Source organism: Streptomyces corynorhini, from assembly GCF_003346515.1.
GTDB classification, from domain to species: Bacteria; Actinomycetota; Actinomycetes; order Streptomycetales; family Streptomycetaceae; genus Streptomyces; species Streptomyces corynorhini.
In genome coordinates, this window is the sequence record NZ_QQNA01000002.1 from 14705 (window position 1) to 109899 (window position 95195).

The 95195-nt window shown below is 72.2% G+C and carries 70 protein-coding genes, 2 pseudogenes and 1 riboswitch; of the genes and pseudogenes, 16 read left to right on the plus strand and 56 right to left on the minus strand.

Annotation, left to right across the window (positions count from 1 at the left end):
* Positions 1-257: 257 nt before the first annotated feature.
* Together DVH02_RS00365 and DVH02_RS00370 are read right to left on the minus strand one after the other, a co-directional pair.
* Complete coding sequence (locus DVH02_RS00365; protein ID WP_114621631.1) at positions 258-1496, minus strand: damage-control phosphatase ARMT1 family protein; 1239 nt, start codon at positions 1494-1496, stop codon at positions 258-260.
* A 79-nt stretch (positions 1497-1575) separates the two neighbouring features.
* Positions 1576-1842, minus strand: a complete 267-nt coding sequence (locus DVH02_RS00370; RefSeq protein WP_233517961.1) for a hypothetical protein — start codon at positions 1840-1842, stop codon at positions 1576-1578.
* A 208-nt stretch (positions 1843-2050) separates the two neighbouring features.
* Between DVH02_RS00370 and DVH02_RS00375 the strand changes: the two genes are divergently transcribed.
* Positions 2051-2887 carry an SGNH/GDSL hydrolase family protein gene (locus DVH02_RS00375; protein ID WP_114621632.1) on the plus strand — a complete coding sequence of 279 codons (837 nt, stop codon included), beginning with the start codon at positions 2051-2053 and terminating at the stop codon, positions 2885-2887.
* A 127-nt stretch (positions 2888-3014) separates the two neighbouring features.
* Here DVH02_RS00375 and DVH02_RS00380 read toward each other — a convergent pair whose 3' ends face one another.
* The 12 genes from DVH02_RS00380 to DVH02_RS00435 form a co-directional block, all read right to left on the minus strand.
* Positions 3015-4862 carry an ABC transporter ATP-binding protein gene (locus DVH02_RS00380; RefSeq protein ID WP_114621633.1) on the minus strand — a complete coding sequence of 616 codons (1848 nt, stop codon included), beginning with the start codon at positions 4860-4862 and terminating at the stop codon, positions 3015-3017.
* 47 nt (positions 4863-4909) lie between these two features.
* Entirely contained in the window at positions 4910-6100 is a 1191-nt protein-coding gene (locus DVH02_RS00385; RefSeq protein ID WP_114621634.1) for a glycosyltransferase, read from the minus strand.
* On the minus strand, positions 6097-6930 hold the full coding sequence (locus DVH02_RS00390; protein WP_114621635.1) for an alpha/beta fold hydrolase: 834 nt from the start codon (positions 6928-6930) through the stop codon (positions 6097-6099). Before DVH02_RS00390 ends, DVH02_RS00385 begins: the two co-directional genes overlap by 4 nt.
* A gap of 4 nt (positions 6931-6934) precedes the next feature.
* On the minus strand, positions 6935-7252 hold the full coding sequence (locus DVH02_RS00395) for a phosphopantetheine-binding protein (protein WP_114621636.1): 318 nt from the start codon (positions 7250-7252) through the stop codon (positions 6935-6937).
* Positions 7242-11900, minus strand: a complete 4659-nt coding sequence (locus tag DVH02_RS00400) for a type I polyketide synthase (protein WP_114621688.1) — start codon at positions 11898-11900, stop codon at positions 7242-7244. Before DVH02_RS00400 ends, DVH02_RS00395 begins: the two co-directional genes overlap by 11 nt.
* Before the next feature lie 5 nt (positions 11901-11905).
* Entirely contained in the window at positions 11906-19054 is a 7149-nt protein-coding gene (locus DVH02_RS00405; protein WP_114621637.1) for a type I polyketide synthase, read from the minus strand.
* Positions 19055-19948: 894 nt separating this feature from the next.
* The gene (locus DVH02_RS00415; protein ID WP_233517962.1) at positions 19949-20857 is read right to left on the minus strand and encodes a Dyp-type peroxidase; all 909 of its coding nucleotides are present in this window, start codon (positions 20855-20857) and stop codon (positions 19949-19951) included.
* A 173-nt stretch (positions 20858-21030) separates the two neighbouring features.
* On the minus strand, positions 21031-21399 hold the full coding sequence (locus DVH02_RS34670; RefSeq protein ID WP_147285978.1) for a hypothetical protein: 369 nt from the start codon (positions 21397-21399) through the stop codon (positions 21031-21033).
* A gap of 330 nt (positions 21400-21729) precedes the next feature.
* Positions 21730-22089 (minus strand): hypothetical protein, encoded by a 360-nt coding sequence (locus DVH02_RS00420; RefSeq protein ID WP_114621638.1) that lies wholly within the window; start codon positions 22087-22089, stop codon positions 21730-21732.
* A 1-nt stretch (position 22090) separates the two neighbouring features.
* Complete coding sequence (locus DVH02_RS00425; protein WP_147285979.1) at positions 22091-26584, minus strand: RHS repeat-associated core domain-containing protein; 4494 nt, start codon at positions 26582-26584, stop codon at positions 22091-22093.
* Between the two features lie 341 nt (positions 26585-26925).
* Positions 26926-28266 (minus strand): class I SAM-dependent RNA methyltransferase, encoded by a 1341-nt coding sequence (locus DVH02_RS00430; RefSeq protein ID WP_114621640.1) that lies wholly within the window; start codon positions 28264-28266, stop codon positions 26926-26928.
* A 90-nt stretch (positions 28267-28356) separates the two neighbouring features.
* A complete protein-coding gene (locus tag DVH02_RS00435) occupies positions 28357-30408 on the minus strand; it encodes an APC family permease (RefSeq protein ID WP_114621641.1) in 2052 nt (683 codons plus the stop codon).
* 227 nt (positions 30409-30635) lie between these two features.
* Here DVH02_RS00435 and DVH02_RS00440 point away from each other — a divergent pair, with 227 nt between their 5' ends.
* Together DVH02_RS00440 and DVH02_RS00445 are read left to right on the plus strand one after the other, a co-directional pair.
* Positions 30636-31304 (plus strand): potassium channel family protein, encoded by a 669-nt coding sequence (locus DVH02_RS00440; RefSeq protein ID WP_114621642.1) that lies wholly within the window; start codon positions 30636-30638, stop codon positions 31302-31304.
* Positions 31304-31981 carry a potassium channel family protein gene (locus tag DVH02_RS00445; protein WP_114621643.1) on the plus strand — a complete coding sequence of 226 codons (678 nt, stop codon included), beginning with the start codon at positions 31304-31306 and terminating at the stop codon, positions 31979-31981. Before DVH02_RS00440 ends, DVH02_RS00445 begins: the two co-directional genes overlap by 1 nt.
* 91 nt (positions 31982-32072) lie before the next feature.
* Here DVH02_RS00445 and DVH02_RS00450 read toward each other — a convergent pair whose 3' ends face one another.
* The 9 genes from DVH02_RS00450 to DVH02_RS00490 all read right to left on the minus strand — a co-directional run bounded on the left by DVH02_RS00450 (position 32073) and on the right by DVH02_RS00490 (position 40820).
* Positions 32073-32858, minus strand: coding sequence for a DUF3159 domain-containing protein (locus DVH02_RS00450; RefSeq protein ID WP_114621644.1), 786 nt, complete (start codon positions 32856-32858; stop codon positions 32073-32075).
* Between the two features lie 3 nt (positions 32859-32861).
* Positions 32862-33248 (minus strand): OB-fold nucleic acid binding domain-containing protein, encoded by a 387-nt coding sequence (locus DVH02_RS00455; RefSeq protein WP_114621645.1) that lies wholly within the window; start codon positions 33246-33248, stop codon positions 32862-32864.
* A gap of 52 nt (positions 33249-33300) precedes the next feature.
* Positions 33301-33990, minus strand: a complete 690-nt coding sequence (locus DVH02_RS00460; RefSeq protein ID WP_114621646.1) for a response regulator — start codon at positions 33988-33990, stop codon at positions 33301-33303.
* A 25-nt stretch (positions 33991-34015) separates the two neighbouring features.
* On the minus strand, positions 34016-36559 hold the full coding sequence (locus DVH02_RS00465) for a sensor histidine kinase (protein WP_114621647.1): 2544 nt from the start codon (positions 36557-36559) through the stop codon (positions 34016-34018).
* A 199-nt stretch (positions 36560-36758) separates the two neighbouring features.
* Positions 36759-37430 carry a K(+)-transporting ATPase subunit C gene (gene kdpC / locus DVH02_RS00470; RefSeq protein WP_114621690.1) on the minus strand — a complete coding sequence of 224 codons (672 nt, stop codon included), beginning with the start codon at positions 37428-37430 and terminating at the stop codon, positions 36759-36761.
* A gap of 14 nt (positions 37431-37444) precedes the next feature.
* Positions 37445-38569, minus strand: a complete 1125-nt coding sequence (gene kdpB, locus DVH02_RS00475) for a potassium-transporting ATPase subunit KdpB (protein ID WP_114621648.1) — start codon at positions 38567-38569, stop codon at positions 37445-37447.
* Between the two features lie 301 nt (positions 38570-38870).
* On the minus strand, positions 38871-39656 hold the full coding sequence (locus DVH02_RS00480; RefSeq protein ID WP_114621649.1) for a DUF3710 domain-containing protein: 786 nt from the start codon (positions 39654-39656) through the stop codon (positions 38871-38873).
* 1 nt (position 39657) lies between these two features.
* Entirely contained in the window at positions 39658-40191 is a 534-nt protein-coding gene (gene dut / locus DVH02_RS00485) for a dUTP diphosphatase (RefSeq protein ID WP_114621650.1), read from the minus strand.
* The gene (locus DVH02_RS00490; protein WP_407697573.1) at positions 40188-40820 is read right to left on the minus strand and encodes a PaaI family thioesterase; all 633 of its coding nucleotides are present in this window, start codon (positions 40818-40820) and stop codon (positions 40188-40190) included. Before DVH02_RS00490 ends, dut begins: the two co-directional genes overlap by 4 nt.
* A 58-nt stretch (positions 40821-40878) precedes the next feature.
* Here DVH02_RS00490 and DVH02_RS00495 point away from each other — a divergent pair, with 58 nt between their 5' ends.
* Positions 40879-41361 (plus strand): DUF3093 domain-containing protein, encoded by a 483-nt coding sequence (locus DVH02_RS00495; RefSeq protein ID WP_114621652.1) that lies wholly within the window; start codon positions 40879-40881, stop codon positions 41359-41361.
* A 28-nt stretch (positions 41362-41389) separates the two neighbouring features.
* Here DVH02_RS00495 and DVH02_RS00500 read toward each other — a convergent pair whose 3' ends face one another.
* The 4 genes from DVH02_RS00500 to DVH02_RS00515 form a co-directional block, all read right to left on the minus strand.
* The gene (locus tag DVH02_RS00500; RefSeq protein WP_114621653.1) at positions 41390-42307 is read right to left on the minus strand and encodes a hypothetical protein; all 918 of its coding nucleotides are present in this window, start codon (positions 42305-42307) and stop codon (positions 41390-41392) included.
* Positions 42308-42320: 13 nt separating this feature from the next.
* Positions 42321-42617 carry a DUF4193 domain-containing protein gene (locus DVH02_RS00505; protein ID WP_030350183.1) on the minus strand — a complete coding sequence of 99 codons (297 nt, stop codon included), beginning with the start codon at positions 42615-42617 and terminating at the stop codon, positions 42321-42323.
* A 404-nt stretch (positions 42618-43021) separates the two neighbouring features.
* A complete protein-coding gene (locus DVH02_RS00510) occupies positions 43022-44254 on the minus strand; it encodes a sensor histidine kinase (RefSeq protein WP_114621691.1) in 1233 nt (410 codons plus the stop codon).
* A gap of 5 nt (positions 44255-44259) precedes the next feature.
* Complete coding sequence (locus tag DVH02_RS00515) at positions 44260-44913, minus strand: response regulator transcription factor (RefSeq protein WP_114621654.1); 654 nt, start codon at positions 44911-44913, stop codon at positions 44260-44262.
* Between the two features lie 334 nt (positions 44914-45247).
* Here DVH02_RS00515 and DVH02_RS35435 point away from each other — a divergent pair, with 334 nt between their 5' ends.
* Positions 45248-45424 (plus strand): hypothetical protein, encoded by a 177-nt coding sequence (locus DVH02_RS35435; RefSeq protein WP_199566112.1) that lies wholly within the window; start codon positions 45248-45250, stop codon positions 45422-45424.
* A gap of 295 nt (positions 45425-45719) precedes the next feature.
* Here the strand turns inward: DVH02_RS35435 and DVH02_RS00520 are convergent, their stop codons facing one another.
* Together DVH02_RS00520 and DVH02_RS00525 are read right to left on the minus strand one after the other, a co-directional pair.
* Positions 45720-46535 (minus strand): inositol monophosphatase family protein, encoded by an 816-nt coding sequence (locus DVH02_RS00520; RefSeq protein ID WP_233517963.1) that lies wholly within the window; start codon positions 46533-46535, stop codon positions 45720-45722.
* An 11-nt stretch (positions 46536-46546) separates the two neighbouring features.
* Positions 46547-47674 carry a ferrochelatase gene (locus DVH02_RS00525; protein ID WP_114621655.1) on the minus strand — a complete coding sequence of 376 codons (1128 nt, stop codon included), beginning with the start codon at positions 47672-47674 and terminating at the stop codon, positions 46547-46549.
* Positions 47675-47820: 146 nt separating this feature from the next.
* Here DVH02_RS00525 and DVH02_RS00530 point away from each other — a divergent pair, with 146 nt between their 5' ends.
* Both DVH02_RS00530 and DVH02_RS00535 read left to right on the plus strand, forming a co-directional pair.
* On the plus strand, positions 47821-49092 hold the full coding sequence (locus DVH02_RS00530) for an MFS transporter (protein WP_114621656.1): 1272 nt from the start codon (positions 47821-47823) through the stop codon (positions 49090-49092).
* Positions 49028-50371, plus strand: a complete 1344-nt coding sequence (locus tag DVH02_RS00535) for a D-arabinono-1,4-lactone oxidase (RefSeq protein ID WP_114621657.1) — start codon at positions 49028-49030, stop codon at positions 50369-50371. Before DVH02_RS00530 ends, DVH02_RS00535 begins: the two co-directional genes overlap by 65 nt.
* 46 nt (positions 50372-50417) lie before the next feature.
* On the opposite strand, the gene DVH02_RS35440 is transcribed toward DVH02_RS00535, so the two are convergent.
* The gene (locus tag DVH02_RS35440; protein ID WP_199566113.1) at positions 50418-51371 is read right to left on the minus strand and encodes a hypothetical protein; all 954 of its coding nucleotides are present in this window, start codon (positions 51369-51371) and stop codon (positions 50418-50420) included.
* 490 nt (positions 51372-51861) lie between these two features.
* Here DVH02_RS35440 and sepH point away from each other — a divergent pair, with 490 nt between their 5' ends.
* The gene (gene sepH, locus DVH02_RS00545; protein WP_114621658.1) at positions 51862-52902 is read left to right on the plus strand and encodes a septation protein SepH; all 1041 of its coding nucleotides are present in this window, start codon (positions 51862-51864) and stop codon (positions 52900-52902) included.
* A 204-nt stretch (positions 52903-53106) separates the two neighbouring features.
* Here the strand turns inward: sepH and DVH02_RS00550 are convergent, their stop codons facing one another.
* A complete protein-coding gene (locus tag DVH02_RS00550) occupies positions 53107-53940 on the minus strand; it encodes a sulfurtransferase (RefSeq protein WP_114621659.1) in 834 nt (277 codons plus the stop codon).
* A 229-nt stretch (positions 53941-54169) separates the two neighbouring features.
* On the opposite strand from DVH02_RS00550, the gene DVH02_RS00555 reads away from it, so the two are divergent.
* Positions 54170-54949 (plus strand): VOC family protein, encoded by a 780-nt coding sequence (locus tag DVH02_RS00555; protein ID WP_114621660.1) that lies wholly within the window; start codon positions 54170-54172, stop codon positions 54947-54949.
* Between the two features lie 112 nt (positions 54950-55061).
* Here DVH02_RS00555 and DVH02_RS00560 read toward each other — a convergent pair whose 3' ends face one another.
* From DVH02_RS00560 to DVH02_RS00575, 4 genes are all read right to left on the minus strand, one after another.
* The gene (locus DVH02_RS00560; RefSeq protein WP_114621661.1) at positions 55062-55712 is read right to left on the minus strand and encodes a thymidine kinase; all 651 of its coding nucleotides are present in this window, start codon (positions 55710-55712) and stop codon (positions 55062-55064) included.
* A gap of 38 nt (positions 55713-55750) precedes the next feature.
* Positions 55751-56947, minus strand: a complete 1197-nt coding sequence (locus tag DVH02_RS00565; RefSeq protein ID WP_114621662.1) for an alkaline phosphatase family protein — start codon at positions 56945-56947, stop codon at positions 55751-55753.
* On the minus strand, positions 56947-57543 hold the full coding sequence (locus DVH02_RS00570) for a DUF5998 family protein (RefSeq protein ID WP_114621663.1): 597 nt from the start codon (positions 57541-57543) through the stop codon (positions 56947-56949). Before DVH02_RS00570 ends, DVH02_RS00565 begins: the two co-directional genes overlap by 1 nt.
* Positions 57544-57641: 98 nt before the next feature.
* Entirely contained in the window at positions 57642-60572 is a 2931-nt protein-coding gene (locus DVH02_RS00575; protein ID WP_114621664.1) for a bifunctional acetate--CoA ligase family protein/GNAT family N-acetyltransferase, read from the minus strand.
* A 151-nt stretch (positions 60573-60723) separates the two neighbouring features.
* Here DVH02_RS00575 and DVH02_RS00580 point away from each other — a divergent pair, with 151 nt between their 5' ends.
* A complete protein-coding gene (locus DVH02_RS00580; RefSeq protein ID WP_114621693.1) occupies positions 60724-61005 on the plus strand; it encodes an HPr family phosphocarrier protein in 282 nt (93 codons plus the stop codon).
* Between the two features lie 471 nt (positions 61006-61476).
* The gene (locus DVH02_RS00585; protein WP_114621665.1) at positions 61477-62697 is read left to right on the plus strand and encodes a S8 family peptidase; all 1221 of its coding nucleotides are present in this window, start codon (positions 61477-61479) and stop codon (positions 62695-62697) included.
* Between the two features lie 140 nt (positions 62698-62837).
* Here the strand turns inward: DVH02_RS00585 and DVH02_RS00590 are convergent, their stop codons facing one another.
* The 4 genes from DVH02_RS00590 to DVH02_RS00605 form a co-directional block, all read right to left on the minus strand.
* Positions 62838-63527: a GntR family transcriptional regulator gene (locus tag DVH02_RS00590; protein ID WP_114621666.1), complete on the minus strand. Its 690-nt coding sequence runs from the start codon at positions 63525-63527 to the stop codon at positions 62838-62840.
* A 226-nt stretch (positions 63528-63753) separates the two neighbouring features.
* Positions 63754-64539: a M23 family metallopeptidase gene (locus DVH02_RS00595; RefSeq protein WP_114621667.1), complete on the minus strand. Its 786-nt coding sequence runs from the start codon at positions 64537-64539 to the stop codon at positions 63754-63756.
* A gap of 12 nt (positions 64540-64551) precedes the next feature.
* Positions 64552-64727: riboswitch (cyclic di-AMP (ydaO/yuaA leader) on the minus strand.
* A 187-nt stretch (positions 64728-64914) separates the two neighbouring features.
* On the minus strand, positions 64915-66297 hold the full coding sequence (locus tag DVH02_RS00600; RefSeq protein WP_114621694.1) for a M16 family metallopeptidase: 1383 nt from the start codon (positions 66295-66297) through the stop codon (positions 64915-64917).
* A gap of 17 nt (positions 66298-66314) precedes the next feature.
* Positions 66315-67676 carry a M16 family metallopeptidase gene (locus DVH02_RS00605; protein WP_114621668.1) on the minus strand — a complete coding sequence of 454 codons (1362 nt, stop codon included), beginning with the start codon at positions 67674-67676 and terminating at the stop codon, positions 66315-66317.
* A 209-nt stretch (positions 67677-67885) separates the two neighbouring features.
* On the opposite strand from DVH02_RS00605, the gene DVH02_RS00610 reads away from it, so the two are divergent.
* Positions 67886-70336, plus strand: a complete 2451-nt coding sequence (locus DVH02_RS00610) for a DNA gyrase/topoisomerase IV subunit A (protein ID WP_114621669.1) — start codon at positions 67886-67888, stop codon at positions 70334-70336.
* Between the two features lie 76 nt (positions 70337-70412).
* Here DVH02_RS00610 and DVH02_RS00615 read toward each other — a convergent pair whose 3' ends face one another.
* Entirely contained in the window at positions 70413-71663 is a 1251-nt protein-coding gene (locus DVH02_RS00615; RefSeq protein WP_114621670.1) for a CobW family GTP-binding protein, read from the minus strand.
* Between the two features lie 41 nt (positions 71664-71704).
* A pseudogene (locus DVH02_RS00620) lies at positions 71705-71815 on the minus strand (citrate/2-methylcitrate synthase); the annotation flags it as partial.
* 2 nt (positions 71816-71817) lie between these two features.
* Here DVH02_RS00620 and DVH02_RS00625 point away from each other — a divergent pair.
* A pseudogene (locus tag DVH02_RS00625) lies at positions 71818-72030 on the plus strand (citrate/2-methylcitrate synthase); the annotation flags it as partial.
* A gap of 24 nt (positions 72031-72054) precedes the next feature.
* Here the strand turns inward: DVH02_RS00625 and DVH02_RS00630 are convergent.
* The 5 genes from DVH02_RS00630 to DVH02_RS00655 form a co-directional block, all read right to left on the minus strand.
* On the minus strand, positions 72055-73689 hold the full coding sequence (locus tag DVH02_RS00630; protein WP_114621671.1) for a glycoside hydrolase family 13 protein: 1635 nt from the start codon (positions 73687-73689) through the stop codon (positions 72055-72057).
* Positions 73690-73724: 35 nt separating this feature from the next.
* Positions 73725-74630: a carbohydrate ABC transporter permease gene (locus tag DVH02_RS00635; RefSeq protein ID WP_114621672.1), complete on the minus strand. Its 906-nt coding sequence runs from the start codon at positions 74628-74630 to the stop codon at positions 73725-73727.
* Between the two features lie 17 nt (positions 74631-74647).
* On the minus strand, positions 74648-75607 hold the full coding sequence (locus tag DVH02_RS00640; RefSeq protein WP_114621673.1) for a carbohydrate ABC transporter permease: 960 nt from the start codon (positions 75605-75607) through the stop codon (positions 74648-74650).
* 7 nt (positions 75608-75614) lie between these two features.
* Positions 75615-76964 (minus strand): ABC transporter substrate-binding protein, encoded by a 1350-nt coding sequence (locus tag DVH02_RS00645; RefSeq protein WP_114621674.1) that lies wholly within the window; start codon positions 76962-76964, stop codon positions 75615-75617.
* 324 nt (positions 76965-77288) lie between these two features.
* The gene (locus DVH02_RS00655; protein WP_114621675.1) at positions 77289-78299 is read right to left on the minus strand and encodes a LacI family DNA-binding transcriptional regulator; all 1011 of its coding nucleotides are present in this window, start codon (positions 78297-78299) and stop codon (positions 77289-77291) included.
* Between the two features lie 124 nt (positions 78300-78423).
* On the opposite strand from DVH02_RS00655, the gene DVH02_RS00660 reads away from it, so the two are divergent.
* Both DVH02_RS00660 and DVH02_RS00665 read left to right on the plus strand, forming a co-directional pair.
* Entirely contained in the window at positions 78424-80220 is a 1797-nt protein-coding gene (locus DVH02_RS00660) for a sensor histidine kinase (RefSeq protein ID WP_114621676.1), read from the plus strand.
* On the plus strand, positions 80217-80897 hold the full coding sequence (locus DVH02_RS00665; protein ID WP_114621677.1) for a response regulator: 681 nt from the start codon (positions 80217-80219) through the stop codon (positions 80895-80897). The genes DVH02_RS00660 and DVH02_RS00665 overlap by 4 nt, the downstream gene beginning before the upstream one ends.
* A 111-nt stretch (positions 80898-81008) precedes the next feature.
* Here DVH02_RS00665 and DVH02_RS00670 read toward each other — a convergent pair whose 3' ends face one another.
* The 6 genes from DVH02_RS00670 to DVH02_RS00695 all read right to left on the minus strand — a co-directional run bounded on the left by DVH02_RS00670 (position 81009) and on the right by DVH02_RS00695 (position 88045).
* Entirely contained in the window at positions 81009-82601 is a 1593-nt protein-coding gene (locus DVH02_RS00670; RefSeq protein WP_114621678.1) for a solute symporter family protein, read from the minus strand.
* Entirely contained in the window at positions 82598-83278 is a 681-nt protein-coding gene (locus DVH02_RS00675) for a DUF485 domain-containing protein (protein WP_114621679.1), read from the minus strand. The genes DVH02_RS00670 and DVH02_RS00675 overlap by 4 nt, the downstream gene beginning before the upstream one ends.
* A gap of 101 nt (positions 83279-83379) precedes the next feature.
* Positions 83380-84060 (minus strand): response regulator transcription factor, encoded by a 681-nt coding sequence (locus DVH02_RS00680; protein WP_114621680.1) that lies wholly within the window; start codon positions 84058-84060, stop codon positions 83380-83382.
* Entirely contained in the window at positions 84057-85229 is a 1173-nt protein-coding gene (locus DVH02_RS00685) for a sensor histidine kinase (protein ID WP_114621681.1), read from the minus strand. The genes DVH02_RS00680 and DVH02_RS00685 overlap by 4 nt, the downstream gene beginning before the upstream one ends.
* A complete protein-coding gene (locus tag DVH02_RS00690) occupies positions 85226-85750 on the minus strand; it encodes a DUF1453 family protein (RefSeq protein WP_114621682.1) in 525 nt (174 codons plus the stop codon). Before DVH02_RS00690 ends, DVH02_RS00685 begins: the two co-directional genes overlap by 4 nt.
* Positions 85751-85921: 171 nt before the next feature.
* The gene (locus DVH02_RS00695; RefSeq protein WP_114621683.1) at positions 85922-88045 is read right to left on the minus strand and encodes a DNA gyrase/topoisomerase IV subunit B; all 2124 of its coding nucleotides are present in this window, start codon (positions 88043-88045) and stop codon (positions 85922-85924) included.
* A gap of 465 nt (positions 88046-88510) precedes the next feature.
* Between DVH02_RS00695 and DVH02_RS00700 the strand changes: the two genes are divergently transcribed.
* A complete protein-coding gene (locus DVH02_RS00700) occupies positions 88511-88741 on the plus strand; it encodes a DUF7455 domain-containing protein (protein ID WP_030350144.1) in 231 nt (76 codons plus the stop codon).
* A 147-nt stretch (positions 88742-88888) separates the two neighbouring features.
* Here DVH02_RS00700 and DVH02_RS00705 read toward each other — a convergent pair whose 3' ends face one another.
* The 4 genes from DVH02_RS00705 to DVH02_RS00720 all read right to left on the minus strand — a co-directional run bounded on the left by DVH02_RS00705 (position 88889) and on the right by DVH02_RS00720 (position 95038).
* Entirely contained in the window at positions 88889-89737 is an 849-nt protein-coding gene (locus tag DVH02_RS00705; protein ID WP_114621684.1) for a S1 family peptidase, read from the minus strand.
* A 390-nt stretch (positions 89738-90127) separates the two neighbouring features.
* Entirely contained in the window at positions 90128-91678 is a 1551-nt protein-coding gene (locus DVH02_RS00710) for an RNA polymerase sigma factor (protein WP_114621695.1), read from the minus strand.
* Between the two features lie 344 nt (positions 91679-92022).
* Entirely contained in the window at positions 92023-92910 is an 888-nt protein-coding gene (locus tag DVH02_RS00715; RefSeq protein ID WP_199566115.1) for a FadR/GntR family transcriptional regulator, read from the minus strand.
* 160 nt (positions 92911-93070) lie between these two features.
* Positions 93071-95038: an ATP-binding cassette domain-containing protein gene (locus DVH02_RS00720; protein ID WP_114621686.1), complete on the minus strand. Its 1968-nt coding sequence runs from the start codon at positions 95036-95038 to the stop codon at positions 93071-93073.
* Positions 95039-95195 lie beyond the last annotated feature (157 nt).

Here is a 95195-nt window from a genome sequence, read left to right on the forward strand (position 1 = left end):
AAGCCGAGACCTTGGGGATGACGGACGACAACGCGGCGAGGCGCGGTGCCAGGGCTCGCGAGCCCGGCATGATCCAAACGAGAGGCCCCAGGGTCTTTCGTTTGGATCATGCCGGGCTCGCCCTCCGGGCGGACGGCGCTGCTTTGACGACAGGTCCTGGTCGTACCCGGGCGCCGCCGGAGCCCCGTCCGCACCACACTCGGACGGGGCTCCGGCGCGCTGTGCCGTCCCGGCCGTACGGGACGCGTGCCCCGCGGCTACGCGCGCACCTGGATCAGCGCGTGCGTGCCACTGGTACGCCACGCGGCGCCGGAATGCTCAAGGGTGTCCAGGGCCGTCCGTTCCAGGCCGACGACGACGTCGGACTTGAGGGTGCGCAAGGCGGCGACGGCGCCCGGGAAGTACGCGGTGCGGGCGGCGAAGGGCGTGGTGGCGTCCCACGGCCGGTCGCCCACCAGGCGGCGGTAGTTGAGGTCGCCCTTCAGGACGGTGAGCGTGGCGCCCGCGAACTCGCCGCGAAGATCGTCGGGCATCTCCTCGTACGGCAACGGGGCGCAGAAGAAGGGGTGGGTGCGGACCTCCAGGTCTCCTGTCCCCATGGCCCTCCACAAACGGCCGCCGATCCGGCCCGCCTCGCCGGGCGCCTCGGTGAGACGCCGCAGGCAGTCGACCACGTCCGCCGTCATCGCGTCGGAGACGTAGTACGGGTAGGGCTTGACGTGGAGTACGACCCGCCGGGCATGCCGGTGTGCGAGAAGGTGGTCGATGAGGACCAGGTCCGGGATCAGCTCGCGTCCCGCGTTGTCGGCCACGACGGCGACGGTCGAAGGGCCGCCGACGGGCAGGAGCCGCCACAGCGACGCGCTGTCGTCGGCCACCAGCGCGGATACCACGTCCTCCGCGGCTGCCCGCTCCGGCGCCGAGACGCGGAAGCCGAGATCCGCGCGGTTGCCCCAGAGCGAGGCGTGGAGGAGGGCCGTGGCCCGCTCGGCGGCAGGCGCGTCCGCGAGCGCGTCCAGGGCCCGCAGCTCCTCCTCCACCGCGTCGCCGCGCAGTTCGGCGCGCTTGAACGGCGCGAACGGGTCGACTCCCCGCCACGGCCCCTCGCCCAAGGACCCGAAGTACCCGACCGCGCCGAGAAGCCTGCGGTAGAAATAGCTCTCCGCCCACAGGAAGGGCACCTCGAACCAGGACCGCCCGAAGCAGGTCCGGCCCCACGCCGCCCAGTCCGCGTGGTCGTGGTCCTCGGGGGCGAGCGGTCGCACGGCCCCGTCGGTGATCTCGTCCAGCAGGGCGTCGAGGGCCTCGTGCTCCCGGCGGCCGTACGGGAAGGCGGCTCGCACCTGCTGGACGAGCGCGGGGTGGCGGTCGGCGAGCACACCCCGGGCGAACGAGCCGGGCTCGTCGCTCGTGATGACCGGCGGGCGCGCTCCGGCGGCCGGGCCGGAGTCGGCTCCGGCCCGGCCGCCCACGGTGCGGGGGACTCTGTCTCCCATGGTGTCCGCCCTTCGCCGATCGCCGACGGCCCACGATAGCCCGGACGGAAACCGGGCGACGCTCCGCCGGGCGCGCGCCTCAGCCGGCGTCGGCCCCGATGTTCGGCGTGCCGGCGATGGTGGTCCCGTAGTAGTCGGTCCCGCCGTTGCCCGACACCGCCGTGCCCGCGCCTGTCGCCGGGGACCCGGGCTGGAGGGTGTATGCCTGCGGGCACGGCTGCGGTCCGGTGCCCGAGGCAGGCGACCACGAGCAGGTGCCGCCCTGGCCTGGCGCGGTGAACAAGGGGTCACCCCACACCGCGCCCGACTCCAGGCCGGTCGCCTGCCCCGCACGGGTGGCCGCCACCGGGGTCGACCTCCTGTCAGGCACCCGCGCATCGGGCGTGCTCACCGTTCCGGCGGGCGAAGTCGCCGTACTGGCCGAGGACCCTCGACGGCCTCGCCCGGAGGGGACCTCCCGGGAAACCCCTGGATTTTCAACGGAGTCAGCTCTTCCGAATTCCTGAAGTGATATCTCCGTACAGTCACGTTCCCCCCCCCACACGGGAGTTCACATGCGCCTTGTACGCGCACGCAGACCGCTGGCCTCTCTCCTCGCCGCGGTCGCCGCGGCCTGTCTCGCCGTCACCGCGGCCCCCGCCGCACAGGCCGCTCCGTCCGGGGCCGAGGCCGCCGGGAAGTACGTCGCGCTCGGCGACTCGTACGCCGCCGGGCCCGGTACCCGCACCTATGACGACCCGAACGACGTCTGCCGACGCGGACCGCTGTCCTACCCCCGGCTGTGGGCGGCGCAGCACACCTCGTACTCCTTCGTGGAGGCGTCCTGTTCCGGGGCGACCGTCGCGGAGGTCAAGACCCAGCAGGTGCCCCGGCTCACCGCGGACGCGACGCTGGTGACGGTGCAGGCCGGCGGGAACGACGTGGGCTTCGTCAGCGTTCTGCAGAACTGTGTCCTCACACTGGACGACAAGGACTGCGTCGCCGGGGTGGAGGCCGCGAAGGCGGCGGCCTCCCAAGTCCTGCCGGGCACACTGGCCGACACCTACGCGGCCATCAGGGGAGCGGCGCCGGAGGCCAGGGTGGTCGTGGTGGGCTATCCCCGGCTGTACCGGATCGGCGGCAACTGCGGCATCTTCGGGCTGAGCGACACGGAGCGCGCCGCGCTGAACTCGGCGGCCGACGTCCTCAACACCGTCCTCGCGCAGCAGGCCGCGAACGCGGGCTTCACCTTCCTCGACCCGCGGCCGGCCTTCGACCCGCACACCATCTGCTCGGGGAACACCACCTGGGTGACGAGCCTGGAGTGGGACAAGCTGAACGAGTCGTACCACCCGAACCAGGCGGGGCACCGCGAGGGCTACCTGCCCGCCCTGAACGCCATCACGGGCTGACCTGGGGAGCCGACGGGCTCCGGCAGGACACGGACGGCATGACGGTGGCGCGGATCCGACGGATCCGCGCCACCTTTCGGACACCGCCCCGGGCCGCCTCGTCGTTCCGGGGCCCGGGGCGCTCGTCTCACAGCGCCAGTCGCGCGTCCGGGCCCGGGGGCCGGTCGGCCACGGCGGGCACGAGCATCTGGGAGGCGGCGAGTTCGCGGTAGAGGGTGTCGGTGCCGACCAGGTCGTCGTGGGAGCCCGCGGCGCGAATCCCGCCGCCTTCCAGGACGATGATCTGCTCGGCGTCGGTGACCGTGGACAGCCGGTGGGCGATCAGGATGACGGTGCAGCGGCGCGCGGCCTGGTCCACCGCTTCGCGCAGGGCCTGTTCGTTGCTGGCGTCGAGCTGGGCGGTGGCCTCGTCGAGCAGCAGTACCTCGGGTCTGCGCAGCAGGGCCCGCGCGATGGCGAGTCGCTGGCGCTCTCCTCCGGAGAGGGTGACGCCCCGGTTGCCGACCTCGGTGTCCAGACCGTCGGGCAGCCCGGCGATCAGCGAGTCGAGGCGGGTCAGACGCAGGACCTCGGCGATCTCCTCGTCCCCGGCGCCGGTCGCGGCGTAGCGGAGGTTGTCCCTGAGGGTGCCCGCCATGACGGGGGACTCCTGCTCGACGTAGGCGATACGGCGGCGGACCTCGACGCGCGGCATGAGGGCGATGTCCTGGCCGCCGATCCGGATGGCGCCCGCGTGCGGTTCGTAGAAGCGCTGGAGCAGCGCGAACATCGTGGTCTTGCCCGCGCCGGACAGGCCGACCAGGGCGGTACGGGTGGCGCCGGGCACGGTGAAGCTGACGCCGCGCAGGGCCGGGTCGCGTCCCGGGTAGGCGAAGTGGACGGCGTCGAACTCGACCGGCGGTGCCGGTGTCGACCGCTCGGTGTGCGGGGCCGTGTGTCCGGTGGGGTCCACGTCGTCCTCGGCCGGCAGGTGCCGGACCTGCTCGATGCGGACGATGGCGCCGAGGCCCTGCTGGAGCATGCCGAGGCCGCCGAGGAGCGAGGCGATCGGGCTGGCCAGGTAGAAGACGTAGAGCAGGAAGGCGATGAGCTGGGAGGCGTCGAGATCTCCGGAGGCCACCAGGGCGCCGCCGACGCCGAGGACCGCGAGGAAGGCCGCCTGGATGGCGACGCCGGAGAGGACCTGGACCAGGGCGACGTACTTGGCGCCGGTCAGACCCGCCTCGTACGCCTCCTCGATGGCGGCCTCGGCGTGGGCGGTCTCCCGGGATTCGGCGCCGTTGGCCTTGACGGTGCGGGCGGCGCCGAGTGAGCGGTCCAGGGCGGCGCCGATGGCGCCCACGGAGTTCTGGGCGCGGGCGACGGCCTCGCGGATGCGGGGCAGGATCAGTCCGAGGAGCGCGCCGGTGCCGAGCAGGACCGCGAGGGTGACGCCGAGCAGGCCGAGGTGGACCGTGCCCATCAGGACGATGGCCCCGGCGACGGTGAGCGCCCCGTTGGTGATCATGACGAGTCCCTGGGTGGCGGCGTTCTGCACCAGGGCGCTGTCGGAGGTGACACGGGCGACCAGGTCGCCGGGCGGACGGCTGTCCAGCTCGGCGACCTTCAGACGGATGAGGCGGAAGACCAGACCGCGGCGGATGGAGCGGACCACCTGTTCCGAGGTGCGCTGCTGCCACCAGGACTGGAAGCCGGTCAGGACGGCGCCCGCCACCACCAGGACGCCGAGCAGGACCAGCGCCCCGGTGACCGCCGTGCTGTCGGCCAAGGCGTCCAGGACCGCCCGCGCCACCAGCGGCTGGACGAGCCCGCAGGCGCTGGCGGCCAGGGCGAGCAGGAGCGAGCCGAGAAGGACGAGCCGGTAGGGGCGGGCCTGCTGGAGCAGAGCCCGCAGCGGGCGGATGCCGGAGTCCGGCGGCCCTTCGGACGCGGGGCTCGGCACCTGCGGCGCAGGCATCGGGGGGGCTGTGGTCATGGGGGGCTCCGGGATGGGGGGGGCGGCCTGCGGTCAACGGTCAGCGGTCAACGGCCCGCGGAGGCGACCGGGTGTGCTGTGACGAGCTGTTCGAGGTGGTCGGCCGCGGCGCGCCGCCCGCCCGCGACGCGCAACGACCTGCCGATGGCAGCCGCCGCGGTGCGGTGCCCGCCGGTGTCGTCCAGGACCGTGCGCAGCGCCTCGGCGAGCTTCGGCGCGTCCACCCGGCCGAAGCGCACCCGGATACCGGCGCCCGCCGCGGCGACCTGGCGTGCCACGATCGGCTGGTCGTCGCGGATCGGGGCGAGGACCAGCGGCAGCCCGTGCCAGAGGGCTTCGCAGACGGTGTTGTGGCCGCCGTGGCCGACGACCGCCCTGGCCCGGCCGAGCAGTTCGAGCTGGGGGACGTAGGGGCGCACGAGGATGCCGGGCGGCGGGTCGGTGAGCCGGCCGCCGGGGTCCACGACGACGCCCTGCACCCGGTCGGCGAGCAGGTCCAGCGCTCCGGCCGCCTCGCGGAGGAAGCGCGTGCCGGCGTCGGCGTTGGCGGTACCGAGCGAGACGAGGACCAGTTCGCGGGAGGGGTCGAGGGCTTCCCAGGGGAAGTCGGGGACCTCGGGCCGCTCCGCCATGGCCGGGCCGACCAGGTGGACCCGCTCCGCGTCCGGGGCGGCCATGTCGCCGACGAGTTCCCGGCTGGTGAAGGCCAGGACGCCGTACGGGGAGAAGCGCGGGTCGTGGGTGGCGGCCGGGTCGCCGATCGCCTCCCGCAGCGCGTTCAGCCGGCCGGTCAGCCAGGCGGCCACCTTGGGCAGGTCGGCCAGTGGGTCGACCAGCTCCGCCGAGGTGCTGGCCGAGGTGAAGTACGGGACGCCGAGGCGTTCGCAGACCAGGGCACCGGCCACCGCGTGCTGGTCGGTGACGACCGCGTCCGGGCGGAAGGTGCGCACCGCGCTCGCCACGGCGGGCGCCATCGCCTCGGCGAGCGGGATGAAGAAGTCGTCCCAGAGGAAGCGGAAGGCGGCCGGTCCGGTCAGGGTCGGCGGGCGGGTCAGTTCGCCGGTCCCGGGGAGAACACACTCGTGGATGACGGCGGCGGATCCCGCCGCGTCGCGGATGCGGTCGGCGTAGCCGCACCACTCGACCTCGTGGCCGCGAGCGGTCAGCTCGGCGGCCACGGCGACGAGCGGGTTGATATGTCCGGTGAGCGGCGGTACGACCAGCAGGAAGCGGCTCATCCGACCGCTCCGGCCCGCACGCCCGGCCGGTCCGCGTGGTGCTCGCGCACCCAGTCGAGGACCAGGTCGCGGGTGCGTCCCGGCTGTTCGACCAGGACCGAGTGGCCCTGGTCCGGGAGGACCACGGTACGGCAGCGCTCGACCTTGGCCTCCAGCTCCGGCACCTGGGCGCTGAGCCCGGAGTCGCCGCCGAAGACGGCGAGCAACGGGCAGCGCAGCGCGGACAGGTCGTCGTCGATGAGCCGTCCGGCCGGGACGTCCTCGGCGAGCGTGGTGGTCTGGAGGATGCGCGCGGCGTTGCGGGAGAGCCGGGCGGTGTGCGCCCCGTAACGCTCCTTGATCCACTCGATGGCCTCGTCGTGGACCAGGTCACGGCGGGCGTGCGCCAGGCCGTCCGCGATGTGGCCTGCCCAGGCGGCCACCGGCGGCTCGGACTCGATCATGGTGAGGGTGGCGGTGCGTTCGGGGTGCCAGGCGGCGAACCCGGCGGCGATGGTGCCGCCGAAGGAGTTGCCGACCAGGTGCACCGGGCGGTGTTCGTCCAGGGCGTCCAGGAGCAGCGCCAGGTCCTCGACGAAGTGCTCCAGGCGGTAGCCGGTGGGCGGCCGGTCGGTGCGGCCGTGCCCGCGCAGGTCGTACATCACGGTGTCCATGCCCGCCGCGGACAGTGCGGGACCGAGGGTGAAGTAGTAGCTGGCGAGTGAGTCCGTGAGCAGTCCGTGCACGAGGACGACCACCGGGGGCTCTCCCTCGCCGGCCGTGCCGCCCGCCGCGCCCGCGGGCAGCCGCTGGACATGGGTGGTGATGTCGCCGGTGGGTGTCTTCGCCATCCGGTCAGCTCTCCTCGGTGGCGCGCAGCGAGGCGGCGACGTAGTCGGCGAGCCGGCCCACGGTCAGCGCGATGATCTCGTCGAGTTCCAGGTCCGCTATGAACAGGGCGAGGTTGACGCGCTCGCCGTAGTGCTCGCGCAGGAGGCCGGCGAGGGAGACCAGGTCGATGCTCTCCAGCTCCAGGTCGTCGTGGAAGAGCGTCTCGCGGCCGATCTCGGCGTCCTCCAGACCGGCGTCGGGCAGCGCGCGCAGCGTCGCGGCGATCTGGGCGAGGGCGGTGTCCTCGTCGAGGGCAAGGGTGGCGGTCGTCTCAGTGGTCATGCTGGCTCTCCTGACTGTCTGGCTCGGCGCCGCCCGTGGTCCAGGCGACGACATAGTTCCGTTCGGGCAGCCCCTCGGGGGCCGCCATCTGATCGCAGCGCACTTCCCAGGCGCCGCCCGCGTGTTCCACCCGCAGCAGGCCGGGGCGGGCGGCGGTGACCCGGTACTCCTGAGGCCGTCCGCCGAGTCCGGTACCGCGCTCCTTCGCGACGGCTTCCTTCGCCGCCCAGAAGCGGGTGAACCACAGGTCTTCGCTCTCGTCGCCCTCGGCGACGGTACGGGCGAGGAGCGCGCGCTCCTCGGGGCCGCAGGCCGCGGCGACGGTGGCGGCGGTCCTGGCGGTGACCTCTTCGAGGTCGATGCCGCAGGGGCCACGGCGGGCCAGGGCGACGGCGGCCTCGGCGCTGTGCGCGAGGGAGACCGTCAGCTCGGGGCCGATGTCGCGGCCGTGCACACCGGTCACCACCGGCCGGCCGGCCGCGTCGTTGTGCACGGCGATCTCGGCCGGGTAGATGTCGCCCGCGCCCTCGGCCCAGAGCAGCCTGCGCACCGCGTCCTTGGCCGCGATCCGGCCGAGCAGGTGGCGGCGTCTGCGGGTCGGGGGCCGGTCGGCGTACTGGTCGCGTTCGGCGCCGCCGAGCACGTTGCGCATGATCAGATCGCGGGTGGCGAGATCGGGCCAGCGCTCGTGGACCACGCTCCATCCTCCGGGGCGCGCCTCGGAGAGGGTGTTCCGGCCGGGGAAGCGGTCCATCAGGCGGATGCCGGGGTCGGTGTCGAAGCGCCGGTCGGTCCAGCCCGTGCACTCGGCCCAGACGCGGCCCTCGTGGACGAGCTGCATGTCGGCGGTGAGGGTGGTGGGGGTGACCTCGCGGATACGGATGTGGCAGTCCAGGTCGGTTCCGGCGGCCGGTTCCGGGCCGTGGAAGTCGATCCGGGCGATGCCGACCGGGAAGACCGTGGTGCGTTCGGTGAGGGTGGCCATGATCCAGTAGCCGAGGAGCTGGCCGACGTTGTCGAGGAGCGCGCCGGGTGGTCCCGGCGCGGTGAGGACGCCGCGCACGTGCCGTTCACCGATCGCGGTGAGTGCGGTGACGCCCTGGAAGGCGGGACCGTGGAACATCCACCGCTCGGTGTAGAGCTGTTCGGCGGCCAGTTCGGGGAGACGTTCGCAGGCCGGGTCCACCGGCCACACGGCGGGCGGGGCCCCGGGTCCCCGGGCGAACCGGACCTCGGCGCCCGCGAATCCGGTGAGCCCGACCTCGATCCGGTCAGGGCCCGAGCGGCGCACCGCGACGGGCACGTCACAGGCGGGCATGGCCTCGATCCACTTCTGGAGCCGCACCCGGCGCACGGAGACCATCCGCCGGTCAGGCTCCGCGGCCATCGCCTGTTCCGCGATCCGGACGAGGTGGTCGATGACGGTGGTCGCGGGCACGATGGGCCACCGGTCGGACTCGTCGGGCCAGCCGGGGCGTTGCCGGAAGAAGCAGTGGTCGAGGAGGTACGGCATCCGCTCCACGTCGATCCGCAGGACGGCGGGGACGTTCTCGATGCCGGGGGTCTGCGGTGTGACGGGATCCGGTGTGGCGGGGTGCGGTGTGGCGGGGTGCGGTACGGCGGCACCGGGTCGCGGGACCGGCGGCCGGTGGCGGGCCGGGACGCGGGGGCCGCGGCCCTGCCCCAGCGCGTCGAGGAGTTCCGCGGCGACCGCGGTGGTGTCGGTGAGCAGCGCCGAGAACTCGGCGGCCACCGGGTGGTGTCCGCCGGCGCGGCCGAGCCGGTCGAGCACGTCGGCGTGGACCTCGGTCCTGGCGGCCGGGACGGCGGGGCGCCGGATCGGCGCGGTGCGGTCCTGCGCGGTGCGGTCCTGCGCGGTGCGGTCCTGCGCGGGGGCGAGGAGGCCGTGTCCGGCGGCGGGGAGAGCGATCAGGGCGCCGCCGAGGTCGAGCTTCAGCCCGGCGCGGCGTACCGGACGGACGCTCGAACCGGCCTGACCGGCAGGGGGGTCGAGCGCGGTCACGTCCGGTTCCGCGCCCTCCGTCCACAGCGCGGTCGCCACCCGGCGGAGCTGGGCGAGGCTGTCGCGGGAGGTGGAGTGTGCCGGAACCACCAGGCGGTCGCGGCCCGCGAGGGTGTCGTCGACGAGGGAGCCGAGCTGGCCCGCGCCCAGCGTCAGGAAGGCACGGAAGCCCGCCTCGTACATCCGCAGGATGAGTTCGCGGAAGCGGACCGGTTCGAGCAGATGGCGTACGAACAGCTCGCGGACCGCGTCCGGTCCGGCCGGGAAGGGAGCGGCGAGGGTCGCGGACCACAGGGCGGTGTGCGGCGGGTGCAGGGTGTAGCGCTCGGCCGCCTCGCGGATCGGGTCCAGGTACGGGGCGAGCATCGGGGTGTGAAACCCGGAGCGGAAGGGCAGCACCTGCGCGATGACACCCTGGGCGCGGAAGGCGGCCACCAGGTCGGTGACGGCCTCCTCGGGTCCGCAGATCATCGACTGGTTGGGGGCGTTGTCGTGGCTGAGGACGACGTCCTCGCGGCCGTCGAGCCGGTCCAGGACCCGGTCGGCTGCGGTGCCGAGGACGGCGAAGGCCACGCCGGGCACCAGCAGCGCGTCCGGGTCGAAACTGGCCAGGAAGGCATCCACCTCCTCGGCGGTGTGCACCCCGGCCGCCGCCATCGCGGTCCACTCCCCCACGCTGTGCCCGGCCACGGCGTCGGGCACCACGTCCAGGCGGCGCAGCGCGGTGTCGAGCAGCCGTCCCAGCTGGAAGACGGCGGCGCCGTGCCGGCCCACGTCGCCGACCTCGGCCTGCGCGTCGTGGGACCAGTCCAGGCCGAGCCGGGCGGCGAGTTCGTCGACCTTGGGGGTGAACTCGGCCTCCAGGCCGGGGAAGACGAAGGCGGTGCGCCCGCCGGCCGGGCCGAGCACCGGGCGCGGGGTGAACCACACGTCGCCGCGCCCGCGCCACGGCTCGCCCTTGCCGACCGCCCGGCGCGCGAGTTTCAGGCGGCGTGCCGTCGGGTCGACGATACCGAGGCGCACCGGGCCCGCGGCGGGCGAGCCCGTCTCGGGCAGGCTCGCGGCGAGCACCGCCCCGTCCTCGGCGTCGAGCAGGGCGGCCAGTTCCTCGGGGGTCCTGGCGGCCAGCCGCAGGACGCGCTCCGGCTCACCGACGCTCACGCGCGGGCGGCGGGCGGGGGCCGCGGCGGGCTGTTCGAGTATCACGTGGGCGTTGATGCCGCCGAAGCCGAAGGCGTTGACCGCGGCCCGGCGCGGAGCCCCGCCCGCGACCTCGTCCCAGGGGCGGGCCGTGGCGAGCGTGGTGAACCGGGTGGCCTCCAGGGCCGGGTGGGGGTCGTCGCAGTGCAGGGTGGGCGGCAGCGTCTCGTGATGCAGGGCGAGCGCCGCCTTGATCAGACCGGCCACACCGGCGGCCGGCATGGTGTGCCCGATCTGCGACTTCACCGATCCGATGACCGCGCGACCGGCGGTCGCGGGGCCGAACACATCGGCCACCGTGCTGAGTTCGGCGCCGTCCCCGGCGGCCGTCGCGGTGCCGTGCGCCTCCAGGAGCTGGAGCGCGTCGGCGGCGCGCGGGTCGAGCCCGGCGGCCTCCCACGCCTGGCGGACGGCGCGGATCTGCCCGCCGGGGTCGGGGTTGAACAGGCTCGCGGAGCGGCCGTCGCTGGCCACTCCGGTGCCGCGGATCACCGCGTAGATCCGGTCGCCGTCGCGCTGCGCGTCCGCGAGCCGCTTGAGGACGACCACGCCGGTGCCCTCGCCGATCAGGACGCCGTCAGCGTCCCGGTGCAGCGGGCGGATGCGCTCGCTCGGGGAGAGCGCGCCGAGCTGCGTGAAGACGCTCCACAGGGTGAGGTCGTGGCAGTGGTGCACGCCGCCCGCGAACATCACGTCGCACCGCCGGGAGGTGAGTTCGCGTACCGCGTGGTCCACGGCGACCAGCGAGGAGGCGCAGGCGGCGTCCACGGTGTAGGCGGGGCCGCGCAGATCGAGCCGGTTGGCGACGCGGGAGGCGACCAGATTGGGCACCAGGCCGATCGCGGACTCCGGCTCCTCGGGGCCGAGGCGTTCGCAGAACCCGACGCGCACCGACTCCAGTTGGGCTTCGTCGAGTTGCGGGGCCAGCTCGCGCAGCGTCTGCACGAGCTGGTTGGCGGTGCGGACCCGCTGGTCCAGCCGGACCAGGCCGGGCGTGAGGTAGCCGCCGCGGCCTAGAACGATCCCGGCGCGTTCGCGGCGGGCGGGCAGGACGGACTCGCCGCCCGCGTCCTGCAAGGAGCGGTACGCCACGTCGAGCGCGATGAGCTGGTCCGGGTCGGTGGCGGGCACCGAGTTCGGCATGATGCCGAAGCGGGTCGGGTCGAACTCGGGGCCGCTGTCGACGAATCCGCCGCGACGGCAGTAGAAGCGGTCGCTGCGCCGCCCGGTGGTCGCCGCGGCCGGGTCGTAGAAGACCGGGTCCCAGCGGTCGGCGGGCACCTCGGTGATCGCGTCCACTCCGGCCGCGATGTTGTGCCAGTAGGCGGCCAGATCGGGGGCGCCGGGGAGGAAGACCTCCATGCCGATGACGGCGACCGGTTCGAGCGGCCCCTCGGGGCCGCCCGGGGGGAGGGGGGTGGGCATCGCGCTCACCAGCCGGAGGCGGTGTAAACGACGGCGTGCTCGTCCGGGGCACCGTAGGCGAGTTCGCGCAACAGGCTGAGCGGGCCTTCCTCCGGGTCGATCAGCTTGATGCCGCGGGCCGCGTAGGAGCGCATCAGCTCCGGGCCGACCATGCCACCGCCGGTCTCGGAGGCGGCCCAGGGGCCCCAGTGCACGGTCAGGCCGCGCCGCTCTCCACCGGACCAGCGGCGGCCCAGTTCCTCCAGGGCGTCGTTGGCGCCCGCGTAGTCGCTCTGGCCGCGATTGCCGAGGGCGGCGGCGATGGAGCCGAAGAGGACGGCGAAGCGTGGGCCGACGGGCAGCCGGTCCACCTCGTCGAGAACGGTGCGGGCGCCGTCCGCCTTGGTGCTGAAGACCCGGGCGAAGGACTCCGGGGTCTTCTCCGCGATCAGCTTGTCCTCGATGAGCCCGGCGGCGTAGACGAGCCCGTCGAGCCGTCCGTACTGGGCGTACACCTGCTTGACCGCGGCGCTGACAGCCGCCGTGTCCAGCACGTCCACCCGCTGGTACTCGGCCTCGCTGCCCGCCTCCCGCAGGGCGGCCAGGGTGGCGCGTACCTCGCGCTCCGCGAGGATCGCCGAGACCCGGCGTTCGGTCTCGGCCGGCGTGGTGGTGAGCTTCGCGGCGAGCAGGGCGCCGCGCAGCGATCCGCGGTCGGTGGCGGCGGCCGTGGCCGGGTCCTCGGTGGCCGCGGGGTGCGGGGTGCGGCCGAAGAGGACCAGACGGCAGCGGGCGGCGACGGCGAGGGTACGGGCGAAGCGGGCGGTGATGCCGCGGGCGCCGCCGACCAGGAGGACCACCGACTCGCGGTCGAGCCCGGCGGCCTCGGCCTCGGCGGCGCCGTCGCCTGCCGGTCCCGCGCCGCTGGTGGCGATCGGACCGAGGGGGGTGAGCCGCAGTTGGAGGGCGCGGCGCGGGCCGCCCCGGTCGAGGAGGATCACCGGCTCGTCCTCGGGGGCGGCGAGTTCGGCGAAGAGGGCGCGGGCGGCCTCGGCGGCACTCGCCCCGTCGGGGACCTCGGCCAGCGTGGCGCGGGTCCCGGGGTACTCGCGGGCCACCGTACGGAAGAAGCCGCGCAGTCCGCTGGGCGCCCCGGAGCCGCGCCGGTCGGCGGCGAGCAGGCGGCGCGGTCCGGCGGCGAGGATTCGCTGGTAGAGGTCGAAGGCCCCGGGCAGCACGGGCCCTTGGGCGTCCAGCGGCGTCAGGTGCACCACGGTCGCGGCGCTCTCGGCGGGCGATGCGCCGTCGGGGACCAGTTCGGTCTCGACACCGGCCTGTGTGAGCAGCGCGGCGAGTTCGGTGGCGGTCTCGCCGCCGCCGAGGAGCTGTACCCGGCTGCCGGGCTCCGGGCGGGCGGTGACCGGTTCCAGGACGCGTTCGGTGAAAAGCAGCCGCTGCGGGGCGATGATCTCCGGGCGCGGTCCTTCGGGGGCGGGGGCGGGGGTGACGCCGGGGTTCCCGGGTGCGGGAACGGAGCCGAGGGCCGCTTCCAGGAGTGCGCTGAGCGCGGCCACGGTACGGGCGCCGCTGAGCGCTTCGAGGTCCGACTCGGCGGCGTCCAGGGAGAGGCGGGCGCCGAGTTCCCCGGCGATCTCGGTGCGCTTGATGGAGTCGATGCTGAGATCGGCCTCCAGATCGAGATCCGGCTCCAGCATGTCCACCGGATAGCCCGTACGCTCCGCGACCACCGCGAGAACGGTCTCCAGGACCGGCACGTCACGGGCCGTGCCCCCGGCCGCCGCGGGGGCGGCCGGGACGGCCGGGACGGCGACGGTGCCGCCGAGCCGGGCGGCCAGGAGCGAGGCGATGCCCTCGGCGGTACGGACGCCGCTCAGCTCCTCCATCTGCTCGCCTCCCTCGGCGGCGATGCCCAGCCGGGCGGCCAGTTCGCCGGCGATCTCGGTGCGCTTGATGGAGTCGATGCTGAGATCGGCCTCCAGATCGAGGCCCGGCTCCAGCATGTCCACCGGATAGCCCGTACGCTCCGCGACCACCGCGAGAACGGTCTCCAGGATCGAGGCGCCCGCGGCGACGGCGGGCACGGCGGCGGGCGCCGTGACGTGCGCGGTGACGTGGGCTGGGGTGACGGCCGACGCGGTGGTGACGGCCGGGGCGAGGTGGGGCGCGGGTATCGCGTGCGCGGTCAACTGTGGTGCCGCTGACGGCAGTTCCGGTGTCCCCAGGTAGGAGATGAGGACGTCGCGCTGGGCGGAGACCAGCTCCCGGCTGCTGCGGAGGAACTCCGCGATCAGCGCTTCGGGACCGGCGGCCGGCGCGGGGAGGTGACGCGGGTCGGACACGGTGAACTCCGTCACGGGTCGGGCGGGGAGCAGGGCATGGGGCGGGAAGGCGCCGTCGGCGCGGCGCAGCAGGTGGCCGTCGACGGTGAAACCGGCCCGCCGGACGGCTTTGGCGGTGGCGGGGTCGACGGTGTCGCGGCCGGTGAACAGCGGCCGGGTGCGCAGCTCCGTTCCGCTGACGGCGAGTTGGGCGAGCGCGGTCAGGAAGGCGGGCAGTCCGCCGGCACGGCCGTCCTCCAGTGGCACGGTGCGGTGCGGGCGGTCCCCGAGCACGTCCGCCACCAGGCGGCTGAGCACGCGGCCGGGTCCGGCCTCGACGAAGACCCTGGCGCCCGCCTCGTACATCGCCTCGATCTGTTCGGCGAAGCGGACCGGGGAGCCGATCTGGGCGGTCAGTTCGGCGCGGATGGACGCGGCGTCGTCGGGGTAGCGGGCCGCGGTGCGGTTGGCCCAGACCGGGAAGGCCGGGGCCGGCAGGTCCAGTTCGGCGAGGTGGGCGCCGAAGTCCGCGCCCGCGCCGTCGAGCAGCGGGCTGTGGAAGGCGCAGGCCACCTTCAGCGGCTTGGCGCTGTACCCGGCGTCCTTCAGTTGGGCGACGGCGGCGGCGACGGCCTCGCTCGGGCCCGAGATGACCGTCTGAGCGGGCGAGTTGTGGTTGGCGGCCACCACGTCGGCGGCCAGGTCCGCGAGGCGCAGCACCTCCTCGACCTGGTCCGCGGAGGCGCCGACCGCGGCCATGGTTCCCGCGTCGCCCTCCGGGACCCGGCCGAGGATGGCCTCGGCGCGGGCGGCGCTGGCCGCGAGCAGCTCCTCGGGGGTGAACACTCCGGCGGCGGCGAGCGCGGCGAGTTCGCCGTAGCTGTGGCCACCGGCCATCGCGGGGCGCACCCCGAGCGAGGTGAGCAGTTCGGTGACGGCGAGCGCGGTGATCCCGAGGGCCGGCTGGGCCACGGCGGTGTCGGTGATCCGGGCCTGTGCGCGGGCCGCGGCCTCGGCGTCGAGCGCGGCGGGCGGGAAGAGCGCGTCGGCCCAGCGGGCGCCGAGGTGCAGGGCGCGGTGGAGCGCGGGGAAGGCCGTGAAGAGCGGCGCGAGCATCCCGGGGCGCTGGCTGCCCTGGCCGGGGAAGAGCAGCGCGAGCTGTCCCCGTGTGACCTCGGGCGGTACGGCGCGGGCGAGGTGGATGCCCTCGGCGGGGGCGTGTTCGCCTTCGGCGGCCCGGCGCAGCAGCTCGGGCAGTTCGGCCGCCGTGCGGGCGACCACCGCGATTTGTACGGCGTCGCCGCGCACGGCCGCCCGGTCGGCGCGGTGGGCGGCGTGGTGCGCGAGGTCGCGCAGGCGGCTGTGGCCGCCGTCCTGGCCGATCAGGGTGAGCAGGGCGCGTACCGCCTTGACGGCGGCCTCCTCGTCGCGGCCGCGGAAGGTGAACAGCTCGGCCGGCCAGGCGTCCAGGGCGTGTGCGGCGGGCGCTTGGTCGTGGGCGCGCAGGACGACGTGGAAGTTGGTGCCGCCGAAGCCGAAGGCGCTGACGCCCGCGATCCGGTCCGCCGGTTCCGCGGCCCAGGGGGCGGCGGAGGTGTGGAAGGCGAAGGGGCTGGTGTCGGCCTGCCAGGCGGGGTTGGGGTTGCTGAGGTGCAGGGTGGGCGGCTTGACACCGTGGTGGAGCGCGAGGGTGGTCTTGATGAGTCCGGCCAGTCCCGCGGCGCACTTGGTGTGCCCGATCTGCGACTTGACGGAGCCGATGGCGCAGGTGCCGGGTTCGACCCCGTTCTCCTGGAACACCTCGGTGAGGGTGGCGAGTTCGGTGCGGTCGCCGACGACGGTGCCGGTGCCGTGCGCCTCGATGAGGCCGACCTCGGCCGGGGAGATCCGGGCGTTGGCGTAGGCGCGGGTCAGGGCGGCGCGCTGGCCTTCGGGGCGGGGCGCGGTCAGGCCGAGGCCGCGGCCGTCGCTGGCGCTGCCGACGCCGTCGATCACGGCGTAGATCCGGTCGCCGTCGCGTTCGGCGTCGGCGAGGCGCTTGAGGGCCACGCAGGCGACGCCCTCGCCGAGGGCGATGCCGTCCGCGCTCGCGTCGAAGGTGGCCGAGCGGCCGGTGGGCGACAGGGCGTGCACCGAGGAGAAGAGCAGGTAGTCGTTGATGCCGTTGTGCAGGTCGGCGCCGCCGCACAGGACCAGGTCGCTGGTGCCGGTGACGAGTTCCTTGCAGGCGGCGTCGACGGCGGTGAGCGAGGAGGCGCAGGCCGCGTCGACGGTGTAGTTGGCGCCGCCGAGGTCGAGCCGGTTGGCGATGCGTCCCGCGATGACGTTGGCGAGCATGCCGGGGAACGAGTCCTCGGTCAGCCTGGGCAGTTGCTCCTGCAGACCGGGCGGCAGTGTGCCGAGGTAGGCGGGCAGCACGGAGCGCAGGGTGGCGGCGTTGGCGAGGTCGCTGCCCGCCTCGGCACCGAAGATCACCGACGTACGGCGGTGGTCGGCGTCCGGTCCCTCGTAACCGGCGTCGGCGAGTGCGCGCCGGGCGGCCTCCAGCGCGAGCAGCTGCACGGGTTCGATGCTCGGCAGCGAGGCGGGCGGGATGCCGTAGCTCAGCGGGTCGAACGGGATCCGGGGCAGGAAGCCGCCCCAGCGGGAGGGGGTGCGTTCGCCGTCGCCGTCCGGCGCGTAGTACAGCTCGGGGTCCCAGCGTTCTGCGGGTACCTCGGTGACGCTGTCGGTGCCGGACATGACGTTGGCCCAGAACTCGCCCAGGTCGCGGGCGCCGGGGAACATCGCGGCCATACCGATCACGGCGACGCGCAGGGGCGCGGGCGCCTCCTCGGCGGCCGGGGCGGGGACGGTGGCGGCGTGCGCGGCGAGCCAGGCGGCGGCGCCCTCGGTCACCTCCCGGTGCAGGGTCGCGACGGTGGTGGCCTCGGCGCGCAGCACGCTGACCTCACCGGCCATGAACATGCCTTCGGTGCCCTGGCGTTCCTCGTCCACGGCGAGCAGTTCGTCCCCGACGCGCTCGACGCCCTTGGAGGCGATCCGCAGGCGGCCGACGTTGAACCGCTCCAGGCGCTCCCAGATCTCGCGGTCCGGCACGCCCTGGGCGGTGAGTTCGTCCCGCAGCGCGGCGAAGTCGCGGGTGACCTCGCTGGCCGCGCACCGGGTGGCGTGGCCGGGCGCGGTCTCCAGCAGGTCGGTACGGTCGGCGGCCAGGACCTGCCGCTGGAAGAGCGGCCGGATGGCACCCGCGCCGACCGCCTCGGCGGTGAACAGGTAGGCGGTGCCCATCAGTACGCCGAAGGCGGCGCCCGCGTCGGTCAGCGGGGCGGCGACGGTCGCGGCCATGGCGGCCGACCGGGCGTCGTGGATGCCACCGGCGAAGAGCACGGTCAGCTCCGTGGCCGCCGCGGGGCCCTGGTCGGCGAGGAACTCGCGCAGCACCTCGGTCTGCGCCTCCCACAGCGGGAAGCTGTTGCGGGGCCCGATGTGGCCGCCGCACTCGGCGCCCTCGAAGATGAACTTACGGGCGCCCGCGGCGAGGAACTGCCGCAGCAGTCCTGGCGAGGGCACGTGCAGGAAGGCCGCTATGCCCTCCGCCTCCAGGGCCGCGGCCTGTGCGGGACGGCCGCCCGCGATGATGGCGTGGGTGGGCCGCAGCTCCCGGACGACAGCGAGCTGGGCCTCCTTGACCCGCTCGTCGGCGAAGCCCAGGATGCCCACGCCCCAGGCGGCGCCCTCGGGCAGCGAGTCCCGGGTGCGCTCCAGCATGGCCCGGGTACGCGCGGCGTCGGCGAGGGCGAGGGCGAGGAACGGCAGGGCGCCCTCGGCGGCCACGGCGGCGGCGAACGCGGGCTCGTCGCTGACCCGGGTCATCGGGCCCTGGGCGATGGGCAGGCGGGTGCCGAGCGCGCGGGATCCGGCGGAGCCCTCGGCCAGCGCGGTGGCGTTACGTTCCCCGGCGGCGGTGGCCCGGCCGATCGCGTCGCGGACCCCTCGTACCGCCTCGGCGACGGTGGCGGACCTGGCGGCGAAGGAGGCGGCGAGGTAGCCGTCCTGACCGACCGGCAGCAGCCGCCGCTCGGGATCGGCCGCCGCGAAGGCGCGTTCGGCGGCGGCACGGTCGGCGGGCGGCTCGGGGGCCCGCGGCCCGCGGCGGCGCAGGAAGCGCACCCCGTCGACGAGGACGCTCTCGGAACCGTCCAGCGAGCCCAGCGCCTCGACGGTCTCGGCATCCGGTTCGGCCTCGTCGAGCAGCGCGAGCTGGATGTCGAGCACCACGCCCGCCGCTCCACCGGCGACCGCGGCGGCGGCCGTGCGCGGGCCGATGCCGCCCCACGCCCAGACCGGGACGGTGATCCCCGGGTCGGCGAGAACCCCTTGCAGCAGGACGAACGTACTCAGCTCACCGGCCCGCCCGCCGCACTCGCCGCCGCGCAGCAGCAGCCCGGCGGCACCGGCGTGCACGGCACGCGCGGCTCCGGTGAGGCTGGTGACCTCGACGAGTACGCGACGCCCGGGGAAGTCCGCGGCGGTCCGCGCGGGGTCGGCGAGCAGCACGGTCGTGGCGCCCTCGGGAAGGTCCGCGACACCGAGCGGGCAGCCAGGACGGACCCGGACCCCGAAGGGACGGCCGCCGGACCAGCGGGCGGCGCGACGTACCACCTCGATGGCGTCGCGGCGGCGTTCGGGCAGTTCGGGCAGTTCGAGCACGCCGAGGGCGCCCGCCCGGCCCGCCGCGGCGGTGAGGCGGGGTGAGGGGCGATGCAGCGGATTGACCGCGAGGACGGCGTCTGTCAGCGCATCTGAGGGCGCAAGGGTGGCGAGCGTCCGCATGGGGAGTCTCCTGTGGGGGGAGTGGTGCGCGTCAGTCAACTGGGATCATGACAAGCGGTCAACTTGGCACTGAGAGTGACTCTTCACTTCGCTCCCCACCGACCACGCCGCTTCGAATACCGATATCCGCGCACGCGGTACAGCGCGCCGAGGCATGCGCGGAAACACCGCGCGGCGCAACGGCGCCCGCCACGTGAAGGCGTCATGTGGCAGCAACACCGCCGTCGCAATCACCTCGCCGGAATGTGCGGCAGATCACGCGATTCTTTGGTACAACACCCAACTGCCAACGCGGATCGCACACGCTCAGTGACGAACGCGCCGCGCGCCCACGCCCACGGTGCGGGCCTTCGACACACCGCCGCTCCGCCCGGCGGCACCAGGGGCTCGACGCGGCGCGCGGGACAGCGTCCACGGCGACGGAGGGCGCCGCCGGGGCCCCCGACGACCGGAGCGGGACTGCGGAGCGCGAGCAGCGCGGGGCTCGGCAGGTCCCCCGGCCGGGGCCAAGGGCCTCTCGTTTGGATCATGCCGGGCTCGCGAGCCCTGGCACCGCGCCTCGCCGCGTTGTCGTCCGTCGCCTACGCTCCGCGTGGGCTCCCTCCTCCGCCTCGCGATCCACGGCACCAGACCCCGCTCCCTCATCCGGCCTGATCCAAACGAAAGACCCTCGCTCAGGACTCCAACTCCCCCACCGCGAGAGCCTCTTCGACCGGGCCCGGTGTCATTTCGGCAGAGCCCGCGCCTCGTCAGTCGCGGAACCGAGAAGCCGGAGGCCGGGTGACTTTCCTCGACCCGGCGCCGGAATCAACACACACTCCACACGGTGCGCCATGGGAACACCCCCGGAGCATCACACGAGTGTCACGGACTCAGGGACGCGGTGGTCGGCCGTCAGCCGGTGGCGACGGCAGCCGGCCAGGCATCGCCAGGAGGCGGAACGAAGTAGTAACCGCCCCCGGTGGTGAGCGTGTACGTGGCCATGGCCTCGCCCGCCAGGCGCTTCTGCACGGTCTCGAAGCCCGCCGCGAGGTCGCGCTGGAAGCAGGAGAAGACCAGCCCGGTGTCCCCGTCCCCCCGGTCGTAGCCGTACCCACGCCGTACGAGCGGGGCCGGGCGACGGCGATCGGGCGTGGCCAGCCGTACGTGGGAGTCGAGCGGAGTCAGCCGTCCCCGGGGATCGGCGGGGAAGTTGGGCTGCTCGCCCACCGACGCCCCGTCCAGCCACCGGCCGTCCCGCCGCCGTCCGATGATGCGCTCCTGCTCGTGCACGGAGTCCTTGTCCCACAACTCCGTCGCCAGCCGGATGATCCGCACGACCTGATAACTCCCGCCGACGGCCCACGCCGGCTCCCCCTGACCGTCCCGCACGAGCGCGCGGTCCAGAACCTCCCGCTCATCGGCGGGATTCCCGAACCCCTCGGTGAAGTGAAACGGATTCCGGGCCAGCCCCCGGCCACCCTCCATCCGATTCCCCGCGCGAAACCCCTCGATCCGCCACCGCACCCGCCACCCGGTCACAGCCGACTCGAACCGCTCGACCGCCGCACGGACGTCGTCGACCCGCTCCCCCGCGAGCTGGATCAGCACATCACCGTGCGACTGGGCGGGATCCAGCAGATCGCCGGGGAAGGAAGGCATCGGGACAAGCTGCCGAGGCCGGTCCCCAGCAGCGCCGAAAACCCCGCTCCCGAGCGCCACGCCCACGGAAACGCCATCGCTCTCGGTGTCCCGAAGCCCGGACACCAACGCCCGCAGCGAACCGGCCCCTCCCCGCGCCCCTGGTCGGCGATCGCACGCCACCAGAGCAACCCGCCCCGCCGGCCGGGCACCCCTCAGCTGAACAGGCGCACGGGAGCCGTCGACCGCATCACGAGAGTCAAAGGCACTGTCCTCACGGGTGCACGCCCCCGCGAACGCGACGGCCCCGGCAGCCAGCCCGGCCGTCGAGGAGCCCAGCAGCAGAGTCCTGCGTCTCACCGTGCGCCCTCTGCCCGTCCGTCGAAAGCATTCAGAAGAGCACGGGCCGCCTCAGCAAGAGCCTCGTCAGAGCAGAGCACCAGCCCTTCCACCACATGTCGCCCGGAAAGGACCGCGGCATGAGCCTTCGACTCCCAGTCGATTTGACTCTCGTAATTTTCTTTGCATTCCGGACCAGCAGCTTCCGCAGTCGAACCCCATTGCTCGGCGGTGTAGATATTCAGAAGCAGCTCAAGCGCCTCGGACCTGCATTTTACTTGCGGAGAATCGGCGAGCTCCAAGATGAATGACACTGTGGGAGCAGTCGCCTCCGACACCACAAACCCGAGGGAGCAAGTACGGTCTCCGATCTCATCAAGAGCCATCCTCGAATATTCCACATATCCCCAAGAAGCCTTCGACAACAGGGACGGAACATCTCTCGCGGAACCATGTGCGCCATGAAGCTCCGAGAAGCGGATCCGTGAAAGTCCGCTCAGAATTTTCCCCACCGGATCGCCATCCCCATTGCGAAAGCATCTTTGATACTGAGCCCGCTCACGATTTACCGAAAATCGTCACTCCTAAAAGATAATCATCCTGACGCCCCCCGCAAACTACCGAATTTACTTCCATCCCAGGAATCGCTGGAAGGAAACCCTCACGTTTACTTTCAAGAGGCGAGGAAAAAAATCTTCAGATCCGATTCATCGAAGCTACTCTGTCCCTCTGAGTGGGCCAAACTTCGAAGGGGCATGGTGATCACCAAGATCCTCGTGCCAGGAGCATCGTCGCGCCAGGACATAGCCTTCTCCCCCGTTAAGGAGATACAGCACCCCGGGGAGTTCTGTCGCCAGACGGTCACCCAAAATTTGCCCCCTCTCCGCACTGGTCGCCTCGCTGATTTCCAGGCGAGCACAGTTGGGCTGCAGGTGCATCAGCTCAACCGCCGCGAAGAGAACATCGATCCGCGTCTCAAAGCCTTCCACATTCACGCTACGCAGGAGCAGCATGGAGTGACTGACGGAGTACTGCCAAACTTGGAACTCGCGTTCCCACTCTGCGATCTTCGCCATGTCATCCTCCGGAAAGAAAACCAGGCTTGGGAACCTGCACTACAGACCCACCTCGATAGAATGTGACGCTACCCCATGATCGATCACCAACTCGCACGGACTTACCCACGTGGTACATCTCCCGTTCCGTCGCAAACCAGTTGCTCCCACTGCCGTTGCGATAGGCGTTAGAGAACTGCTCGCCGGGATTGGCTCCACGAAATCCGTCAAGTGATACATGAAGCTTGATATTCGAATTGTGAGCGGCCGCACGAACCTCAGCCTCCCAAATTTCGCTATCCAGATAGTGGGTGTATCCCTTACCTTCGGCAAACCCTCGCAAGCCATTCTTGCGGAGCCCCAATGCCACATCCGTCGGGCATCCGCCGGAATTATGAACTAGGACCGGGGTGTCCCCAGCCAGCACATAGTACGTGTGCAGGTCATGAACGCTCAGGTTGTAGACCGTGGTCGATTCCGCGCGGTGCTCGATCGCCGTGATCTGCGCCCACGTGCCCGCGCTCGTCCGGAGCCACTGGCCTGACCGGAGTTCGCCCGCGTCGATCCAGGCATCGAGTTCGGGCACCCAGAAGGGATGACCGTCCGTGGCGGTGATTTTCGCGGGTTTGCCGTCGGTATCGGTGAGGGTGATGTCCGTCAGGCTCTTGTCACCCGCGCCCTGGATCAGGGCCGTGACCCGGCGTGGCCCGCTTTCGCCGGTCTGCGGATCCGAGGCGAGGACCTCGTCGCCGACCGTGACGTCCTTGATGGGCTTGCGTGTGCCGCCTGCCATCAGGACCGGGGTGTCAGCGGTGAAGCTGTTGCGCAGGCATCCGCTCCGCGCCGCCCACTTCGCACCACCGGCGGCTCCCAGCATGCCGCTCAGGCAACCCGCCAGCGCCGAGGTCGCCACCTGACCCCAGTCGACCTTGCGGCCGGACAGCCGCTGGGTCAGCCAGTCGAAGCCGCCGTCGAACGCCGCTCCGCCCGCGCACCCGATGAGCAGTGGGTTGTTGCCGCTCGGGTCGGTGTACGTCGTCGGAGAACTCAGCGCGTACTGGTACAGGTTCGTGCCGCCCGCGTACCCGATCGGGTCCTGGGAGATGAACCGGCCCGTCTCCGGGTCGTAGGAGCGGTTGCGGTAGTAGAGCAGGCCCGTACCGTCGTTCTCGCGGCCCGTGAAGGTGTACGGGTTGCCGGACGCGGCGCCCGTCGTGGTGGGCCCGCCGTAGGGGTCGTAGGTGTAGCGGGTGGCGACCGTGCCGTCCGGGTCGGCCAGGCCGACCACCGTGCCCAGCGCGTCCGTCAGATAGACCTGCGTCGTGCCGTTCTCCGTGCGGGTCAGGTACTCGTCCAGACCCGAGGTGGCCACCGTGGCCGTCGTCTCACCCGAATCGGACTGCTCGGTCAGCGGGTTGGAGCCGTCCGTCAGGAACGTGCGTGTCTGACCGCCCAGGGTCGTGCTGCTGCGGGTACCGAGCGGGTCGTAGCCGAAACTGCTGCTCGCGCCACCGGCCTCGGTCAGGCCGGTCAGTTCACCCCGGGCGTTCCACGCGTACGTGCGCTTCCCGTCGGACTGCAGCCGACCCTCCGCGTCGTAGGTGAAGGAGCGGCCGTTGAACGTGGTGAGCCGGTTGTCCTTCCCGTACGCCGCGCCCGTCTCCGCCGCCGGGAGTGCGACGCTCGCGAGGCTGCCGGTCAGGCCGGTCTGGAGTCCTCGCTGGTCACGGGTGTAGGTGAGGTCGCCGACCTTCGTTCCGGAGCGGGTGTAGGCGATCCCCGACGTCGCTCCGGTCCTGTCGCGGTCGGTGGTGCGGGTGAAGCCGCCGGGCAGCGTCGCGGTCTTCTCGCGGCCCGCTTCGTCCAGGCCGAAGGACACGGCCTGGTTTCCCGTGGTGACGGAGGTGAGGATGCTGGAGGCGTCGTATCCGTAGGCCGTGGTGGTCCCGGCCGCCGTCATCTCCGTGCGGCGGTCGGCCGCGTCGTAGGCGTAGGTGACGGTGCCGGTCGGGCCCGTGACGGCTTTGGTCCGGTCGTAGACGTCGTAGGCGAAGGACTGGGTACCGGCGGCCGAGTCGGTGACGGTCTTCGGCAGGTCGACGGCATCGTAGGCGTAGATGACCGTCGACTCGGCGCCGCCCGCCACGTCCACGCCGTACTTGGTGGTCGTGGCACGGCCCAGCAGGTCGTACGCGGCCGTCGCGACCTGCCCCGTACGGCCGGTGGCCCGCGTCAGACGGCCCGCCACGTCATAGCCGAACAGCGCCTGCGCGCCCAGCGGGTCCGTGGCCGACACCGGCCGGTCCGCGTTGTCGTACGCCCAGGTCGTGGCGTTGCCGCGGGCGTCGGTCAGCGTGGTGAGGTTGCCGTTGTCGTCATAGTCGAGGGTGGTCGTGTGGCCGAGCGGGTCGGTGAGTTTCCGGGCCTGGTTGAACACGTCGTAGGTGACCGACGTCCGCGCGCCGGAGGGGTCCGTCATCACGACCGGCCGGCCCGCGGCGTCCAGGCGCTGGCTGCTCGTGCTCCCCTCGGCATCCTTGACTTCGGTCAAATCACCGTTTTGGTACGTGTATCGGGTGACAGCGCCGGAGGGGTCGGTGACTGTTTCCAGCTGTCCGTCGGAGGCGTGGGTGAGGTGGGTGACGCGGCCTTCGGGGTCGGTCGCCGTTCGCAGGTCGCCGTCGGTGTCGTAGCCGAAGGTGGTGGTGTTGCCCAGCGGGTCGGTGACGGCGGTGGGCTGGTCGTACGGGCCGTCGTAGACCACGGTCCCGGAGCTGCGGGCCTGTGGTGTCCCGGCCAGTTCCTCGGCGGAGGTCACGTTGCCGTGAGCGTCGTAGGCGAGTTCGGTGCGACGGCCGTACGGGTCGGTGACCGCGTCGATCCGGTGGTACGGACCCCGGTCGTACACGGTCTTGCGCGCCAGTGTGCTGCCGTGGCCCTGGGTGTCGGAGGTGCCGTAGCCGTCCGTGTCGAACTCCACCCGGCGTACGGCGCCGCCGGGCTGGGTCACCGTCGACGAGGTGATCTTGCCGGCGCCGGTCTGTGTGTACGCGAAGGTGTACTCGGCGCCTTCGGTGAGGGTCTGTTCGTCGACCCTGCCGTCGGTGTCGAAGGTGTTGCTCATGTAGGTGATGCCACGGGCGTCGACAGCGGTCCTGATCCGGTTCGACGTGCCGTCGTACGTGTAGCGGCTGACCTTGCCCGCGGGGTCGGTGACCTTGTCCAGACGTCCCGCGCCGTCGTACGTGTACTCGGTGGTGCGTCCCGTGTTGTCCGTGGTCCTGGTGACCCTGTGCTGGGTGTCGTATGCCAGCGAGATCCAGCGGCCGCCGGGGGCGTTGATCCGGGTGATGTCGCCCCGCTTGCCGTCGAGGCGCGTGATCCTCACGGTGTTGCCGTGCCGGTCGCGGATCTCCTTCAGCGGCGCGTACTGGGGAAACACCCACACGGTGCCGTCGCGGAAGGTGAGTTCCCAGCCGCCGCTGTATCCCTTCCAGACGATCTTGGATCCGCGGAAGCCGGAGGCGGTGTCGAGCGGTTCGAACACCGCGTCCGTCCAGCCGGTGCCCGAGGAGGTGCGGGTGAAGTGGGTCGTGCCACCGCCCGGCAGGTAGAGATCGACCTCCTGCCACTGCTTCTTGGAGTGCAGGAAGGCGTTGTACGAGAGGTCCCGGCCGATGCCGAAGGCACGCTTGTACGGATCGCCCTGCCAGTAGGTACGGGTGATCTCGGCGGAGCCGAGCGCGCCACCGACGGCGAGATCGGTACGGGAGTCGGTGAGCAGTCCCGTGGACAGCTCGACCGGGTCGCCGGACAGCCAGTCCGTCACGTCCTTGAGCCAGGACGTGTCCCAGGGGAGGATGTCGCCGGTGTTGAACATGGCGCCGTGGAAGGCCCAGACGCGGGTCTTCGCGTCCGGCACCACCTGCTTCCCGTCCGCGGAGACACTGCCGTGGCCGTAGACGTACCAGCCCTTCTTCTTCGGGTCGTAGTCCATGAACTCGACCCGTGTGCCGGGGTCTTCGCGCGTGTAGTTCGGGTAGATGATCTGTGCGCCCTTGGGGAACACGTAGGTGCCGCCGGGCTGCACCGTGAAGAAGACGGGCACGATGCCGTTCTCGGGCAGCGGGAACGGCGGACGGTCGAGCGGAATCGCCGTGATGCCGAGTTCGGTGACCGGGCGGCCCTTGTCGTCCCGTACGACCGATCCCTTGGGGATCCGTACCTCAAGGCCGGGGATCTTCGGTGTTCTCAGTACGATGTCGGTCTTGGCCGGGGCGGCGAAGCGTACGGTGTGTTTGGTGTCCAGCGGCGTCATCCACACCGGGAAGCCGAGGTCGACCGCCTTGCCCGGCTTGGGGCGGATCCGGATGTCGAAGCGGCCGTACTGCCGCTTCTCCGAATTGGCGCCGTCGCCGTCCACCACCAGTGTGGTGGCTTCCGGGCTGATCCCGGCAAGCAGGAACCGGCCCCGCGCGTCGGTGCTCGCGGTCTTCGCGCCCACCGAGACAGTCACCCCGGACAGCGGCTTCCCGTCCAGCTTGAGTACGTGTCCGGTCAGCGCCGTGGTCCTTGGCGGGGCCCGCAGCGCGGGCGGGGCCTCGGGGGCACGCCGCCACCGGGACGGCAGGCCCCCGGACGAGACCTCTTCACCCCGGGCCGCGCGGCCCGGGGGACTCCCGGTTCGAACGTCATCCGAGCGTGACGATTCGGCATTCCGCATCGCCACGTCGCCCGCGATACCCGCGCCGGCTCTTGGAGCAGCGGCTCAGACCGTTGTGCGCAAGGTGAACCTCGGGCGAGGTGTTCCGCGAGCGAAAGCAGGCGAATGGATCTTCTGGGTGACAAAACCCCAGGTCAGTCGTCCTTCTTCACCGGCTCCAGGATCGCCACGCACTCCACATGGTGCGTCATCGGGAACAAGTCGAACGCCCGCAGCGTCCGCACCCGGTAGCCACCCTCCCGGAAGTAGCCCAGGTCGCGCGCGAGGGCCGCCGGGTCGCAGGCCACGTAGGCGATGCGGCGGGCGCCCAGGGTGGTGAGGTGCTTGACCGTCTGCTTGCCCGCGCCCGCGCGGGGCGGGTCCAGGACGATCAGGTCCGTTTCCGTGATGCGGGTGCGCGGCAGGACCTGGTCGACCTTGCCCTGTTCGACGCGGACCCGGGGCAGGTCCTTGAGGTTGTGCCGGGCGTCCTCGACCGCTCGCTTGCCCGACTCGATGCCGAGCACCGCGCCGCTCTCCCCGACGCGTTCCGCGATCGCGCCGGCGAACAGGCCGACGCCGCAGTACAGGTCGAGCGCCGTGTCGCCCTTCCGCGGCATCAGGCCCTGCATCACCGCTTCGACCAGCAGTTGGGGGGCCTGCGGGTGGACCTGCCAGAAGCCGCCCATGCCGACGCGGTACGTGCGGCCGTCGGCGCGTTCGCGGACGAAGGCGCGGCCGTGGACGCGGTGCACTCCCCCGTCGTGCTCCTCGACCCGCAGGACGGAGACGGGCTTGTCGAGTTCGACCAGCGGGAGCCGGCCGCCCTCGCGCGGGGTGAGGACGACCTGACGGTCGCCGGAGCCGGAGGCCGCGATGGCCTCCACCGTGGCGATCTGCGGCCACTCGCGCCGCTCGACGCCCAGTTCGCTGACGCCCTCCGCCGCGATCATGCAGTGGTCGACCGGCTCGATCTCGTGCGAGCGGTGCCTGCGCAGTCCCGCGCGGCCGTTCTCGTCCACCGCGTACTGCACGCGCGAGCGCCACGCGGGCACCTCGCCCTGGGGCAGCTTGTCGCCGGGGGCGGGCATGACCGTGCCGTCCCAGCCCGCCTCCTCGGGGGTGAGGCCCGCGAGGCGCCGGAGCTGCTCGGTGATGACCTCGCCCTTGAGGCGGCGCTGCGCGCCCGGCTTGGCGTGCTGCCAGTCGCAGCCGCCGCACCGGCCGGGGCCCGCGAAGCGGCACGGGGCCTCGACGCGGTCCTTGGAGGCGTCGAGGATCCTGACCGCGTCCGCGCGCAGATAGCGCGCGTCCTCATCGCCCTCCGTCACCCGGGCGACGATCCGCTCGCCGGGCAGCGCGTGCCGTACGAACAGCACGCGGCCCTCCTCGGTACGGGCGACGCAGTGGCCGCCGTGCGCGACGGGCCCCACCTCGACCTCGTACTCCGCACCGATCAGTGAAGCCTGTTCCGAAGCCTGCGGTTCTGTCGACATGAGGGAGTGGCTCCAAAATCAAGCGGTGCGTAGCGGTACGGCGGACGTCAGCCCTTGAGTCTACGTGTGTGCCGCCGTGCCGCCCGCCACTCACTTCTCGGGACGCGCACCGCCCGGCTGCCGCGCGTCCACGGGACCGCGCCGTACCGCCCCCGGCGCGTTGTACACCGCGCGCTTCTTCAGCCGCGTCCTGGCCCGCTCGGAGGACTCCAGCTGGTAGGGCACCGAGGTCACCATCACCCCCGGTGTGAACAGCAGCCGGCCCTTCAGCCGCAGGGCGCTCTGGTTGTGCAGCAGGTGCTCGTACCAGCGGCCGACCACGTACTCGGGGATGTACACGCTGATCGCGTCGCGCGGGCTCTCGGTGCGCAGCCCGCGTACGTACTCGATCACCGGCCGGGTGATCTCGCGGTACGGGGAGTCGAGGATCTTCAGCGGCACGTTGATGCCGCGCCGCTCCCACTCCTCCCGCAGCGCCTTCGTCTCCGCCGCGTCGACGTTGATGGAGAGCGCCTCCAGGGTGTCCGAGCGCATCAGCTTCGCGTAGCCGAGCGCGCGCAGCGTGGGCTTGTGGACCTTGGAGACGAGGACGATGGAGTGCACCCGGGAGGGCCGGACGGTGTCGTCCGACGGGGCCTCGGCCGCGGCGATCTCGGCGGCGACCCGGTCGTAGTGGCGGCGGATCGCGGTCATCGTGCCGTAGAAGATCACCATGCCGAGCAGCGCGACCCAGGCGCCGTGGGTGAACTTGGTGGCGAGGACGACGATCAGCACCACGCCGGTGAAGAAGGCGCCGAAGGTGTTGATCGCCCGCGAGCGCACCATGTGCCGGCGCTTGGCCACGTCGCGCTCGGTGCGCAGATGGCGGTTCCAGTGCCGGACCATGCCGGTCTGGCTGAGGGTGAAGGAGACGAAGACGCCGACGATGTAGAGCTGGATGAGCCGCGTGGAGTCCGCTCCGTACACCCCGACGAGCAGCGCGGCGGCCCCGGCCAGCAGGACGATGCCGTTGGAGAAGGCGAGCCGGTCCCCGCGCGTGTGCAGCTGGCGCGGCAGATAGCGGTCCTGGGCGAGGATCGAGCCGAGCAGCGGGAAGCCGTTGTACGCGGTGTTCGCGGCCAGGAAGAGGACGAGCGCGGTGGCGGCGGCGAGGAGGACGAAGAAGAACGTCCCGCTGCCGAAGACGGCCGCCGCGACCTGCGAGATCACCGGGTTCTGGACGTAGTCCGCGCCGACCGGCACCCCGTTGTGGATCAGATCCGTGCCCGGGTTCTCGGCCATCTTCACATCGGTGGCCATGGCCAGCCCGATGATGCCGCAGAACATCGTGACGGCGAGAGCGCCCATCAGGGCGAGCGTGGTCGCCGCGTTCCTGCTCTTGGGCTTGCGGAAGGCGGGGACCCCGTTGCTGATCGCCTCGACGCCGGTCAGCGCGGCGCAGCCGGAGGAGAAGGCGCGCAGCAGCAGGAAGATCAGCGCGAACCCGGCCAGCCCCTGGTGTTCGGGTTTGATCTGGTAGCCGGCGGTCGGGGCGTGCATGGTGTCGCCGAGCACGAGGCCGCGGAACGCGCCCCAGGCGATCATGATGAACACGCCGCCGACGAAGACGTAGGTGGGGATCGCGAAGAGCTTGCCCGACTCCCGTACGCCGCGCAGGTTCATCAGCGTGAGCAGCACGATCATCGCGATGGCGACGAGGACCTTGTGCTCCACGACGAACGGGACGGCGGAGCCGAGGTTCTCCACCCCGGAGGAGATCGACACGGCCACGGTCAGCACGTAGTCGACCAGCAGCGCGCTGGCGACGGTGAGTCCGGCGCGCGGACCGAGGTTGGTGGTGGCGACCTCGTAGTCGCCGCCGCCGCTCGGGTAGGCGTGGACGTTCTGCCGGTACGAGGCGACGACGGTGAACATCAGGACGACGACGGCCAGCGCGATCCAGGGGCTGAAGTGGTACGCGGACACCCCCGCGATCGACAGCACCAGGAGGACTTCTCCCGGGGCGTAGGCCACCGAGGACAGCGGGTCTGAGGCGAAGACGGGCAGCGCGACGCGCTTGGGGAGGAGCGTCTCCCCGAGCCTGTCGCTGCGCAACGCCCGCCCGATCAGGATGCGTTTGGGCACGTCGGTCAGTTTGGACACGGAAGGGATCGTATGCGCTCGAACTGTCGCTCGTGCGGCCACCACCCCCGCCGTCCGCGCGCCGCTCGGCGACGGGGATGACGGCATCGCGACCGTCGACGCATAAGCTCGTTGTCAGGGACCGCGTTGCGCGGCGCCCCATCGGATACCCGGCAGGTCGAGAAAGAAGAGTGAACAGGGTGTTTTCGCAGGTCATCGAGGCGATCAGGACTGCGGGGTAGCGCGACGTGCACATCGTCATCATGGGCTGCGGCCGGGTCGGCGCCGCGCTCGCGCACAACCTGGAGCAGCAGGGACACACCGTCGCCGTCATCGACCAGGACCCGACCGCGTTCCGTCGGCTCGGCTCGGGGTTCGGCGGCCGTCGCGTCAGCGGGGTCGGCTTCGACCAGGACACCCTGCGCGAGGCGGGGATCGAGGACGCCGGCGCCTTCGCCGCGGTGAGCAGCGGCGACAACTCCAACATCATCGCCGCCCGGGTGGCCCGCGAGATGTTCGGCATAGAGAACGTCGCCGCCCGCATCTACGACCCGAAGCGCGCCGAGGTCTACCAGCGCCTGGGCATCCCGACCGTGGCCACGGTCCGCTGGACCGCCGACCAGATGATGCGCCGGCTGCTGCCGTCCGGCGCCGAGCCGCTGTGGCGCGACCCCAGCGGGGGGGTGCAGCTCGCCGAGGTGCACACCTCGGACAGCTGGATCGGGCACAAGATCAGCACGTTGCAGGAGGAGACGGGCGTGCGCGTCGCGTTCCTCACCCGGCTGGGCGAGGCGATGCTGCCGACGTCCCAGACGGTCCTCCAGGAGGGCGACATCGTCCACGTGATGATGCGTACCGACGACATCCAGAAGGTCGAGGCGGCGTTCGCCGAAGGCCCGGACGGAGGCGTGAACTGATGCGCGTCGCGATTGCCGGAGCCGGTGCGGTGGGCCGTTCCATCGCGGGTGAGCTGCTGGAGAACGGGCACGAGATCCTGCTGATCGACAAGGCGCCGACCGCCATCTCGGTGGAGCGGGTGCCGCTCGCGGAGTGGCTGCTGGCCGACGCCTGCGAGATCACCTCGCTGGACGAGGCGGCGCTCCAGCGCTGCAACGTCGTGATCGCGGCGACCGGTGACGACAAGGTGAATCTGGTCGTCTCGCTGCTCGCCAAGACGGAGTACGGCGTGCCGCGGGTGGTGGCCCGGGTCAACAACCCCAAGAACGAGTGGCTGTTCAACGAGGCGTGGGGCGTCGATGTCGCGGTCTCCACGCCGCGGCTGATGTCGGCGCTGGTCGAGGAGGCGGTGAGCGTCGGGGATCTCGTACGGCTGCTGCGCTTCAGCCACGGGGACGCCAACCTGGTGGAGCTGACGCTGCCGCCGGAGTCGGCGGTGGCGGGCACTCAGGTCGGCGAGGTGGTCTGGCCGGAGGACACGTCCCTGGTCACCATCATCCGCGGTACGCGCGTCCTGACGCCCAGTCCTGAGGAGACCCTGGAGGCGGGCGACGAGCTGCTGTTCGTGGCGGCGCAGGCGCGCGAGGAGCAGTTGGAGGACCTGCTGTCGGTACGGCGTGAGGACCGGTCGGACTGACGGGCGCGCGACACGCATGACATCGCCGTACGGGTCGTGACCCGTACGGCGATGTCATGTGCGCGGCCCGGCGGGGTGCGCCGGAGGGGAGCTACCGGCGGTGCCGGGCGGGCGGCCGGTCCCCGGTGCCCGCGGTGGCGGCCTCGCGCTCCTTCTCGGCCCGCTCCCGCTCCTCCATCTCGGCGAAGACGTCGATGGGCGGCGGCGCCTTGGCGAGGAAGACCCAGGTGAGATAGACGGAGAGCAGGAAGGGCGGGATCTTCAGCGCGATCAGCACCCAGCCGAGCTGGGCGGTGTCGGCCCACCAGTAGAGCGGGAAGAGGATCGCGCACTTGGCGAGCAGGATCAGCCCCCAGGCCCAACTGGCCTTGGCGTACGCCTTCTTGCGGCCCGGGTTACGGGTGCGCCAGGAGAGGTTCTCCTTGAAGACCGGGCCGAGGATCAGCCCTATCAGCGGCACGCCCGCCAGCGTGGTGATGATGTAGGCGAGCGCCAGCCCCAGCGTGTAGAGCATGCCGGGCAGGTAGAAGTCCTTGGCGTTGCCCGTCATCATCGCGAAGAGCACGCCGAAGGCGACGCCGAAGACTCCGCTGAAGGCGTGCTTGACGGTGTCGCGGCGGATCAGCCGGACCACCACCAGCAGCAGCGAGACGGCCAGGGCCGCGATCGCCGAGGTGTGCAGGTCCTTGTTGATCGTGAAGATCGTGACGAAGAGCAGTCCGGGCAGGACTGTCTCCACCATGCCGCGCACACCGCCGAACGCCTCGAAGAGGGCCGCCTCGGTGACGGCTTTCGCGTCGCCCTCCGGGTCGGCCGCCGTCGCGGGGCGGGGGTCTGGGGAAGCGGTCGAGGTGGCGGGCTCGTCGGGTGACGTCACCGGCTACTCCTGTCCGAGCGGTCGGAGTTCGTATGTGGGATTGAACAGCACCCGCCGGCCGTGACTCAGGGAGATCCGGCCGGAGGCGATCATTCTGCGGCCCGGCTCTATGCCCACGATGGAGCGCCGGCCCAGCCACACCACGTTCAGGGGCGCGGTGCCGTCGAACAGCTCCGCCTCCAGCGCGGGCACACCGGCTCGCGGACGCAGGGTGACCGTCCGCAACGTACCAGTCACCCGGACGATCTGGCGGTCGCTGCACTCGGAGATCCGGGTGCAGCCCGACGCCTGCGCGTCCTCGCGCAGCTCCTGCGACTCCAGATCCCCCTGGGAGCTGGACAGCCGGTCGAGCATCCGGCGGAACCGGCCGCTCGGCTTGTCAGCACTCATACCCCAGAGCGTACCGGGGTACGAGGACGGCCGGTTGCCGCGGACCGTCGGATCAACGCTCGAAGCGGTACCCCATGCCCGGTTCGGTGACGAAGTGCCGGGGGTGCGAGGGGTCCGTCTCCAGCTTCCGTCTGAGCTGGGCCATGTAGACCCGCAGATAGTTCGTCTCGGTGCCGTAGGAGGGGCCCCAGACCTCCTGGAGGAGCTGTTTCTGGCTGACGAGCCGGCCGGTGTTGCGCACGAGCACCTCCAGCAGGTGCCACTCGGTCGGGGTGAGCCGTACGTCCCGGCCGTCCCGGTGCACCTTCTTGGCGGCCAGGTCGACGGTGAACCCGCCGGTCTCGACGACCGCGGCCGTCTCGTCGCCGTCCCCGCCGACCGGCTCGGCCCGCCGGACGGCCGCGCGCAGCCTGGCCAGCAGTTCGTCCATGCCGAAGGGCTTGGTGACGTAGTCGTCGGCCCCGGCGTCCAGGGCCTCCACCTTCTCGTCCGAGGTATGGCGGGCGGACAGCACCAGGATCGGTACGCGGGTCCAGCCGCGCAGGCCCTTGATCACCTCGACGCCGTCCATGTCCGGCAGGCCGAGGTCGAGCACGACGACGTCGGGGTGGCGCGCGGCGGCCAGTTCCAGCGCGCTCGCGCCGTCGGAGGCCGCCTCCACCTCGTACTTGCGCGCTCTCAGGTTGATCACGAGGGCGCGTACGATCTGTGGCTCGTCGTCGACCACGAGCACCCGGGTCATAGGGTCCGCCTTTCTGCTGCCCCGCTCATGTGATGAGCCGGGCGGGTGATTCGGTGCGTCCGGGCGCGCGGCCCGACGCGGCTCCGAGGTTGAGAACCATGGTCAGACCGCCGCCGGGGGTGTCCTCGGCGGCGAGCGTGCCGCCCATCGCGTCCACGAAGCCGCGGGCGACCGCCAGGCCGAGTCCGACGCCCGCGCCGCGCGGGGCGTCTCCGTGGCGCTGGAAGGGTTCGAAGATGCGGTCCTTGGCGTCGTCGGGGACGCCGGGGCCGCGGTCCACGACCCGTACCTCCACCCGGGCGCCGAGCGCGCTCGCCGCGACGGTGACGGGCCGGCCGTCGGGGCTGTACTTGACGGCGTTCTCCACGATGTTGGCGACCGCGCGCTCCAGCAGGCCCGGGTCGACGGCCACCATGGGCAGCGACTCGGGGATGTCCAGCTCCACGCTGCCCTCCGGCACGCCGCCGAGCGCCATCGGGACCACCTCGTCGAGGTCGATCTCGCGCATCAGCGGGGTGACGGTGCCGGTCTGGAGCCGGGACATGTCCAGGAGGTTGCCGACCAGATGGTCGAGGCGGTCGGAGCCGTGCTCGATGCCCTCCAGCAGCTCCGCCCGGTCCTCCTCCGACCAGTCGACGTCGTCGGAGCGCAGCGAGGTGACGGCGGCCTTGATCCCGGCCAGCGGGGTGCGCAGATCGTGGCTGACGGCGGCGAGCAGGGCGGTACGGATGCGGTTGCCCTCGGCGAGCGCCCTGGCCTGCTCCGCCTCGCCCACCAGCCGCTGCCGGTCCAGGACGACGGCGGCCTGGGTGGCGAAGGCGGCCAGCACCCGGCGGTCCTCGGCGGGCAGCACCCGGCCGGAGAGGGCCAGCGCCATGTGGTCGCCGACCGGCATGTCGACGTCGGCGGCCTCGGGGCGGTCGACGGGCTGCGGTCCGACGCTGCCCGCGCGGGTCCACGGCTCGACGTCGCTCTCGCGCTCCAGCAGCGCCACCGACTCCATGGAGAAGGTCTCCCGCACCCGCTCCAGCAGGGCGTCGAGCGCGGTCTCCCCGCGCAGCACGCTGCCCGCGAGGAAGGAGAGGATCTCGGACTCGGCGCGCAGCCGGGACGCCTGGTGGGTACGGCGGGCCGCCAGGTCCACGACGGACGCCACGGAGACGGCCACCGCGAAGAAGATGACGATGGCGACCAGGTTCTTGGGGTCCTGGACGGTCAGGGTGTGGGAGGGCGGCGTGAAGTAGAAGTTGAGCAGCAGCGAGCCGACGGCCGCGGAGGCGAGCGCGGGCCGCAATCCGCCGAGCAGCGCGGCCAGCACCGTCAGGAAGAGGAAGAGCAGGACGTCGTTGGCGAGGCCGAGGGTGTTGCTCAGCTCCGCGAGCATCAGCGAGAGCAGTACGGGGGCGACGACCCCGGCCAGCCACCCCGAGATGATCCGCGAGCGCCCCAGCCGGGCGCCGCGCGCCACCGGCAGCCCGCGGCCCTTGGCGGCCTCCTCGTGGGTGACGATGTGGACGTCCAGGTCGGGGCCCGACTCGCGGGCGACGGTGGTGCCGACGCCGGGTCCGAAGACGTACTGCCAGCTCTTGCGGCGGCTGGAGCCGAGGACGATCTGGGTGGCGTTGACCCCCCGCGCGAAGGCGAGCAGCGCGGCGGGTATGTCGTCGCCGATGACGTGGTGGAAGGTGCCGCCCAGGTCCTCGACCAGCTTGCGCTGGACGGCGATCTCCTTGGGCGAGGCGGCGGTCAGGCCGTCGCTCCTGGCGATGTAGACGGCGAGGATCTCGCTGCCGGAGCCCTTGGCGGCCATCCGGGCGGCGCGGCGCAGCAGCGTGCGCCCCTCGGGGCCGCCGGTGAGGCCGACGACGATGCGTTCGCGGGCCTGCCAGGTGGTGCGGATGTCGTGTTCGCCGCGGTACTGCTGGAGGTACTCGTCGACCCGGTCGGCGACCCAGAGCAGCGCCAGCTCGCGCAGCGCGGTCAGGTTGCCGGGGCGGAAGTAGTGGGAGAGCGCGGCGTCGACCTTGTCGGGCTTGTAGACGTTGCCGTGCGCCATCCGGCGGCGCAGCGCCTGGGGCGACATGTCGACCAGCTCGATCTGGTCGGCCCGGCGGACCATCTCGTCGGGGACGGTCTCGCGCTGCCGTACCCCGGTTATCGACTCGACGACGTCGCCGAGTGACTCCAGGTGCTGGATGTTGACGGTGGACACGACCTCGATGCCCGCCTTGAGGAGGGTCTCGACGTCCTGCCAGCGCTTGGCGTTGCGGGAGCCCGGCACGTTGGTGTGGGCCAGCTCGTCGACGAGGACGACGGCGGGCCGCCGGTCCAGGACCGCGTCGACGTCCATCTCGGTGAGCCGGGCGCCCCGGTGCTCCAGCTCCCGGCGGGGCACCTGCTCCAGGCCGTGCAGCATCGTTTCCGTACGTGGCCGGTCGTGGTGCTCCACGAAGCCGACCACGCAGTCGGTGCCCCGCTCCACGCGGCGCTGCGCCTCGGACAGCATCGCGTACGTCTTGCCGACGCCCGGTGCCGCGCCCAGGTAGATCCGAAGTCTGCCGCGTCCCATGGCCCCATTGTCTTCCAGGTGAGCCACCGCGTCCGACGCGCCGACTGTCCTGAAACTACAGCCGGGAACAGCGACAAATGGGACAGCGGTGGACTTCCGGGCCGGTCTTGACGTGATTCTGATGGGTGCGGTCGCGGTGCCGCGCCCGCACCGGGCCGCGCTTGCGGCGGGTGGGTGCCGTGCCGGTGCGACCGGCGCCTCAGCGGCCCGCCAGCAGCTCGCGCAGGGCGGTGTTGAGCGCGAGGACGTTCACCCGGGGCTCCCCCACGAAGCCGAGGGCGCGCCCCTGGGTGTGCTCCTCGACCAGACGTGCCAGCTGCCGTACGGGCAGCCGGTTGCGCTCGGCGACACGGTGGGTCTGGAGCCGGGCGTACGCGGGCGAGATGTCCGGGTCGAGCCCCGAGCCCGAGGAGGTGAGCGCGTCGGCGGGGATCTCCGCGGCGCGGACCGGGTGGCCCGGGGTGGAGTTGTCCTCGATGACGGCGGCCCTGGCGGCCTCGACGGACCGGATCAGCTCCGGGTTGTCGCCCGCCAGGTTGGTCGCCCCGGACAGGAGCGGCCGGTGGCGCGGGTCGACGGTGCTGGTGACGAGGCCGTCGGAGGGGCGCGGCTGGAACCAGCGCGGGTCCGGGGCCGGGGCGCGGCCCGCGCGGGCCGGCAGGTCGTAGCGCTGTCCGATCAGGGACGAGCCGACGACCCGGCCAGAGCCGCCCTCCCTGACCTCGGAGCCGGCCGCCCGGTGGGGGAAGAACGCCTGGGCGAGGCCGGTGACGGCCAGCGGGTAGAGCACCCCGCACAGGACGGTGAGGACGAGAAGGGAGCGCAGCGCTGCGCCGAGGAGCCGCGCGGTGGCGGCTGCCGAGCTGTTCATGGTGGACACGCCGTTCACCCGATGCCGGGGACGAGGGAGAGGAGCAGGTCGATGAGTTTGATGCCGAGGAAGGGCGCCACCAGGCCGCCGAGGCCGTAGACCGCGAGGTTCCTGCCGGGCATCCGGTCGGCGCTCATGGGCCGGTAGCGCACCCCCCTGAGCGCGAGGGGTACGAGCGCCACGATGATCAGCGCGTTGAAGACGACGGCGGAGAGGATCGCGGACTGCGGCGAGGACAGCCGCATGATGTTGAGCGCGTCCAGCCCGGGGTGGACCACCGCGAACATGGCGGGGATGATCGCGAAGTACTTCGCGACGTCGTTCGCGAGGGAGAAGGTCGTCAGCGCGCCGCGGGTGATGAGCAGTTGCTTGCCGATGCCGACGATCTCGATGAGCTTGGTCGGGTCGGAGTCCAGGTCGACCATGTTCCCGGCCTCCTTGGCCGCCGAGGTGCCGGTGTTCATGGCCACCCCGACGTCCGCCTGGGCCAGCGCCGGCGCGTCGTTGGTCCCGTCGCCGGTCATCGCGACGAGGTTGCCGCCCGCCTGTTCGCGCCGGATCAGCGCCATCTTGTCCTCGGGGGTGGCCTCGGCGAGGAAGTCGTCCACCCCGGCCTCCCGCGCGATGGCCGCGGCCGTCAGCGGGTTGTCACCGGTGATCATGACGGTTCTGATGCCCATCCGGCGCAGTTCCTCGAAGCGCTCCCGCATTCCGTCCTTGACGACGTCCTTGAGGTGGATCACGCCCAGGACGCGTGCGGCCCGGCCGTCCTCGACGGCGACCAGCAGGGGCGTACCGCCCTCCCGGGCGATGGCGTCGGTGAGCGCGGCGGTGTCGGCGCCGGGCTCGCCGCCGTGCCGCTCCACCCAGGAGACGACGGACCCCGCGGCGCCCTTGCGGACGCGGCGCCGGGTCCCCGCCTCGTCGATGTCGACGCCGGACATCCGGGTGCGGGCGGTGAAGGCGACCCAGCGGGCGCCGCCGAGCGCGTCCCGGTCGCGTTCGGGCAGTCCGTGGCGCTCCTGGGCGAGTGCGACGACGGAGCGGCCCTCGGGGGTCTCGGGGAAGAGAAGCGCGAGGACGAGGTAGCCCAGCAGGGCGACGGCCACGAGGAGGCCGACGATGTTCTCTGCGCTCACAGCCCGGCCACCCTCTTGGCGATGAGGGCCACCAGCGCGAAGACCGCGACCGTGGTGACGACGAAGGCCGGATCGGCCATCGGTTGCTCCTGAGATGAGTGGGGAAAACCTGCCTCGGCAAGAAAAGCCCCCGCTGGGGCCGGTTCCCGCTGCCTTGACGGGTCTCATACTCACCACGGCGTCCGCTTGACGCGTTCCCTACGGCTCCCGGCTGTGACCAGCGCGAAAGCCGGTGGGCCGCACCCCTGGGAAGGGATGCGGCCCACCGGTGAAGGCGTACGGCCGTGACGCCGGAGCCGGGTCAGCGCACCTCGGTGATCTCCGGGCCGCGCTGGAGCTGGCCCATGCCGCCGGAGAAGCGCGAGCCCTCCTGCTCCTCCTGCTGGACGCCCTCGGCGACCATCTGCGCGTCGTCCGGCAGCTTCAGAACGATCGGGTCGCGGGGCGCCATCGGTCCCTCGCCGCGTACGACGACGGTGTCCCGGAAGATCTGCTCCAGCAGCCCGGCGGCCTCCGGCTGCACCGCGCCCTGCCCGGAGATCACGCCGCGCAGGAACCAGCGCGGCCCGTCGACGCCGATGAAGCGCACCAGCTGCACGCCTCCGGTGCCGTCCGGCAGCTGGACGGGCACCTGCGCGCGCAGCTCCCAGCCGAGCGGGCCCTCGACCTCGTCGATGATGCCGCCCTGCTGGGTGATGCCGGTGGCGATCTCCTCGCGGACCTCGCCCCAGATGCCCTCCTTCTTGGGCGCGGCGAACGCCTGGAGCTGTACGGCGCTGTCGCGCACGACGACCGTCGCGGCGACGATCGCGTCCCCGGCGACCTCCACGCGCAGCTCCATGCCGTCGACCGCGGGCACGAAGACGCCGCCCAGGTCGACGCGGCCCTCGTCGGGCTTGGAGACCTCCGAGATGTCCCAGGGACCGTCGGGCCGGGGCGCCGGCGGAAGGTTCACCCGGCGGGGAGCGTCCCCCGCCTCGGCGGCGGCGTCCGCACTCTCGTCACCGGAGCCGTCGACCTGCTCGGTCTCGCCCGTTGCGTCCGCCGTGTCCTCGGCGGAACCACTCTTCTTGCGACGTCCGAACACGTCACTGTCCTTCCCGGTCGGATACGACCGAAGCGTATCGATTCCCACCCTGTACCCCACCCACGGCCGCATGGCCGCCGGTGGACCCGAAGCCCCCGTCGCCCCGTGCCGAGCCGGGAAGTTCCGCCACCTCGTGGAAGCGGACCTTCTCGACCTGCTGGACGACCAGTTGGGCGACCCGGTCGAACCGCTCGAACCGCACGCTCTCGCGGGGGTCCAGATTGACCACGATCACTTTGATCTCTCCACGGTACCCGGCATCCACCGTCCCGGGGGCATTCACGAGAGCGACGCCGCAGCGGGCGGCCAGCCCGGAGCGGGGGTGCACGAAGGCCGCGTAACCGTCCGGCAGGGCGATGGAGACGCCGGTGGGCAGGACCGCGCGCTCACCGGGCGCCAGCTCGGCGGCGACGGTGGTGACCAGGTCGGCTCCGGCGTCGCCCGGGTGCCCGTACGACGGAAGCGGCGCCTCCGGGTCGATACGGCGGATCAGCACGTCGACGGGGCGGCCGGGGCCGGTGGGGGCTGGGCTCATGGGTTCACCTCGAAGGCGCGTACGCGCCTGAACTGGTCCGGGTCGGCCATCGCCGCCCGGATCTCCTCCTGGCGGCCGTTGTCGATGAAGTGATCGACCTTGACCTCGACGAAAAGGGCGTCGGCCCGCACGGCGACGGGCCCCTCGGGGCCGCCGAGCCTGCCGGTGGCGGTGCAGTAGATCTTGCGCCGGTGCACGGCGGTGACCCTGGCGTCCAGATGCAGCACCGTACCCACCGGTACGGGCCGGACGAACTCGGTCTGGAGCCGGCCGGTCACCGCGACCACCCGCAGCAGCCAGTTCAGCGAGCCGAGCGTCTCGTCGAGCGCGGTGGCCAGGACGCCGCCGTGCGCCAGACCGGGCGCGCCCTGGTGGTCGGGGCCGACGGTGAACTCGGCGGTGATGCTCACGCCCTCGCCGGCCCGTGCCCGCAGCCGCAGCCCGTGGGGCTGTGCCTCGCCGCAGCCGAAACAGTGTTCGTAGTGCGGGCCGAGGGGCTCGCCCGGGGCGGGCGCGTCGGGGTGGCGCACCGGCGCCGCGGCGTCGGCCGGCGGCGTCAGCGGCCCCGGTCCTGACGGCGGCGAGGGGGCGGGCCCGGAGGCGGCTCCCGGGTTCGGCACGTTACTCACAGGCGCAGACCTTACCCGCGCGGTCGCCCGCCAACCGCACCGTGCCAAGCTTGGCTCCATGGAGCCTTCCGTCGCACGCTACGACGAACGTCTGACCGCGCCCCGCTCCTGGTGGGGCATTGCCGCGCTGATCTCCCTCGCGGGCGGCCTGATGCTGCTGCCGCTGGGGGCGCTGCCGCTGCTCGGGGGGTTGATCGGGGCGGGCGCGCTGGCGGCGGCCGGGGTCAGTTCCTACGGATCGGCGCGGGTCAGGGTGGTGGCGGACTCGCTGGTCGCGGGCGACGCGCGGATCCCGGTGTCGGCACTGGGCGAGGCCGAGGTGCTCGACCGCGAGGAGACGATCGCCTGGCGGCTGCACAAGGCCGATCCGCGCGCCTTCATGCTGCTGCGCAGCTATGTGCCGACGGCGCTGCGGGTGCCGGTCACGGATCCGGACGACCCGACGCCCTATCTGTATCTCTCGACGCGTGATCCGCGGGGGCTGCTGGAGGCGCTGAACGCCGTCAGGACCGGCTCGGCGGGCTCCGCGGATTCCGCCTGATCCGCCCGGAACCGGGCGGGGCGGGCTGTCAGCGGCCCAGCTCCCCGGGCGGCGCCGGGGGCAGCTCGCCGGGCCGCTCCAGCGGCGGCAGGGCCGGCAGGGCGTCCCAGGGGATCTGCCGCTTGCGCAGGTCCTTGCGGACGTGTTCCGCGACCTTCTTGGTGTCCCGCCGGTTCATCATGGCGCCGACGGCCGCTCCGATCATGAACGGGACCAGGTTCGGCAGGGTGCGGACCATGCGCTTGGTGATCTGGTGGCGCAGCTCGCGCTTCATGGGGCCGCTGAGGGCACCGTTGAACGTCGACGGTTTGGTGATGTCGACCCCGCGCTCCTGTGTCCAGGAGGTCAGGTAGCCGGCGCTGCGCTCCTTGAGCGTGCCGGGCGGCCGCAGTCCGTAGACCTCGTGCAGCTCCGCGATGAGCTTCAGCTCGATGGCGGCCACGGCGGTGATCTCCGCCGCCAGCTCCGCCGGCATCGCGGGCGGTACGGGCATCATGGCGGCGGCGCCGACGCCCGCGCCCACGGTGGAGCTGCTGTTCGCGGCGCCCGCGATCAGCTTGTCGGCCAGCTCCTCGGGGCCCAGTCCCGGGAACTGCCGCCGCAGGGTGGCCAGATCGCGGACCGGGACGCGCGGCGCGGTGTCGATGATGCGGTCGGCGAGATAGCCGAGCGCCGCCTTCGCGCCGTCGCTCCCCCTGCGTACTCCCCGTCGTACTCCGGCCAGCCGCCGGCCCCCGGTCGTGGGGCCGTCGTGGTCGTCCTGGCCGGCTTCGAGCGAGGCCGGGAGGCCCCGCTCGTCCTCGTGCGTGCCGTGCTGGGGCAGCAGGGCGGCGGAGTGCTCGGCAGCGGGCTCAGCGCCTTCTGCCGGGCCGGTACCGCCCTGATAAGCCTCCGGGGCGTTCTTGCGCCGGAAGCGCCGTTTCCGGGACGGTGAGTCGTCTGCCACGGCCGGTCCTTGCTCAGTCGCAGTCGCGGCAGATGGGCTGACCGTTCTTCTCCCTGGCCAGCTGGGAGCGGTGGTGCACGAGGAAGCAGCTCATGCAGGTGAACTCGTCGGCCTGACGGGGCAGGACCCGGACGGACAGCTCCTCGTTGGAGAGATCCGCGCCGGGCAGTTCCAGCCCTTCGGCCTGCTCGAACTCGTCGACGTCGACCGCTGAGGTCGACTTGTCGTTCCGACGGGCCTTCAGTTCCTCAAGGCTGTCCTGATCGACGTCGTCGTCGGTCTTGCGTGGGGTGTCGTAATCCGTTGCCATGTCGCTCTCCCCCTCTGGGTGTCTGTGGTGTCTCAGCGCGGGTAACGCGTGAGAGGCCGGACTTGTGCCCGACCTGAGGCGGAGATTTTGCCTCACATCAAGGTCTGTTACTCAATCGACACCCAGCCGCACTCACGAGGAGTGATCGGCTTCGGGTGGCGAGGGGGACCGTACACGGTCCTCCTGTCGTGCATCACGGGCGCCACCCCGTGTACTTCCCGTGATCCCGACCCCCGGAAACCCGGACTTTACCGGCCTTCCGAGGAAGGCTTGATCACGCAGAGTGGAGGGGCGGGAATTCGACCCTGTGATCGATCACACACATCCACGCCGGGAAATGGTCCGGAAAATTCCGCGTAAAGCGAACAAAGCGATTCACCGTCCCTATCACTGCGCGCAGTCTCTCAGACCGGGAGAGTGACCCGCATCATGAGCCCTCCCCCCTCGCGGGGTTCCGCGAAGATCCGCCCGCCGTGCGCGCGGGCCACGGAGCGGGCGATCGACAGGCCGAGGCCCACTCCCTTGTCGCTCCCGGTCCGCTCCGTCCGCAGCCGCCGGAACGGCTCGAACAGATTGTCGATCTCGTACGCGGGAACGACGGGACCGGTGTTCGATACCACCAGGACCGCCTGGCCCTGCTGGGACTCGGTGGTGACCTCCACCCATCCCCCTTCCGCGATGTTGTACCGGACCGCGTTCTGCACCAGGTTCAGGGCGATCCGCTCCAGCAGGACACCGTTGCCCTGGACCACCGCGGGCACCCGCTCCCCGCGGATCTCCACCCCCTTCGCCTCCGCCTCGGACAGCGCCTGGTCCACCGCGCGCGTGGCCACCTCGGCGAGGTCGACCGGTTTGCGCTCCACGATCTGGTTGTCGCTGCGCGCCAGCAGCAGCAACCCCTCCACCAGCTGTTCGCTGCGCTCGTTGGTGGCCAGCAGGGTCTTGCCGAGCTGCTGCAGCTCCACCGGGGCCCCCGGATCGGAGAGATGGACCTCCAGCAGGGTGCGGTTGATCGCCAGCGGGGTGCGCAGCTCGTGCGAGGCGTTGGCGACGAACCGCTGCTGCGCGGTGAAGGCCCGCTCCAGGCGCTCCAGCATCTCGTCGAAGGTGTCGGCCAGCTCCTTCAGCTCGTCGTCCGGGCCGTCCAGTTCGATCCGGCGCGCCAGGTCGGAGCCGACCACCCGGCGGGCGGTGCGGGTGATGCGGCCGAGCGGCGACAGGACCCGGCCCGCCATCGCGTACCCGAAGGCGAAGGCGATGACACTCAGCCCGACCAGCGCGAAGAGCGAGCGGCTGAGCAGATCGTCCAGGGCCTGCTGGCGCTGGTGGTTGACGCAGGCGTTCATCGCCACGTTGAACTGCTCGGGCGGCGCCGACTCGGGGAAGTTGCAGACGTCGCTGCTGACCTTGCCGCTCACGATCTTGAACGGCAGCTCGCTGCCCACGTGCAGCGCCTGCGCGGCCAGCAGATAGATGATCGAGAGCAGCAGGATGCCGGCGATCAGGAACATCCCGCCGTAGAGCAGCGTGAGCCGTATCCGGATGGTCGGTCGCACCCACGGCAGGCTCTGCTCGGGCCTTCTGGGGTCCCAGGTGGGCTTCGGGGGCGCGGTGGGCGGCGCCGGGGTGGTGGCCACGGGCATCAGATCCGGTAGCCGGAGCCGGGCACGGTGACGATGACGGGCGGCTCGCCGAGCTTGCGGCGCAGCGTCATCACCGTCACCCGTACGACGTTGGTGAAGGGGTCGGTGTTCTCGTCCCACGCCTTCTCCAGCAGCTGTTCGGCCGAGACGACCGCGCCCTCGCTGCGCATCAGGACCTCCAGGACGGCGAACTCCTTGGGAGCGAGCTGGATCTCCTTGCCGTCGCGGAAGACCTCGCGCCGGTTGGGGTCGAGCTTGATCCCGGAGCGTTCCAGTACGGGGGGCAGCGGCACCGTCGTACGGCGGCCGAGGGCCCGAACCCGGGCGGTCAGCTCACTGAAGGCGAAGGGTTTGGGCAGATAGTCGTCCGCGCCCAGCTCCAGCCCCTCGACCCGGTCGCTGACGTCACCTGAGGCGGTGAGCATGAGGACACGGGTGGGCATGCCCAGCTCGACGATCCGGCGGCAGACGTCGTCACCGTGGACGACGGGCAGGTCACGGTCGAGCACCACCACGTCGTAATCGTTGACGCCGACCCGCTCCAGGGCCGCCCCTCCGTCGTACACGACGTCTACGGCCATGGCCTCCCGGCGCAGTCCGGTGGCCACCGCATCGGCGAGCAGCTGCTCGTCCTCGACGACGAGTACGCGCACGTCGTTCTTCCTTCCTCTGGGCCCGTCACCCGTGATCAGGGCAGGTTGTAGCAGTGCATGTGCGGCCCCATCCTGCCCGTATCGGCCATAAACCGGCGGTAAGACGATGCCGGTGACCTGCGGCGGCCGGGAATGGAGTGGATTTGTTGAGGTGTTGAGGTTTCTCGGAGGCAGCGGCCGGGGAAGACGACTTCACACCCGAGATCACGCCCTGTCTGTGGCTTGCCACACCCTTGTCCGGCCCCCGGACGGCTGTCCTCCAGTAGACAGAGGGCCTCTGATCTTCCCGCCGTCGGCACACCCCCGTGCCACTGACCCACGACGAGGGGGCGCAATGGACGCGTTCACCGCCGGGCTTCTTCAGCGCATAAAGGCCACGGAGACCGATCTGACCCATGCCCGCGAGACGGGCGACGACTTCCTCGCGGATGTCGAACAGGAGGAGCTGGAAGACCTGCGTCGGCTCGCCGCCGAGCACGGAGTGGAGGTCGGCGCCGCCAGCGGCGCCTGATCCGGACACCCCGCGCCCGCCCCCGGTGCGAGCGACCGGGACGGCGAGCGAGCAGGACCAGCACAGCGAGAGCCGCAGTCGATACCTGAGACGGACATCAGCAGTCGGACATCAGTAGTCGGATATCAGCGCGGACGAACGTACGAATATCCGATACGGAGAAGGGCCCTGGCGCCGAGGGGACGGCACCGGGGCCCTTTCCCGTGTCCGGGGTCACGGGGTACGGAGTCACGGTGTACGGGGTGTCGCGGTGTACGGGGTGTCAACGGAGTACGAGGTGTCGCGGGCGCCCGGCTCAGTCGTGCCAGGCGCCGTACTCCTCCAGCAGCTCCAGCAGGGGCTCGAAGACGCCTGGCGGGGCCGCCACGGTGAGATCGAAGCCGGGAGGTGTCCCCGGCCGCCCCCCGGTGCGCGCGCCCGCCTCGCGGGCGATCAGGGCTCCGGCGGCCAGGTCCCAGGGGTGCAGCCCGCGCTCGTAGTAGCCGTCCAGCCGGCCGGCCGCGACGTCGCAGAGGTCGATGGCCGCCGAGCCGCCGCGCCTGATGTCCCTGAGCCGCGGGATCAGCCGCTGGGCGACGTCCGCCTGGTGGGCGCGGACGGTGGTGACGTAGTTGAAGCCGGTGGACACCAGCGTGCGCTCCAGTGGAGGCGCCGGACGGGTCGCGAGCCCGCGGTCGCCGAGGAAGGCCCCGCCGCCAAGCACGGCGCGGAACGTCTCGCCGCGCATCGGTGCCTCGACGACGCCGACGAGGGTCTCGCCGTCCCGCTCGGCGGCGATGGAGACGGCCCAGGTGGGCAGCCCGTAGAGGTAGTTGACCGTGCCGTCCAGCGGGTCGATGACCCAGCGGATCCCGCTGCTCCCGGCCGAGCTGGCGCCCTCCTCGCCGAGGAAGCCGTCGTCGGGGCGGTGCTCGGCGAGGTAGCCGGTGATCAGCTTCTCGGCGGCGATGTCCATCTCGGTGACGACGTCGATGGGGCTGGATTTCGTGGCGGCCACGGCGAGATCGTCGGGCCGGCCGTCGCGCAGCAGGGCGCCTGCCCGGCGCGCCGCCTCCAGGGCGAGGCCGAGCAGTTCTGCGGTGAGGGCCGGGTCGGGCGGTGCGTCGGTCACGGCGGGCTCCTTCAGGCGTACGGGCTGTCGGCGCCCGCGGCTGCGGGCTTGGGCGCGCGGGCGGGGCAGCAGCCGACCGGGCAGAGGTCGTGGCTCGGGCCGAGCGCGCCCAGGGCGCAGCGCTCCGCGGGTTCGCCGCGCTCGGTGGCGGCGCGCTCCAGGACCAGGTCCCGTACGGCCGCGGCGAAGCGCGGGTCCGCGCCCACGGTCGCCGAGCGGCGGACGGGGAGTCCCAGTTCCGCGGCCTTGGCGGTGGCCTCCGTGTCGAGGTCGTACAGGACCTCCATGTGGTCGGAGACGAAGCCGATGGGTGCCATCACGACGGCGGGCACGCCCGCGCCGTGCAGTTCCTCCAGGTGGTCGCAGATGTCCGGCTCCAGCCACGGGATGTGCGGGGCGCCGCTGCGCGACTGGTAGACGAGGCGCCAGGGGTGCTCGACGCCGGTCTCCTCACGGACGATGTCCACGATCAGCCGGGCCACGTCCAGGTGCTGGGCCACATAGGCGCCGCCCTCGCCGTGCGCCTCGGCCGGGCCCGAGGTGTCGGCCGCCGCGTCCGGGATGGAGTGGGTGGTGAAGGCGAGGTGCGCTCCCGCCCGTACGTCCTCGGGCAGGTCGGCGAGGGAGGCGAGCACGCTCCGCGCCATGGGCCGGACGAAGCCGGGGTGGTTGAAGTAGTGGCGCAGCTTGTCCACCCGGGGCGGTTCGATCCCCTCCGCCGCCAGGGTGGCGAGCGCGCCCGCGAGGTCCTCGCGGTACTGGCGGCAGCCCGAGTAGGAGGCGTACGCGCTGGTGGCGAGGGTGACGATCCGGCGCCGGCCGTCGGCGGCCATCTCGCGCAGCGTGTCGGTCAGATACGGCGCCCAGTTGCGGTTGCCCCAGTACACCGGCAGATCGACGCCGTGCTCGGCGAAGTCCTTGCGCAGCGCGTCCAGCAGGGCGCGGTTCTGGTCGTTGATCGGACTGACGCCGCCGAACAGGAAGTAGTGCTGCCCCACTTCCTTGAGCCGCTCCTCCGGGATGCCCCGGCCCCGGGTCACGTTCCGGAGGAACGGGACCACGTCGTCCGGGCCCTCGGGGCCTCCGAAGGACAGCAGGAGCAGGGCGTCGTAGGGGGGATTCGCGTGCTGTTCGGGCATGTTTCGATCCTGCCATCAGCCCCGTACCTCCGGACAGCAGCCCCCGCCCGACGCGGCGTGACAACGGCCGGAAAAAGCGGGCGCGCGCCGTCGCCGGGGGGCCGTAATCTGTACCGGCCAGATTCGATCCTTACCGGAGCGTCCCGTTGCCCAGTTCCTATCAAGCGATCTTCGCCGCTCCCGGTACCAGGGGATTCAGCGCCGCCGGCCTGCTCGGCCGGATGCCGCTGGCCATGATGGGCATCGGCATCGTCACGATGATCTCGCAGCTCACCGGGCGTTACGGGCTCGCGGGGGCGCTCTCCGCGACGCTCGCGCTGTCCGCCGCGGTGCTCGGCCCGCAGATCTCCCGGCTCGTCGACCGGCACGGCCAGGCACGGGTGCTGCGCCCGGCGACCCTGGTCGCGGTCGCGGCCGTCGGCGGACTGCTGATCTGTGCCCAGCGCGGCGCCCCCGACTGGACCCTGTTCGTCTTCGCGGCGGGCTCGGGGTGCGTGCCGAGCGTGGGTTCGATGGTGCGGGCGCGCTGGGCGGAGATCTACCGGGACTCCCCGCGCGAGCTGCACACCGCGTACGCGTGGGAGTCCATCGTCGACGAACTCTGCTTCATCTTCGGTCCGATCATCTCCATCGGGCTCTCCACGGCCTGGTTCCCGGAGGCGGGCCCGCTGCTGGCGGCCGTGTTCCTGCTCGCCGGGGTGGTCTGGCTGACGGCCCAGCGGGCCACGGAGCCCGTACCGCGGCCCAGGGAGGAGCACACCGGCGGCTCCGCGCTGCGCTCGCCCGGTCTGCGGGTCCTGGTGGCCACCTTCACGGCGACCGGGGGGATCTTCGGGGCGGTCGACGTGGTGACGGTCGCGTTCGCGGAGGAGCGGGGGCACAAGGCGGCGGCCAGCCTGGTACTGGCCGTCTACGCGCTGGGGTCCTGTCTGGCGGGCGTGGTGTTCGGGCTGCTGCGTCCGACGGGACCGGCCGCCCGGCGGTGGCTGGTGGGGGTCTGCGCGATGGCCGTGAGTATGATCCCCCTCCAACTGGCCGGGAACCTGCCGTTCTTGGCCGTGGCGCTCTTTGTCGCGGGCCTGTCGATCGCACCCACGATGGTGACCACGATGGCCCTCGTCCAAGCGCACGTACCGCGCACCAAGCTGACCGAGGGCATGACCTGGACCAGTACCGGGCTCGCGGTGGGCGTGGCGCTCGGCTCGTCGGCCGCCGGGTGGGTGGTGGACGCCGCCGGGGCGCAGGCGGGGTACGCGGTGCCCGTCGCGGCGGGCGCGGCCGCGGTCGTGGTGGCGTTCCTCGGGTATCGCCGGCTGCGCGGGCCGGTACCGACGCGAGGAGGGCACGGGGCGGATGACCGGGATTCCGAGGGGCGCGAGCGGAACGACACGGACGAGGCCGGCGAACGCGTGGCGTAACTGGGCGGGGAACGTCACCGCGCGCCCGGCGCGCGCGCTCTTCCCGGCCTCCGTGGCGGAGGTGACGGCGGCGGTGCGGGCGGCGGCCGGGGAGGGGCTGCGGGTGAAGGCCGTCGGCACGGGCCACTCCTTCACCGCCGCCGCCGCGACCGACGGGGTGCTGATACGGCCCGACCGGCTGACCGGCATCCGCGCGATCGACCGGGCGGCGGGGACGGTCACCGTGGCGGCGGGCACGCCCCTCAAGCGGCTCAACGTGGCGCTGGCCGCCGCGGGCCTGTCACTCACCAACATGGGCGACATCATGGAGCAGACCGTCGCGGGCGCGACCTCCACCGGCACCCATGGCACCGGCCGTGACTCGGCCTCGACCGCCGCCCAGATCGTCGCCCTGGAACTGGTCACCGCGGACGGCACGCCGCTGCGCTGCTCCGCCGAGGAGAATTCCGACGTCTTCGCGGCCGCGCGGGTCGGTCTCGGCGCGCTCGGGGTGGTGACCGCGATCACCTTCGCGGTGGAGCCGGTCTTCCTGCTGCGGGCCCGCGAGGAGCCGATGACCTTCGACCGCGTCACGGCCGAGTTCGAGCAGCACGTGGCCGAGAACGAGCACTTCGAGTTCTACTGGTTCCCCCACACCGGCAACTGCAACACCAAGCGCAACAACCGCAGCGCGGGTCCCGCCGTCCCGCCCGGCCGGGTCGCGGGCTGGATCGACGACGAGCTGCTCTCCAACGGCGTCTTCCAGGTGGCTTGTTCACTGGGGCGCGCGATACCGGCGACCATCCCCGCGATCGCCGCGGTCGCCAGCCGGGCGCTCTCCGCCCGCACGTACACGGACATCCCTTACAAGGTCTTCACCTCGCCGCGCCGGGTGCGCTTCGTGGAGATGGAGTACGCGCTGCCCGAGGAGGCGGCCGTGGGGGCGCTGCGCGAGGTCAGGGCGATGATCGAGCGCTCCCCGCTGAAGATCGGCTTCCCGCTGGAGATACGTACGGCGCCCGCCGACGACATCACGCTCTCGACGGCCTCGGGCCGCCGGACCGTGTACATCGCGGCGCATCTGTACCGGGGGACCCCGCACCGCGCCTACTTCACCGCCGTGGAGCGCGTCATGACCGCGCACGGCGGCCGGCCGCACTGGGGGAAGATCCACACCAGGGACGCGGAGTATCTGTCCGGGGTCTATCCGCGCTTCGCCGAATTCACCGCGGTACGCGACCGGCTGGACCCGGACCGCCGGTTCGGGAACGACTATCTGCGCCGTGTGCTCGGAGACTGACCGCGTCCGGCACGGCCGGTACGCCGGGTTCGCCGGGCCGGTGCGGTCATCGGCCGGACGTGTCGGAGGTGCCGGACGTACTCGATGTACCGGACGTGCCGGATGTACCGGAGCCGCTGTCCCGGCCGGTCGCGCCGCCCTGGGCGGGGCCGTCACTCCCCGTACCGCTTCCCGTGTCGCTCGTCGCCGATCCCGCGCTGCCCGAAGGGGTCGGCGCGGGGTCCGTGCCGGACGGTCCGGAACCGTCCGTCCCGGCGGTGTCCGACGGACCGGCGGACGGCTCGGCCGACGACCCGGCGCCGCTGTCCTGCCCCGGCCCTGTGGTCGCTCCGGTGCCGGGCGAGGCGCCGGAGTCCGTGCCCGCGCCGTCCGGCGTCCGCCCCCGGCCGGGCTCCGGCGAGTCCGAGGGGGTGCCCGACGGCGTGGAGCGGTCGCCGCCGCCGACGACGTGGCCGACGGTGGTGCCCCGGTCGCCGGTCAGGTCCTGACCGGCGATCAGTTCGTATCCGCTGATACCGGCCATCGCGACCAGGAAGACGACCGCCGCGGCGAGCACCGGGCGCCGCCGACCGCGGACCCGGGTGCCGTGGGTGGTGGCCGCGCCGAACTCCTCGGGGTCGCCCCCGGCCGGCCCGGGGTCCGCCCGGGTGAGCGCGGACGCGTCCGGGGGGCCTGGCGGTTCGGGCCGTACGGGGACTTGGCGCCCGCCCGGCCGCGCCTGGACCGTGACGACCCGGATCTGCTCACCCGTGCGCCGGAACAGATGCTGGAAGACCGAACCGCCACAGGTGGCGACGACGCTCACGACGCCCGCGCCGATGATCGTGCCGTACACGCCGAGCCGGGAGGCGAGGACCGCGGCCGTGACGGCGGCGAGCGCGCTGCCCGCGACCTGCGGCACGCTCAGTTCGAGCCGCCGCCCCTCGCCCGTCTCCCGCACCTCGTCCGCCCGGCCCTCCCCCGCTCCCGTTCGCGTACCGCTGTCCGACCGCTGATCCATTCACTGCCCCTGCTTGACCATCTGTCCCACCTTGCACCAAGAAGAGACAGCTGGGCGAAACAGATAGTTCCGCTTCCATTGATTCTGTGAAGCAGGACACCCGTGGAGCACCGGCGCTCCACGTCAACTCCCCAGCCCGGAGAGAATGTGGAACGGCGCGGCGGTCCACCTCCGTGGCCCGAATGGAGTACTGTGGCGAGCCCTGGGGCCGGACTCCCTCACGGGGGCCCGGGACTTACGGGAAGGGGGCCGAACGTGGCACTCGATCCGGTGGAGCTGTGGCACCGCGCGGTCGCCTGCTGCACGGAGTGACGGGTATCGTCACCCTGCGTCGCAAAATAGGTAACCGTGCCATCGGCGATCCAGGGCACCTGCCCGACACGCCGGGCAGCACGGAAAGGTTGTGGCAGGCTGCACCCGGGCAGGTCACACTCGACTAGCGGAAGCAGCGACGCACGTGACGTCGGCAGGCACCACCCGGGAGGTCCCCATGCCCGAACTGCGTGTCGTGGCCGTCTCCAACGACGGCACACGACTGGTGCTCAAGGCTGCCGACAGCACGGAATACACACTTCCGATCGACGAGCGGCTGCGCGCCGCCGTGCGCAATGACCGGGCCCGGCTCGGTCAGATCGAGATCGAGGTGGAGAGCCACCTCAGGCCCCGCGACATCCAGGCGCGGATACGAGCGGGCGCCTCGGCCGAGGAGGTGGCCCAGCACGCCGGTATCCCGGTGGACCGGGTCCGCCGCTTCGAGGGTCCCGTCCTCGCCGAGCGCGCCTTCATGGCGGAGCGGGCCAGGAAGACCGCCGTGCGTCGGCCGGGCGAGAACACCGGACCCCAATTGGGCGAGGCCGTCCAGGAGCGGCTGACGCTGCGCGGCGCCGACCGGGAGACCGTCCAGTGGGACTCCTGGCGCCGCGACGACGGCACCTGGGAGGTGCTGCTCGTCTATCTGGTCGCGGGCGAACCGCACTCGGCGAGCTGGACGTACGATCCGCCCCGGCGGCTCGTCCAGGCCGTCGACGACGAGGCGCGCTCGCTGATCGGCGACACGGACGGCACGGTCACCTCGAAGGAGCCGAGCTTCCCCTTCGTGCCGAGGATCGCGCGGCTGCCGCGCGACCGTCCGCTGGATCGTTCCCTCGACCGGCCGATGGACCGGCCCACCGCGCCCGAGCCGGAGGACACGAGCGAACGCGACTCGCTGACCAGCCTGCTGGAGGCGGTGCCGAGCTTCCGGGGCGACATGGTCGTGCCGGAGCGCACGGCGCCCGTCGAGCCCCAGGACACCGAAGAGGACGAGGATCCGGAGGCCGACGAGGAGCCGGTGGCGCCCGCCGCGTCGGCCGGCGCCGGGTCGGCGTACGCGGATGTGCTCATGCCGCGTTCCGTGGCCGGTCACCGCGACCGGCTGACCGGTACGACGGACCGCCAGGCGGAAGCGGACGGCGTGCGTCCGGGCCGCCGGGCGGCGGTGCCCAGCTGGGACGAGATCGTGTTCGGGACGCGCCGTAAGAAACAGGACTGAGCCCTCTCGTTTGCGTCTTGCCGGGCTCCGGCGCCCCGGTCCGATCCGGACGCGGGCCTTCGGGACGCGCTTCCGTTGAGGTCGCACGTCCTTGGGTACGTAAACCGAGGGGCCCGTACTCACCGGACGGTGGTACGTGCTCCGGGGCGCTCCGGGCCGTCACGGTTCGTCCGGGAGCGCCCCGGTGCGTCCGGTCCCGCGCGCTCAGCCGGGGTCGGGGCCCTTGGCGACCGGGCGGGACTCGTCCGCCGACCACTGCGACCAGGAGCCCGCGTAGAGCGCCGCCGGGACGCCCGCGATCTCCAGGGCCAGCACCTCGTGGGCGCCGGAGACGCCGGAGCCGCAGTAGACGCCCACACCGCCTTCGGTGGCGGCGGTGGCGCCCAGCGCCCCGAAGCGGGCCGCGAGGACCTCGGGCGGGAGGAAGGTGCCGTTTTCGGCCACATTCTCCGTAGTGGGTGCCGACAGCGCGCCGGGCACATGGCCGCCCACGCGGTCGATCGGCTCGACGTCGCCCCGGTAGCGCTCGGCCGCCCGCGCGTCGAGCAGCAGCCCGGCACGGGCCAGCGCCGCCGCGCCGTCCGCGTCCAGCAGGGGCAGCGCGCCGGGCACCGGGGCGAAGTCGCCCGCCGCCGGGTCGGGCCGGTCGGTGGTCAGCGGGCCGGTCCAGACGGCGAGACCGCCGTCCAGGACCCGCACGTCGGGGTGGCCGGTCCAGCGCAGCAGCCACCAGGCGCGCGCCGCCGCCCAGCCCTGCCCGCCGTCGTACACCACGACCGGCCTGTCCCCGCGGACGCCCGCACGGCGCATCACGGCGCCGAAGGCGGCCACGTCGGGCAGGGGGTGCCGGCCGCCCGCGCCCGGCGGGCCCGCCAGCTCCGTGTCGAGATCGACGTAGACGGCGCCCGGCAGATGGCCCGCCTCGTACTCCGGGCGGCCGGGCGGTCCGCCCAGCCGCCAGCGGACGTCGAGCAGGACCGGCGGACGTGGGCCGGCCGACTCGCCGGAGAGTTCGGCTGCGGTGATGATGGCTGTCATGGACGTCATCCTCTCGCGGGACGGGCCCGCGCGGCGGCGCCGGGCCGCCCGCCCGTAACGGCGGAGAAATGGACGGTAAACAGCGGATCGAGATCCCGCCAAAAGCGGCGCGGCCGCGGCGCGGGACAAGCCGGTGGGTGCGAGCATCTGCTCGGGTGAGCACGGCCGTTGGCCGCGGCGCCGCCCGGCCCCCGCACGGCCACCACGAAGGTCCGAGGAGAGAGTGACGATGACCGAGGCTGCGATCCGCCGTAAACCCGGCACGCCCTGCTGGGTGAGTCTGATGGTGCACGGCCTCGCCGCGACCGAGGAGTTCTACCACGCGCTGTTCGGCTGGGAGTTCGTCCCCGGACCGCAGCAACTCGGACCGTACGTCCGGGGGCTGCTCGACGGCAAGGAGATCGCGGGCATCGGCCAGTTGCCGCCCGACCGCCATCTGCCGATCGCGTGGATGACCTATCTGGCGACGGACAACGCCGACCTGACGGCCGAGACGATCAGGAGTTGCGGCGGTACGGTCGGCGTCGGCCCGCTGGACGCGGCCGAGGCCGGCCGGATGGCCATAGCCGCGGACCCGGCGGGCTCCGTCTTCGGGATCTGGCAGGCGGCGGCGCACACCGGGACGGCGGTGGCCGGGGCGCACGGCACACCGGTCTGGAACGAGCTGATCACCCGTGAGACCTCCACCGTCGGGAAGTTCTACGAGGCGCTGTTCGGCTACGACGTGGAGGCGACCGTCTCCGCCGACTTCGACTTCGTGACGCTGCGGCTGGAGGGGCGTCCCGTCGCCTCGCTGCACGGGCGGGGCCGGGCGCTGGGCCGCGACCTCGGCTCGCACTGGATGACGTACTTCGAGGTGGACGACACCGACGCCGCCGCGCGGCTGGTGACGGAGCTGGGCGGCCATGTGATCCAGTCGCCGCGCGAGGGGGCGACGGGGCGTCACGCGACGGTCGCCGACCCGGAGGGCGCCGTCTTCAGCGTCGTCCAGTCGGATCCGGTGCTCTGACCTCAGGCGGCCCGAGGGGTGCGGGACGGGCCCGGTCCCGCGCTCCTCGGGCGCCTCGCGCGTTCCGGGGTCGGCCGCGCACCGAGATCCTCGCCGCTCTCCTGGAGCCGGATCATCCGGCCGTGACCGGCAGGACGTCCGGCGACAGCGCCCCGGCGCGGGCCGCCGCGGCCGTCATCTCACGCCGGTGGTGGCGTCGGCACAACACCTCGTAACCCACCTCGGCCGACGTCTGGTTCACGTCTCCCACCACGACCTGGGAGCCCTCGACGACCATGACGCCGTCCAGCGTGCGGGCGTTGTGCGTGGCCCGTGCGCCGCACCAGCACAACGCCTCGACCTGGAGCGTCTCTATCCGGTCGGCCAGTTCGATCAGCCGCTGGGAGCCGGGGAACAGCTTCGTGCGGAAGTCGGTCGTGATGCCGAAGGCGAACACGTCCAGATTCAGCTCGTCCACGACCCGGGCGAGCTGGTCGATCTGGGCGGGCGACAGGAACTGCGCCTCGTCCACGATGACATAGTCCACCCGGCCGCCCTCCGAGAGGAGGCCCACGAGGTGGGCGTAGACGTCCATGCCCTCCTGCGCCTCGACCGCGTTCGTGACCAGTCCGAGGCGCGACGAGAGCTTGCCCTCGCCCGCCCTGTCGTCCCGTGTGAAGATCACACCCCGCAGCCCCCGCGCCGATCGGTTGTGTTCGATCTGCAGGGCCAGGGTGCTCTTTCCGCAGTCCATCGTTCCGGAGAAGAACACCAGCTCAGGCATGAGGGAGTGAGGGCCTTTCTGTCGGGGGCCGCGGCGGGCTACGAGCGTACTTCGAGAAGCGGGACGAGCTGTTCCGCGGGGGTCATCGAGCCGTGCATGCCGACCATCGCGGACTCGTGCGGCTCCAGCCGGGAGGCGATGACGACCACGTCGTCATGGGCGGCGACGACGACGTCGCCGATCCGCCCGTACACCCGCTCGTCCATCGCGCCCGGCGGCCCGAACCAGCCCGCCGCGATCGCCTCGTCGCGGCTCGCCACCCAGAACCGCTCACCGAGCACCTCGCGCCAGACGGTGCGTACATCGGCCGCCGCGCCGGGTACGGCGTAGACGTGCCGGGCCCGGCCCTCGCCGCCCAGCAGGGCGACTCCGGCGCTCAGCTCCCAGTCCTCGTCGAAGTCGATGCGGGACTCCTCGTCGAAGGGGATGTCGATCATGCCGTGGTCGGCGGTCACATAGAGCGCGGCCCGGGGCGGCAGCTGCTCGGCGAGGCGCTGGGCGAGCCGGTCGACGTAACCGAGCTGGCCGCGCCAGGCGTCGGAGTCGACGCCGAAGCGGTGGCCCTTGCCGTCGACCTCGCTGTAGTACGTGTAGACCAGCGACCGGTCCGCGGCGGCGAGCTGCTGGGCGGCCAGGTCCATCCGCTCCTCGCCGGAGAGCCGGCCGAAGAAGGTGCCGCCGCTGAGCGCGATCTTGGTGAGCGGGGTGTGCTGGAAGTCCGGCGCGGACACCTGGGCGGTGTGGACGCCCGCCGCGTCGGCCAGTTGGAAGACGGTCGGGTACGGCTGCCAGACGTGCGGGTCGGTCCAGGGCTTCCAGCGGAGCTGGTTCATCAGCGCGCCCGTGGCGGGGTCGCGGACGGTGTAGCCGGGCAGGCCGTGCGCGGCAGGCGGCAGCCCCGTGCCGACGGAGGCGAGCGAGGTCGCGGTGGTGGCCGGGAAACCGGCGGTCAGGGGGCGGCCGGTGTGGCCGCGCGACGTGCCGAGCAGCGAGGTCAGATAGGGCGCTTCGTCCGGGTGGGCCTTGATCTGCTCCCAGCCGAGACCGTCTATCAGGAAGACGCAGTTCCGGTCGGCCGGGGTCAGTTCGGGCAGGGCCGCGGTCATATCCGGTACGCCCTGACCGGCGGCGAGGGTGGGCAGCAGATCGGCGAGCGAGCCGCTGCCGTACTCGGGCAGCGGCGCGGTGGCGAGGTCGAGCGGGACGGGGTCCTGCCAGAGGGGCTGGGCGGCCATCAGCGGCCGGCCGCCGCGGTGGCGGCGGTGGCCTCGGACAGCGCCTGCGCGAAGGCGAGCGCCTGGCGGACGGTGTCGGGGCCGTCCCCGGCCTCGCTGACGCGCAGGCTCAGGTCGTCGGCGGTGGAGCTGCCGGTGTAGCCGTGGTCGGCCTCGCAGTTGGGGTCACCACAGGCGGCGGGCTCCAGGTCGATCCGGGAGACGGCGCCCCAGCCGATGGTGAGCACGACCTCGCGCGGCAGCGTGCCGGGCTTGTACGACTCGGGGTTGGCGACGACGCGGCTGACCACGACCGACGAGATGCGGTCGATCTTCACCGATTCGGTGGAGGTGGTGGCGTACGGGGTCGGGGAGCTGGAGTCGGCGGCCTGCTCGTCGGTGTGGCTGACGATGAAACGGTGGGCCGTCAGCACGAGGACGGTCACATGCCGCCGTACCTCGTTGGCGTCGAAGGTGGTCTCCTGGTGCACCACGTACGACGTGATCGGCTCGCCACCGACAGCGGCCTCCACCGCCTCGGCCACGAGAGCCGGGTAGTAGCCGCTGCGCTCGATCGCCGTGCGCAGCCCCTGGGTCGTCGTACCGGTCTTCGCCATGGGAGTCATCCTACGGGGGCGGGATGGCTGCCGGAGACGCCCGTGCGGCAGGCCGGGGCGTCCCGTACGGCCGGGTACCGGCTCGCCGCCCGAGCCGCTCAGTAACTGGGCAGCCGCCGGGGGCCGAGGTCGTCGCGGGCGGGCGGCGGCGCGAGGCGGACGCTCGCGCCCAGGACGGACAGCCCGTGCGGCGCGACCACGACGGGCTCCAGGGTGACGGAGACGATCTCGGGGTGGTCGTCGACCAGCCGGGAGACGCGCAGCAGCAGCTCCTCAAGGGCGGGGGTGTCGACGGGCGCGGAGCCGCGCCAGCCGAACAGCAGCGGGGCGGTCCTGATCGATCTGATCAGCTCGGCGGCGTCGCGGTCGGTGACGGGCACGAGCCGGTGGCCGAGGTCGCCGAGCAGTTCGGACGGCGCCCCCGCGAGCCCGAACGAGAGGACCGCGCCCGCCGCCGGGTCGATCGCGGCGCGTACGACGGTGTCCACCCCGCGCGGCGCCATGGCCTGCACCACGGGGCGCAGCTCGGCCGGGGTGCCGAGGGCGCCGGTCAGCTCGCGGTGGGCGAGCCGCAGTTGTGCCTCGTCGGCGAGGTCGAGGCGGACGCCGCCGAGGTCCGCGCGGTGGCGCAGGTGCGGCGCGGTCGTCTTGAGCGCGACGGGGTGGCCGAGGCGCGCCGCCGCGGCCACGGCCGCGTCGGCCGTCGGCGCGGGCAGGGTGGGGCGGACCCGGATGCCGTAGAGGGCCAGCAGTTCCCCTGCGTCGCCGGGGGCCAGCGGCACGCCGTGCGGGTCGGGCGCCCGGCCGAGCAGCCGCTCGATCAGCGCGGCGGCGGCGCGCTCGTCGATGGCGTCGTCGAGGAACTCCGGCACCTTGCCCGGCTCGGCCGCCTGCCGACGCCACTGGGCGTAGCCGACGGCCTCGGCGAGGGCTCTGACGGCGCGCTCGGCGGCGGGGTACGCGGGAATGCGGGCGCCGTCGAGGGCGCCCGGGGACTGCTCACGGTGGTTCCTGTGGTTCCCGTGCGTCTCTTGTGCCTTGTGGTCCCCGTGGGCCTCCTGGGCCTTGTGGTCCCCGTGCGTCTCTTGTGCCTCGTGGTCCCCGTGCGCCTCCTGCGCCTCCTGCGCCTCCTGCGCCGGGGCGCGCGGCGGGGGCGCGGACAGGGCCTCGGCCAGGCCGCCGATCTCCAGGTGGACCACGGCGACCGGTTTCGCCGGGGCGTCGGCCGCCGCCTCGCGCAGGGCGGCGGCGAGGGCGGTCGCGAGACCGTCGCCCTCGGCGGTCGTGGCGCCGCGCTCCCCCGCGTAGCCGCTCTCCCCCACGTAGGGGATGGCCGACACGACCACGGCGTCGCACGCCCGGTCGCGCAGGACCTCGGACAGGGCGGTACTGAAGTCGTCGGGGGTCGCGGCGGTGGTCAGGTCGCGGGGCGGCAGCGGGCGCAGCCCCTCGGTGAGGCAGGCGTCGTAGGTGAGCAGGCCGAGGGACTCGGAGTTGCCGAGGATGGCGACGCGCGGCCCGGCCGGAAGCGGCTGGTAGGCGAGCAGGAGGCCCGCGTCGACCATCTCGGTGACCGTGTCGACCCGGATCACCCCGGCCTGGCGCAGCAGGGCCGAGACCGTGGCGTCCGGGATACGGGTGGCGGGCACCGCGTGGCCCGGCGGCTCGCTGCCGCTGTGGCGCGCGCCCTTGACGACGACGACCGGCTTGACCGCCGCCGTACGCCGGGCCAGCCGGGTGAACTTGCGCGGGTTGCCGATGGATTCGAGGTAGAGCAGGGCGACATCGGTGTCCGGGTCCTCGTACCAGTACTGGAGGATGTCATTGCCGGAGACGTCCGCCCGGTTGCCCGCCGAGATGAACGACGACAGCCCCGCGCCGCGCCGGTGCAATCCGGCGAGCAGGGCGATGCCGATCGCGCCCGACTGGGTGAACAGCCCGATCCGGCCGAGGTCGGGCGGCCGGGGCGCGAGCGAGGCGTTGAGCCGCGCGGCGGCGGCCGTGTTGATGATCCCGAACGCGTTGGGGCCGATGACGCGCATCCCGTACGAGCGGGCCTGGCGCACCAGTTCGCGCTGGCGGGCCCGGCCCTCGGGTCCGCTCTCCGCGTAACCCGCGGAGATCACCACCAGACCCCTGACGCCGTGCCGGCCGCAGTCGGCGACGGCCTGCGGCACCTGTGCGGCGGGGACGGCGACGACCGCGAGGTCGACCGGTTCGCCGATTCCGGCGACCGAGCGGAAGGCGGGGACGCCGTCGATCTCGCGCCGGTCCTCGGCGAACGCCCGGTTGACCGCGTACACGCGGCCGGTGAAGCCCGCGCCGGTGAGGTTGGCGAGCACGGTGCGGCCGACCCCGCCCGGCGCGCGGCCGGTGCCGACCACGGCGACGGAGCCGGGGGTGAGCAGGCGCTGCACCGAGCGCGCCTCGGCCCGCTGCTCGCGGCCACGCTGTACGGCCAGGGACTCGGCGGTGGGTTCGAGATCGAGGGTCAGCCGTACGGAACCGTCCTCGTAGCTGCGCTTCTGCGTGTAGCCCGCGTCCCGGAACACCTTGATCATCTTGCCGTTGGCGGGCAGCACCTCGGCCGCGAAGCGTCGGATGCCCCGCTCGCGGGCGACCGCGGCGATGTGTTCGAGGAGGGCGGAGGCGACCCCGCGCCCCTGATGCGCGTCCTGGACGAGGAAGGCGACCTCCGCCTCGTCGGCGGGAGCGGAGGCGGGCAGTCCGCGCGCGTCGATGCGGTCGTACCGTACGGTCGCGATGAACGCGTCGCCCACCGTCACCGCGAGCCCCACCCGGTCCACGTAGTCGTGGTGGGTGAACCGGTGCACGTCCTTGTCGGAGAGGCGCGGGTAGGGGGCGAAGAAGCGGTAGTACTTCGACTCGTCGGAGACCTGCTCGTAGAAGCTGACCAGCCGCCGCGCGTCATCGGTGGTGATCGGCCTGATCCGGGCGGTGCCTCCGTCGCGCAGCACCACGTCCGCTTCCCAGTGGGCGGGGTACGCGTGGTCCGGCGGCGGCTCCATGCACCGATCCTATGGCGACCGGCCGCCGGAGTGCGGCCCCCGGAGGCCGTTCGGCGGTCCTGACCGGGGGCGACGCGGGTGCGCCCGCTCGTACATGAGACGCTGGATCAGACACCGTTTTTACGACTTTTTAGACTTGAAGGGCAACACCATGGCTGAGCGCCGCGTCAATGTCGGCTGGGCCGAGGGCCTGCACGCCCGTCCCGCTTCCATCTTCGTCCGCGCCGCCACGGCCGCCGGCGTGCCCGTGACCATCGCGAAGGCCGACGGCAGCCCGGTCAACGCCGCCTCGATGCTCGCGGTGCTCGGGCTGGGCGCGCAGGGCGGCGAGGAGATCGTCCTCACCTCCGACGCCGAAGGCGCCGAGGAGGCGCTCGACCGGCTGGCGAAGCTGGTCGCCGAGGGGCTCGACGAGCTGCCCGAGACGGTCTGAGTCCTCCGCAGTCCCCGGAAGCCCCCGGAGCCCCCTCCCGCGCCACCACCGCTCCCGTATCCGCCCCGTCCGGGCGGGTGCGGGAGCGGCGTCGTGTGCGGGAGCGGTGTCATGTGTCGGGAGCGGTCCGGCGCGGGAGCGGTCCGGCGCGGGCGGTGTCGTGTACGCGACGGGCGGATGACGGGCCCGCGCACCGGCCACGCGTCCCTTCGCCCCGCGTTCTCCCTGGTGGTCGCGGGCCCCGGCCCGCCCGGCGGTGCACCGCCGCGCGCGGAATCCATTTCCTCTTCATGTCAGGGATATGACAAGACGCCAATTCCCTTGTTCTACACGGGTAGTTGGTGCCACCTTTTAACCCGTCAGCAGGTGGACACCGCACTTCCGGTTAACACCTGCGAACACGTGCACTTCCCCCATCGGCGCGCACCCCACCTCGCCGCGCGCCAATTCACCGAGGAGGAACCCCTCGCGATGACAGTGATACGTGAGAACAGCCGCTCCACCCGGCGCAGATTCGCGACCGCGATCGCCGCGGCCGGCGCTGTCGCGCTGCTCGGCACCGGCGCGGCGCTCCCCGCCCACGCCGCTCCGGCCGAAGGCCGGATCCTCCACGCCGGGTCCCCCACCGCGGTCAAGGACAGCTACATCGTCACGCTCAAGGAGGCGGCGGGCTTCTCCGCGTCCTCGGCGGCGGGCAAGGGCCTGGTCTCCGAGTACGGCGGCAAGGTCGCCCGTACCTTCGACGGCGCGCTCAACGGCTACGCGGCCAAGCTCACCGCGACCCAGGCCAAGCGGCTCGCCGCCGACCCGGCGGTCGCGCTGGTCGAGCAGGACCAGAAGGTCCATGTCGACGCCACCCAGACCAGCGCCCCCTGGGGTCTGGACCGGATCGACCAGGCCGCCCTGCCGCTGAACGGCACGTACACCTACCCGGACTCGGCCGGCTCCGGCGTGACCGCGTACGTCATCGACACCGGCATCCGCATCACGCACACGCAGATCAGCGGCCGGGCGTCGTACGGCTACAACGCGATCACCGGCTCCACCTCCGCCAACGACGACCAGGGCCACGGCACCCACGTCGCCACCACGATCGCGGGCACCACCTACGGCGTGGCCAAGTCGGCCAAGGTCGTGGCGGTCAAGGTGCTCGACAGCAGCGGATCCGGCACCACCGCGGGGGTGATCGCGGGCATCAACTGGGTCACCAACAACGCCGTCAAGCCGGCCGTCGCCAACCTGTCCCTCGGCGGCGGCGCCAGCACCACGCTCGACACGGCGGTCACCAACTCGATCGCCTCCGGCGTGACCTACGCGGTCGCGGCGGGCAACGACGGCGCCCTGGCCTCCTCGTACTCCCCGGCCCGGGTCGCCAACGCGATCACCGTGGGCGCCACCACCAGCACGGACGCGAAGGCCAGCTACTCCAACTACGGCTCGGCCGTGAACATCTTCGCGCCCGGCTCGTCCATCATCGCGGGCTACAACACCAGCGACACGGCCACCGCCACGCTCTCCGGCACCTCCATGGCCACCCCGCACGTCGCCGGCGCGGCCGCCGTGTACCTGGCGGGCCACACCAGCGCCACGCCCGCCGCGGTGCGCAGCGCCCTGGTCGCGGGCGCCACCTCCGGCACGCTCTCCAGCGTCGGCACGGGTTCGCCCAACCTGCTGCTGCGGCTGGTCTCGTAACAGACCGGCGTTTCACCGGCGCGTGACAGCGTGACCGAGCCGTGGTCCACGGAATTCAGTGGGCCACGGCTCCTTTTTATTCACGCGGGCAGCAGTGAAAGATCCCCGCTCAATTCATGTCTTTGTATACGGCTCGATTGTTAATGAGGAGCGCTCGCGATGTTTACGGCATGTTGCGAAGCCCTCACCTTTTCCCGGCCGCGCTCCGGGCGGCGGAGCCGGTGCGCCGAGGCGGTGCGCTCCGCGTGCAGCGCCGTCAGGGACCGCGCCCGCTCGGCGTCGCCGCGCGCCACCGCGTCCACGATCGCGCCGTGCTCGGCCCAGGACTCGACGGGGTGGGCGGGCTGCTCGACCAGGTACATCCAGGCGATCTTGTGCCGCAGCTGGGTGAGCAGCGCGATGAGCGCCGGGCTGCCGGACGCCTGGGCTAGCGTCTCGTGGAACCAGGTCCCCAGGGAGCGCAGATCCTCGCCCTGGCCGCGTCTGGCCCGCTCCTGCCCCAGCCTGACCAGGCCGCGCAGCACCTTGAGGTGGGCCTCCGTGCGGCGCTGGGCGGCCCGCGCCGCGCCCAGCGGCTCCAGCAGCAGCCGCACCTCCAGGAGGTCCGCCGCCTCCTGCTCGGTGGGCTCGGCCACACACGCGCCGACATGGCGGCGCGTGGTCACGAAGCCCTCCGACTCCAGTGTGCGCAGGGCTTCGCGCACCGGGACGCGCGAGACGCCGTAACGCCGCGCCAGGTGCTCCTCGGTGAGTCTGCCGCCCCGCTCGAACAGACCGGAGACGATGTCGTCGCGAATCGCCGTGCATACCGAGTGCGCGGGAATGCGCATGTCCGAACCTCCGCCTTAATCCGCGCGAAACGCAGCCGATTGACGCCTGTTCCGTGACTCTATTGCAATCAACGCGAATTTCCGAAGGGTGCCCGAAATCCATGGATATCTTTTGGCCAACGGCGGCGGACCGGGACGGCGCGTGACGGAGCGGAGCGGGGGCCGGGGGTGCGACCGGGCGGATGCGGCAGAGGGGTGCGGCCGGGCGGATGCGCGGGCGATCCGGTCAGACGGTGACGCCGTGCGCCCGCAGATACCCGACGGGGTCCATGTCGGTGCCGTACTCCTGGCCGCCGCGCGCCTCGAAGTGCAGGTGCGGTCCGGTGGCGTTGCCGGTCGCGCCCGAGAGCCCGATCCGCTCTCCGGCGGCGACGCTCTGGCCGACGGAGACGGCGACGGAGGAGAGGTGGCCGTACTGGGTGTAGGTGCCGTCGCTCATCCGGAGCACGATGTTGTTGCCGTACGAGCCGCCCCAGCCCGCCTCGACCACGGTGGCCGCGCCGACGGCGACGACCGACGTGCCGGTGGCGGCGCGGAAGTCGACACCCGAGTGGCTGCCGGAGGACCACAGGGAGCCGCCGGCGCGGTAGCCGGTGGTGACGGCGGAGCCCGCGATCGGCGGCTGGAAGGTGTTCAGCCGCTCGCGCTCCGCGGCGCGCGCGGCGCGCTCCCGCTCGGCGCGGATCTCCTTGGCGCGGGCCTCGGCCATGCGCGCGGCCTGCGCCTTGGCGACGGCCTCCGCCTTGATCCTGGCGACCCGGTCGGCGGCGTGGCGCTGGGCCTCCGCCTGGTCCTCTATGACGCCGGGCAGGGTGTCGCCGAGGGCGATGGCGTGGGCCAGGCCGGTCTGCGCGGCGGCTTCGGCGTTCGCGTCGGCGGCGAGAGCCGGGGAGGCGGCGAGAGTCCCGATGACACCTGTCGCGGTGAGCGTCGCGGCGCCCGCGGCGCCCACGCCCCTGCGGCTCATGCTGCTGCGGGCACGGTGCTTCCCGGTGGCACGGGTGAACGCCATGGAGTGGCTGGTCCTTTCCTTCCCTCTCGCCTACCGGGTCGGCTGACGGGTTCGGAGCAGGAAGGTCTCCTACGGACCCCGCCGCGCGGGCAGAGCCCCGCGAAGGCGGTCCGATTCACCCCAGGGACCGCACATGGGCCCCCGGCTCCCCCGGCTCGCGCCTGACGGGGACTCGGCGATGGCTGTCCAGTGCCACGGATGCGGCGCAACGGCGAACAGCCGGACCGACGCTAAGCGGTTCATCTTTCCCTCGCCAAACAGACGGGAGGTTTTGTCGCGTTCCCCACAGGACAGACAGCTTCTTTTGCTGAGCAAGTGGACATCAAGGGGGAACCCCGGCGACCGAGGTCGCCGGGGTTCCCCGAAAGGGCCGGATCAGCCGGTGACCACCGTCACTTCGCCGATGCCGAGCGCCTCGACGGGCTCCTTGATCTGCGCGGCGTCCCCCACCAGCACGGTGACGAGCCGGTCCACCGGGAAGGCGTTGACCGCCGCGGCCGTCGCCTCGACGGTGCCGGTGGTGGCCAGCCGCGCGTACAGCTGGGCCTGGAAGTCGTCCGGCAGGAACTGCTCGACCTGGTCGGCGAGCGTGGCGGCGACGGAGGCGGCCGTCTCGTACTTGAGCGGGGCCACGCCCACCAGGTTCTGCACGGCCACGTCCCGCTCGGCGTCGGTGAGCCCGTCGGCGGCGAGCGTGCGCAGCACCTTCCAGAGGTCAGCCAGCGCGGGGCCCGTCGAAGCGGTGTCCACGGAGCCGCTGATGGCGAGCATCGCGGCGCCGGTCGGCCCGCCCGGCGCGCCGGGCGCCGAGGAGCGCAGCACCTGGCCGTAGGCCCGTACGCCGTAGGTGTAGCCCTTCTCCTCGCGCAGCACCCGGTCGAGCCGGGAGGTGAGCGTGCCGCCGAGGCAGTAGGTGCCCAGCACCTGGGCGGCCCAGACGCGGTCGTGCCGGTCGGCGCCGATGCGGCCGATCAGCAGCTGGGTCTGGACGGCGCCCGGCCGGTCGACGACGACCACGCGGCCCGTGTCGTCCGCGGTGATCGGCGGGACGGGCCGGGGCGCCGCGGTGTCACCGGTCCAGTCGCCGAGGGTGTCGGCGAGGATCTCGTCCAGGTCGACGCCGGTGAGGTCACCGACGATCACCGCGGTGGCCGTGGCGGGGCGTACGTGCGCCTCGTAGAAGGCGCGTACGCCCGCCGCGTCGATGCGCTCCACCGTCTCCTCGGTGCCCTGGCGCGGCCGGGACATGCGCAGGGCGGCGGGGAACAGCTCCTTGGAGAGCTGCTTGGCGGCCCTGCGGCCGGGGTTGGCGCTCTCGTGCGGGATCTCGTCCAGCCGGTTGCGGACGAGCCGCTCCACCTCGCTGTCCGAGAAGGCGGGGGCGCGCAGCGCCTCGGCGAGCAGGCCGAGCGCCTTGGGCAGCCGGGAGACGGGGACCTCCAGGGAGACCCGTACCCCGGGGTGGTCGGCGTACGAGTCGAGCGTGGCGCCGCAGCGCTCCAGCTCGGCGGCGAACTCCTCGGCGCTGTGCTTGTCGGTGCCCTCGGAGAGCGCCCGCGCCATGATCGTGGCGACGCCGTCGAGCCCGGCGGGCTCGGCGTCGAGCGGGGCGTCGAGGTTGATCTCGACGGCCACCACCTGCTGGCCGGGGCGGTCGCAGCGCAGGACCGTCAGCCCGTTGCCGAGCGTGGCGCGCTCGGGGGCGGGAAAGGCCCACGGCCTGGCCTCACCGGCCGTCGGCTGCGGATGGAAGTCCATGGTCACGGCAGCGTCGGTCACTGGTCCGCCCCCTCCTGGTCGTCGGTGTCGTCCTGGTCGGCCGCTTCGGCGGTGTCCTCGGCGGTGAGCGGCTCGTACACCAGTACCGCCCGGTTGTCGGGGCGCAGCCGCGCCGCGGCCACGGCCCGCACCTCGTCCGCGGTGATGTCCAGCACCCGGTCGACGGCGGACAGGGCGAGCTGCGGATCGCCGAACAGGACGGCGAACCTGCACAGTTCGTCGGCGCGGCCGGCGACCGTGCCGAGCCGGTCCAGCCACTCGCGCTCCAACTGGGCCTGGGCGCGCTCCATCTCCTCGGCGGTGGGGCCCTCGGCGGCGAGCCGGGCCAGCTCCTCGTCGACCGCGGCCTCGATCTGCGGGACCTCGACGCCGCCGGACGTCTTCACGTCCAGCCAGCCGAGCGAGGGGGCGCCCGCCAGCCGCAGCAGCCCGAAGCCCGCGGCGACCGCGGTGCGGTCGCGCCGCACCAGCCGGTTGTGGAGCCGGGAGGACTCCCCGCCGCCGAGCACCGTGAGCGCCAGGTCGGCGGCGTCGCACTCGCGGGTGCCGTCGTGCGGCAGCCGGTAGGCGGCCATCAGCGCGCGCGCCGGGACCTCCTCGTGGATCTCCTCCCGCAGCTCCTCGCCGATGACGTCGGGCAGCGAGCCGTCGCGCGGCGGCTGCTTGCCGTCGTGGGAGGGGATCGAGCCGAAGTACTTCTCGATCCAGGCGAGCGTCCGCTCGGGGTCGATGTCGCCGACGACGGACAGCACCGCGTTGTTCGGAGCGTAGTTGGTGCGGAAGAACGCGCGGGCGTCGTCCAGCGTCGCGGCGTCCAGATCGGCCATGGAACCGATCGGTGTGTGGTGGTACGGGTGGCCCTCGGGGTACGAGAGTGCGGTCAGCCGTTCGAAGGCCGTACCGTATGGCACATTGTCGTACCGCTGGCGGCGCTCGTTCTTGACGACGTCCCGCTGGTTCTCCATGGACTCTTCGTCGAGCGCGGCGAGCAGCGAGCCCATCCGGTCGGCTTCCAGCCAGAGCGCCAGCTCCAGCTGGTGGGTCGGCATGGTCTCGAAGTAATTGGTGCGCTCGAAGCTGGTGGTGCCGTTGAGAGAGCCGCCGGCCCCCTGCACCAGCTCGAAGTGACCGTTCCCCGCCACCTGCGCCGAGCCCTGGAACATCAGGTGCTCGAAGAGGTGGGCGAGACCCGTACGCCCCTTGACTTCGTGGCGCGAGCCGACGTCGTACCAGAGGCAGACCGCGGCGACCGGGGTCAGGTGGTCCTCTGAGAGCACCACGCGCAAGCCGTTGGCCAGGCGGTGCTCAGTAGCTGTCAGGCCGCCGGAACCGGCCTGCGCTGTGGCCGTGTGACCCATGGGCATGTACGTCCCTTCGATCGCGATATGGAGGAAGTCCTGCCACTGTATGCAAGCGTGCCGACACCTGGCGAAGTTCCCCTGTCGCACACCCCCGACACCCCCGCAAACGACGGGTCGAGGTCGGCGTTGTCAGCGGCGCGGTCCACAATGGTCCGCGTCAGTTCCAGAAGTCGCCGTACAGAACCTGTGAAGGAGCCGCAGCCGCGATGGCCCGCCGCAGCACGAAGACCCCGCCGCCGGAGGACTTCGAGGAGAAGATTCTCGACATCGACGTGGTCGATGAAATGCAGGGCTCCTTCCTCGAATACGCCTACTCGGTGATCTATTCCCGGGCCCTGCCCGACGCCCGGGACGGTATGAAGCCGGTACACCGCCGCATCGTGTACCAGATGAACGAGATGGGCCTGCGCCCCGACCGCGGCTACGTGAAGTGCGCCCGCGTCGTCGGCGAGGTGATGGGTAAACTTCACCCGCACGGGGACGCGTCGATCTACGACGCCCTGGTCCGGATGGCACAGCCGTTCTCCATGCGGCTGCCGCTCGTCGACGGCCATGGCAACTTCGGCTCGCTCGGCAATGACGACCCGCCGGCCGCGATGCGGTACACCGAGTGCCGGATGGCTGACGCCACGTCACTGATGACCGAGTCGATCGACGAGGACACCGTCGATTTCCAGCCGAATTACGACGGCCAGGAGCGGGAACCGGTCACGCTTCCCGCCGCCTATCCCAACCTCCTCGTCAACGGCGCCTCCGGGATCGCCGTCGGCATGGCGACGAACATGCCGCCGCACAACCTCGGTGAGGTCGTGGCGGCCGCCCGCCATCTCATCAAGCACCCGGCCGCCGACCTGGAGACGCTGATGCGTTTCGTGCCGGGGCCCGACCTGCCGACCGGCGGCCGGATCGTCGGCCTCACCGGCATCAAGGACGCCTACGAGAAGGGCCGCGGCACCTTCAGGATCCGGGCCACGGCGACCGTGGAGGACGTCTCCGCGCGCCGCAAGGGCCTGGTCGTCACGGAGCTGCCGTTCACGGTCGGCCCCGAGAAGGTGATCGCCAAGATCAAGGACCTGGTCTCCGCCAAGAAGCTCCAGGGCATCGCGGACGTCAAGGACCTCACGGACCGCTCCCACGGCCTGCGCCTGGTCATCGAGGTGAAGAACGGCTTCGTGCCCGAGGCCGTGCTCGAACAGCTCTACAAGCTGACGCCGATGGAGGAGACCTTCGGCATCAACAACGTGGCGCTGGTGGACGGTCAGCCGCTCACGCTGGGCCTCAAGGAGCTGCTGGAGGTCTATCTCGACCACCGGTTCGACGTGGTGCGCCGGCGCAGCGAGTTCCGCAGGACCAAGCGGCGCGACCGGCTCCACCTGGTCGAGGGGCTGCTCGTCGCGCTCATCGACATCGACGAGGTCATCCGGCTGATCCGCTCCAGCGACAACTCGGCGCAGGCCAAGGAGCGGCTCATCGAGCACTTCTCGCTGAGCGACATCCAGACGCAGTACATCCTGGACACGCCGCTGCGCCGGCTCACCCGGTTCGACCGGATCGAGCTGGAGAGCGAGCGCGACCGGCTCAACGGCGAGATCGACGAGCTGACCGGGATCCTGGAGTCGGACAGCGAGCTGCGCAAGCTGGTCTCGACCGAACTGGCCGCCGTGTCGAAGAAGTTCAGCACCCCGCGGCGCACCGTGCTGCTGGAGTCCGCCGGTTCCGCGGTGACCGCGGTGCCGCTGGAGGTCGCGGACGACCCGTGCCGGGTGCTGCTCTCCTCCACCGGGCTGCTGGCCCGTACGGTCAACGGCGAGGCGTTGGAAGGCGGGGACGGCAGACGCACCAAGCACGACGTGATCGTGTCCGCCGTGCCCGCGACGGCGCGCGGCGACGTCGGCGCGGTGACCTCGGCGGGGCGTCTGCTGCGGATCTCCGTGATCGACCTGCCCCAGTTGCCGGACACCGCGTCGGCGCCCAGCCTCTCGGGCGGGGCGGCGGTGACCGAGTTCCTCGCCCTGGAGGGCGACGAGACGCTGATCTGTCTGACCACACTGGACGAGTCGTCCCCAGGACTCGCCCTGGGCACGCTCCAGGGCGTGGTCAAACGGGTGGTGCCGGACTACCCGACCAACAAGGACGAGCTGGAGGTCATCTCCCTCAAGGAGGGCGACCGGATCGTCGGCGGCGTCGAGCTGCGGACGGGCGAGGAGGACCTCGTCTTCATCACCTCCGACGCCCAGTTGCTGCGCTACCAGGCCGCTCAGGTGCGGCCGCAGGGCAGGGCCGCCGGGGGCATGGCGGGCGTCAAGCTGGCCGAGGGCGCCTCGGTGATCTCCTTCACGGCGGTGGATCCCGCGGTGGAGGCGGTGGTCTTCACGGTCACCGGTTCGCACGGCACGCTGGACGACTCCGTACGTACGGCGAAGCTCACGCCGCTGGACCAGTATCCGCGCAAGGGCCGGGCGACCGGCGGGGTGCGCTGCCAGCGGTTCCTGAAGGGCGAGGACATGCTGGTGCTGGGCTGGGCGGGGGCGAGCCCGGCCCGCGCCGCCCGGAAGAACGGCGCTCCGGTGGAGCTGCCGGAGTCCGACCCCCGGCGGGACGGCTCGGGTACGCCGTTCGCGCCGGAGGTCGATGTCCTGGCCGGTCCGGTGCTCTGACCGGCGGGATCACGGCGTGAGCGAGCCGGCCGTCTCGATCGAGGCGGCCGGCTCGGTCATGACCCGGCCGGGTCGGTCACGCCCCGGCCGGGTCCGCACCGGTCCCGGTGCCGGACAGGCCGCCGGGACGGCCGTCGGACAAGTCGCCGGGGTGGCCGTCGGACAGGCCGCCGGGGTGGCCGTGGGGCCGGTCCTCGGCCCGGTCGTCGGGTACGTAGCGCAGGACGCCCCACATGCTCCGGCCGTCCGGATCCGCGGGAGCCGGTTCGGTGTCCCGGCAGGCGTCCAGCTCCTTGAGCAGGGCGTCGCCCGGCCGCGGCGAGCCGTCGAGACCCGAGCCGATCAGCACCAGCTGGGTGAGCCGTTCCTCGCCGCGCGGCCAGGGCTCGGGATGGAAGCGCAGCGAACGGCCGACGGCGTGCAGCACGTAGCGGTTGTCCGGGTCGGCGGCGCCGAAGTCGACACGTCCCTTGATGCGGTAGAGGCCGGGCGGCCGGGAATCGAGGAAGGCCATGAGCCGGCGCGGGCTCATCGGGGCGCGCGCGGTGAACGAGACGGTGTCGTAGGCCGCGTGGAGATGCCCCTCGTGCCCGGCGTGCCCCTCGTGGCCCTCGTGTTCGGCGTGCCCGGCGTGCCCCTCGTGGTCACCGGCACCGTGCCCGTCGTCGTACAGCTCCGCGTACAGGTCCTCGAAGGAGAGCTGGCGCGCGTTCTCCTCCTCGTCCGGCCGGACGGCGGCGTCGAAGAGCAGCTCCGGGTCGATCCGTCCGAACGAGGCGCAGACCACCGGGGTACCCGGGCTCAGCTCCTCGACGGTGGCCAGGACGCGTCGGCGTCCGGGCTCGCCCACCCGGTCGGTCTTGTTGAGGACCACCAGGTCGGCGAGGGCCAGATGCCGGTCCGTCTCGGGATGGCGCGCGCGGGTGGCGTCGAACTCGGCCGCGTCGACCACCTGGATCAGACCGCCGTACACGGTGTGCGGGTTGTCCCCGTGGAGGATCATCCGGACGATTTCCTGGGGCTCGGCCAGGCCGCTCGCCTCGATGACGATGATGTCGATCCGCGCCGACGGCCGGGTGAGCCGCTCCAGATAGCCGTCGAGTTCGCTCGCGTCGACCGCGCAGCACAGACAGCCGTTGCCGAGGGAGACCGTCGATCCGACCTGTCCCGCGACCGTCATGGCGTCGATCTCGATGGCGCCGAAGTCGTTGACGACCACGGCGATCCGGTTGCCCGCGCGGCGGCGCAGCAGATGGTTGAGCAGCGTCGTCTTGCCCGATCCCAGAAATCCCGTCAGAACGACCACAGGGATCCGTTTCCTGCTCACGTGCCGCCTCCGTGCCGTGTCGGTCCGTTTCGGTCCCGCTCTCAGCGGGCGGGCACCGGCTGGGGCGGGGGCGGTCCCACGTAACGGGCCGCCGGGCGGATGATCTTGGAGTCCGCCGCCTGCTCCAGGATATTGGCGCTCCAGCCGACCACCCCGCCATGTGAGACTGCACGCCAATGTCGATCTGGCGCTCGCGGTGCTGTCCGTGACCGCGGGAATGCCGGCGGAGGCGGGCGAGACGGTATTCGCCGTGGCCCGCACGGCGGGATGGATCGCGCACGCCCTGGAGGAGTACGCGGAACAGCCGCTGCGGATGCGTCCCAGCGGTCAGTACAACGGGCCCCGGCCGCCCAGGGAGCTGCCCTGAGCGGCCGGGGCCCGTGCGGGCGGATCAGGCCCGCAGCCAGCAGGCGGCGTCCGGCGCGAGCCGTCCGTTCTCCAGCGGAGCGCTGGTGAGCAGCGTCCGCGTGTGCGCGGGCAGCGGCGCCGGCTCCGCCGAGAGGTTGACGACGCAGATCACCGTGCTCGCGGGGCCGCCCCCCTCCCGCGCCCCGCCGTCGCGCGCGAACGCCAGCACGCCGGGCGCCGAATCGAGCCAGCGCATCGCCCCGTCCCCGAACCCCGGCACGGCCCGCCGCAGCCGCAGGGCCTCGCGGTACAGGGTGAGCATGGAGCCGGGATCGGCCGCCTGGAGGTCGGCGGCGTACGCGGGCCACGAGGCGGGCTGCGGCAGCCACGGCGGCGTCCGCGAGCCGAACCCCGCGTACGGTGCCCGCGCCGTCCACGGCAGCGGCACCCGGCAGCCGTCGCGCCCCGGGTCCTTGCCGCCTGAGCGCCCGTGCATCGGGTCCTGGATGCGCTCCAGCGGGACGTCGGCCTCCGGCAGGCCCAGCTCCTCGCCCTGGTAGAGGTAGACGGCGCCGGGCAGGGCCAGCGACAGGAGGGCGGCGGCGCGGGCCCTGCGGGCGCCGAGTGCGAGGTCCGTCGGGGTGCCGAACTCCTTCGCCGCGAAGTCGAATCCGGTGTCCTCGCGCCCGTACCGGGTGACGGTCCGGGTCACGTCGTGGTTGCTGAGCACCCAGGTGGCGGGCGCGCCGACCGGCGCGTGCTCCGCGAGGGTCTCGTCGATGGCGGCCCGCAGCCGCCCGGCGTCCCAGGGGCACGCGAGGAAGTTGAAGTTGAACGCGGTGTGCAGCTCGTCGGGGCGCAGATAGCGCACGAAGCGCTCGGTGTCGGGCAGCCAGACCTCGCCGACGAAGACGGCGCCGTACTCGTCGGCGATGGCACGCCAGGAACGGTAGATCCCGTGCAGCTCGTCGAGGTCGACATAGGGATGCGGGTCGCGGCCCGCCGTGAAGTCCGGCAGGGCCGGGTCCTTGGCGAGCAGCGCGGCCGAGTCGATCCGTACGCCCGCGACCCCCCGTTCGAACCAGAAGCGCAGCACGTCCTCGTGTTCCCCGCGCACCGCGGGGTGGGCCCAGTTGAGGTCGGGCTGCTCGGGGGCGAAGAGATGCAGGTACCACTCGCCGTCGGGGAGCCGTGTCCAGGGCGTGCCGCCGAACTCGGAGACCCAGTCGTTGGGCGGGATCTCACCGTGCTCGCCGCGCCCGGCCCTGAAGTGGAACAGTTCGCGCTCCGGGCTGCCGGGGCCGGCCGCCAGCGCGGCCCGGAACCAGGCGTGCCGGTCGGAGACGTGGTTCGGTACGACGTCGATGATGGTGCGCAGGGACAGCTCACGCGCCTCGGCGATGAGTTTCTCGGCCTCCGCGAGCGTGCCGAAGGCGGGGTCGATGGTGCGGTAGTCCGCGACGTCGTAACCGCCGTCGGCGAGCGGCGAGAGGTACCAGGGGGTGAACCAGAGCGCGTCGACGCCCAGTTCCACGAGATACGGCAGCTTGGCCCGTACGCCCGCGAGGTCCCCGGTGCCGTCGCCGTCGCCGTCGGCGAAGCTGCGGACGTAGACCTGGTAGATGGCTGCGTCCCGCCACCACAGGGCGTCGGCGGACTCCAGCGGGCTGCCTTCCATGCGGCGTTCCTTTCGAGGGGGGGGTGGGGTACTGGTCAGCCCTTGGCGCTGCCGGCGCTGATCCCGGCGATGATGTGCCGCTGGAACACCAGGAACATCAGCACCATCGGGATACTGGCGATCACCATGGCGGCGATCAGTACCGACAGGGGGATGTTCTGGGAGAGCTGGACGAGGGCGACGCTGATGGGCTGCTTCTCGGTGTCGGAGAAGACCATCAGCGGCCAGAGGAAGTCCTGCCAGACGGCGACCAGCGCGAAGATCGACACGACTCCGAGCACCGGCCGGGACATGGGCAGCACGATGGACCACAGCGTACGGAGCCGGCCCGCCCCGTCGATCTCGGCGGCCTCCAGCACATCGCGCGGGATCCGGTCGAAGAACCGTTTGAGCAGATAGAGGTTGAAGGCGTTGGCGACGGCGGGCAGCCAGATGCCCAGCGGATCGTTGAGCAGGCTGACGTGGATCAGCGGCAGATCGGCGATGGTCAGGTACTTCGGTACGAGCAGCGCCTGGGCGGGGACCATCAGGGTGGCGAGAATGCCGCCCATGATCACCTTGCCGAAGGCGGGCCGCAGCTTCGACAGGGCGTAGGCCGCCGCCGTGCACAGGACGAGCTGGAGGATCCAGGCACCCGCCGCCTGCACCACCGTGTTCCACAGGTGCGTGGGCAGCCGCATCAGCTCCCAGGCGTCGGTGTAGGCGCCGAGGTGCCAGCCGCCGGGGACCAGCGTCGGCGGGGTGCGGACCAGTTCGTCGGGGGACTTCATGGCACCGGAGGCCATCCAGTACACCGGGAAGAGGAAGGCCAGCGCGAAGGCGAGGACGACCGCGCAGAAGACGGTCCAGTAGAGCGCCCTGCCGCGGGCGGTGGCGAGAGCGAGTGGGGAGACGAGGGTGCGTACGCCCTGGCCGCGTTCGGCCTGTCCGGCTCGGGTCATGGCGGTGCGGGCTCCTCTCAGTCGTCGGTGCGGGTGAGCCGCAGATAGAGGGCGGAGAAGAGGCTCAGCACGATCAGCAGCAGCACGCTGAGGGCGCAGGCACCGCCGAAGTCGTTGTAGAGGAAGGCGTATTTGTAGATCAGGTAGAGGACCGTCACGGTGGAGTTCTCCGGACCGCCACCGGTGATCACGAAGGGTTCGGTGAACACCTGCATGGTGGCGATGATCTGGAGCAGCATCAGCATCAGGATGATGAAGCGGGTCTGCGGGACGGTCACATGGCGCACCCGCTGCCAGAGGTTGGCGCCGTCCAGCTCCGCCGCCTCGTACAGCTCGCCGGGGATGCCCTGGAGCGCGGCGAGATAGATGAGGACCGTGCCGCCCATGTTCGCCCACGTGGCCACGATGACCAGGGACAGCAGCGCGGTGTCCGCGCCGTTGGTCCAGTTCGACGTCGGCAGGTGCAGGAAGCGCAGGGTCTCGTTGGCGAGTCCCGCGCCCGGATCGTAGAACCACTTCCACAGCAGGGCGCTGACGACCGGCGGGATCATCACCGGAAGGTAGACGACCACCCGGAAGAAGGACTTCGCGTGGCGCAGCTCGTTGAGGACGAGCGCCATCAGGAACGGTACGGCGAAGCCGATGAGCAGGGCCAGCACGGTGAAGGTGAGCGTGTTGCGCCAGGCCGCGGCGAACTCCGGATCGTGCAGGACCCGGGTGAAGTTGGCGGTGCCCACCCACTCCGGGGCCGATCCGGGGGTGTACTTCTGGAACGCGATGACCACCGCCCGGATCGCCGGGTACCAGGAGAACAGCGCGAAGCAGAGCAGGCCGCCGGCCAGGAAGCCGTAGGCGCGCAGCTGGCGGGAGAGGGCGCGGCGGGCGGCGCCGGAGGTCCCGCTCTGGGTGGGCGTGGTCCCGGGAGCGGGAGCGGGCGGCGCGGCGGCGGGCCGCCGGGGAGCCTGGGCAGTCGTCATGGGTGTGTCAGCCCCGGGCCAGGATTCCGTCGATCTTCGTCCCGGCGTCCTTGAGGAGCTGGTCGATGTCGGCGTCCTTCCTGGTGAGGACCGCGGATACGGCGCCGTCGAGGACGGAGTAGATCTGCTGGGCCTTCGGCGGCTCCAGCTTCGCCGTGAGCCGCTGGCTTCCGTCCAGGAACGCCTGGTAGTTGGCGACCGGGACGTTGGCGTGGCGCTTCTTGAGCTTCTGGTCCTCGGCGTCGGTGGCCCCGGTCCACAGCCGGGGCTCGGGGAGGCCGACCGGCGCCTTCAGATCGGCGGCGCGCTTCCAGTCGTTGAGTCCTGAGCCCGGCGTGTTGGTCTGGAACTCCAGCCACTTCAGACCGGCCCTGATCTGGTCGGGCGACGCCTTCTTGCTGAACATGTAGCCGTCCCCGCCGATGAGCGTGCCCTTGCCGCCGGGCATCGGGGCGAGGCCGAGGTCCTCGTAGCTGCCGCCCTTCTCCTTGACCAGGATCGGGACGTTGTCCGGGGCGGAGAGGTACATGCCGAGTCTGCCGGAGCCCATCATCTGTTGGACGTCGTTGAGGATGAGGAGCTGCTTGCTGCCCATGGAGTCGTCGCTCCAGCGCATGTCCTTGAGGTTCCGCAGGACGGCCCTGCCCTCGGGGCCGTCGACGGCGGACTTCTCGCCGTCCGGCGTGACGACGTCGCCGCCCTGGGAGTACATCTCGGCGGTGAAGTGCCAGCCGCCCTGGTTCTGGGCGCTGTAGTCGGCGTAGCCGACGTACTCCTTGCCGAGGCCGGCGATCTTCCTGGCGGCGGCGCGGACCTCTTCCCAGGTGGCCGGGGGCTTGTCGGGGTCGAGGCCGGCGCGCTCGAAGAGTCTCTTGTTGTAGAGGAGGCCCATCGAGTAGTTGGTGCGCGGTATGCCGTAGACCTTGCCGTCGACGGTGTAGACGTCGCGCAGCGACTGCTGGATGTCGCCGTAGCCCTTCATGTCCTTCACGTACGACGTGATGTCGGCCGCCTGGTTGATGTCGACGACGTGTCCGGCGTCGGTGAAGTACGTGTAGAAGACGTCTTCCATCTGGCCGCCCGCGAGCTTCGCGTCGAAGGTCTTGGGGTCCTGGCAGGGGAAGGCGTCGCGGCCCACGATGTCGATGTCCGGGTTGGCCTTCTCGAACGCCTTGATGTCGTCCTCGAAGCTCTGCCGGTCGATCTTCGCGCTCTTGGGCGGCATGCAGTTGACGGTGACGCGCGTTTTGCCCCCGGCCGGGCTGTCGCTGTCCGAACCGCAGGCGGCGAGTCCGGTGAGGGCGAGAACGGTGGCGGTGGCGGTGGCGCACAGACGGCGGAACCCGGAGCTACTCATCGATGGGACCCCTCTTGGGCAGGAGCGCGGGAACCTCACAGCTGCTCGCTGTGTGGCGGCGCTCACTCAACCACTCGACCCAGGAGTCCGCAATATCTCGCTCCAATATCGCAAATACTTGACAGATTGTGGCCGGTGTCGCCGCGCGGCAGCGCAACTCGTCCGACAGACCGAAACGGCCCCGCACGCGTGGGCGTGCGGGGCCGGTGGGCGGCGGGGGCGGCGGGGGCGCTGGGCGGCGGGGCCGGTGGGCGGTGGGGGCGCTGGCCGGTGGGCGGTGCGTGGCGCGGCACCGGGAGGGGCTTCCGGGGGCGGGTACGGCGGTCAGCCGCGCGGCGCCTGCCCCGTGGAGCCCCGCACCACCAGCTCCGGCTCGAACAGCAGCTCGCCGGGAGGCACCGCGCCGCCCTGGATCTGCGCGTTGAGCATCTCGACGGCCGCCCGGCCCATCGCCTCGATGGGCTGGCGGACCGTCGTCAGCGGGGGTTCGGTGCAGTTCATGAACGCGGAGTCGTCGAAGCCGACGACCGAGACCTCGCCGGGCACGGCGAGACCGCGCCGGCGCGCGGCCCGTACCGCCCCGAGGGCCAGCGGGTCGCTGGCGCAGATGATGCCCGTGACGCCCCGGTCGAGCAGGCGCGTGGCCGCCGCCTGGCCGCCCTCCAGGGAGAACATGGTCCGCTCGATCCGCTCGTCGGGCAGACCGGCCCCCGCCGCGTCCGCCGCCGCCCGCGCGGCGGCCAGCTTGCGCCGGGACGGCACGTGGTCGGCCGGGCCGAGCACCAGCCCCACCCGCTCGTGGCCGAGGGAGGCCAGATGGCGCCACGCCTGTTCGACCGCGACGGCGTCGTCGCAGGAGATGCAGGGGAAGTCGAGGTTCTCGATCGGGGCGTTGATCAGCACGACCGGGATCCGGCGCTCGGCGAGCAGCCGGTAGTGCTCGTGCGGGGCGTCGGCCTGCGCGAAGAGACCGCCCGCGAAGACCACGCCGGAGACCTGCTGCTGGAGCAGCAGCTCCACGTAGTCGGCCTCGGAGACGCCGCCCTTGGTCTGGGTGCAGAGCACGGGGGTGAGGCCCTGTTGCGCCAGCGCGCCGCCGATGACCTCGGCGAACGCGGGAAAGATGGGGTTCTGCAGCTCCGGCAGGACCAGACCGACGAGCCGGGCGCGCTCCCCGCGCAGCTGGGTGGGGCGCTCGTAGCCGAGGACGTCGAGCGCGGTCAGCACGGACTGCCGGGTGGCCTGCGAGACCCCGGGCTTGCCGTTGAGCACCCGGCTGACCGTGGCCTCGCTGACCCCAACCTTCTTCGCCACCTGAGCAAGTCGTCGCGTCATGTACGCAAGACTATCGCAAGCGATGCAAGCCACTTGCTCCATGACGCAATCCGAGCGTAAAGAGCGGAGCGAGCCGTTCGGGGAGATTTCGGAAACCGCGTCCGGCCCTCTACCGTTCGTACGCATGAGCGCCGGACCGAGCAGCACGGCCCGCACCGCGGCCGGACGACGACGACGGCGGCTCGGCTGGCCGCGCCGGGTCTCCTCCCAGGTGCTGCTGACGCAGCTCGCCATCGCCGCCGGGGTGACCGTGCTGGCCACCGGGCTCTTCCTCGCCCCGTTCAGCCATGAGCTGGACGACCAGGCGATGCGCCGCGCCCTGGCCATCGCCGAGACCACCGCTTCGCCGAAGACGGCCGCCGACCTGCTGACGTCCCGGCCCGCCGCCGACGGCCCCGTGCAGGCCGAGGCCGAACGGATCAGACGGGCCAGCGGGGCCGAGTACGTCGTCGTCATGGACCTCGACGGGGTGCGCTGGTCGCACACGGACATCGAGGAGATCGGCAGGGTCGTCTCCACCGACCCGAGCGAGGCGCTCGCGGGCGAGCACCTCATGGAACTCGACAGCGGGACACTCGGCCGCTCCGCCCGGGGGAAGGTGCCGCTGCGCGACGGTACGGGGCGGATCGTCGGCGCCGTGTCGGTCGGCATCGCGTACGACAGCGTCCACAACCGGCTTCTCGCCGCGATCCCCGGCCTCCTCGCCTACGCGGGCGCGGCGCTGGCCGCCGGAGCGCTCGCCGCCTTCCTGATCTCCCGGCGTCTCCAGCGGCAGACCCACGACCTGGCCTTCTCCGACATCTCGGCGCTGCTGACCGAGCGCGAGGCGATGCTGCACAGCCTGCGCGAGGGCGTGGTCGCGCTGGACCCCGCCGGCCGGATCCGGCTGATGAACGACGAGGCGCAGCGGCTGCTCGGCCTCGGCCCCGACGCCACGGGCCGCCCGCTGGAGGAGTCGCTCGGCGAGGGGCGCGCCACGGAGGTGCTGACCGGGCGGGTGCGGGGCGAGGATCTGCTGGCCGTCCAGGGCGGCCGGGTCCTGGTCGCCAACCGGATGCCGACGGACGACGGCGGCGCGGTCGTGACCCTGCGGGACCGTACGGAGCTGGAGCAGCTCGGCCGCGAACTGGACGCGACGCGCGGCCTGATCGACGCCCTGCGCGCCCAGGACCACGAGCACGCCAACCACATGCACACCCTGCTGGGGCTGCTGGAGCTGGAGATGCACCAGGAGGCGGCGGAGTTCGTCAACGAGGTGGTCGGGGTGCACCGGACCACCGCCGAGCAGGTCACCGAGCGGATCCTCGACCCGCTGCCGGCCGCGCTGCTGGTCGGGAAGGCCACCGTCGCCGCCGAGCGGGGCGTCCTGCTGCGGCTGTCGCCCGACACCCTGCTGCCGAACCGGCTGGTCGACCCGCAGGGCCTGGTGACGGTGGTCGGCAACCTGGTGGACAACGCCCTGGACGCGGCGGCCGGTTCCGACGATCCGCGTATCGAGGTGGAGCTGCTCGCCGAGGACCGTACGGTCGTCCTGGTGGTCTCCGACAGCGGCCCCGGCATCCCGGCCGACCGGCGCGAACTCGTCTTCTCCGAGGGCTGGTCGACCAAGGAGCCGCCCGCCCACGGCAGGCGCGGTCTCGGGCTGGCGCTGGTGCGCCGGCTCGCCGAGCGGCAGGGCGGCAGCGCGCGGGCCGGCGTCTCCCCGCTGGGCGGCGCCGAGTTCACCGTCGTCCTTCCGGAGGCGCTGACCGAACCGGCCGAGGACACCGGTACGGGCACGGGCGTGGAGACGGACCTCGACGCGGGTATCGATACGGGCATCGATACGGACACGGACCCCGGTGCGCGAGCGGACGCGGGCCCTGGCGCACCGGCTTCTCTCCCGGCGTACGGGCGGAGCGCGGCGGGAGAGACACGGTGATCGAGGTACTGATCGTGGACGACGACGTCCGGGTGGCGCGGGTCAACACCGCCTATGTGGCGAAGGTGGCGGGGTTCCGTGTGGTGGCCCAGGCGCACTCGGCCACCGAGGCCCTCGACCGGATCGCGCTCCACCGGGTCGATCTGATCCTCCTCGACCACGGCCTGCCCGACCGCAACGGCGTCACGCTGGTGCGGGAGTTGCGGCAGCTCGGCCACGAGGCCGACGTGATCATGGTGACGGCGGCGCGCGACGTCGCCACCGTCCAGTCCGCGATGCGTCAGGGCGCCCTTCAGTACCTGGTCAAACCGTTCGGCTTCGCCGGGTTGCGGGCCAAGCTGGAGGCGTACGCGACGCTGCGGCGCACGGTCGAGCGCGGCGGCGAGGCGGAACAGGCGGAGGTGGACCGGATGTTCGGCGCGCTGTCCGCCTCGGCCGCCCCTGAGCTGCCCAAGGGGCACTCCCCCACCACGGCGGCCGTGATCCGCCGGACGCTGCGGAGCGCCGAAGGGCCGCTGTCGGCACAGGAGATCGCGGAGCGGGCCGGAATGAGCCGGCAGACCGCGCAGCGCTACCTCAAGGTGCTGGAGCGGGCCGGACGGATACGGCTGACGCTCCGGTACGGCGGGACGGGGCGCCCGGAGCACCGCTACACCTGGCCGACGGCGAACGGCTGAGCCCGGGGGGCCGAGGGGCCGGAGAGCCGAGGGGCCGGAGAGCCTGGGGCCTGGGGCCTCCTGTGGCCTGGGGCCGGGGGGCATACCCGCCGCGGGCGCCGGTGGACCGGCTCAGACCGCGCCCGCGCCGGTCAGCGACCTGACCTCGGTCTGCGCGTGCTTCGCCGCGTCGGGTTCCTCACGGGAGGTGACCGTACCGATCCAGCCCGCGAGGAAGCCCAGCGGGATCGAGACCAGCCCCGGGTTCTGGAGCGGGAAGAAATGGAAGTCGAGCCCGGGGAAGAGCGCCTCGGGGCTTCCGGAGACGACCGGCGAGAGCGCCACCAGGAGCAGCGCCGGGAACAGTCCCCCGTACACCGACCAGACCGCGCCGCGCGTGGTGAAGCGGCGCCAGAACAGCGAGTAGAGCAGGACGGGCAGATTGGCGGAGGCGGCGACCGCGAAGGCGAGGGCGACAAGGAAGGCCACGTTCAGCTCCTGCGCCAGCAGGCTGAGGCCGATGGCCACCGCGCCGATTCCGACCGCCGCCGTCCGGGCCACGGCGACCTCGCCGCGCGGCGCGGCGCGCCTCCGCCGCAGCGAGGCGTACAGATCGTGGGCGACGGAGGCCGAGGAGGCGAGCGTGATGCCCGCGACGACGGCGAGGATGGTGGCGAAGGCGACCGCCGCGACCACCGCGAACAGCACGGTGCCGCCGGTCGAGCCGGCCCCGCCGCCGAGGTCGAGGGCGAGCAGCGGCACGGCGGTGTTCCCGGCCGGGTTGGACGCCCGTACCGCGTCGGAGCCCACCAGCGCCGCCGCGCCGAACCCGAGCACGATCGTCATCAGGTAGAAGCCACCGATGAGCCCGATCGACCAGACCACCGAGCGACGGGCCGCGCGGGCGGTCGGCACGGTGTAGAAGCGCGACAGGATGTGCGGCAGCCCCGCCGTGCCGAGGACCAGCGCGAGTCCGAGGCTGACGAAGTCGAGGCGCGCGGTCGGATCACCGCCGTACTTCAGTCCGGGGGCGAGGAACTCCGCGCCGTGGCCGCTGTGCGCGACGGCCGTGTCGAGCAGGGCGTTGACATTGCCGTGGAAACGGATCAGGACGAGCACGGTCAGCGTGATCGCCCCGGCCATCAGCAACACGGCCTTGACGATCTGGATCCAGGTGGTGGCGCGCATCCCGCCCAGCGAGACGTAGACGACCATGAGGGCGCCGACCCCGATCACGGTCCAGGTGCGCGCCGCCGCGCTCGTCGAGCCGAGCAGCAGCGCGACCAGACTCCCGGCACCGACCATCTGCGCCACCAGATAGAGCACCGAGACGGTGACCGAGGAGATCCCGGCCGCGATCCGTACGGGCCGCTCGCGCATGCGGGCCGCGACCACGTCGGCGAGGGTGAACCGGCCGCAGTTGCGGACGAGTTCGGCGACGAGGAGCAGAACGACCAGCCAGGCGACGAGGAAGCCGACCGAATAGAGCATCCCGTCGTAGCCGAAGAGGGCGATCAGGCCCGAGATGCCGAGGAACGAGGCCGCGGACATGTAGTCGCCCGCGATGGCGAAACCGTTCTCCATGGGTGAGAACAGCCGGCCGCCCGCGTAGAACTCCTCGGCGGAACCCCGCCGGGCGCGGCTCACCCAGGTGGTGATCCCCAGCGTGACCGCGACGAACGCGCTGAACAGCACCAGTGCCAGGGTCTGGTGGTCGCCGGTCATCGGGCGGCCTCCTCGGCCGGGCGCCGGGCCCGCTCGTCGGGCCGCCGTTGGTCGAGCCGTTCACGAGGCTGTTCCCGGCTCCGCTCCTGGCTCTGCACCTGATCGCGTCCCTGGTCCCGCTCCTGGCTCTGCTCCTGATCGCGTTCCTGGTCCCGCTCCTGGCTCTGCTCCTGATCGCGCTTCTGGTCCCGTTCCTGGTCGCGTTCCCGGCTCTGTTGCCGGTCGAACACGGTCCAGCGCAGTTCGAGCGCCTCGCGGTCCCGGTGCAGCCGGGCATGGCGCGCGTAGGCCCAGGTCAGCAGGAAGGTCGAGAGGAACTGGCCGAGACCGGCCACCATCGCCACGTTCACCGCGCCCGCCACCGGCCGGGCCATCAGCCCCGGCGCCGTCGTCGCCGCCACGACATACGCCAGGTACCAGACGAGGAAGGCGATCGTGGCGGGGACGACGAACCGCCGGTAGCGGCGGCGCACCTCCTGGAAGGCGGCGCCGCGCTGCACCTCCCGGTAGATGTCGTACGCCGCGCCCCCGGCGGGCCGGGGAGCGGAGCCGGGCGGCGCCGCCGGCACGTCCGTGCCGCCCGAACCGCCCGGGTCACCCCACTCCGAGGCCAGCGCGTCGTACCACGGGTCGTCGAGCCGTACCGCCTCGGCGGCCCGCCCTTCCTGCTTCTCCACCGGTCAACTCTCCTTGTCGGCGGACCGTTTCGGCCGCGTGGCAAGAAGGATGGGTGCAGCGGGGGCGGCCCTGGCTCGGAATCGCCCCCGATTTCACCCCATCAGGTGATCTCCGTGCCGGGAGACTGGATCAGACCGCGCTGATAGGCGTACCGCACCGCCTGGGCCCGGTCGCGTGCCCCGATCTTGGCGAAGAGGTTGTTGATGTGGGTCTTCACGGTCGCCGCGCCGATGTGCAGCCGCTGGGCGATCTCCTTGTTGGAGAGCCCCTCGGCGACCAGGGAGAGCACCTCGGCCTCCCGAGCCGTGAGCCCGTCGGGCAGCCGCGCCGCGGCCGGGGCGGGCGGCGGGGCGGGCGGCGGAGCCGTGACCCGCTCCAGCAGCCTGCGCTGCACGGAGGGGGCGAGACCGGCCTGCCCCGCCAGGACGTCCTCGACGGCCCGGACGATCTCCTCGCCCTGGGCGTCCTTGGTGAGATAGCCGCGCGCCCCCGCCTGGAGCGCGGCGAACAGCGAGTCGTCGTCGGCGTACGTCGTGAGCACCACGACCTGCGTACCGGGGTGGTCGCGGCGGATCCGGCGGGTGGCCTCCACGCCGTCGCAGCGCGGCATCCGCAGATCCATCAGCACGACATCGGGGTCGAGCCGCGCGACCAGGGCGACTGCCTCCTCGCCGTCCCTCGCCGCGCCGACCACCTCGATGCCCGGCAGCAGCCCGAGCAGCATCACGATGCCCTCGCGCACCACGGACTGGTCGTCCGCCACGATCACTCTGGCCGTCATGCGGGCACTCGCAGACGCACGCTGAAACCCTCCTCGTCAGGGACACCGCCGGCCTCCAGCGCGCCGCCGAGCAGCTCGGCGCGCTCCCTCATCCCGAGCAGACCGTACCCGGAACCGGACATCGGCAGCCCGGCCGGGACCCGGCCCCGGCCCCCGGAGTCCCGTACGACCAGGACCACGTCGTCGGCTCCGTAGCGCAGCAGGATCGAAACGCGCGCGCCGGGGGCGTGTTTGCGTACGTTGGTGAGCGCCTCCTGCGCGACCCTGCGCACCGTCTGGGAGACCTCGGCCGGCAGCGGCCTCGGGGTCCCCTCGACGCCGACTTCGGCGCCGTCCGTCGCGGCCAGCTCCCGGAGGTAGTCGCCCAGCGGAGCCATCTCGCCACGCAGCGCCGACAGCGCCTGCCGGGTCTCGGCGAGCCCTTCGCGCGCCATGGAGCGGGCGGCGACGACGCGCTCCAGGATCTGGTCGCGGAACGGTCCGCGCGGCTCCTGCTCGATCCGCAACCGCGCCGCCTCCAGATGGACGAGCTGCGCGGAGAGGCTGTGCGCCAGCACGTCGTGGATGTCACGGGCGATCCTGGCCCGTTCGGCGAGCGCGGCCGTCTCCGCCTCCGCCGCGCGGGCGGCGCGCTCCTGCGCCAGCAGCCGGTGGGCGTTGCCGCGCGCCTCGGCGTCCAGCCGCAGGACGTAGCCGCCGAGGAAGAGCCCGACCGTGGTGATCAGCGTGGAGAGCAGCTCCTCGCCGGTCAGGATCGTGTACCCGGTGAACGCGGCGAGCGCGGTGGGCAACGCGATGATCAGCGGCAGCCGCTCGATGCAGGTGACGGCGCAGCCGCACCACAGCACGACGGCGGCGACCCCGAACCCCGTCTGGTCCGCCGCGAAGGCCGCGCCCAGCAGCAGGAGCAGCAGCGCCACCGAGGGCCACAGCCGGTGGCTCAGGGTGGTGCGGTAGAAACCCCAGGCGCAGAATCCGACCGCGAAGACCCCGGCCACCGCCGCGACCGCGCTCCAGCCGGAGACATGCCGCTGGCTGAAGGTGGACCAGAGCAGCGCGCCGCAGACCAGCAGCCGTACGGCCGCGGACAGCCGCCTTCTGGCATCGGTCAGGCCCTCACGGGAGAGTGCCTCGCGCGAGGGCCAGTTGGTCCAGGGCTGGGGCGTCACACACGGTCCTTCCACGGCGCGGTGGCTACGTGATCACCGTACGACGGAGCGGGCCCGCCCGAAGGCCGCAGGGCCTGGGCCCGCCGCGCCAGCAGACCGCCGCGGACCAGCAGGGTGGCGGCGAGCGCGAGCAGCAGCGCCCCGCTGCCCTGGTGGACGCCCAGCATCACGCCGACGCCCATCAGCCCGAGCCGGACCGCGATGCCGACGCCCCAGACGGCAGCGGTCGCCCTGGTGCCCTTGGACCACACCGCGCCGTCCTGCCCGGTCCAGACGCGGCTGGTGCGCGCCCAGCCCACGCCGATGAGGACCCCGACCGCCAGTTCGACGCCGATCAGCAGCGCCGCCACCGCCGTGTGGTGCGGGTCGAGGAGCCGGGGTTCGCGCAGGGCCATGGCCGCCAGGACGACGGGCGCCACCAGCCACTTGCGCCCGCCGGTCCTGATCCGCTGGGGCTTGATCTGCCGGGCCACGACGAGGGCGACGACAGCGACGATCACCAGCAGGTTGACGAGTGACATGGGAGCCTCCGGAAACGGGAAGTACAACGACTTCGACGTTACGGAAACGGCCAGGCCAGGGCATCGGAGCGTGGGTGGAACCCGGGAGGGACAGCGGCCTCCACCCGTGGGTGGAGGCCGCTTCCTACAGATGCCGACGGATGCCCGGGTAGCCGGGCATCCGTCGGCATCTCAGGCGTCGATGCGGGAGCGGTCGAGCGTCGCCGCCGAGCTGGTGATGAACTCCTTGCGCGGCGCCACCTCGTTGCCCATCAGCAGATCGAAGACCTGCTCGGACGATTCCAGGTCACCGATGTTGATGCGGCGCAGGGTGCGGTACCGCGGGTCCATCGTGGTCTCCGCGAGCTGGTCGGCGTCCATCTCACCGAGGCCCTTGTAACGCTGGATGGAGTCCTTGAAGCGGATGTTCTTGCGCTGGTACTCCAGCAGCGTGCGGCGCAGCTCGTTGTCCGAGTACGTGTACACGTACTTGTCCTGGCCCTTCTTGGGCTGCACCAGCTCGATGCGGTGCAGCGGCGGCACCGCGGCGAAGACCCGGCCCGCTTCCACCATCGGCCGCATGTAGCGCTGGAAGAGCGTGAGCAGCAGGATCCGGATGTGGGCGCCGTCGACGTCGGCGTCGACCAGGAGCACGATCTTGCCGTAGCGGGCCGCGTCGATGTCGAACGTGCGGCCCGAGCCCGCCCCTATGACCTGGATGATCGCGCCGCACTCGGCGTTCTTGAGCATGTCGGAGACAGAGGCCTTCTGCACGTTGAGGATCTTGCCCCGGATCGGCAGGAGCGCCTGGAACTCGCTGTTGCGGGCGAGCTTGGCCGTACCGAGCGCCGAGTCCCCCTCCACGATGAACAGCTCGCTGCGCTCCACGTCGTCGCTGCGGCAGTCGGCCAGCTTGGCGGGGAGCGAGGAGGACTCCAGCGCCGTCTTCCTGCGCTGCGCGTCCTTGTGCTGGCGGGCCGCGATCCGGGTGCGGGCGGCGGCGACGGCCTTCTCCAGCACGGCGCGGGCCTGCGCCTTGGCGTCGCGCTTCGTCGACGTCAGGAACCCCTTCAGCTCCTTGGCGACGACATTGGCGACGATCCGGTTGGCCGCCGAGGTACCGAGGACCTCCTTGGTCTGGCCCTCGAACTGCGGCTCGGCGAGGCGCACCGTGACCACGGCGGTGAGGCCCTCCAGGGCGTCGTCCTTGACGACGTCGTCCTCGGCGACGCGCAGCATCTTGGCCGAGCGCAGTACCTCGTTGACCGTCTTGGTCAGCGACCGTTCGAATCCGCTCACGTGCGTGCCGCCCTTGGGGGTGGCGATGATGTTGACGAACGACCTGACCGTCGTGTCGTATCCGGTGCCCCAGCGCAGGGCGACATCGACGCCCAGTTCGCGGGTGACCTCGGTCGGGGTCATGTGGCCCCGGTCGTCGAGGACCGGCACGGTCTCCTTGAAGATGCCCTGCCCGGTGAGGCGCACCACGTCGCAGACCGCCTTGTCCTGCGCCAGGTACTCGCAGAACTCGCTGATGCCGCCGTCGAACCGGAAGGTCTCCTCGACCGGGCCGCCCTCGTTCTCCCCGGCGGCGCGTTCGTCCCGGACGACGATGGTCAGTCCGGGGACCAGGAAGGCGGTCTGGCGGGCGCGCTGGTGGAGCGTCTCCAGGGAGAGCCTGGCGTCCTTGAGGAAGATCTGCCGGTCGGCCCAGTAGCGCACGCGGGTGCCGGTGCGGGTCTTGGGCACCCGCTTGGCCTTGCGCAGTCCGTTCGCCGGGTCGAAGGGGCTGTCGGGGCCCTGCTCGGTGAACATGCCGGGGACCCCGCGCCGGAAGCTGATCGCGTGGGTGGAGCTGTTGCGGTCCACCTCGACGTCCAGCCGGGCGGAGAGCGCGTTCACGACGGAGGCGCCCACCCCGTGCAGACCGCCCGAGGCGGCGTACGAGCCGCCGCCGAACTTCCCGCCGGCGTGCAGCTTGGTCATCACGACCTCGACACCCGAGAGACCGGTCTTGGGCTCGACGTCGACGGGGATGCCCCGGCCGTTGTCCTTGACCTCGACCGAGCCGTCCTCGTGGAGAGTGACGTCGATGTGGTCGCAGTAGCCGCCCAGGGCCTCGTCGACGGAGTTGTCGATGATCTCCCAGAGGCAGTGCATCAGACCGCGGCTGTCGGTCGAGCCGATGTACATTCCGGGGCGCTTGCGGACCGCTTCGAGTCCCTCAAGGACGAGCAGGTGCCGCGCGGTGTAGTTGGAGCCGTCACGGTCTGCTGTCAGCAGCGCTGTGGACGGCACGGACGTATCGGCGGTCACGCGGTTCGCTCCTCGCTGAATTTGAGATGTGGCCCCGTGGGGTAAAGGCCCGGCGTCTGTCACCGGTCAGAGGGTACAGATGCCTGGTAGAGCCGTTGTCACGCCACCCTCGCCCTCTTCCCATGCTAGTCCAAGGTCGCATAGGTGTTCGATCCTTCGATGGAGTGAAGCACACATCACGTTCCCTTCCAGGCATGAACCATTTAGGCTCCGGGCACGTCCTCATCAACAACCGGCAAGCCAGCCGGACGAGGGCACCCCCGACAAGCAACGCAAGCGACGTCAAGAAACGCGAACCCCGTAGAGCGAAGCCCAGCGAAGCAATACGGCTCATTCGCCGCCAACCGTCGGCACCCGGCCGCCACGGAAGAAAAGTTTCGAGGAAAAGCCGCGAGCGGGAACGTTTTCGGCCTGGTTGGATGTTGACCCTGGTACGACAGCTCGTCGAGCTAGAGAAGAGGCGACGTGACTACTGTTCTGACCCCCGCGAGCCCGCTGACCGCGGCTGACCGCTGCGACCGGTGCGGCGCCCAGGCATATCTGCGCGTCCTCCTGTCCAGCGGTGGTGAACTGCTCTTCTGCGCCCACCACGGTCGCAAGTTCGAGCCGGAACTCAAGAAGATCGCCGCGGAAATACAGGATGAGACCGACCGACTGACGGCCGTACCGGCCGGCGGTGGTGAAGAGGAACACTAGGCACCTCGCATCCACGACGAGCCAAGGGCCGGCCCTCGCGACCGGCCGACGGGCGACCAACCCCGCACCGCGGGGTGGCCGCCCGTTCTCGTACGTACCCACAGGGCGCGCGCCCGGCCCGTCGCCAGGCGCCGGCGCCCTCGTGGCTCAGCCCCGGACGCGCGTCCCGGACGCCTCGGCGACGAGGCGCAGCCCCGTGGTCACCCGCGTGTAGACACCGGGGCTGTCGCCGCGTCCGCAGCCGCTCCCCCAGGACACCAGCCCGATGAGCCGCCCCTGGGCCACCAGCGGCCCGCCGCTGTCGCCCTGGCAGGCGTCGTGGCCGCCCGCCGGGTCGCCCGCGCAGAGCATCGTGGCGGCCTCGTAGCGGTCCCCCGAGCCCCCCGGGTACGCACGGGCGCACTCCTCGTCCGGCAGGACCGTCACGGGCGCGGAGCGCAGCGCCGTGGCGTACCGGCCGTCGCCCGAGGTGTCGCCCCAGCCGTAGACCGCCGCGGCCGAGCCCGGCGCGGCGGCGGGATCGCCGGGCTCCGCCGGCTGGATCACGTACCCCCCGGGGAGCGACTTCGCCAGAGTGAGTACGGCCAGATCCGGACCGTCACCGCCCGGCCGGTAGCCGGGGTCCACCTGTACGGACCGTACGAGGACCTCGCGCCCGTCGCCGCCACGCAGCCGCTCACGGCCCGCGATGACCCGCAGGTCCCGCACCTCGCCCGCGGGTGCTCCGAGGGCGTCCTCGCCCATGCAGTGGGCCGCGGTCAGCACTTTCGTCGGCGCCACCACCACGCCCCCGCAGAACTGGCCGGCCCGGGACGTGCCGAACCGGTCGCGGCTCGACAGCGCGACGACCCACGGGCTGTCGGCCGACTTCACGGGCCGGCCGCCGATGATCACCCGGTCGGCGGAAGCGGGGCCGGCCGCCGCGAGCGGCAGCACGGCGCCGGCCGCGATCACCGCCAGCCCGCCGGACAGCACTCGGGCAAGGGAACGACGCATACAGGATCCTGACTCTCCGGTGAACAAAGGCCTACCCAGAGTCATTCAACCGGCTCGTTCCCGCACACCGGCGCACAGACGCGAAGACCCGGAGCCTGGTGGCGTTCCGGGTCTTCGTACACACGTCCGCGCGCCCCTCCGTACCGGCGAAACCGGCAGCAGGGGCGCGCGTCGGCGAGCGGCTCGACCTCTAGGGCCTCTCGTTTGGATCATGCCGAGCTCGCGAGCCCTGGCACCGCGCCTCGCCGCGTTGTCGTCAGTCATCCCCAAGGTCTCGGCTTCGCTCGACCAGGGGAGACCCCATCCGCTCCGCGTGGGCTCCCTCCTCCGCCTCGCGATCCACGGCACCAGACCCCGCTCCCTCATCCGGCCTGATCCAAACGAAAGACCCTAGTCGAGGTAGTCGCGCAGGACCTGCGAGCGCGACGGGTGGCGCAGCTTCGACATCGTCTTGGACTCGATCTGGCGGATGCGCTCACGCGTCACGCCGTAGACCTTGCCGATCTCGTCCAGCGTCTTGGGCTGGCCGTCGGTGAGACCGAAGCGCATGGAGACCACGCCCGCCTCCCGCTCGGAGAGGGTGTCGAGCACCGAGTGCAGCTGCTCCTGGAGGAGCGTGAAGCTCACCGCGTCGGCGGGCACGACCGCCTCGGAGTCCTCGATGAGGTCTCCGAACTCGCTGTCGCCGTCCTCGCCCAGCGGCGTGTGCAGCGAGATCGGCTCGCGTCCGTACTTCTGGACCTCGATGACCTTCTCGGGGGTCATGTCGAGTTCCTTGGCCAGCTCCTCCGGGGTGGGCTCGCGGCCCAGGTCCTGGAGCATCTGACGCTGCACGCGCGCGAGCTTGTTGATGACCTCGACCATGTGCACCGGGATACGGATGGTGCGGGCCTGGTCGGCCATGGCGCGGGTGATCGCCTGACGGATCCACCAGGTGGCGTACGTGGAGAACTTGTAGCCCTTGGTGTAGTCGAACTTCTCGACGGCGCGGATCAGACCGAGGTTGCCCTCCTGGATCAGGTCCAGGAAGAGCATGCCGCGGCCGGTGTAGCGCTTGGCCAGCGAGACCACGAGCCGGAGGTTGGCCTCCAGCAGGTGGTTCTTGGCGCGGCGGCCGTCCTCGGCGATGATCTCCAGCTCGCGTTTGAGCTTGGGGGCCAGCTTGTCGGAGTTGGCGAGCTTGTCCTCGGCGAAGAGACCGGCCTCGATGCGCTTGGCCAGCTCGACCTCCTGCTCGGCGTTGAGGAGCGGGACCTTGCCGATCTGCTTGAGGTAGTCCTTGACCGGGTCGGCGGTGGCACCGGCGACGGCGACCTGCTGCGCGGGCGCGTCGTCCTCGTCGTCGTCGGAGAGGACGAAGCCCTTGTTCTCGCCCTCGGTCTCCTCCTCCTCGCCCTTGCCGGCCTGGATCTCCTCGGTCGGCTCCTCGCCGTCGGCCTCGTCCGCGTCCTTCTTGCCCGCGGCCTTCTTGGTGGTCGCCTTCTTGGCCGTGGTCTTCTTGACCGCGGCCTTCTTGGCGACGGTCTTCTTCGCGGCGGCCTTCTTGGCCGGAGCGAGGGACTCGTCGGCCCCCGCGTCCGCGCTCTGCGCCGCCGGGGCGGCGGTGGCGGCCGCGACGGTCCTGGTCGTCGTGGTCGTCTTGGCCGCGACGGTCTTGGTGGCGGTGCGCTTGACCGGGCTCTTCGCTGCGACGCTCTTGCGGGTGCGCTTCGGCGACTCCGCGGCACTGACCATCAGCGTCACACCCTCTTCCTCGAGGATCTGGTTGAGGCTGCGCAGAACGTTCTTCCACTGGGTTGGCGGAATCTGGTCGGCCTCGAAGGCGCGACGCACGTCATCGCCGGCGATCTGCCCATCAGCCTTTCCCCGCTCGATGAGCGCCATCACAGACTCGGACTCGGCGATCTCCGGCGGGAGGGTACGGGATGTGCTGGCCGACACGAACAACCTCTCGGAACGATGGAAACGGCTTCCGGCCCCGCCCATGATCGGGCCGGAGCCGACGACCGTCGGCTGGGGATGTGCCGACGGCGCGGGCTTGCGCCTCGGAGCTGAATACAGCGCCACGGCGTGGCGTTCGTATTCCTTCCTCGGCAGTCACCTCTTAGGTCATCGCACTGTCTCCAGGAGTGTTACGCCCAATCCACGTGGCCCGAGTCACACCCCAATCGCGACAAGTGGCCAGAAGCGGGATTTAAGGCATCACCCTCGCGTCGCCGGACCCCGGGGCCCGGCGACACACGACGCGTACTTCCCCGTACGCCCCGGCCCGGGATCATGTGCTCTCAGTGCTCGCGCGGCGCCGGAACGACGCGCTCCACCTCCGGCTGGACCATGAGCAACTGACGCATGGCCGACTCCGCGGCGGCTCCGTCGCCGGAACCCAGCGCGTCGACGATCCGCGCGTGGTGACCGAGCGAGGTCTCGGTCGGACGGTCGCATCCGCTGATCGGACCGCCCGAGACCTGGAGGGCGGCCGAGACGATCCCCGAAAGGTGTTCGAGCATCCGGTTGCCCGCGAGCTGGATCAGCAGGGAGTGATATTCGGCGTCGGCGCGCGCGAAGGTGATCGAGTCGCCCTGCGCGAGCGCGTGGCCCATGATCCCCACCATCTCGGAAAGGCGCTGCTGGACATCCGTCCGGCCGTGGCCGGAGGCCAGCCGCGCGGCGAGGGGCTCGATCGTCCAGCGCAGCTCGCTCAGCTCACGGCGCTGGTCGTCGCGCTGCGGCCCGAACGCACGCCATTCGATGATGTCGGGGTCCAGCAGATTCCAGTCGCTCACCGGGCGGACGCGGGTGCCGACATTGGGCCTGGCGCTCACGAGCCCCTTGGCCTCGAGAACGCGCAGCGACTCCCGCACCACCGTGCGGGAGACCTCGAAGCGCTGGCCGATCTCCTCGGGAACGAGCGGACGGTCGGCGCCCAGGTCGCCGGAGACGATCATCTGTCCGAGCTGCTGGACGAGTTGGCCGTGCAGCCCGCGGCCACGGCTGCCGGCCGAGCGCCGGCCCACGCGGCCCAGATCGGTATCGGCGCCGTCCCAGACGGGGGCGGTCACGCGATCGGCGCCGGGCGCCTCCGCGTAGGGGTAACGGTCGAGTCCACCCGGTTCGGCGAGGCCGGACTCGACGGAGCGGGCGGCGGTCATCATGGTGTGCGCAAGGGTACTCACGCATCCTTTGTCGGCGTTGATTCCACCACCCTTGAGGTCTTTGGTGAAAAGCACACGAAAGGGTGATCGGCGTCCGCCCTTCGATTGACGCCTTATCGGAAAGAAGCGGGCGCTGTCGGGGGAGTTGCGGACACTGCGGCACGGTCCGGTCGTTCCGTGGTCACCAACGGGCCCTCCGGCGAAGGCCGGTGAGCAGATACGCGCAGAGCAGGACCGACAGCGACAACGTGAGCGCCGCGGCCACCGGCTGGGCGGCCAGCCGGATCATGGCCATCAGCCAGTGGTCCGCCTGCCGGGGCCACTGCAGCCAGGCCAGCTCCCGCAGCCGGTCCGGAAGTCCGACCACCGAACGCACGGACGGTCCGGCGAGGGCCTTCTGTACGAGGGGGCCGACCAGGGTCGGTACGGCGACGACGGCGGCCATGCCGGCGATCGTGATCCGGAAGACCCCGGCGCCCAGCAGCCCGGCCCAGGCGCAGCCGACGGCCAGCCCGGCCCAACCGAGGGCCGGCGCTGCCCAGTTGTCCGGCACGGGCGCGGCGGCGGCCCCGTACACCAGGCGCAGGGCCCCGGCGTCGGCCAGGGCCGAGAGGGCGGCGAGGAGCAGGGCGACGCCGCCCGTGACGGCCAGTTTGGCGAGGAGCAGCCCGAGGCGGCGCGGGACGGTGCCCCGCGCCCCGGCGAGCGCGGGATAGCGGTACTCGTCGCCGAAGGAGAGCGCGCCGAGCAGTCCCGCCCCGAGCGCCGCCGGAGGCAGCGGCAGGACCGCGGGCCAGGCCGCCAGCAGCGCGGGCAGCGGGGTGGTGCCGGTACGGGCGAGGGGGACGGCGAGGGCCACGGAGGCGACGAGGACGGCGGCGACGATCAGCGGCGCGCTCCGCACCCCGAACATGCGGCGCAGCTCGTAGCGCACCGGCCGGAGCGGGCTGCGGACCGGCCGTGACGGCAGGGGCGGCGGCAGCGGCGCGGAGCCGCCGCGCGGCCCGCGCGCGGCGGCAGCCTCGGGGGCGTGCGCGGGGCCGGGCACCCGGACGACGTCCGCGCCGGAAGCGGCGTCAGCGGCAGGGGTGGCGGTGACAGGGGTGGCGGCAGCGGCGTCCGGCCCGCGCGTCGCCGAGGGAGCTACGGCGCCACGGGCGCCGCCCCGAGCGGGAGCGACAGGAGCGTGGACGGCCTCCGCACCGGGGGCGGTCGCGGCGGCGGGCACGGCCGCGGCGGGGGCAGAGGCGGCGGGCACGGGCGCGGCGGGGCCCGCGTCGCCGACCTCGTCGGCGAGCCGGTGCACCAGTACGCCGTGCCGGAAGGCGGTCTCACCGATCTCGGGGCAGCTGCTGCCGTACACGGTCAGCAGACTGCCCGCGTCCTCCCTGGCGACCACCTCGACGGAGCGGCGGCTCGCGCGCGCCTCGCGGTTCAGCGCGTCCGCGAGACGGGCCGCGTGCGGGGTCCTGACGGCGACGCGGGGGCGCAGCCGGGTACGGGCGAAGGCGGACACGTGCTGGTCGGCGACGAGGCGGCCGCGGTCGATGGTGACGACGCGGTCCGCCGTCCTGGCCGCCTCCTTGGCGTCGGCGGTGGTGTAGAGAACAGTGCCGCCGTGCCCGGCGTGGGCGCGCAGCAGCCCGTACAGCCAGCTGTTCTCCCGGGGGGAGAGACCGGCCGAGGGGGCGTCGAGCAGCAGGGTGTGCGGGTCGCCCAGCAGGGCGGAGGCGAGCCCCAGCCTGCGGTCCATGCCGAGCGAGAGGGAGCCGAGGCGCTCGTCGCGCAGCGCGCCGAGGCCGACGACCTCGATGAGTTCGTCGGCGCGGGAGACGGGGACGCCCGCAGCGGCGCAGAGCATCCGGAGCTGGCCCCGGACGGTACGTGCGGGGTGCCCCGGCACATCGCCGAGGAGCACCCCGATCTCGCGGGCGGGGTGGGCGATGCGGTGGAGCGGACGGCCGCGGAAGCAGGTGACCCCACGCCCCGGTTCGAGTTCGAGCATCAGCCGCAGCGCGGTGGTCTTCCCGGCCCCCGGGGCGCCGAGCAGCGCGGTGACACAGCCCGGCGGGGCCTCGAAGGTCAGATCGTCCACGGCCGGTGTGAGGTCGCGGCGGGGAGCGCTGGTCAATCCGATGGCCTGGAGCATCGCTATCTCTCGCGGGGAGGTGAGACCGCTCGGCGGCGGAGCGGGTACCGCAGCAAGATAACGCTATATGTCCGACTTGCCAGGTAAGGCGTCGCCCGGGTGTCCGATCCGGGGGGGCTCCCCCTCCCCCTCCCCGCCCCCCCGGATCGGACACCCG

Excerpts from the sequence above, each read along its gene's own strand:
- sepH (WP_114621658.1), top strand. The coding sequence starts at position 51,862 with ATGCCCGAACTGCGTGTCGTGGCCGTCTCCAACGACGGCACACGACTG.
- DVH02_RS00505 (WP_030350183.1), bottom strand. The coding sequence starts at position 42,617 with ATGGCAACGGATTACGACACCCCACGCAAGACCGACGACGACGTCGAT.
- DVH02_RS00385 (WP_114621634.1), bottom strand. The coding sequence starts at position 6,100 with ATGAGCCGCTTCCTGCTGGTCGTACCGCCGCTCACCGGACATATCAAC.
- DVH02_RS00705 (WP_114621684.1), bottom strand. The coding sequence starts at position 89,737 with ATGCGTCGTTCCCTTGCCCGAGTGCTGTCCGGCGGGCTGGCGGTGATC.
- kdpC (WP_114621690.1), bottom strand. The coding sequence starts at position 37,430 with ATGAACAGCTCGGCAGCCGCCACCGCGCGGCTCCTCGGCGCAGCGCTG.
- DVH02_RS00465 (WP_114621647.1), bottom strand. The coding sequence starts at position 36,559 with ATGGGACGCGGCAGACTTCGGATCTACCTGGGCGCGGCACCGGGCGTC.
- DVH02_RS00535 (WP_114621657.1), top strand. The coding sequence starts at position 49,028 with ATGACCGGGATTCCGAGGGGCGCGAGCGGAACGACACGGACGAGGCCG.
- DVH02_RS00395 (WP_114621636.1), bottom strand. The coding sequence starts at position 7,252 with ATGACCACTGAGACGACCGCCACCCTTGCCCTCGACGAGGACACCGCC.
- DVH02_RS00585 (WP_114621665.1), top strand. The coding sequence starts at position 61,477 with ATGACAGTGATACGTGAGAACAGCCGCTCCACCCGGCGCAGATTCGCG.
- DVH02_RS00460 (WP_114621646.1), bottom strand. The coding sequence starts at position 33,990 with ATGACCCGGGTGCTCGTGGTCGACGACGAGCCACAGATCGTACGCGCC.
- DVH02_RS00375 (WP_114621632.1), top strand. The coding sequence starts at position 2,051 with ATGCGCCTTGTACGCGCACGCAGACCGCTGGCCTCTCTCCTCGCCGCG.
- DVH02_RS00610 (WP_114621669.1), top strand. The coding sequence starts at position 67,886 with ATGGCCCGCCGCAGCACGAAGACCCCGCCGCCGGAGGACTTCGAGGAG.
- DVH02_RS00455 (WP_114621645.1), bottom strand. The coding sequence starts at position 33,248 with ATGAGTGCTGACAAGCCGAGCGGCCGGTTCCGCCGGATGCTCGACCGG.
- DVH02_RS35440 (WP_199566113.1), bottom strand. The coding sequence starts at position 51,371 with ATGGATCAGCGGTCGGACAGCGGTACGCGAACGGGAGCGGGGGAGGGC.
- DVH02_RS00400 (WP_114621688.1), bottom strand. The coding sequence starts at position 11,900 with ATGCCCACCCCCCTCCCCCCGGGCGGCCCCGAGGGGCCGCTCGAACCG.
- DVH02_RS00570 (WP_114621663.1), bottom strand. The coding sequence starts at position 57,543 with ATGGCGAAGACCGGTACGACGACCCAGGGGCTGCGCACGGCGATCGAG.
- DVH02_RS00660 (WP_114621676.1), top strand. The coding sequence starts at position 78,424 with ATGAGCGCCGGACCGAGCAGCACGGCCCGCACCGCGGCCGGACGACGA.
- DVH02_RS00405 (WP_114621637.1), bottom strand. The coding sequence starts at position 19,054 with ATGCGGACGCTCGCCACCCTTGCGCCCTCAGATGCGCTGACAGACGCC.
- DVH02_RS00445 (WP_114621643.1), top strand. The coding sequence starts at position 31,304 with ATGCGCGTCGCGATTGCCGGAGCCGGTGCGGTGGGCCGTTCCATCGCG.
- DVH02_RS00525 (WP_114621655.1), bottom strand. The coding sequence starts at position 47,674 with ATGCCCGAACAGCACGCGAATCCCCCCTACGACGCCCTGCTCCTGCTG.
- DVH02_RS00590 (WP_114621666.1), bottom strand. The coding sequence starts at position 63,527 with ATGCGCATTCCCGCGCACTCGGTATGCACGGCGATTCGCGACGACATC.
- DVH02_RS00420 (WP_114621638.1), bottom strand. The coding sequence starts at position 22,089 with ATGGCGAAGATCGCAGAGTGGGAACGCGAGTTCCAAGTTTGGCAGTAC.
- DVH02_RS00575 (WP_114621664.1), bottom strand. The coding sequence starts at position 60,572 with ATGGAGCCGCCGCCGGACCACGCGTACCCCGCCCACTGGGAAGCGGAC.
- DVH02_RS00670 (WP_114621678.1), bottom strand. The coding sequence starts at position 82,601 with ATGACCGGCGACCACCAGACCCTGGCACTGGTGCTGTTCAGCGCGTTC.
- DVH02_RS00555 (WP_114621660.1), top strand. The coding sequence starts at position 54,170 with ATGACCGAGGCTGCGATCCGCCGTAAACCCGGCACGCCCTGCTGGGTG.
- DVH02_RS00690 (WP_114621682.1), bottom strand. The coding sequence starts at position 85,750 with ATGTCACTCGTCAACCTGCTGGTGATCGTCGCTGTCGTCGCCCTCGTC.
- DVH02_RS00580 (WP_114621693.1), top strand. The coding sequence starts at position 60,724 with ATGGCTGAGCGCCGCGTCAATGTCGGCTGGGCCGAGGGCCTGCACGCC.
- DVH02_RS00635 (WP_114621672.1), bottom strand. The coding sequence starts at position 74,630 with ATGACCCGAGCCGGACAGGCCGAACGCGGCCAGGGCGTACGCACCCTC.
- dut (WP_114621650.1), bottom strand. The coding sequence starts at position 40,191 with ATGAGCCCAGCCCCCACCGGCCCCGGCCGCCCCGTCGACGTGCTGATC.
- DVH02_RS00550 (WP_114621659.1), bottom strand. The coding sequence starts at position 53,940 with ATGACAGCCATCATCACCGCAGCCGAACTCTCCGGCGAGTCGGCCGGC.
- DVH02_RS00595 (WP_114621667.1), bottom strand. The coding sequence starts at position 64,539 with ATGGCGTTCACCCGTGCCACCGGGAAGCACCGTGCCCGCAGCAGCATG.
- DVH02_RS00720 (WP_114621686.1), bottom strand. The coding sequence starts at position 95,038 with ATGCTCCAGGCCATCGGATTGACCAGCGCTCCCCGCCGCGACCTCACA.
- DVH02_RS00600 (WP_114621694.1), bottom strand. The coding sequence starts at position 66,297 with ATGGACTTCCATCCGCAGCCGACGGCCGGTGAGGCCAGGCCGTGGGCC.
- DVH02_RS00630 (WP_114621671.1), bottom strand. The coding sequence starts at position 73,689 with ATGGAAGGCAGCCCGCTGGAGTCCGCCGACGCCCTGTGGTGGCGGGAC.
- DVH02_RS00560 (WP_114621661.1), bottom strand. The coding sequence starts at position 55,712 with ATGCCTGAGCTGGTGTTCTTCTCCGGAACGATGGACTGCGGAAAGAGC.
- DVH02_RS00390 (WP_114621635.1), bottom strand. The coding sequence starts at position 6,930 with ATGGCGAAGACACCCACCGGCGACATCACCACCCATGTCCAGCGGCTG.
- DVH02_RS00640 (WP_114621673.1), bottom strand. The coding sequence starts at position 75,607 with ATGACGACTGCCCAGGCTCCCCGGCGGCCCGCCGCCGCGCCGCCCGCT.
- DVH02_RS00645 (WP_114621674.1), bottom strand. The coding sequence starts at position 76,964 with ATGAGTAGCTCCGGGTTCCGCCGTCTGTGCGCCACCGCCACCGCCACC.
- DVH02_RS00655 (WP_114621675.1), bottom strand. The coding sequence starts at position 78,299 with ATGACGCGACGACTTGCTCAGGTGGCGAAGAAGGTTGGGGTCAGCGAG.
- DVH02_RS00430 (WP_114621640.1), bottom strand. The coding sequence starts at position 28,266 with ATGTCGACAGAACCGCAGGCTTCGGAACAGGCTTCACTGATCGGTGCG.
- DVH02_RS00380 (WP_114621633.1), bottom strand. The coding sequence starts at position 4,862 with ATGACCACAGCCCCCCCGATGCCTGCGCCGCAGGTGCCGAGCCCCGCG.
- DVH02_RS00680 (WP_114621680.1), bottom strand. The coding sequence starts at position 84,060 with ATGACGGCCAGAGTGATCGTGGCGGACGACCAGTCCGTGGTGCGCGAG.
- DVH02_RS00565 (WP_114621662.1), bottom strand. The coding sequence starts at position 56,947 with ATGGCCGCCCAGCCCCTCTGGCAGGACCCCGTCCCGCTCGACCTCGCC.
- DVH02_RS35435 (WP_199566112.1), top strand. The coding sequence starts at position 45,248 with ATGGACGCGTTCACCGCCGGGCTTCTTCAGCGCATAAAGGCCACGGAG.
- DVH02_RS00605 (WP_114621668.1), bottom strand. The coding sequence starts at position 67,676 with ATGGGTCACACGGCCACAGCGCAGGCCGGTTCCGGCGGCCTGACAGCT.
- DVH02_RS00365 (WP_114621631.1), bottom strand. The coding sequence starts at position 1,496 with ATGGGAGACAGAGTCCCCCGCACCGTGGGCGGCCGGGCCGGAGCCGAC.
- DVH02_RS34670 (WP_147285978.1), bottom strand. The coding sequence starts at position 21,399 with ATGGCTCTTGATGAGATCGGAGACCGTACTTGCTCCCTCGGGTTTGTG.
- DVH02_RS00495 (WP_114621652.1), top strand. The coding sequence starts at position 40,879 with ATGGAGCCTTCCGTCGCACGCTACGACGAACGTCTGACCGCGCCCCGC.